At 55.5% G+C, this 113,000-nt stretch carries 111 protein-coding genes (2 of these 111 cut by a window edge); 59 read left to right on the forward strand and 52 right to left on the reverse strand.

Annotated features, from left to right (window positions below; all coding sequences use genetic code 11):
* The 5 genes from BEI65_RS14850 to BEI65_RS14870 form a co-directional block, all read left to right on the forward strand.
* Positions 1-1,923 carry the 3' end of a non-ribosomal peptide synthetase gene (locus BEI65_RS14850; protein WP_099063991.1) on the forward strand. Its footprint begins 2,088 nt before the window's first position, so the window shows 1,923 of its 4,011 coding nt (coding positions 2,089-4,011); its start codon lies beyond the left edge, outside the window; it ends in the stop codon at positions 1,921-1,923.
* Positions 1,920-3,482 (forward strand): MchC protein, encoded by a 1,563-nt coding sequence (locus BEI65_RS14855; protein ID WP_099063992.1) that lies wholly within the window; start codon positions 1,920-1,922, stop codon positions 3,480-3,482. The genes BEI65_RS14850 and BEI65_RS14855 overlap by 4 nt, the downstream gene beginning before the upstream one ends.
* Positions 3,479-3,916 carry a toxin-activating lysine-acyltransferase gene (locus BEI65_RS14860; protein WP_099063993.1) on the forward strand — a complete coding sequence of 146 codons (438 nt, stop codon included), beginning with the start codon at positions 3,479-3,481 and terminating at the stop codon, positions 3,914-3,916. The genes BEI65_RS14855 and BEI65_RS14860 overlap by 4 nt, the downstream gene beginning before the upstream one ends.
* Positions 3,917-4,037: 121 nt before the next feature.
* Positions 4,038-5,312: an HlyD family secretion protein gene (locus BEI65_RS14865; protein ID WP_198404459.1), complete on the forward strand. Its 1,275-nt coding sequence runs from the start codon at positions 4,038-4,040 to the stop codon at positions 5,310-5,312.
* Entirely contained in the window at positions 5,305-7,401 is a 2,097-nt protein-coding gene (locus tag BEI65_RS14870) for a peptidase domain-containing ABC transporter (protein WP_099063994.1), read from the forward strand. The genes BEI65_RS14865 and BEI65_RS14870 overlap by 8 nt, the downstream gene beginning before the upstream one ends.
* A 95-nt stretch (positions 7,402-7,496) precedes the next feature.
* Here the strand turns inward: BEI65_RS14870 and BEI65_RS14875 are convergent, their stop codons facing one another.
* Entirely contained in the window at positions 7,497-7,748 is a 252-nt protein-coding gene (locus tag BEI65_RS14875) for a type II toxin-antitoxin system ParD family antitoxin (protein WP_099063995.1), read from the reverse strand.
* A gap of 132 nt (positions 7,749-7,880) precedes the next feature.
* On the opposite strand from BEI65_RS14875, the gene BEI65_RS14880 reads away from it, so the two are divergent.
* Complete coding sequence (locus BEI65_RS14880) at positions 7,881-8,393, forward strand: DUF2165 family protein (protein ID WP_099063996.1); 513 nt, start codon at positions 7,881-7,883, stop codon at positions 8,391-8,393.
* Between the two features lie 170 nt (positions 8,394-8,563).
* Complete coding sequence (gene acpA / locus BEI65_RS14885; protein WP_099063997.1) at positions 8,564-10,270, forward strand: acid phosphatase; 1,707 nt, start codon at positions 8,564-8,566, stop codon at positions 10,268-10,270.
* 4 nt (positions 10,271-10,274) lie between these two features.
* Here the strand turns inward: acpA and BEI65_RS14890 are convergent, their stop codons facing one another.
* On the reverse strand, positions 10,275-10,787 hold the full coding sequence (locus tag BEI65_RS14890; protein WP_099063998.1) for a GNAT family N-acetyltransferase: 513 nt from the start codon (positions 10,785-10,787) through the stop codon (positions 10,275-10,277).
* 124 nt (positions 10,788-10,911) lie between these two features.
* On the opposite strand from BEI65_RS14890, the gene BEI65_RS14895 reads away from it, so the two are divergent.
* Genes BEI65_RS14895 through BEI65_RS14905 form a run of 3 tightly spaced genes read left to right on the forward strand, consistent with a single transcriptional unit; the run spans position 10,912 to position 12,162 of the window.
* Positions 10,912-11,688 carry a hypothetical protein gene (locus tag BEI65_RS14895; RefSeq protein WP_099063999.1) on the forward strand — a complete coding sequence of 259 codons (777 nt, stop codon included), beginning with the start codon at positions 10,912-10,914 and terminating at the stop codon, positions 11,686-11,688.
* Positions 11,681-11,947 (forward strand): hypothetical protein, encoded by a 267-nt coding sequence (locus BEI65_RS27165; protein ID WP_232519100.1) that lies wholly within the window; start codon positions 11,681-11,683, stop codon positions 11,945-11,947. Before BEI65_RS14895 ends, BEI65_RS27165 begins: the two co-directional genes overlap by 8 nt.
* An 8-nt stretch (positions 11,948-11,955) precedes the next feature.
* Positions 11,956-12,162 (forward strand): hypothetical protein, encoded by a 207-nt coding sequence (locus BEI65_RS14905; RefSeq protein ID WP_198404453.1) that lies wholly within the window; start codon positions 11,956-11,958, stop codon positions 12,160-12,162.
* 44 nt (positions 12,163-12,206) lie between these two features.
* On the opposite strand, the gene BEI65_RS14910 is transcribed toward BEI65_RS14905, so the two are convergent.
* Positions 12,207-13,424, reverse strand: a complete 1,218-nt coding sequence (locus tag BEI65_RS14910) for an FAD-dependent oxidoreductase (RefSeq protein WP_099064000.1) — start codon at positions 13,422-13,424, stop codon at positions 12,207-12,209.
* Between the two features lie 254 nt (positions 13,425-13,678).
* On the opposite strand from BEI65_RS14910, the gene BEI65_RS14915 reads away from it, so the two are divergent.
* Complete coding sequence (locus BEI65_RS14915) at positions 13,679-14,548, forward strand: LysR substrate-binding domain-containing protein (RefSeq protein WP_099064001.1); 870 nt, start codon at positions 13,679-13,681, stop codon at positions 14,546-14,548.
* Here the strand turns inward: BEI65_RS14915 and sseA are convergent.
* The 4 genes from sseA to BEI65_RS14935 all read right to left on the reverse strand — a co-directional run bounded on the left by sseA (position 14,545) and on the right by BEI65_RS14935 (position 21,849).
* Complete coding sequence (gene sseA, locus BEI65_RS14920; protein WP_099064002.1) at positions 14,545-15,390, reverse strand: 3-mercaptopyruvate sulfurtransferase; 846 nt, start codon at positions 15,388-15,390, stop codon at positions 14,545-14,547. The genes BEI65_RS14915 and sseA overlap by 4 nt on opposite strands.
* A gap of 80 nt (positions 15,391-15,470) precedes the next feature.
* Positions 15,471-17,693 carry a virulence factor SrfC family protein gene (locus BEI65_RS14925; protein WP_099064003.1) on the reverse strand — a complete coding sequence of 741 codons (2,223 nt, stop codon included), beginning with the start codon at positions 17,691-17,693 and terminating at the stop codon, positions 15,471-15,473.
* A complete protein-coding gene (locus BEI65_RS14930) occupies positions 17,690-20,635 on the reverse strand; it encodes a virulence factor SrfB (RefSeq protein WP_099064004.1) in 2,946 nt (981 codons plus the stop codon). Before BEI65_RS14930 ends, BEI65_RS14925 begins: the two co-directional genes overlap by 4 nt.
* The gene (locus BEI65_RS14935) at positions 20,635-21,849 is read right to left on the reverse strand and encodes an SrfA family protein (RefSeq protein WP_099064005.1); all 1,215 of its coding nucleotides are present in this window, start codon (positions 21,847-21,849) and stop codon (positions 20,635-20,637) included. Before BEI65_RS14935 ends, BEI65_RS14930 begins: the two co-directional genes overlap by 1 nt.
* Positions 21,850-21,973: 124 nt before the next feature.
* Between BEI65_RS14935 and BEI65_RS14940 the strand changes: the two genes are divergently transcribed.
* Positions 21,974-22,390 carry an NUDIX hydrolase gene (locus tag BEI65_RS14940; RefSeq protein ID WP_198404460.1) on the forward strand — a complete coding sequence of 139 codons (417 nt, stop codon included), beginning with the start codon at positions 21,974-21,976 and terminating at the stop codon, positions 22,388-22,390.
* Here BEI65_RS14940 and BEI65_RS14945 read toward each other — a convergent pair.
* The 5 genes from BEI65_RS14945 to BEI65_RS14965 form a co-directional block, all read right to left on the reverse strand.
* Positions 22,387-22,887: a DUF523 domain-containing protein gene (locus BEI65_RS14945; RefSeq protein WP_099064006.1), complete on the reverse strand. Its 501-nt coding sequence runs from the start codon at positions 22,885-22,887 to the stop codon at positions 22,387-22,389. The genes BEI65_RS14940 and BEI65_RS14945 overlap by 4 nt on opposite strands.
* Positions 22,888-22,959: 72 nt before the next feature.
* On the reverse strand, positions 22,960-23,634 hold the full coding sequence (locus BEI65_RS14950) for an epimerase (RefSeq protein WP_099064007.1): 675 nt from the start codon (positions 23,632-23,634) through the stop codon (positions 22,960-22,962).
* Positions 23,631-24,656 carry an AraC family transcriptional regulator gene (locus BEI65_RS14955; RefSeq protein WP_099064008.1) on the reverse strand — a complete coding sequence of 342 codons (1,026 nt, stop codon included), beginning with the start codon at positions 24,654-24,656 and terminating at the stop codon, positions 23,631-23,633. The genes BEI65_RS14950 and BEI65_RS14955 overlap by 4 nt, the downstream gene beginning before the upstream one ends.
* Positions 24,657-24,665: 9 nt before the next feature.
* Complete coding sequence (locus BEI65_RS14960; protein WP_099064009.1) at positions 24,666-25,550, reverse strand: oxidoreductase; 885 nt, start codon at positions 25,548-25,550, stop codon at positions 24,666-24,668.
* A gap of 82 nt (positions 25,551-25,632) precedes the next feature.
* Entirely contained in the window at positions 25,633-27,081 is a 1,449-nt protein-coding gene (locus BEI65_RS14965; protein WP_099064010.1) for a PLP-dependent aminotransferase family protein, read from the reverse strand.
* Between the two features lie 175 nt (positions 27,082-27,256).
* Between BEI65_RS14965 and BEI65_RS14970 the strand changes: the two genes are divergently transcribed.
* Both BEI65_RS14970 and BEI65_RS14975 read left to right on the forward strand, forming a co-directional pair.
* Complete coding sequence (locus BEI65_RS14970; RefSeq protein WP_099064011.1) at positions 27,257-27,445, forward strand: DUF1127 domain-containing protein; 189 nt, start codon at positions 27,257-27,259, stop codon at positions 27,443-27,445.
* 277 nt (positions 27,446-27,722) lie between these two features.
* A complete protein-coding gene (locus BEI65_RS14975) occupies positions 27,723-28,853 on the forward strand; it encodes a Gfo/Idh/MocA family protein (protein WP_099064012.1) in 1,131 nt (376 codons plus the stop codon).
* A gap of 104 nt (positions 28,854-28,957) precedes the next feature.
* Here the strand turns inward: BEI65_RS14975 and BEI65_RS14980 are convergent, their stop codons facing one another.
* The 3 genes from BEI65_RS14980 to BEI65_RS14990 are packed head-to-tail and all read right to left on the reverse strand — an operon-like array spanning position 28,958 to position 32,086.
* Complete coding sequence (locus BEI65_RS14980) at positions 28,958-30,829, reverse strand: amidohydrolase (RefSeq protein WP_099064013.1); 1,872 nt, start codon at positions 30,827-30,829, stop codon at positions 28,958-28,960.
* Positions 30,830-30,850: 21 nt separating this feature from the next.
* Positions 30,851-31,396 carry an antibiotic biosynthesis monooxygenase gene (locus tag BEI65_RS14985; RefSeq protein WP_085115821.1) on the reverse strand — a complete coding sequence of 182 codons (546 nt, stop codon included), beginning with the start codon at positions 31,394-31,396 and terminating at the stop codon, positions 30,851-30,853.
* Positions 31,397-31,441: 45 nt separating this feature from the next.
* Positions 31,442-32,086 carry a hydrolase gene (locus BEI65_RS14990; RefSeq protein WP_099064014.1) on the reverse strand — a complete coding sequence of 215 codons (645 nt, stop codon included), beginning with the start codon at positions 32,084-32,086 and terminating at the stop codon, positions 31,442-31,444.
* A 142-nt stretch (positions 32,087-32,228) separates the two neighbouring features.
* Here BEI65_RS14990 and BEI65_RS14995 point away from each other — a divergent pair, with 142 nt between their 5' ends.
* The 8 genes from BEI65_RS14995 to BEI65_RS15030 all read left to right on the forward strand — a co-directional run bounded on the left by BEI65_RS14995 (position 32,229) and on the right by BEI65_RS15030 (position 39,387).
* A complete protein-coding gene (locus BEI65_RS14995) occupies positions 32,229-33,137 on the forward strand; it encodes a LysR family transcriptional regulator (protein ID WP_099064015.1) in 909 nt (302 codons plus the stop codon).
* 38 nt (positions 33,138-33,175) lie between these two features.
* Positions 33,176-33,556 (forward strand): cell envelope integrity TolA C-terminal domain-containing protein, encoded by a 381-nt coding sequence (locus tag BEI65_RS15000; RefSeq protein WP_099064016.1) that lies wholly within the window; start codon positions 33,176-33,178, stop codon positions 33,554-33,556.
* 97 nt (positions 33,557-33,653) lie between these two features.
* Positions 33,654-34,721 carry a fatty acid desaturase gene (locus BEI65_RS15005; protein WP_099064017.1) on the forward strand — a complete coding sequence of 356 codons (1,068 nt, stop codon included), beginning with the start codon at positions 33,654-33,656 and terminating at the stop codon, positions 34,719-34,721.
* A 29-nt stretch (positions 34,722-34,750) separates the two neighbouring features.
* On the forward strand, positions 34,751-35,683 hold the full coding sequence (locus BEI65_RS15010; protein ID WP_085115826.1) for an ABC transporter substrate-binding protein: 933 nt from the start codon (positions 34,751-34,753) through the stop codon (positions 35,681-35,683).
* A gap of 47 nt (positions 35,684-35,730) precedes the next feature.
* Positions 35,731-36,891: an ABC transporter permease gene (locus tag BEI65_RS15015; protein WP_099064018.1), complete on the forward strand. Its 1,161-nt coding sequence runs from the start codon at positions 35,731-35,733 to the stop codon at positions 36,889-36,891.
* On the forward strand, positions 36,888-37,823 hold the full coding sequence (locus BEI65_RS15020) for an ABC transporter ATP-binding protein (protein ID WP_085115828.1): 936 nt from the start codon (positions 36,888-36,890) through the stop codon (positions 37,821-37,823). Before BEI65_RS15015 ends, BEI65_RS15020 begins: the two co-directional genes overlap by 4 nt.
* A complete protein-coding gene (locus tag BEI65_RS15025) occupies positions 37,820-38,599 on the forward strand; it encodes an ABC transporter permease (RefSeq protein WP_099064019.1) in 780 nt (259 codons plus the stop codon). The genes BEI65_RS15020 and BEI65_RS15025 overlap by 4 nt, the downstream gene beginning before the upstream one ends.
* Positions 38,600-38,607: 8 nt before the next feature.
* Complete coding sequence (locus BEI65_RS15030; protein ID WP_099064020.1) at positions 38,608-39,387, forward strand: phosphate/phosphite/phosphonate ABC transporter substrate-binding protein; 780 nt, start codon at positions 38,608-38,610, stop codon at positions 39,385-39,387.
* Between the two features lie 2 nt (positions 39,388-39,389).
* On the opposite strand, the gene BEI65_RS15035 is transcribed toward BEI65_RS15030, so the two are convergent.
* Entirely contained in the window at positions 39,390-40,124 is a 735-nt protein-coding gene (locus tag BEI65_RS15035; RefSeq protein ID WP_099064021.1) for an SDR family oxidoreductase, read from the reverse strand.
* 128 nt (positions 40,125-40,252) lie between these two features.
* On the opposite strand from BEI65_RS15035, the gene BEI65_RS15040 reads away from it, so the two are divergent.
* The gene (locus BEI65_RS15040; protein WP_099064022.1) at positions 40,253-41,164 is read left to right on the forward strand and encodes a LysR family transcriptional regulator; all 912 of its coding nucleotides are present in this window, start codon (positions 40,253-40,255) and stop codon (positions 41,162-41,164) included.
* Here BEI65_RS15040 and BEI65_RS27000 read toward each other — a convergent pair.
* From BEI65_RS27000 to BEI65_RS15050, 3 genes are all read right to left on the reverse strand, one after another.
* Positions 41,152-41,328 carry a hypothetical protein gene (locus BEI65_RS27000; RefSeq protein ID WP_170924999.1) on the reverse strand — a complete coding sequence of 59 codons (177 nt, stop codon included), beginning with the start codon at positions 41,326-41,328 and terminating at the stop codon, positions 41,152-41,154. The two genes, BEI65_RS15040 and BEI65_RS27000, sit on opposite strands and share 13 nt — an antisense overlap.
* A 165-nt stretch (positions 41,329-41,493) precedes the next feature.
* Complete coding sequence (yedA, locus tag BEI65_RS15045; RefSeq protein WP_099064023.1) at positions 41,494-42,411, reverse strand: drug/metabolite exporter YedA; 918 nt, start codon at positions 42,409-42,411, stop codon at positions 41,494-41,496.
* Positions 42,412-42,579: 168 nt separating this feature from the next.
* On the reverse strand, positions 42,580-43,233 hold the full coding sequence (locus BEI65_RS15050; protein WP_099064024.1) for a metalloregulator ArsR/SmtB family transcription factor: 654 nt from the start codon (positions 43,231-43,233) through the stop codon (positions 42,580-42,582).
* 104 nt (positions 43,234-43,337) lie between these two features.
* Here BEI65_RS15050 and BEI65_RS15055 point away from each other — a divergent pair, with 104 nt between their 5' ends.
* From BEI65_RS15055 to BEI65_RS15065, 3 genes are all read left to right on the forward strand, one after another.
* Positions 43,338-44,792 carry an MFS transporter gene (locus BEI65_RS15055; RefSeq protein WP_099064025.1) on the forward strand — a complete coding sequence of 485 codons (1,455 nt, stop codon included), beginning with the start codon at positions 43,338-43,340 and terminating at the stop codon, positions 44,790-44,792.
* 112 nt (positions 44,793-44,904) lie between these two features.
* Complete coding sequence (locus tag BEI65_RS15060) at positions 44,905-45,474, forward strand: helix-turn-helix domain-containing protein (RefSeq protein WP_099064026.1); 570 nt, start codon at positions 44,905-44,907, stop codon at positions 45,472-45,474.
* A gap of 2 nt (positions 45,475-45,476) precedes the next feature.
* Positions 45,477-45,995, forward strand: coding sequence for a GNAT family N-acetyltransferase (locus BEI65_RS15065; RefSeq protein WP_099064027.1), 519 nt, complete (start codon positions 45,477-45,479; stop codon positions 45,993-45,995).
* A gap of 170 nt (positions 45,996-46,165) precedes the next feature.
* Here BEI65_RS15065 and BEI65_RS15075 read toward each other — a convergent pair whose 3' ends face one another.
* The 4 genes from BEI65_RS15075 to BEI65_RS26840 form a co-directional block, all read right to left on the reverse strand.
* Positions 46,166-46,996 (reverse strand): 5'-nucleotidase, lipoprotein e(P4) family, encoded by an 831-nt coding sequence (locus BEI65_RS15075; protein WP_099064028.1) that lies wholly within the window; start codon positions 46,994-46,996, stop codon positions 46,166-46,168.
* A 21-nt stretch (positions 46,997-47,017) separates the two neighbouring features.
* Positions 47,018-47,869: a GNAT family N-acetyltransferase gene (locus tag BEI65_RS15080; RefSeq protein WP_099064029.1), complete on the reverse strand. Its 852-nt coding sequence runs from the start codon at positions 47,867-47,869 to the stop codon at positions 47,018-47,020.
* A 187-nt stretch (positions 47,870-48,056) separates the two neighbouring features.
* Positions 48,057-49,154 carry a porin OmpC gene (ompC, locus tag BEI65_RS15085; protein WP_099064030.1) on the reverse strand — a complete coding sequence of 366 codons (1,098 nt, stop codon included), beginning with the start codon at positions 49,152-49,154 and terminating at the stop codon, positions 48,057-48,059.
* A gap of 3 nt (positions 49,155-49,157) precedes the next feature.
* Complete coding sequence (locus tag BEI65_RS26840; protein WP_157765454.1) at positions 49,158-49,355, reverse strand: hypothetical protein; 198 nt, start codon at positions 49,353-49,355, stop codon at positions 49,158-49,160.
* Positions 49,356-49,536: 181 nt separating this feature from the next.
* Between BEI65_RS26840 and BEI65_RS15090 the strand changes: the two genes are divergently transcribed.
* The 3 genes from BEI65_RS15090 to dinG are packed head-to-tail and all read left to right on the forward strand — an operon-like array spanning position 49,537 to position 52,506.
* On the forward strand, positions 49,537-49,869 hold the full coding sequence (locus BEI65_RS15090; protein ID WP_099064031.1) for a carboxymuconolactone decarboxylase family protein: 333 nt from the start codon (positions 49,537-49,539) through the stop codon (positions 49,867-49,869).
* Positions 49,859-50,293, forward strand: a complete 435-nt coding sequence (locus BEI65_RS15095; protein WP_099064032.1) for a tautomerase family protein — start codon at positions 49,859-49,861, stop codon at positions 50,291-50,293. Before BEI65_RS15090 ends, BEI65_RS15095 begins: the two co-directional genes overlap by 11 nt.
* A 14-nt stretch (positions 50,294-50,307) precedes the next feature.
* The gene (gene dinG, locus BEI65_RS15100) at positions 50,308-52,506 is read left to right on the forward strand and encodes an ATP-dependent DNA helicase DinG (RefSeq protein WP_099064033.1); all 2,199 of its coding nucleotides are present in this window, start codon (positions 50,308-50,310) and stop codon (positions 52,504-52,506) included.
* On the opposite strand, the gene BEI65_RS15105 is transcribed toward dinG, so the two are convergent.
* Positions 52,507-52,941, reverse strand: coding sequence for an Lrp/AsnC family transcriptional regulator (locus tag BEI65_RS15105; protein WP_099064034.1), 435 nt, complete (start codon positions 52,939-52,941; stop codon positions 52,507-52,509).
* 136 nt (positions 52,942-53,077) lie between these two features.
* Between BEI65_RS15105 and BEI65_RS15110 the strand changes: the two genes are divergently transcribed.
* The gene (locus BEI65_RS15110; RefSeq protein WP_099064184.1) at positions 53,078-53,992 is read left to right on the forward strand and encodes a DMT family transporter; all 915 of its coding nucleotides are present in this window, start codon (positions 53,078-53,080) and stop codon (positions 53,990-53,992) included.
* Positions 53,993-54,062: 70 nt separating this feature from the next.
* Entirely contained in the window at positions 54,063-54,692 is a 630-nt protein-coding gene (locus tag BEI65_RS15115; protein WP_085115842.1) for a LysE family translocator, read from the forward strand.
* A 2-nt stretch (positions 54,693-54,694) separates the two neighbouring features.
* On the opposite strand, the gene BEI65_RS15120 is transcribed toward BEI65_RS15115, so the two are convergent.
* Positions 54,695-55,531, reverse strand: coding sequence for a helix-turn-helix transcriptional regulator (locus tag BEI65_RS15120; protein ID WP_099064035.1), 837 nt, complete (start codon positions 55,529-55,531; stop codon positions 54,695-54,697).
* 100 nt (positions 55,532-55,631) lie between these two features.
* On the opposite strand from BEI65_RS15120, the gene BEI65_RS15125 reads away from it, so the two are divergent.
* The 4 genes from BEI65_RS15125 (at position 55,632) to BEI65_RS15140 (ending at position 60,656) form a co-directional block, all read left to right on the forward strand.
* Positions 55,632-57,056: an MFS transporter gene (locus tag BEI65_RS15125; RefSeq protein WP_099064036.1), complete on the forward strand. Its 1,425-nt coding sequence runs from the start codon at positions 55,632-55,634 to the stop codon at positions 57,054-57,056.
* 61 nt (positions 57,057-57,117) lie between these two features.
* A complete protein-coding gene (locus BEI65_RS15130; RefSeq protein ID WP_099064037.1) occupies positions 57,118-57,750 on the forward strand; it encodes an FMN-binding negative transcriptional regulator in 633 nt (210 codons plus the stop codon).
* A gap of 39 nt (positions 57,751-57,789) precedes the next feature.
* Positions 57,790-58,749: a DNA-binding protein YbiB gene (gene ybiB, locus BEI65_RS15135; protein WP_099064038.1), complete on the forward strand. Its 960-nt coding sequence runs from the start codon at positions 57,790-57,792 to the stop codon at positions 58,747-58,749.
* A gap of 50 nt (positions 58,750-58,799) precedes the next feature.
* Entirely contained in the window at positions 58,800-60,656 is a 1,857-nt protein-coding gene (locus tag BEI65_RS15140; RefSeq protein ID WP_099064039.1) for a M3 family metallopeptidase, read from the forward strand.
* A gap of 65 nt (positions 60,657-60,721) precedes the next feature.
* Here the strand turns inward: BEI65_RS15140 and BEI65_RS15145 are convergent, their stop codons facing one another.
* Positions 60,722-61,360, reverse strand: coding sequence for a flavin reductase family protein (locus BEI65_RS15145; RefSeq protein WP_099064040.1), 639 nt, complete (start codon positions 61,358-61,360; stop codon positions 60,722-60,724).
* A 119-nt stretch (positions 61,361-61,479) separates the two neighbouring features.
* Between BEI65_RS15145 and rlmF the strand changes: the two genes are divergently transcribed.
* Together rlmF and BEI65_RS15155 are read left to right on the forward strand one after the other, a co-directional pair.
* Positions 61,480-62,445 (forward strand): 23S rRNA (adenine(1618)-N(6))-methyltransferase RlmF, encoded by a 966-nt coding sequence (gene rlmF / locus BEI65_RS15150; protein WP_170287984.1) that lies wholly within the window; start codon positions 61,480-61,482, stop codon positions 62,443-62,445.
* A 303-nt stretch (positions 62,446-62,748) separates the two neighbouring features.
* Positions 62,749-64,053, forward strand: a complete 1,305-nt coding sequence (locus tag BEI65_RS15155) for a PAS domain-containing methyl-accepting chemotaxis protein (protein ID WP_099064042.1) — start codon at positions 62,749-62,751, stop codon at positions 64,051-64,053.
* Between the two features lie 40 nt (positions 64,054-64,093).
* Here BEI65_RS15155 and ybiO read toward each other — a convergent pair whose 3' ends face one another.
* The 6 genes from ybiO to dps form a co-directional block, all read right to left on the reverse strand.
* Entirely contained in the window at positions 64,094-66,313 is a 2,220-nt protein-coding gene (gene ybiO / locus BEI65_RS15160) for a mechanosensitive channel protein (RefSeq protein ID WP_099064043.1), read from the reverse strand.
* Positions 66,314-66,466: 153 nt separating this feature from the next.
* Entirely contained in the window at positions 66,467-67,189 is a 723-nt protein-coding gene (gene glnQ / locus BEI65_RS15165) for a glutamine ABC transporter ATP-binding protein GlnQ (protein ID WP_012005910.1), read from the reverse strand.
* Positions 67,186-67,845: a glutamine ABC transporter permease GlnP gene (gene glnP / locus BEI65_RS15170; RefSeq protein WP_099064044.1), complete on the reverse strand. Its 660-nt coding sequence runs from the start codon at positions 67,843-67,845 to the stop codon at positions 67,186-67,188. The genes glnQ and glnP overlap by 4 nt, the downstream gene beginning before the upstream one ends.
* Positions 67,846-67,950: 105 nt before the next feature.
* Positions 67,951-68,694, reverse strand: coding sequence for a glutamine ABC transporter substrate-binding protein GlnH (glnH, locus tag BEI65_RS15175; protein ID WP_085115857.1), 744 nt, complete (start codon positions 68,692-68,694; stop codon positions 67,951-67,953).
* 355 nt (positions 68,695-69,049) lie between these two features.
* Entirely contained in the window at positions 69,050-69,316 is a 267-nt protein-coding gene (locus tag BEI65_RS15185) for a DksA/TraR family C4-type zinc finger protein (protein ID WP_099064186.1), read from the reverse strand.
* Between the two features lie 159 nt (positions 69,317-69,475).
* Positions 69,476-69,979 (reverse strand): DNA starvation/stationary phase protection protein Dps, encoded by a 504-nt coding sequence (gene dps, locus BEI65_RS15190; protein WP_099064045.1) that lies wholly within the window; start codon positions 69,977-69,979, stop codon positions 69,476-69,478.
* Positions 69,980-70,341: 362 nt separating this feature from the next.
* On the opposite strand from dps, the gene BEI65_RS15195 reads away from it, so the two are divergent.
* Positions 70,342-70,881, forward strand: coding sequence for a shikimate kinase (locus BEI65_RS15195; protein WP_099064046.1), 540 nt, complete (start codon positions 70,342-70,344; stop codon positions 70,879-70,881).
* Between the two features lie 42 nt (positions 70,882-70,923).
* On the opposite strand, the gene nanQ is transcribed toward BEI65_RS15195, so the two are convergent.
* Together nanQ and rhtA are read right to left on the reverse strand one after the other, a co-directional pair.
* Positions 70,924-71,391, reverse strand: coding sequence for an N-acetylneuraminate anomerase (nanQ, locus tag BEI65_RS15200; RefSeq protein WP_099064047.1), 468 nt, complete (start codon positions 71,389-71,391; stop codon positions 70,924-70,926).
* Positions 71,392-71,537: 146 nt separating this feature from the next.
* Positions 71,538-72,425: a threonine/homoserine exporter RhtA gene (gene rhtA, locus BEI65_RS15205; protein ID WP_099064048.1), complete on the reverse strand. Its 888-nt coding sequence runs from the start codon at positions 72,423-72,425 to the stop codon at positions 71,538-71,540.
* A gap of 398 nt (positions 72,426-72,823) precedes the next feature.
* Here rhtA and ompX point away from each other — a divergent pair, with 398 nt between their 5' ends.
* Complete coding sequence (gene ompX / locus BEI65_RS15210; RefSeq protein WP_012005917.1) at positions 72,824-73,342, forward strand: outer membrane protein OmpX; 519 nt, start codon at positions 72,824-72,826, stop codon at positions 73,340-73,342.
* 101 nt (positions 73,343-73,443) lie between these two features.
* Here the strand turns inward: ompX and BEI65_RS15215 are convergent, their stop codons facing one another.
* Positions 73,444-74,427, reverse strand: a complete 984-nt coding sequence (locus BEI65_RS15215) for a nitrilase family protein (RefSeq protein WP_099064049.1) — start codon at positions 74,425-74,427, stop codon at positions 73,444-73,446.
* Between the two features lie 93 nt (positions 74,428-74,520).
* On the opposite strand from BEI65_RS15215, the gene BEI65_RS15220 reads away from it, so the two are divergent.
* Positions 74,521-75,396, forward strand: a complete 876-nt coding sequence (locus BEI65_RS15220; protein ID WP_099064050.1) for a LysR family transcriptional regulator — start codon at positions 74,521-74,523, stop codon at positions 75,394-75,396.
* Positions 75,397-75,405: 9 nt separating this feature from the next.
* On the opposite strand, the gene BEI65_RS15225 is transcribed toward BEI65_RS15220, so the two are convergent.
* The 6 genes from BEI65_RS15225 to ltnD form a co-directional block, all read right to left on the reverse strand.
* The gene (locus BEI65_RS15225; protein WP_099064051.1) at positions 75,406-75,936 is read right to left on the reverse strand and encodes a GNAT family N-acetyltransferase; all 531 of its coding nucleotides are present in this window, start codon (positions 75,934-75,936) and stop codon (positions 75,406-75,408) included.
* Positions 75,937-75,987: 51 nt separating this feature from the next.
* Positions 75,988-77,358, reverse strand: a complete 1,371-nt coding sequence (locus BEI65_RS15230; protein WP_099064052.1) for a GntP family transporter — start codon at positions 77,356-77,358, stop codon at positions 75,988-75,990.
* Between the two features lie 107 nt (positions 77,359-77,465).
* Positions 77,466-78,242 (reverse strand): HPr family phosphocarrier protein, encoded by a 777-nt coding sequence (locus tag BEI65_RS15235; protein WP_099064053.1) that lies wholly within the window; start codon positions 78,240-78,242, stop codon positions 77,466-77,468.
* A 3-nt stretch (positions 78,243-78,245) separates the two neighbouring features.
* Positions 78,246-78,878, reverse strand: coding sequence for a 3-oxo-tetronate 4-phosphate decarboxylase (gene otnC, locus BEI65_RS15240; protein WP_099064054.1), 633 nt, complete (start codon positions 78,876-78,878; stop codon positions 78,246-78,248).
* Complete coding sequence (gene otnK, locus BEI65_RS15245) at positions 78,875-80,137, reverse strand: 3-oxo-tetronate kinase (RefSeq protein ID WP_099064055.1); 1,263 nt, start codon at positions 80,135-80,137, stop codon at positions 78,875-78,877. Before otnK ends, otnC begins: the two co-directional genes overlap by 4 nt.
* Complete coding sequence (gene ltnD / locus BEI65_RS15250) at positions 80,137-81,051, reverse strand: L-threonate dehydrogenase (RefSeq protein ID WP_099064056.1); 915 nt, start codon at positions 81,049-81,051, stop codon at positions 80,137-80,139. Before ltnD ends, otnK begins: the two co-directional genes overlap by 1 nt.
* Positions 81,052-81,334: 283 nt before the next feature.
* Here ltnD and ygbI point away from each other — a divergent pair, with 283 nt between their 5' ends.
* Positions 81,335-82,099 (forward strand): DNA-binding transcriptional repressor YgbI, encoded by a 765-nt coding sequence (ygbI, locus tag BEI65_RS15255; protein WP_099064057.1) that lies wholly within the window; start codon positions 81,335-81,337, stop codon positions 82,097-82,099.
* 32 nt (positions 82,100-82,131) lie between these two features.
* On the opposite strand, the gene BEI65_RS26845 is transcribed toward ygbI, so the two are convergent.
* The 5 genes from BEI65_RS26845 to BEI65_RS15275 form a co-directional block, all read right to left on the reverse strand.
* Positions 82,132-82,332, reverse strand: coding sequence for a hypothetical protein (locus BEI65_RS26845; RefSeq protein WP_129935463.1), 201 nt, complete (start codon positions 82,330-82,332; stop codon positions 82,132-82,134).
* Complete coding sequence (locus tag BEI65_RS15260; RefSeq protein ID WP_085115871.1) at positions 82,316-82,801, reverse strand: hypothetical protein; 486 nt, start codon at positions 82,799-82,801, stop codon at positions 82,316-82,318. Before BEI65_RS15260 ends, BEI65_RS26845 begins: the two co-directional genes overlap by 17 nt.
* 124 nt (positions 82,802-82,925) lie before the next feature.
* Positions 82,926-83,693: a molybdopterin-dependent oxidoreductase gene (locus BEI65_RS15265; RefSeq protein ID WP_099064058.1), complete on the reverse strand. Its 768-nt coding sequence runs from the start codon at positions 83,691-83,693 to the stop codon at positions 82,926-82,928.
* Positions 83,686-84,291, reverse strand: a complete 606-nt coding sequence (locus tag BEI65_RS15270) for a cytochrome b/b6 domain-containing protein (RefSeq protein WP_099064059.1) — start codon at positions 84,289-84,291, stop codon at positions 83,686-83,688. Before BEI65_RS15270 ends, BEI65_RS15265 begins: the two co-directional genes overlap by 8 nt.
* A 14-nt stretch (positions 84,292-84,305) precedes the next feature.
* A complete protein-coding gene (locus tag BEI65_RS15275) occupies positions 84,306-84,932 on the reverse strand; it encodes a hypothetical protein (RefSeq protein ID WP_099064060.1) in 627 nt (208 codons plus the stop codon).
* 140 nt (positions 84,933-85,072) lie between these two features.
* Between BEI65_RS15275 and BEI65_RS15280 the strand changes: the two genes are divergently transcribed.
* From BEI65_RS15280 to BEI65_RS15320, 9 genes are all read left to right on the forward strand, one after another.
* Positions 85,073-85,744, forward strand: a complete 672-nt coding sequence (locus tag BEI65_RS15280; RefSeq protein ID WP_099064061.1) for a heavy metal response regulator transcription factor — start codon at positions 85,073-85,075, stop codon at positions 85,742-85,744.
* Positions 85,741-87,165, forward strand: a complete 1,425-nt coding sequence (locus tag BEI65_RS15285) for a heavy metal sensor histidine kinase (RefSeq protein ID WP_099064062.1) — start codon at positions 85,741-85,743, stop codon at positions 87,163-87,165. The genes BEI65_RS15280 and BEI65_RS15285 overlap by 4 nt, the downstream gene beginning before the upstream one ends.
* Positions 87,166-87,711: 546 nt before the next feature.
* The gene (locus BEI65_RS15290; RefSeq protein ID WP_099064063.1) at positions 87,712-88,551 is read left to right on the forward strand and encodes a winged helix-turn-helix domain-containing protein; all 840 of its coding nucleotides are present in this window, start codon (positions 87,712-87,714) and stop codon (positions 88,549-88,551) included.
* A 198-nt stretch (positions 88,552-88,749) separates the two neighbouring features.
* On the forward strand, positions 88,750-89,379 hold the full coding sequence (locus BEI65_RS15295) for a LuxR C-terminal-related transcriptional regulator (protein ID WP_099064064.1): 630 nt from the start codon (positions 88,750-88,752) through the stop codon (positions 89,377-89,379).
* Positions 89,380-89,814: 435 nt separating this feature from the next.
* The gene (locus tag BEI65_RS15300) at positions 89,815-90,402 is read left to right on the forward strand and encodes a common pilus major fimbrillin subunit EcpA (protein ID WP_085115879.1); all 588 of its coding nucleotides are present in this window, start codon (positions 89,815-89,817) and stop codon (positions 90,400-90,402) included.
* An 81-nt stretch (positions 90,403-90,483) separates the two neighbouring features.
* Complete coding sequence (locus tag BEI65_RS15305) at positions 90,484-91,152, forward strand: hypothetical protein (RefSeq protein WP_099064065.1); 669 nt, start codon at positions 90,484-90,486, stop codon at positions 91,150-91,152.
* Positions 91,153-91,248: 96 nt separating this feature from the next.
* Positions 91,249-93,729, forward strand: a complete 2,481-nt coding sequence (locus BEI65_RS15310) for a CS1-pili formation C-terminal domain-containing protein (protein WP_221344911.1) — start codon at positions 91,249-91,251, stop codon at positions 93,727-93,729.
* Positions 93,719-95,353, forward strand: coding sequence for a hypothetical protein (locus tag BEI65_RS15315; RefSeq protein WP_099064067.1), 1,635 nt, complete (start codon positions 93,719-93,721; stop codon positions 95,351-95,353). Before BEI65_RS15310 ends, BEI65_RS15315 begins: the two co-directional genes overlap by 11 nt.
* A 10-nt stretch (positions 95,354-95,363) precedes the next feature.
* Entirely contained in the window at positions 95,364-96,026 is a 663-nt protein-coding gene (locus BEI65_RS15320; RefSeq protein ID WP_099064068.1) for a fimbria/pilus periplasmic chaperone, read from the forward strand.
* A 10-nt stretch (positions 96,027-96,036) separates the two neighbouring features.
* Here BEI65_RS15320 and BEI65_RS15325 read toward each other — a convergent pair whose 3' ends face one another.
* Together BEI65_RS15325 and BEI65_RS15330 are read right to left on the reverse strand one after the other, a co-directional pair.
* Positions 96,037-97,503 (reverse strand): HAMP domain-containing sensor histidine kinase, encoded by a 1,467-nt coding sequence (locus tag BEI65_RS15325; RefSeq protein WP_099064069.1) that lies wholly within the window; start codon positions 97,501-97,503, stop codon positions 96,037-96,039.
* A 3-nt stretch (positions 97,504-97,506) separates the two neighbouring features.
* The gene (locus tag BEI65_RS15330) at positions 97,507-98,220 is read right to left on the reverse strand and encodes a response regulator transcription factor (protein WP_099064070.1); all 714 of its coding nucleotides are present in this window, start codon (positions 98,218-98,220) and stop codon (positions 97,507-97,509) included.
* A gap of 150 nt (positions 98,221-98,370) precedes the next feature.
* On the opposite strand from BEI65_RS15330, the gene BEI65_RS15335 reads away from it, so the two are divergent.
* The 3 genes from BEI65_RS15335 to BEI65_RS15345 are packed head-to-tail and all read left to right on the forward strand — an operon-like array spanning position 98,371 to position 100,146.
* Complete coding sequence (locus BEI65_RS15335; protein WP_099064071.1) at positions 98,371-98,982, forward strand: cytochrome b/b6 domain-containing protein; 612 nt, start codon at positions 98,371-98,373, stop codon at positions 98,980-98,982.
* 10 nt (positions 98,983-98,992) lie between these two features.
* Positions 98,993-99,781: a molybdopterin-dependent oxidoreductase gene (locus tag BEI65_RS15340; protein WP_099064072.1), complete on the forward strand. Its 789-nt coding sequence runs from the start codon at positions 98,993-98,995 to the stop codon at positions 99,779-99,781.
* Positions 99,782-99,840: 59 nt separating this feature from the next.
* A complete protein-coding gene (locus BEI65_RS15345; RefSeq protein ID WP_099064073.1) occupies positions 99,841-100,146 on the forward strand; it encodes a pentapeptide MXKDX repeat protein in 306 nt (101 codons plus the stop codon).
* Between the two features lie 77 nt (positions 100,147-100,223).
* Here BEI65_RS15345 and BEI65_RS15350 read toward each other — a convergent pair whose 3' ends face one another.
* Entirely contained in the window at positions 100,224-102,263 is a 2,040-nt protein-coding gene (locus BEI65_RS15350) for a choline transporter (RefSeq protein WP_099064074.1), read from the reverse strand.
* Positions 102,264-102,677: 414 nt separating this feature from the next.
* Between BEI65_RS15350 and betI the strand changes: the two genes are divergently transcribed.
* The 3 genes from betI (at position 102,678) to betA (ending at position 106,501) form a co-directional block, all read left to right on the forward strand.
* Complete coding sequence (betI, locus tag BEI65_RS15355) at positions 102,678-103,274, forward strand: transcriptional regulator BetI (protein WP_099064075.1); 597 nt, start codon at positions 102,678-102,680, stop codon at positions 103,272-103,274.
* Positions 103,275-103,294: 20 nt separating this feature from the next.
* Positions 103,295-104,767 (forward strand): betaine-aldehyde dehydrogenase, encoded by a 1,473-nt coding sequence (betB, locus tag BEI65_RS15360; protein ID WP_099064076.1) that lies wholly within the window; start codon positions 103,295-103,297, stop codon positions 104,765-104,767.
* A 66-nt stretch (positions 104,768-104,833) separates the two neighbouring features.
* The gene (gene betA, locus BEI65_RS15365) at positions 104,834-106,501 is read left to right on the forward strand and encodes a choline dehydrogenase (protein ID WP_099064077.1); all 1,668 of its coding nucleotides are present in this window, start codon (positions 104,834-104,836) and stop codon (positions 106,499-106,501) included.
* A 156-nt stretch (positions 106,502-106,657) separates the two neighbouring features.
* On the opposite strand, the gene BEI65_RS15370 is transcribed toward betA, so the two are convergent.
* From BEI65_RS15370 to BEI65_RS15380, 3 genes are all read right to left on the reverse strand, one after another.
* A complete protein-coding gene (locus BEI65_RS15370; RefSeq protein WP_099064078.1) occupies positions 106,658-108,280 on the reverse strand; it encodes an FMN-binding glutamate synthase family protein in 1,623 nt (540 codons plus the stop codon).
* A 173-nt stretch (positions 108,281-108,453) separates the two neighbouring features.
* Positions 108,454-109,044: a LuxR family transcriptional regulator gene (locus BEI65_RS15375; protein ID WP_061807054.1), complete on the reverse strand. Its 591-nt coding sequence runs from the start codon at positions 109,042-109,044 to the stop codon at positions 108,454-108,456.
* 22 nt (positions 109,045-109,066) lie between these two features.
* Entirely contained in the window at positions 109,067-109,783 is a 717-nt protein-coding gene (locus BEI65_RS15380; protein WP_099064079.1) for an EAL domain-containing protein, read from the reverse strand.
* Between the two features lie 515 nt (positions 109,784-110,298).
* Between BEI65_RS15380 and BEI65_RS15385 the strand changes: the two genes are divergently transcribed.
* The 3 genes in view from BEI65_RS15385 to BEI65_RS15395 are tightly spaced (at most 49 nt apart) and all read left to right on the forward strand, a layout consistent with a single transcriptional unit that may run on beyond the window.
* Positions 110,299-110,838: a fimbrial protein gene (locus BEI65_RS15385; protein WP_099064187.1), complete on the forward strand. Its 540-nt coding sequence runs from the start codon at positions 110,299-110,301 to the stop codon at positions 110,836-110,838.
* Between the two features lie 49 nt (positions 110,839-110,887).
* A complete protein-coding gene (locus tag BEI65_RS15390) occupies positions 110,888-111,574 on the forward strand; it encodes a molecular chaperone (protein WP_099064080.1) in 687 nt (228 codons plus the stop codon).
* A 42-nt stretch (positions 111,575-111,616) separates the two neighbouring features.
* Positions 111,617-113,000, forward strand: the 5' portion of a protein-coding gene (locus BEI65_RS15395; protein WP_232519101.1) for a fimbria/pilus outer membrane usher protein. Its footprint extends 1,181 nt past the window's final position; 1,384 of the gene's 2,565 nt are visible here — the first part of the coding sequence; its start codon is at positions 111,617-111,619; the stop codon falls past the right edge of the window.

Below are 113,000 nucleotides of genomic sequence, written 5' to 3' on the forward strand. Positions count from 1 at the left end.
TTACATTTTGTGCCGTCGATGTTGGCACTTTTTCTTGATGCTTTGGAACGTCGACCGGGACCGCTACCATTGCGCAGAGTATTTGCGAGCGGGGAAGTATTGTCGCCGAAATTGGTACAACGTTATCGTGGTTTACTGGCGGCCCCTTTGCATAATCTTTATGGCCCCACCGAGGCTGCCATTGACGTTACTTACCATTCTTTTGATTTGGCAAAAAAAGAGGCCCACGTACCTATTGGCCGCCCGATCTGGAATACGCAGATTCATATTCTCAATGAACACGGTAGAACGGCTCCGATTGGCATCGAGGGAGAGTTGTATATCGAGGGCATTTGCCTCGCGGATGGTTATATCGGCCAACCCGCCCTGACCGCTGAACGTTTCGTCCTTGGAGCCGACGGTAAGCGCCTTTACCGGACAGGCGATCTGGCTCGTTGGCGACTGGATGGTGAGATTGATTATCTTGGGCGTCTGGATCAGCAGCTTAAAATACATGGGCAGCGAGTCGAACTGGAGGAGATTGATGCGGTTCTCTGCAAGCATTCGCAAGTCCACCATGCCTGTGCCAACATGGTTGAAGGCAATATTACCGCTTATATAGTGGCCAGGGGCTCTGAGCCAGATGTAAAAGAACTACTGGAGCTTTGTAGTGAATATCTTCCCGTATATATGCTGCCACAGCGTTGGTTATTTCTCACCGCACTTCCCCTGAGTCGTAACGGAAAGCTGGATCGGAAGGCGCTACCGGCACCGCCCAATACCCATTGTGAAGATAATAGCGTACCGTCCAACCTGATCGAGCAGCGGCTCTGCGAATATTTTGCCGATGTCCTGCAGTTACCTTCAGTGAAACCTCGGTCGAACTTCTTCGAACTCGGTGGTAATTCTCTGAGTGCCGTTGATGCAGCCGCAAGGATAAACGCTGGCCTTGGGTGGAAAATATCGATAGCCAATATTTTTGCTCACCCCACTCCCAAAGCACTGTCGGGACACGGGCAGGGGGATGCTTTGAACATGCTGGATACTACCTTACAGCTTCGACCTGGCCCACAGGCTCCCCTGGCAAGGTTACCTACTTTGTTCTGCATCCATCCTGCTGGCGGTATCGCTTGGTGCTACTGCGGCCTGGCTCGTTTTCTCAAGACGCCGTGTGAGATCGTCGGCTTGCAAGCTCAGGGATTGACCCCGGATAGCCGTATCACTCAGTCAATGGATGAGCTGGCTGAAGAGTACGCCAACCGTATACTTGCCCATCAGCCGAAGGGCCCTTATTGGCTTATCGGTTGGTCGGTGGGAGGAATGATCGCCCACAGTGTGGCTGTACATCTTGAGCGTCAGGGCTCGAAGGTCGAGTTACTGGCTATGATGGATGCCTATCCCAGTGATCTGTGGCGACGATTTGCTTTTGAGACACTTAACGCGAGAGAGGAAGAAAGTATGGCTTTGGCCGCTTTGCTCTTCATCGCGGGTATCGCATTGCCCTTTGGGGGGCTACCTTCATTGATCGTGCCGAAAGGGGAGGTACTCGAACGTTCTCAAACGATCGGTCTGCTTCGGGCTCACAGTAATGCTTTAGCCAGCCTCGAGAATCAAGCACTTGATCGGCTTATTGATGTTGTCATCAATAGCCGTCGTTTGATTGGTAGTTCGAGTCATGGCATTTATCACGGCGACTTGCTGTTTTTTACTGCAGCGGCACCACGAGCTGAGAATTGGTTGGATCTGGATGCATGGCGACCCTACATACGTGGACGGATCCATAACATTGATATTGCCTGTGATCATCCAGGTATGGCTAGAACTGAGGCATTGCGTGAAATTGCGTCACACTTGGATGCTGCGTTTACGCAATTTGCAAAACATTCAGATGTAAACTCATTGACCCTAAAAGGAAAAAAAATACTGGAGGGCGATTCCAAATGACTCATTCCCCTGCACTAACAGAGCTTGTTGAAAATCTGGTGCCGTTTGATACCTATCCTGTGTCGACAACTTTGATTTGGAGTACCTCGGAGGTTGGCAACGAAGAAGTGTTGCGTTGTGCCTGCAGCTATCTGAGCGACTCAACCGGTTTCGGTACAGCTAAGGTATTTCTGGCGGAACGCTATGGTGGTAGCGGCATTCAGCGTAACGGTGGCGGGGCTCGTTGTGGTTTTGACGGCTGTTACCAGGTCAAAGGTATTGGTGCTAATCCTTTAGTAGGGTTGGGGACGGATTGGCATCATTCTAACGGTGCGCTTGCTGCAGACCATGCGATTTATGAAGCTATATGGGGTGAAGTGTTGGCTCAGTTACTGCCTTATGGGGCGGTACGTGCACAAGCCGTACTCCTTACTGACAAATATATTGATATCAATTTTGAGCGCAATAATCGACGAGCTCGAAGGGCATTACTCGTCCGTGAACCAGTAATTCGTCCAGCGCATTTTGAACGAGCGCCTTATTTTCGACCGCAGCCCGAATATGTCGGGAAAATGATACACGATGCCCAGCGTGTCAGGTCGGTTATCCGCCTGTTATCGGACTATTTGCCGACACCAACAGATGGTTTCAGTGAGGGGGCTTATCAGGACCCGCAGCGCCACTGTGTTGAGGGTTTGTGCGAATTGGCTCGGCGGCAGGCACGTCAGATGGCATTTTGTCGAACTCGCTTCCTAATGCTGACAACGTCGCCGTCTAATGTTGCGATGGATGGCAGGCTATTGGATTTCACCGGACTCAATTGTTTGTTCCCCTGCGATCATCGTTACGATTTCGACTATCGACTCAAGTTAGCGCAAATGATGAGAGAGCCTGCGATCCTTCAACAGGGACTGTCTGACCTTTGTTTGTATATCGGGAAATACCTTTTTGGTTCGGCTTTCACGTCGTTTGCGCAGCAGCAAGTCGGGGCTTGCTTTCAGCATGCTTTTCAGGAGGCCTGCTATCGCGGCTATTTGGCGTTGTTAGGGATCCCGGTTGATATTCTACCGTCGAAAGAGATTCCTAATGCGCTGAAACAATTAGTTAATAGCTTCATGAAATTGTTCGGTAGCCGTAGAGGAATGCTGTATTACCATCAGTATGACGTGCGAACTGAGACACCGTTGGAACAGTTGGTTGTGATGCTGATCCGCTGTAGCCAAGGGCAATCTGTCTCTGGCTACATTAATTTGGATAGTGATATTTGTTTCGTGGAAACACTGTCGGCCTTCGTTGAAGCCAATCTTTGGCTGAGTGAAACCTGCCATACTCTAGGAATCGATGCCTCCGTAATCCTAAAGGGGATGGAACGGCAAGCACGGCAGAGGCTGCAACCCAGAGAGCGTTTGGGAAAAATACGAATGCTCGAGGAGATCGCTGGTTTGTTGGAGGCGAATAGTGGCGATGATCTGCGGCATGCATTATCGGTAATGGAAGCGAGGACGCTGGCATTTGCCAAAGAGGCATTCGGCTGTGAGCCAGTGACTAATCACGTGCCAGAAGGATATGTTGAAGCATGACTTTATATATAAAGGAAACCATAGAGGGTCGGAAAGATTGGCCAGCCCAAGAGCAGATCGGTTTTGCCGTAAGTTGCATGCTCTATAACCGTAATTACAGCCTCTACCCGGTTTTGAGCATTCAATATTGGACAGAGTTTGCTATACAACATAAGCAGATACAGTTTCTTTTTGATACGAGCGGTCAGCCATTGGCCTATGTCACCTGGGCTTTTCTGGAAGCCGATACTGAAGCCAGACTACTTAGCGACCCGGAATTTCGTCTACACCCCTCAGAATGGAACGAAGGTGATAGGATCTGGCTCTTGGATTTTTGTTGCAAACCCGGATTTGGACGTAAGGCTATCGAGCATATTGTCCAAATCAGGCCATGGGGAAAGGGGGTGGTTCGCTGGGTGAACCGAAGGAAGAAGGTTATGGTCCTGTTGCCATAATTGAGCAGATATTCATGCCATTATGGCAGGAACGCGATTGTGTAAAATTAACGAAGAATTTCAGATACGGGATGCATAGTTGTATCCAAATCGGATATTAAAAATGGCTAGGGAAGATCGTTTGTTTCGTAAGGACTCTATAGAGCATAGAAAAATGAGGTGGCGTGGGCGTGCAATTTTATTACCTGGCATTCCACTCTGGCTAGTCGCTCTGGCGTGTATGTTTTTCATTGTGGCATTTCTGACGTTCGTCATTGCGGGAACTTATACCCGCCGAGTTAATGTGAGTGGAGAGATCACTACCTGGCCTCGGGCCGTTAATATTTATTCTGGGGTTCAAGGTTTTGTGGTGAATCAGTTTGTCGTTGAAGGACAGGAAATTAAAAGTGGCGATCCTGTATATCAGCTTGATGTTAGTAAAAGCACCAGTAGTGGCGTTGTAAGTGATAATCAGAGAGTGGTGATTGAAAATCAAATAGCTCATGTGGATAATATTATTTCACGGCTGAATGCGAGTAAAAAAACCACGCTTGATACGTTAGAAAAACAGAGGTCACAGTACAGTAACGCCTTTAAACGCTCATCCAGTATCATCAAACGGGCAGAGGAAGGAATAAATATAATGAAAGATAACATGGACAGTTATAGGAAGTACCACTTAAAGGGGCTTGTGAATAAAGACCAGTTAATCAGCCAGGTAGCGCTATATTATCAGCAGCAGAATAACTTACTTAGCTTGAGTGGGCAAAATGAGCAAAATTCATTGCAGGTAATCAGTTTGGAAAGTCAGATACAAACTCAGGCTGCTGAATTTGATAACCGCATCTATCAAATGGCACTCCAGAGATACGAATTGAAAAAAGAGTTGGTTAATACGGATGTGAGCGGGAAAATCATCATTCGAGCTTTATCTGATGGTAAGGTAGATTCAATGAGTGTCACTGTGGGACAAATGGTTAATGCAGGTGATAGCCTGCTTCAAGTTATTCCACAAAATATAAATAATTACTACCTTGTTATCTGGGTGCCTAATGACGCAGTACCTTATATTTCAGTAGGTGACAAGGTTAACGTGCGGTATGAAGCTTTTCCCGCAGAAAAGTTTGGCCAATTTCCAGCAATGGTGACAACCATATCCAGAACTCCAGCCTCTCCGCAGGAAATGTTGACCTATCAAGGCGCGCCGAAAACTAACCAAGGCGTATCCATTCCTTATTACAAGGTTATTGTGAGTCCCGAAAAAAAAGTCATTACCTACGATGGTAAATTACTACCATTAGAAAATGGTATGAAAGCTCAAAGCACGTTATTCCTCGAAAAAAGGAAAATTTATCAATGGATGCTTTCGCCATTCTATGACATGAAACATAGTGCTGCAGGACCGGTAAATGATTAACGGCAGATTCAAATTTATCATCTACCAACTCGACATACGGTTACGTCGGCGTGTTCCTGTAATTCACCAAACTGAGTCTTCAGAGTGTGGTATTGCCTGTTTGGCAATGATATGTGGTCACTATGGCAAGAATGTTGACTTGATATCACTGCGCCGCAAATTCAACCTATCAGCACGTGGTGCCACGCTCGCCGGTATTAACGGCATAGCTGAGCAACTGGGTATGGCAACTCGAGCACTGTCGCTGGATCTGGATGAACTCCGCGTCCTGAAGACCCCCTGCATCCTCCACTGGGACTTTAATCATTTCGTTGTGCTGGTCAGTGTGAAACGTAACCGCTTTGTATTGCATGACCCGGCGCGTGGGTGCAGAACGGTGGAGCTGGCTGAAATGTCGCAATATTTTACCGGTGTGGCGCTCGAAGTCTGGCCCGGTAGCAAGTTTACAGCGGAAACAGTGAGAAACCGGATGAGTCTGGGGTCACTAATTCGCAGCGTATATGGCATCAAAAGCACGCTGACCAAGATTTTTTGCCTGTCGGTGGTTATTGAGGCCATCAACCTGGTGATGCCAATAGGTACTCAACTGGTGATGGATCATGCGATCCCGGCGGGTGATCGCGGAATATTAACTCTTATTTGTATCGGTTTGATGTTTTTTATTTTGCTGCGGGCTGCAGTAAGCATAGTCCGTGCTTGGTCATCGCTGATTATGGGAACGCTCGTCAATGTGCAATGGCAGTCAGGCCTGTTTAACCACCTGCTAAGGTTACCTCTGAAGTATTTTGAACGACGCAAATTGGGAGACATTCAGTCCCGCTTTGGTTCGCTGGATACGTTACGCACCACTTTTACGACCAGTGTAGTCGGATCCATCATGGACAGTATCATGGTGATCGGTGTGCTGGTTATGATGTCACTTTACGGTGGATATCTGACTTGGATTGTTTTGAGTTTTACTGCGGTATACGTTCTTATTCGTTTATTGACTTACGGTTATTACCGGCAATTGTCGGAGGAGATGTTAGTCAGAGGCGCGCGGGCTAGCTCGTATTTTATGGAGACACTTTACGGTATTGCGACAGTTAAGATGCAGGGTATGGGTGAACGACGGGGAACTCATTGGCTTAACCTTAAAGTCGATGCTATCAATTCGGGCATCAATATTACTAAAATGGATTTATTCTTTGGTGGTATCAACACATTTGTTGCTGCCTGTGATCAGATAGTGATTTTATGGCTGGGCACCAGTTTGGTTATTGATAATCAAATGACGATTGGGATGTTCGTGGCGTTTGGTGCATTCCGTGCGCAATTTTCCGATAGGGTCGCCTCACTGACGAATTTTTTGCTGCAGTTGCGGATGATGAGTCTGCACAATGAACGTATCGCCGATATCGCGCTACACGAGCGGGAAGTCAAAAAGCCGGATATACCAGTTATTGACGCGATGCGTTCAGTTTCACTGGAAGTTTGTGATCTAAGTTATAGCTATGATAGCCAGTCGGAGCCGGTATTCAGCGATCTGGCTATCCGAATTCTTCCTGGGGAAAGCGTTGCGATAACCGGTGCCTCCGGTACCGGGAAAACGACGCTGATGAAAGTGTTATGCGGGTTGTTTGAACCCAGTTCGGGTACCATCCTGGTAGATGGTACAGATATTTATCAATTGGGCATCAACAATTTTCACAAGATGATAGCCTGCGTGATGCAGGATGATAGGTTGTTCTCTGGTTCAATACGGGAGAATATTTGCGGGTTTGCCGAAGAAATGGATGAAGTTTGGATGATGGAATGTGCCCGAACCAGTTATATCCATGATGTGATAATAAAAATGCCCATGGGGTATGAAACGCTGATAGGAGAACTGGGTGAGGGACTTTCTGGCGGGCAGAAACAACGTATTTTTATTGCCCGTGCACTTTACCGGAAACCGGGAATGCTATTTATGGATGAGGCAACAAGTTCTCTCGACAACGAAAGCGAACGCTTTGTTAATCAGGCTATAAAAAGGCTGAATATTACCCGAGTGATTATTGCGCATAGAGAGTCGACAATTAGAACCGTTGATAGAGTTATTTCAATGTAATAAGCATTATTTTCCGTTGTCGACGATGGAGCAAGACGGCGTGCGCGGACTGGTGGCGATATAAGGCTCAATAAGGTTGGGCAGTGGAAGGGCAATTATTTTTTCATGTAGCCTTTCACTGTTGCCATGAACACATCACGATCCCACTCCACAGCGTCCCCGCTGTTCTCCCCCTCGGCGATCAAACGGCGTAGCTCTTCCAGTTTTGAGGCGGCGGTGCGCTCACGCAGGGTGCGCACCGATTCACGAATAACTTCGCTGGGGGTTCGGTAGTCGCCGCTGGCTACCAGACCTTCAACAAAGTTACGCAGTTCTTCACCCAGATCCACTGTTAATGTTCTGCCCATGTTTTCCCCTCCGCTATTCTCTTAATCATTGTAAGATTAGTTCTTACATTATGCACGTTAAAACTGGGGAGTCTAAAGTGGCAACAATACAAGGAACTCTGGTTTTTACATCATCATAAATTAGGGATAATTATGAACGAAATCACCATGTCGCGTTTGGGTTGCATCGTCCTGTCACTGTTCCCGGCTCTTTGGGGGATCTTCAGTCTGCTGAACAATACCGCCGATTTTGCTGGTACCGCCCAACATGCCGTGGCGCCGCTGCTTGCCATGCAGGATACCTATCAGGTTCCCGGCTTAATGTGGCGCGCCGTCAGCGTGGAATGGGCCGGGCGGGTCGGGTTGGCGATGATCACTGTGCTGGAGTCTGTGGCCGGTATCACCGCGGCACTGGGTGTGATGCTGATGCTGAAACATCTGCGCCAACCTTACGCGGCCTTTGCCAGGGGGAAAGCCTGGGCCATGCTGGGCGCACTCTGCGCGATTGCGGTGTGGGGGCTCGGTTTTATGGTGGTCGCAGGCGACTGGTTTATGGCCTGGCAGGCAAAGGAAAACCCGCTAGCGGTGCAACTGGGGGCGATGCTGTACATGGTGCCCAATACGCTGGCCTTGCTGTTTCTGATGCTGCAACGTGACGCTCGCTAAGCCGTGAAGTCGCAGGATTTTGATAAAACTGCGGCGATGTTCGCGAAAGTGTTGCCAAATGCTAACCTGCCAGGTCTTGTCACATTTCGTTCATAGTTGTGCCATAGCATAATGACTCTTAAATAAATTTATAACAAATCAATAGGTTAAAAATTTTACGAGGGATAATTATGAGCGATAAATCCGATAAGGATCTGCCGGCGTCGGCGCAACAGCAGCAGCCGAGCAATCCGGCGCGTCGGCGTTTTCTGGCAGGTGCGACGGTGTTGGGGGTCGGTGCCTCGATTGTGCCGTTGGCCAGGGCCGCGGCTGACGGCAACAAGAAAGTGGTACTGAACACTTTGCCGACCGGCGCACAAAACCCACTGCTGCGGCGTCATGTGAAAAATGTGGTGGTGATCTACGCCGAAAACCGCAGTTTCAACAACCTGTTCGCCAATTTCCCCGGAGTAGAAAAACCGCTGTCGGCACTTAAGCCGGAGGAGTACCAGCAGCGCGATCGTGACGATAAGCTACTGGATTCTTTGCCACCGATCTGGAAAGGCCTGGTGCCAAAAGAGCAGGAAGTCGGGCATGTTAATTACAAAATCGACGAAGATGCAGTATTCACCAATCAATTACCGAATCAGCCGTTTGTGCTGACCGGGCCGCAGGGTGAGAACTTGCCGCACGGCGTGGTCACGCGCGATCTGTGGCATGTGTTTTATCAAAACCAGATGCAGATTAACGGCGGCAAAAACGACAAGTTTGTTGCCTGGGCCGATTCCGGTGCCCTGACCATGGGTTATTACGGTGACGTTGCTTACAACTTGCGGTTGTGGACCTTGGCGCAGGAATTTACCCTGTGCGATAACTTCTTCCAGGGGGCGTTTGGCGGCTCCTTCCTGAATCACCAGTATCTGATTTGCGCCCGCCCGCCGTTTTACCCCGAGGTACAAAACTCAGTCGCCAAAGACGGCATTGCCCTGCTTGAAAGCGATGACGTGACGGACTCGCGCCTGAAGCCGTTGGGCGACTCGCCGGTCAGCGCTTCGTTTGGTATCCCGCTGTTTGGCAAGAGCCTGCTGACGCCGGACGGCTATGCGGTCAACACCATGGCACCGCCGTACTGGCCGTCGTGGACTCAGGATGAGAAAGATCCGACGCTGGCGGACGCGACCATGCCCAACGTGATGCCGCCGCAGAAACACCCGCACATCGGCGATTTACTCAGTCAGAAGGGGATCGACTGGGCATGGTACGCCGGGGGTTGGCAATACGCGCTGGACAACCGCAAGGATCAGGGCGATTTCCCCGGTGCGCCAGACTTTCAGTATCACCATCAGCCGTTCAACTATTTCGAAAATTTGGGGCCGGGCAATCCACAGGCACGCGCGGCGCATTTACGTGACGGCGGCATTGGTGATTCAACCGGCAGTAATAAATTTTTGGCCGCGGTGGAGGCGGGCACTTTACCGCCGGTGGCGTTCTACAAGCCGCAGGGCAACCTTAATATGCACGCCGGGTATTCCGATGTGGAGGCCGGCGACCGCCATATCGCCCATATTATTAACAGCCTGCGCAACGGCCCGCAGTGGGAAAATAGCGTGGTAGTGATTACCTTCGATGAGAACGGCGGCTGGTGGGATCATGTGGCCCCTCCGCAGGGCGATCGTTGGGGCCCAGGCTCACGTATTCCGGCGTTGGTGATTTCGCCATTCGCCCGTAAAGGCTACGTTGACCATGAGGTGTACGACACCGGGTCAATTTTGCGATTAATCAGCCGGGTGTTTGATCTGCCGCCGCTGGACGGGCTAACGGAACGGGATAAGGCAATGGCGGCGCGCAGCCAGAAACCGCTGGGCGATCTGACCGGCGCGCTGGAGTTTCCGGGGTAAGGGGTTACAGCGGCTTGGACATATACCAGATACCGATGGAACCCTGGGCGCTGGTGTAACAGGTCTCACCGCAAATATTCAGCCCCTGGCGTTGGTAAAAGCGCTGGGCGCTGGTATTGCGCTGTAACACTTCCAGCCACAGCCTTTGCTGCTTACGTTCGATCGCCCGAAGCTGCACCTGTTCAAAAAAGTGCTGGCCGTAACCCCGGCCGGCATATTCCGGCAGGAAATAGATTTTCTGCAATTCGGCCCCGGTTGTTTGGGTCGGTGCCAGCAGGCTGTTGAAATTCAGCCGCGCATAACCCACCAGATTGTCGTCTTCGTATCCCAATAGCCAGCAAACGTCCGTATCCTGCAGCGTTTTTTCCAGTGCCTCAACGGCAAAGTCTTGCGCCAGAAAAGCATCGAGTTCCGCTTTATGGTGCCAAAGTTCGCCAAAATGGGCCTGATAGGTGCGAATCCCCACATCACGAACCTGCGCTAAATCACCGCTCAAAGCCTGGCGGATACTGAACATATGAACCTCTTGGTGAGAAACGGCAGGCAACCTGAAAGGGAATCGCCGCACTGGTGAAGATTTAGACAATCCAGGGTATACGAGATATACTCAATATACTCAATATCTGTCTGCCGGAGGGCGTATGACAGCCAAACAGCAAACCCATCGTCGTCAGGGACATCGTACTGTTATGCAAATGCTCACTGCCGATCAGCTGCAACATCTTAAGCCAAGTAAGCATTCGGCGCGATTCTTGGTGATTGAAATTGATCCCGATGCTCATACAACCAAATCGGATAGCAACAATGACGCCGGTAATAGCGCCCTGAGAAAAAAACTAACCGAAATGATCAATGACCCGGCAGTGGATCCCAATGCGGCGATGCAAATGCTGGAGATTGCATGGGATATGGTGACCAAGTCTACAGCCGGGAAGCTACCGGCAGTACGAGGGGATGTCGATAGCGACAACGGTATGCCTGCCGCCAGCATTTTTGCGGGTTTTCCCGAGTTTCAGGGCAGGAATGAAGCAAGGAAGCAGGACCTTCGCCAGTACCTCCTGGAAGATGCCCACTGGCTGACATCAGCCGAACTCTCCGACAGGGCCGGTTTTAAAAATCGCAACCGCAGCGCAGGCCCAAACGGTTGGAAGCAACGTGGGAAGATTTTTGCGATCAACGTTGAAGGCCACGACCGTTATCCGGCTTACGCGCTGGATGAGGCTTACCAGCCACTAAAAATCCTCAAAGACATATTGACCGTCTTTGGTGACGGCACCAGCGCCTGGTCAATTGCGAGCTGGATGGGGACGGCCAATAGCTGGCTGGGCGGTAAAAAGCCTAAAGACGTGATGAAGAAAGAACCCGCTGCCGTGTTACATGCTGCTCTTATAGAGAAGGCGGGGGCACAGCATGGCTGATGACTTATTTCCCCCGGTAGGAAAGGTCAATATTAATAAGCGAATTGTCGGGGCAGGGACGCCGCTTTATCGTATATACCCTTCATACTTGAAGCTGCATCTGTGTTGGCTGCAAGCATTCACCCCAGTCACTTACTTGAGTAAGCTCCTGGGGATGAATGCTCTTGCCGCCGTGATGCAACTCCAATTATTTTGGGTATATAAAGTAAGTCGCAATACTGTTACTGCCAGCCCTGGAGGTAACGCGCAAGTGGGCTGAAGCTATTCATGCATGAGCAACATCAAGATATTCATGGGCTGATTTGGCCGTCAAAACAACATCCTGGCAATGCCTATATTCTGTTTGGCGACCGTTTGAATGGAGACGAGTTATCTATTACTGGTAATAGGGTATCAGTAATAGATAAAAGCGTTTTATTACATCTGTTTGAGCTGGCCGATGAAATGGGCATTACTCTGCTGGAAGATGATTAATTTTTCGAGGGTACCCATTGCGTATTTCTGACCGCAACAAACCCTCAATCAGCAAGATGCTTCGGCGTTTCCCGCCGGAACCCCAGTCCGATAATCCGGCCAAATAAACGTGGCAACCAGCGGCTGTTGCCGACCCGGGTCATCAGACTGGATCCACCGCTGCCGCGACGTTTTTTCGGCCTGCGTTGGCTCATTTTAATTTGCAGAAACTGAGTGGCTTTGGTGGGGAAATTGCGGCGTCGTTGCACGCGCAACAGGTGTTTGAGCTGTAGACCATGGCTGCGTAGCGGAGGGATAATCAGGTTGGCGGTAGCAACCGCATCCTGAATCGCCAGATTCACGCCGACGCCGCCAATCGGCGACATGGCGTGTGCGGCGTCGCCAATGCACAGCACGCCCGGTTTGGCCCACTGATCCAGTCGATCGATGCGAATACTCAATAACTTCACCTGATCCCAACTGAGGATCTCCTGCAGGCGATGGTCCTGGAAGGGGGCGACCTCGGCGATATGCAGCAAAAATTTTTCCAGCCCCTCCTGTTGGATCGCCTCGAAGCTGCCCTTGTCGACTGAATAACCGCATTGCCAGTATTCACCCCGGTCGATCATGATGAAGTTTTGCTTTGGCCCGGTGTGACCCATCGACCAGGCCGGATCGCCGGGCCGTTTATCGATCTTCATCCACAATACGTCGCGCGGCGAGCCAAAACAGCGGCTGCTGAGTGCCGCCTGTTCACGTACCACCGAGTTACGTCCGTCAGTGCCGATCACCAATTGGCAGCGGACGCGGATCGGGCCTTCCGGCGTATCCGCCAACACCCCGCAGACCTGACCGCGATCGTACAACAACTGGTGTACCTGCGCCGATTTGAGCAAGCTGAACGCAGGAAAGGCGGCGGCTTTTTCTGCCAGAAAGTTGAGAAACTCCCACTGCGGCATAAAGGCGATAAATTTGCAGCGCGTCGGCAGGCGAGTGAAGTCGGCAAGCGTAATATCACGCCCGGCGATCTCGGCATGCAGCGTTTCTGCGCGCTGGTGTGGCAGTGCCAGCAGTTCCTCAAGCAGGCCAAGCTGATGCATGATTTCCAGGGTGGAAGGGTGAATGGTATCGCCGCGAAAATCGCGCAGGAAGTCGGCGTGCTTTTCCAGCACCATCACGTCTATCCCCGCTCGGGCCAGCAGATAGCCGAGCATTAATCCGGCGGGGCCTCCGCCCACGATGCAGCAAGTGGTGGCGTAAGGTGTGATCGGTGACTGCGACATAGCGGTTGGCCCCTGGGATCCGCATCCTGCCGATCCTGATTGAAAACTCAATATTGATAATGATTATCAATATCAAGACGGGCTGTCAACCCGTGGCGCTGTGTGGTCAAAGGGGGACGACGTGTTAAAGCCGGCTGTTTGGCAAGCAGAGCGATGCTCCTGAAAGTTATTGACCGGCTGAGCATCACACGCCATCTTTGTTAGTCATATCGGCATTATTTTGACTGATGGTTCTTAAAAACAGGATGGTTGGTATGGGGCGAGTCACCTTTGATCTCGACGATTTGCGCAGTTACGTGACCGGCATTGAGCTAGGCAGTTTCGCAAAAGCGGCGGAGCGGCTGGGACGATCTACCTCGGCGGTCAGCGCGCATCTGAAAAAGCTTGAGCAGCAGGTGGGTAGCCCGATCCTGCGTAAGTCCGGGCGCGGCATGGTGATGACCGAGGCCGGTGAAATCCTGCTGGGCTATGCCCGTCGTTTGCTGGAGTTGAATGATGAGGCCGCGACCGCAGTGCGCGGGCTGGACCTGCACGGCACTGTCAGGCTGGGTTTGCAGGAAGACTTCGGGGAAACCTTTTTACCGCAGGTCTTGGGCAGTTTTGCCCGAGCGCATCCGCGAGTGCGTATCGAAGCACGTATCGCCCGCAATACCGAACTGCTCGAGTGGGTGTTGAAAGGGCAACTGGATTTGTCGCTGGCGTGGGACGGCGGTATCAGCACGCCGTTTTATCAGACATTGGGTCAGCGGCAGATGCACTGGATTGCCTCATCCCATTTTGAACTGACGCCATGGAGCCAGGGAGATGAACCGCTGCCACTGGTGATGTTTGATGCTCCATGCCTGATGCGCAGCGCGGCGATTAAGGCGCTGGATCGTGCCGGTATTCCCTGGCGTATCGCCTTTACCAGCCACAGCCTGAACGGCGTGTGGGCCGCGGTCAGCGCCGGATTAGGGGTGACGGTGCGCACCGACGCCGGGCTGCCGTCGGGACTGTCCCTTTTACCACCTGACGTGTTACCGCCGCTAAATCAGCTAGGCGTGGTGCTGCACCGTGCCGAAGAAAACCCGTCAGCGGCGATCCAGCGTTTGGCGCAGATCGTCGCCGATCGGATCAACGGTTAGTCCTGATCGATCGGCTGTTTGCCGCTCAGTGCACCCCATTCACTCCAGGCACCGTCGTACAGCTTTACCTGCGGCGCAGCCAGCGACAGCAGGCCGAATGCCAGCACTGCCGCCGTCACGCCGGAGCCACAACTGGTGATGATCGGCCCGTCGATATTCACGCCCTTGTCGCTGAAGGTTTTCTTCAGTGCTTCCAGCGATTTGAAACGACCGTTTTCCAGCAGTTCGCCGTAAGGAATATTGATGCTGCCGGGGATATGACCGCGGTGCAGACCTGGACGTGGCTCTGGGGCTTCGGCGTAAAAACGCGGTGCGGCGCGCGCGTCCAGGATTTGCACCTCAGTGTTCAGCGCCTGTTCTACCTGCTGCATATTGACGACCGCGTCGGCATTAAAGCGGGCGTTGAAGGTTTGCGGCGTGCGCTGCGCAGCACCGGTCGCCAGCGGTTGGCCCAGTGCCGTCCAGCCGTTCAGGCCTTCGTCCAGCACATAAACCTGCTGGGCACCAAAATTACGGAAGGTCCACCAACCGCGCGGGGCCGAGAACTGATTGCCCTCATCATAAAACACGATGGTCTGTTGCTCGCTGATGCCCAATTTACCCACCGCTACGCTGAATTCCTCTGCCGTCGGCAGCATATGCGGCAGCGTGGTGTTTTTGTCCGCGACGTCATCGATATCGAAATACACCGCGCCCGGGATATGGCCGCGTTCAAATTCAGCGAGCATGTCTTTCTTCGGCACCAGGCCGACCGGGGACATCCTGACATCAACCACGACCAGGTTTTCATCGTTGATATGTTGTGCAAGCCATTGTGGAGTAACCAGAAACGGAGAGTTCATCGTTATTTTTCGCCTGTGGTGAAAACGGTTTTTCACTATACACCAGCCGCTTTGGCGATGTGATCCATCCGCAGAAATTATCAGGCCGACTCGGACGTTAGCGAGGCGACGATGCTGCCCAAAGCCGCCTGTGAAGCTGCCTCAAAGGCAGGGTTAGCCTCTGCCGCTTTATTCTCCGCCAGCAGCGTCTGCAGACCGACCAACCAGTCGTAGATATAAAACGCGGTATTTCTTGCCGGTGTCGGTGCCAGTTTGGTTAACCGCTGTTGGTTACCCCAGTCGACGGCGGGCTGTGGCGGTGGGGTAAAGATCGGCTGGCCGTGATTAATCCGGCTGGCGGGGCGTAACTTCGCTTCACGCTGCTGGAAGCCCAACCAGGTGACAAAATCACCCAATATCGCCAACGCCTGGCTGACCTGTCGGTCTTCAGCTTGCTCCGGCAACGCCCCGGCAGATAATGTGCGCTCCAGCGATTCGGCCATCTCCAGCCGGCAGGCTGCGGTGATCAAGGCATCGACCAGCATCTCCAGATGCTGTTTCCCAACGCCCAACAATGCCAGCAGTTGGGCATTATCCGGCAGACCGCGCAGATGGTTTATCCAATCCGTAAACACCCGTTGGGCAAACGACTCACCGCCATGCCCGGTGGGCGCAATGGCGGCCACAACTTCCTCACCAAACAGGTCGATCTCAACATCAAATGGGGGAGGACTGGACACCGGCGCGGGCGAACTATGCCGTTGTTGGTTATAGAGTTGGCGCAAGGTATCGCACTGCGGCAGCAGCCATTCGAGCAGTTCGCCGTGCAGGCCGGCTTGCGCCTGCAATCTGCGCAGCAGGTGCTGGGTGCGTTGTTGCATTGACGCGCTGTCTGCCGCGTGGAGCCAGTTGCCGAGCAGGCTTTCAGACAGTTCACGTCGCAGTTCCTGCTGTTGTTCAAGGATGCGATGCTGTTTCAATGTTGGGCACGCCTGTGCGGCCAGCCAGGCCACCATGCGCTGGCAGTCGCTTTCATCCATCGCCAGCAGGGTTGCCCAGCTTTCGCCCGGTTCACCAACATAACGTTGAACGGCGTCGTCGGGGCGTGATTTCCCGGCCTGACGCGAGTCAAATTCTGTGACCGCCCAGATTAAGCCCGGCTTGCGACGGCTGCGTAGCTCTGGGTTTTCTCCCTGAGTTTGTCTGACCCAATAAGCCAGCGCGTTGCCCGTTCTGCTGGCATCTTGCGGCGTACGGGCCGCATCGGTCACCAACAGCAGGTTGGCGTGCAGGCCATCGGCCGCGAGAATCAACAGGTTGGCGCGTTTTGCCTGCTGCATGCGTTGAATCAGCCCAGCGCCCGGGCAGGGGCTGCCGGTCGGCAGGTCCAGCAGTTCGATAGGGTTCGGCAACCCGCCGCTTTCCCTCGGTGGCAAGGTGCTGGTCACCGAGGCAGCCAGCCAGGCCAGATCGGTCAGTGCGATGTCCACTGCGGTGCCTTGCTCCGTCAATACGGCAAGTTTTACCTCGGCTGGCGTTGGGATAGCCTGGGCCTGCAGGATGCCGCCATCCTGACTCAATACCTGGCGAGGGGCATACACCCGTTCGCCGTGCCCCAGGCGGTGTAAAGCATGCGTCAACTGGCGATAACAACTCGTCAGTAGCGGATCCTCACCCCAGAGCGGCGCGAACAGCCTGGCTCGGTCGTCAACGTTCAGACAGGGGGCCAGCGAGATGGCATATGGCCAGAAGTGTTTATCCAGCGGCGTTTGCCATTTGCCGCCCTGATGGCGAAGGTTGTCCCACAGCGCCACCATGGCGTTGCTGTCCAGGCCGCCGATCGCCATGGGCTGGCGGTGGCGTTCCAGTTTGTGCAGATGTGTGGCCATGGCGCGGGCATCCCAATCCGGGCGAAAGCCGCCATTCAGGGCGCTGGCGATCATCATGGCAACCAACTGTGCTTCATCAAGCAGGGAAACGGCAACGGGATAAGAAGGCGGATTTTGGGCATCACCAGAGCAATAGCGTACGGCCAGCGTGGCATCTTCGCTCAGTAACCTGGCACCGGGTGCCAGCGCGGCTAACAGGTGGGCCTTGGCTGCGGCGTTATGGCCATAAAGGCCAATGGCCAGGGGCTGATGCTGGGCTTTGTCCAACTGCCTGGCCCGGTTGTAGCTGCGGCGCAGGCGGATCGTCAGATTATCGGCTTCCCGGTTCAGCCGAGTGGACTGCTGCCGGGTGGCGGCCACCCAGTCAATCGCCTGCGTGATGCTGTTGCCGAGGCGGTTTAGCGGCTCAGGCCGGCTGGAAGTGATAGGTTTCATGGTTGATAAAGGCTCCCGCTGTCGATCCAATAATGGGTTGCGCCAGAGGCGCTGGCCGCCAGGGTATTGAGTTTGAGTTGCAGATGATGCGCGGGAACCGGCGTGCCGTCGGTCAATCGGGCTTCGGCAATGCCGACGCCTTCGGCTCCCTGCCCATCGTTACCGGTCAGGATCAGTCGCAGGCTGATGACCGTATCACCGGCCAGTTTGCGCGCCAATGGGGCATCGGTGATGGTCAGCGTGTAGAGCGGGGATGCCGGCCAGCGTTCATTGTCCAATTGACGGAATCCGAGGCGCAGAGGGCCGCGTAGCTGGAAGCAGTTGTCGGCATCCAACGCGAAGTCTGCGCGATCCAGATCGATATCGCGATAGTAGACATTATCGTCCGCCAGCAGGTTATTGCTATCCAGCATGCCCAGATGACGAACGGTGGAATAGGGTTGGAAGTCGCCGACGTTAAAATAAAAAGTCTCCAGCCGCAGGTCGATCGCCAACAGGCACAGCATGGCACCCACGGCAGCGGTTGATTTGGGGTTATCGATACGCCCGCGTTTGTTAAACGGGTACCAACTGCGGGTGTGATAACCCTCAAGCGGCAAAATTCGGCTGGCGGGCAGCGGCTGCAGGTGACGCAGCAGCGCCTGAACACCCGGAAAACGTGCCGGGCGGCCGGTCAATAGCAACACATCGCAGGTATACAACGCCACCACCTCGCAAAGCAGGCGCAGGCAGTGACTGATGCCGATCCGGTCAGACAGGAAAGCGCTGTGCAGGGCACCCAGACGGATAACCAACGGGGTTTGCAGAATGTCGAAGGCGTCAACGCCGGATCCACGCTGAACTTCGTCATTGATAAACGCCAATACCTGTGGCGTAGGGGGCTGCGGCAGCAGTTCGCCCAGGCTGGCGGCGATTTCCGCGTGGGCATCCAGCGGATCGTAATCCTCATAAGCACTGAGCAGCGCACGCCCGGCGGGCATGAAAATCTGCAGCGTGGCCTGCTGGCGCAGGGTTGAAAACCCATCCATACGGCCCTGGTTGCCAAACAGCTTGTCCATCATCACCGGCGTTGCGCCGACCCCGGCCTGTTCGAATGCCTGCTGTACGGCGGGCAAGATAAATTGCTGAATGACATCCAGCAAAATGTCGTCACCGGCGACCTTAAATCCTTCACGGAACAGCAGACGCGGATTGATTTTGATGTTGTTGCCCACGCCATCGTCCAGTGTGTATTGGGTGATGGCCAGATCGGTGGTGCCGCCGCCCACGTCGATAGAGGCGATGCGCAGCGTTTTTCCCTGTTGTTCTCCCGCCACCAGCGGCCGGTCCGGGCGGGCCATGGCGGCAAAAAAGGCGTCGGTGCGGCCGGCAAAATTCACCTGAGTTTCGTTATACAGATAAACCATCTGGCCGCAGGTGGCTTCATCCCATTCCATATGCACCTGTGGCACCGGCATGCGGGCTTGCTCGCCGTTGAACGGGGCATCCAGCGGGTGCCAACCCAGGGCTTTCCATATCAGGCCAATCGCTTCCTGCATGCGGCGGCGGAAAATTTCGCGCTCTGGCTTGGGCATCGCCGAAGGCAACGTCAGGATAATAGTACGCAGACGGCGTGGGGCGGCGGTATTCGGCATTTTAATCCGCTGGGCGACGCTGTTGATTTGCATCAGTGCCTGCGCCAACAATTCGGTCAGCATCAGGGTCATGACCGAACTGCGGCTATAGTGGGCGGCAAATACCGGCAGTCGCTGATCCACAGGTAGCGCAGACAGAGGTAAACCTTCATCGTTGATCAGTGAGGTCAATGGCGCAGCGGCGGCCATCGGCTCTTGTTTGCTGTTAAAACGCCAGCCGGGCGCATAACGTTCTTCATCCCACAGGTAGCGACGCGGGCTGGAAATCCCGGTGGTGCCTTCGGTGCCTTCCCGCCGCAGTGCCAGTTGCATGGCTTCCCGGCCCACGCGGGTGATGGAAGGCCAGCTAAAGGCGTCATCGCGTCCGCTTTGGAATGAAAGGTGGGGTTTGCCAAATGAGGCTTGGGCAAACTCTACCCGGCTTTCAAATAATTCGTGGTAAACGCAGTGCGGCGCGGACAGTGAACGTAACTGCAGTTCATTGGTCTGTTTCAGGCCATTACTTTCATGCGGGTGATCTTCGACCAGCACCCCACAGGTGTGAGAATTGCCGACGTCCAAAATCAGATCTACGGCGATCGCGGGTTGTTGTGGTGTCTCCCCGATGATTTTTATCTGCGGGACGGTTAATTGGCTGCCGAGCAGATTCAACAGATTGAGGTAGTGCGCCTGATATTCGAAGGTTTTCAGCCCGGCGTTTATTGCCGTTTCGCTGCGGTGCTCCAGCTGGGTCGCGGATTGGCTAAAGACTTCACGCAGCCAGCTGTCTACCCAGGTCAGGTCAAGAAACTCGCCCAACTGATGGTTTTGATAGCCCAGCGAGAAGCTGAGCCCGGTATTGAGATCGCTTTCACCTGGGGCAAGCGCCTCCTGGCCCGCAGAGGCGAGTCGGGTATCAAAGGCCAATACCACCCGCAGCAGGTTGCCGTCCTGATCGGGGTTATCCAGTAACAGAATCTGCATCCGGGCCCAGTTATCCGGCCCGGATAAAAACACCCCTGATGAAGTGCGACGAAAGAAGGGCAGCGGCAGCCAGGTTTGATCCAACAACTGCAGCGATTGCTGCAAGGGGAAGCTGAACTCCGGGCGAACCACTTCGGGAGTCTGTCCCGGTTGGGCGGGCAACAGGTATTTGCCGCTGTCGGCATCCCATTGCAGGCGCAGTAGCGGGCCGCTGGCCGTTTGGCGAACAAACTTGCCCGGAAACTCATCATCCAAAACCGGCGTCAGAGCAAAGTCCAAAAATTGGATACCGCTGTCCTGGATCAGCGTAATGCTGTGTGGGTAATCGGTAAGGGTGGCCAGCATTATTTACTCTCGCGTTTTAACATCATGGGGTAGACCGTATCTGCATCGTAACGACCGACGCATTCTGCCGGGCCGGTCTCATTTTGCTTGCAGATGATTTCCGGCATCTGGTAGCGGCTGCCGTCGCTGCATCGCGCTTTGGTACGGCTGTTAATCACCAGATTGCCGGACTGCATCAGCCCGGCCTCAATCGGTACCCGGCAGCTGATGCCATCGCCGTAGGTAATGCTGGCACTGCCTTTACCTGCGTTGATGCGGTATTGCAGGCTGGGACGCTTACCGGTGGGGAGATCCTTCAGCGCTACAGTGGCCCGCCATTTACCGTTCAGAAAGCGGGTCGAACCGGCTTTGACCGAATCGGCGGGCAACACCAGCGCATGCTTGTCCGCCGACGGCAAGACCACCGGCACCGGTGCTGCTGGCATCAGCGTGGCCGGTGCTAACGGCAGTTGCAGCTTGAACACTGGTGTGACGGTGCGCGGCGGCGGCGCCGGTGGTTGTGCCACCGGGGGCGTAGCAGGTGGGGCACTCGGTTGGCTCAGCCAACCTGCCAGCAGGGTAATCAGCATGAGCGCCGGCAATATCCACACGTAGCGACGCCATTGGCGGCGCGGTTGCGTCGGTGTGGCGGCAACCGACGATTTAACCTCTGGCTCTGGGGCGGTTTTTGCTGTGGGGACTGCCATCGGCCTTGGTGCGGCGGCGATCGGTGTCGGTTTTTCTTTCGCAGTTTCGGCCGGTCGCAGACACGCCAGCGGGTCGTCCTGGCACTGAGCCTGTGGCTTGATAAAACCCCAAAAGGTCAGTACCGGTTTGCCGTCAACCAGATAGACATGGTTGGGGTCAGGAATTTGCATTGCTTTGGCCAACAATGCGCCAAACAGGCGGTGGCTGGGGTGTTCGGCTGTCTGTGTTTGAGCGACCAGCAAACGCAAGGTTGTCAGGCTTTGTTCCAGCAGATGTACGGCCTGCGCGCGTTGGGCATCACTCGCCGTCAACCAGGACGTGACTTTCCCCGGAAAGGGGGAGTACCAGTCAATGCGGGTACCCGTCTCGTTCGGCTGCGGGATCGCCAGGCAGTCGGCGGCTTGCTGCTGTTGGCGAATGCGTAATGTTTCCCGCAACTGCTGCGCGCAGGCATAAACCGGTTGCCCATTCTCGCCCAATGCAAGTACGTCATCTAAACTGCCACTGCGTAAAAAGGGTTTCACCACGGCAAAAAACCTTGTCCTGTTCTGCTAAAACGTGCAAACAGCCATAGTAACCCGGGGTCTGAGCGGTCAAACGGCTAAGGACAGGCGTAAAATGCAGTTCTTTAAGAGGATCAACATGTCGCAGATGGATAACCTGGACTTTGGCGGTGCAAAAATCGCGCTGTTGTGCGGCGATAACGTGCTGACCTACCAGCGCGATGACAAGGCGGATATTCCCTGGCCCGGCTGTTGGGATTTACCCGGTGGCGGGCGTGAGGATGATGAGACGCCGCTACAATGCGTGCAGCGGGAAACGCGGGAGGAGTTCGGCCTGCAGATTGACACGCAGCAGGTGAGCCACGGGCAGTGTTACCAGGGTATTTTTCCTGGTTACCCACCGACCTGGTTTATGTTGGGCAACATCACGCCGGAGCAGATTGCCAGCATACGCTTTGGCGATGAAGGGCAGCGCTGGCAGATGATGACCATCGACAGCTTTATTCATCATCCGCAGGGCATTTCGCACCTGCAACAGCGGCTGGCGCAACATTTGCGGCGTTAAGCCCCTTCCAGCGCCTCAATCCGGGCGATCAGCGCGTCGAGCTGACGATCGGAAAACACCTCAATGCCGTTCTGGCGCAGCAGTTCGGCGGTGACGCCGCTGCCGGGCTTGGTCTGGCCGCTGAAAGAACCGTCGTAGATAAATTGGCTACCGCAGGATGGGCTGCCGTCGGTAAGCAGGGCAAAGCGACAGCCGTGCCGTTGTGCTGTCTCCAGTGCCAGATGGGCGCCAAGCAGATAGCTGGCGGTGACGTCACCGCCGCTGACTTCAACCACCCGCGCCCGTTGGGCTAGTACGGTAGCACCTTCGGCGGCAGGCGTGATTTCTGCCGAGGGACGTGGGGTGGAAAAGCCGGCGGCCAGCTCCGGGCAGCAAACCACCAGGCGGCCTTCGCGCTGCCAGCGCAGCAGCGTGGCATTGAACAAGGGTTTGTCGGAAGCGTTATAGCGAACTTTAAAACCGGCCAGGCAGGCGCTGAATAAAATCTTTGACGGCATGAGGTCTGTCTCTGTCACAGGGGCGAAAGCGTGGGACAGGCGACCCACGCGCGCGGCTTTAACATAGCAGAATCATTCCGCCGATGGCAGCGCCAGACGATTAATCTCCCCAGGCTCGACGATCCGCAGCGTTGTTTCGTGTCGCGCCACGGCCAGCATCGCCAGCCCGACGCGTTCGGTGGTGGTGACCTGATTGGGGAACAGCCGCAGCGCGCCGAACCACAGCGGTTTCAATAGCCGATACAGCAGATCATAAACACGGGTTCTGGAACGGATACCGTGCAGTGGCACAATAGCGCCGGGACGAAACATTACCGCATGAAACGGCAAGGCCAACAGGGCATTCTCGGTGGCCCCTTTGACCCTGGCCCACATGCTGCGACCGCCTTCGCTGCTGTCGGTGCCGACGCCGGAGACATAAATAAAGGTCATCGCCGGGTTTAACCGTGCCAAGGGGCGACCGGCGGCCAGCGTCAGATCGTAAGTCAGCGTGCGGTAGCGTGCTTCGCTCATGCCGGCCGAGGAGACGCCCAGGCAAAAAAAGCAGGCGTCGTAACCGGCAAGCTGGGCTTCTACGGCGGATAAATCACTCAGGTCAGGCAGCGTCAGTTGCCGCAATTTGGCATGGCTTTGCGCCAGCATGGTGCGGCCGATGCTGAGTACTTCACTCACCTGTGGGTCACGCAGGCATTCGCGCAGCGCACCCTGGCCGACCATACCGCTGGCACCAAAGATAATCACTCTCATGGTCTGTTCTCCCTGGGGCTGGCAAGGCGTTGGCTGCGCCAGCGGTTCGGCGTTTGCGCTTCCCACTGTATAAAGGCGCGGCTGAACGAATTCAATTCTTCAAATCCGAGCACAAAGGCGATTTCCCCCGGCTCCAGATCGGTTTCCGCCAACAGTTGGCAGGCGGTACGGTGGCGGGTTTTATCCAGCAATTGCTGATAACTGTAGCCATGCTGTTGCAAGCGACGTTGCAGGGTGCGCGGGCTGACATACAGCTCGGCAGCCACGCTGTTAACGCTCGGGCGCTGGCCGCGCATGCTGCGCCCCAGGATCGCCATCACCTGGCTGGGCAGATCGTCGCTCTGCAATGACCTGGCCAGTTCGGCTTCCAGCCCCGGCAGCAGCACCGCCAGCATGTCCTGATTGTAGGTGATGAAGGGCTGGCGCATCAGCGCTCGGTCAAACACCAGTACATCCAGCGGAGCATTGAAATGCACCGGACAACCGAAGTGGCGCGACAAAGGCGAAGCCGGATCCGGTCGCCGGGTCAGTTCGATCGCCCGTGGTCGTATCGCCTGTCCGGTGCCACGGCGGCACAGGGTGATGATGGAGGCGAACATGGCATCAATCAGCATCTCCGGCGCATGGCTTTCGGTCATGGTCCAGCGGGTGTGCAGGCGGATACTGTCGCCATCTTCGACCAACATCAGCTCTTCCGGGCACAGCAGCCGTTTGTAACGGGCAACCTTTTGCAGCGCTTCTCCGAGAGTGGCGGAGTGCAGCGCAGCGACCGAAGCAATATCATAATGCTCTGGCGATATGTCGCCGCCCAGGCGCAGGCCGAAGGCGTTGTCGTCGGCCAGTTGGGCGAGGGCGCGCCAGGTATCGAAGAACTGTCGGGTGGACAGCTTGACCTTCTCTCGCCGCCCGCTGAGCAGCCCGCCAGGCAGGCCGGCCAGTTGGCCGACCCGTTCGATATCCACGCCCATCGCGGCCAGGCGAGCCGATACCGCGCTGGACAGGGAAATCTGATCGCTGCTCATTGCTACTCCTTATAATTTACCGGCCACCAAGGCTGCCATGGTGGCGTGATCTGGTTGGCTATCTTCCCGGTCGGTGCTCAGACTGAGCGTTCGGAAGGCGATATCTTCCGCTTGACGCGCCGTTAACACCTGTTGGGCCATCTGCACAGCGTCGCTGCCCAGCAGCAGGCGCAGCGGCGGCTCGTTCATTGATGCCAGTTGCAGGATCACCTGCGCGGCCTTGGCCGGATCGCCAGGCTGATGGCCGTTATGCTGCTGCAGGTACTCCAGCATTGGGTTGAAGAGTGGCTGGTAAGCTGAGCCGATCGGCGCGATGGCCATCGACGAGCCCGCCCAGTCGGTGCGAAAACCGCCCGGTTCTACCATCGTAACCTTCACGCCGAACGGGGCGATCTCTTTCGACAGCGATTCGGAGAAGCCTTCGACCGCCCACTTGGCGGTATGGTAGGCGCTGAGCCCCTGCATCCCCAGGCGAGCACCGATGGTCGAAATCTGAATGATATGGCCGCTGCTTTGTTGACGCAGTATCGGCAAAGCGGCGCGGGTGACGTTGAATACGCCGTAAAAATTAGTGTCAACCTGAGCACGGAAATCGGCCTCATCGGCTTCTTCCACCGGCGCAATATTTCCGTAACCGGCGTTGTTGACCAGCACGTCGAGTCGACCGAAGTGTTCGACCGCCGTTTGCACCGCGCGTTTCGCGGCGGCGGCATCGGTAACGTCCAGTGCGACGGTGATAACCCGGTCGCCGTAGCGATCAATCAGTGGCTGTAACTGCTGTGGTTGGCGTGCGGTAGCGACCAGACGATGCCCGGCTTCCAGCACCGCTTGCGCCAGCTGCTGGCCCAGACCGCGTGAACTGCCAGTGATTAACCATACTTGAGACTGAGACATAAAACCTTCCTTACCTGTTCATTGGGTGAGGTTTCACTCTAGAAGGTTAGACGCTGTGCGGATAATCCGATCACGCCAACATTTAATCCGATCGCGCCAATGTGTTTTCGAACGTCAGCATTAACTGTTGGATGGTTGCGCCGACCCGCAGTACCGCTTGTTCAATCTCGGGCATCAGTTTAGGTGCATAGGCATAATTGATGCGCAGACAGTTACGGTATTTGCCGGAGGCGGAAAAAATACTGCCGACCGCGATCTGTACACCCTGCTGCTCCAGATGACGGTTCAGCCGCAGGGTATCGAACTCTTCGTCCAACTCAATCCACAGCATAAAGCCACCTCGTGGCTGGCTGACTCGGGTACCGGGCGGGAAATATTTCATAATCCAACCGGTCATCACGTCGCGGTTTTGTTGGTAGCGGGCACGCATACGCCGCAGGTGCTGCAGGTAGTGGCCGTGACGAATAAATTCGGCAATCGCCAGCTGTGGCTGGGTAGCCGTGGAGCCGGTACCGATATATTTCATGTGCAGCACGCGCTCCAGATAGCGCCCGGGGGCGATCCAGCCGATGCGCAGACCGGGTGCCAGCGTTTTTGAAAAGGAACTGCACAGCAGTACCCGGCCGTCTTCGTCGAAGGATTTGATGGTGCGTGGGCGGGGGTATTGATAGGCGATATCGCCATACACGTCATCTTCAATGATCGTCACGTCAAAGCGCTGTGCCAGCGTCAGCAAACGCTTTTTGCGCGCCTCCGGCATGATGTAACCCAGCGGGTTATTACAGTTGGGGGTCAACAGGATGGTTTTGATCGGCCACTGCTCCAGCGCCAATTCCAACGCTTCCAGGCTGATGCCGGTCAGCGGATCGGTGGGGATCTCCAGCGCCCGCATGCCCAAGCCTTTCAAGGTCTGCATGGTGCCGTGAAAACAGGGGGAGTCAACCGCCACAATATCCCCCGGTTGGCATACGGCGCGCAGCCCGGCAGACAGCGCTTCGTGACAACCGGTGGTGATCACCAACTGGTCGGCATCAATCTGGCAACCGGAATCCAGCAGCAGGCGGGCAATTTGCTCACGTAACCCCACCACGCCCTGAATGCTGTCGTAATGCAGGCTACGCAGGTCGCCGTGGCGGCCCGTGTGTCCCAGTGCTTTCACCAGGGGTTTCAGCGTGGGTTCGCTGATATCCGGCATGCCTCGGCCCAGTTGAATCAGGTCTTCGCGCGGCTTGTTGCGGATCAGCTCCAGTACCTGCTCCCACTGCGAAATATCGACCGGTCGCTGCACCGGGCGGGTCACGGCGGGCAGTTCGGCCAGGGTACGCCGTGCTTGCACAAAATAGCCCGACTTCGGTCGCGCCTCCACCAGTTGGCTCTCCTCCAGCAGGCGGTAGGCCTGTTGCACTGTACTGATGCTGACGCCGTGCTCCTGGCTTAGCATGCGCACCGAAGGCAGACGATCGCCTGCGGGGTAAAGCCCCTGTTCTATGCGTTGACTGAGGATGGCGGCCAGCGTGGCGTAGCGTGTCATACAGATGCCCAAAATGAGAGTGAATGAGGAAAATACCGGTACAGATGAGGTTAAATTAGACCATTCAGACAGGCAGAGACAGCTTTTGTATGGAAAAAATATTGCAGGCTTGAATCTGTATTGTTTTTTGCCCACACAGCATCATGGTTCCAGTGCAAAACTGAAGGAGAACCTGATGATGACTGTATCTGCAGAGTGCCTACCGGCCCGGCGTCGGGCGACTTTTTCTCGCTGGCATTTGTACCTGCAACGCTACCACACGCGTCAATCGCTGTTGTTATTGGATGATGTGCAGTTGGCGGATATTGGCCTGACGCGCTCTGACGCACGACGGGAAGGGCGTAAACCTTTTTGGCGACGTTAGAGGCTGAAGCGAGCCTGAGCCTCTTGTGACAGGGTTTCAATGAACCACCCTAATTTGGAATGAAAAGTTCATTTCTAACCGCCGGGCCAGTTTATGCTGGCCCGGATTTTTATTGTTTCATCCAAGCCTGCAAGCTTTTATGAACGGCATCACGATTATCATCTTTATTTTCTCCCTCACTTGTTATTGAAATTTATATTTCATATAAACACCTATCAGATGGTGCGTTTCATTGTGCGCGCCAACATGCTAAGGCTATCGGTAACGGGAGAAGGGAATGAAACAGGTTCGCGTTGGTTTAATTGGCACCGGCTACATTGGACGCTGCCACGCTATTGCTTATGCGCAGGCTGCCACGGTATTTCCGCTGAAAGGGGAACTGGTGCTGGAAATGCTGGCGGAAGTGACGCCGGAGCTGGCGCAACAGCGCGCGGCTGAATTTGGTTTCTCGCGCTCGACCGGTGACTGGCGTCAACTGGTAGCCGACCCGGCGATAGATGTGGTGGATATCTGTGCGCCCAACTTCCTGCATAAAGAGATGGCGCTGGAGGCGATCCGCCACGGCAAACACGTTTATTCTGAAAAACCGCTGGCGCTGGATGCCGCTGACGCCGCTGAAATGGTGCAGGCCGCGCGGGCCAAAGGTGTCAAAACGCTGGTGGGTTTCAACTACATGAAGAACCCGACCAGCCAATTGGCGCGTGAAATTATCGCCAACGGCGAAATTGGCGAAGTGGTGCATTTCTATGGCACCCACAACGAAGATTACCTCGCCGACCCACGTACGCCGATCGACTGGCACTGCCGCAAGGCGACGGCCGGGTTGGGGGCATTAGGCGACCTGGCGGCGCATATCGTGAATATGGCGCATTATCTGGTGGGAGATATCGTGGCAGTCTCCGGCGATATGCAGACCATCATCAAACAGCGTCCGGATGCGAAAGACCCGACGCTGATGCACCAGGTGGAAAACGAGGATCAGGCCAGTGCGCTGGTGCGCTTTGCCGGTGGGGCCATGGGCACTATCGAAACCTCACGTATTGCCTGCGGGCGCAAGATGGGGCTGACCTACGTAGTTACCGGCACCAAGGGCACGCTGAGTTACACCCAGGAGCGAATGGCGGAACTGAAGCTGTATCGTCACGATGAACCGGCGGAGCGTCAGGGGTTTAAAACCTTGCTGGTGGGGCCAAAGCATCCGGATTACGCGGCGTTTTGTATCAGTGCCGGGCATGGCATTGGCTTTAACGATCAGAAAACGGTGGAGATCCGCGATTTGGTTAACGGTATTGCCGCCGGTGATCGCATGTGGCCAGACTTTGAGGAGGGTTGGAAAGTGTCCTGCGTGCTGGATGCGATTGCCGCTTCTGCCGAGCAGCGCCGCTGGCTGGACATCAACCGCGACTGAGTGATGGACTCTGACGTTCACAAGTTGAGAGCGTCAGAGTTTAGTTGGTTAATAAGTTACTAGCTTAGTAACTTGATGAGTTGCCAGGTTGCCAGTCTGGTAACTTAAAACGCAAAGCACGAACAGCCGAACGCACCCCAGAAGGCATTCTCGTCTGAGATGGGAATGCTGGAGCGACGGGCGACATCATGCTGATGCGCATGCACACCGCAGGGCCCGCAGCACTGGTGTGCCTGGCTTAATACCCCGGTACGGCTAGCGGCGGCAGGCGGCGCAGAGCGATAATGTCCCGGCACCTGAGTGACCGGTGACCAGTCCGGCAGCACCGGTATTGCCGGTGGCGCCAGCGGTGAGAAGCTACCGGCGGCATAAACCACTTTGCCGTCTACCACCGTCATCACCGATTCAATCCCCTTGATCTGCTCTTCCGGCACGCTGAAATAGTCCTGCGACAGCACCGCCAGATCCGCCAACTGCCCAACCTTAATCTGGCCTTTTTTGCCTTGCTCGGTAGAGAACCAGGCACTGCCCTGAGTCCACAGCATCAGCGCCGTTTCACGATCCAACCGTGCGTTATCGTCGTACATGGCCATGCCGCCTACGGTTCGGCCGGAAACCAGCCAGTAGAGTGCGGTCCACGGGTTATAGCTGGCTACGCGGGTGGCGTCGGTACCCAGCCCAACCGGCAGTTCGGCTGCCAGCATTTTTGCCACCGGCGGTGTCTGTTTGGTGGCTTCTTTACCGTAGCGCTCTGCGAAATACTCCCCCTGGAATGCCATACGGTGCTGTACCGCAATACCGCCACCCAGTGCTTTCACCCGTTCGATATTGCGGTCGGAGATGGTCTCGGCGTGGTCGAAAATCCAGTGCAGACCGTTGAATGGAATTTCGCGGTTCACTTTTTCGAACACGTTCAGCATACGGCTGATGGATTCGTCATAGGTGGCATGCAGGCGGAATGGCCAGCGATGTTCGACCAGGTGGCGCACCACGCGCTCCAGTTCGTCTTCGGTACCTTCCGGCAGGTCCGGGCGGGGCTGCAGGAAGTCCTCGAAGTCGGCGGCGGAGAACACCAGCATTTCACCGGCGCCGTTATGACGGTAAAAATCGGTGCCCTGGCCAGGTTTCAGCATGTCGGTCCACAGCTTGAAATCCTCCAGTTCCTGTTTCGGCCGCTGGGTGAACAGGTTGTAGGCAATTCGCAGGGTCAACTGCTTCTTCTCGTGCAGTTCGGCGATCACCTGATAGTCATCGGGGTAGTTCTGGAAACCGCCGCCGGCATCGATAGCGCTGGTCAGCCCAAGGCGATTCAACTCGCGCATAAACTGGCGGGTCGAATTGACCTGCTGTTCCAGCGGCAGTTTTGGCCCTTTGGCCAGGGTGGCGTACAGGATCATCGCATTGGGTTTGGCAATCAGCATGCCGGTCGGGTTGCCGTTGCCGTCACGCTGAATTTCGCCGCCGGGTGGGTTGGGCGTGTCTTTGGTGTAGCCCACCACTTTCAGCGCTGCGCGGTTGAGCAGGGCGCGGTCATACAGATGCAGGATAAACACCGGAGTGTCAGGCGCCGCCTGATTGATTTCATCCAGCGTTGGCATGCGGCGTTCGGCAAACTGAAACTCGGTCCAGCCACCCACCACCCGTACCCATTGTGGGCTGGGGGTGCGCAGCGCCTGTTCTTTCAACATACGCAACGCGTCGGCCAGCGAGGGTACCCCCTCCCAGCGCAGCTCCAGGTTGTAGTTCAGGCCGCCGCGGATCAGGTGCAGGTGCGAGTCATTGAGGCCGGGTACCGTGGTGTGGCCGTGCAGGTCGATCACCTGCGTTTCTGGCCCTGCGTGTTGCATGACCTCGTTTTCACTGCCGACGGCGAGGAATTTGCCGTCGCGGATGGCGACTGCCTGGGCGGTAGGTGCCTGGCGATCGACAGTGTGAAATTTACCGTTGGTGATAATCAGGGAAGCATGGTTACTCATAACGTTCTCCCGGCAGGCCGCCTAACGGCGGGTTAGCCATTGATGAAATACACGGGTCACGATTGGCATCCAGAGGAACACCACCAGGGCAACCACGGTGGCGTCATTAAGAAAATGGCCGGTCAGCGTGCCGTTCAATTGCGGCAACAGCTTGCCCCAAAACCAGGGCACCAGATTGGTGGAAGGGAAGATCACCAACAGGGTGATCAAAAACTGTTTCCACTTGGCGGGCTGACGGGTAGTGGCACTCGGTGGCGTAAACCAGAATTCTGCACCGGGCCGAATTTCAATGCGGTCGCTCTCCAACAGCAGTGGCGAAACTTCCGCGATATAGCTTTTGCGCAGCGGCGAGTTAATCCACAGATAGAGATTGTCGAGGTTGTCAAAACGCACCAAAACGGTGTAGGCCTGCTCGTTACCGGTAGGGCGGATCACGTTAACGCCGAGGTGACCGGGAAAGTTGGCGGCCTCGGGCATAATGCGTTTTAGCCAGGCCTCGTAGGCCGGCTCCTGTCCCGGAGCCAAACGGTGTGTGATGACTAACGTGACATGCTGCGGGTGAGCCATAGCGATCCACTCCAGAAAAACCCCGGCGCATGGCCGGGGTGAAGGTTATTTTGCCACGCGTGCTGGAGCGTGATGCACCATGGTGTAAGCGTAGTCAACGCCCATGCCGTAAGCGCCGCTGTGTTCGCGCACCAGCGCCATGACTGCGTCGTAAGTCTCTTTGCGCACCCAGTCACGTTGGTATTCCAACAACACCTGCTGCCAGGTCACTGGGATGGCACCGGCCTGCACCATGCGATCGATCGAACGCTCATGGGCATCGACCGAGGTGCCGCCGGAGGTATCGGTGACTACGTAAACTTCATAGCCGGCCTCGAGTGCCATCAGCGCCGGGAAGGTCAGACAGACTTCGGTCCACAGGGCGGAAATTACCAGTTTTTTGCGGCCGGTGGCTTCCACCGCTTTCACAAAGGCGGCGTCTTCCCAGGAGTTCATCGAGGTACGTTCAATCGGGGTGATTTCAGGGTGAACCGCCAGCAGCTCCGGCCAGATGTAGCCGCTGAAACTCTCAGTTTCCACCGAGGTAAAAAGGGTAGGAACATTAAAAATCTTGCCGGCCTTGGCCAAACCGACCACGTTGTTTTTCAGTTGCTGGCGATCAATATTAGCCACGCCAAAAGCCATTTGTGGCTGGTGGTCGATGAAAATCAGTGCGGAATTATCTTTATCAAGTAATTGAAATTTAGACATGATTTACCTTCCCAGTGATACTTCGGTTTAACAGATGATGAATGTCATCTCGATAAAACGCATGGTAGGCAGGGGCAGATTTCAAAGATAGCGCAGAATTTTTGCCGTCTTGTTGAGTTTTTTTATACACGGAGGGGGAGCGGTGAGATTAAACCTGGAAGCGTTACTGATTTTGGATGCGCTCGACCGGCATGGTTCCTTTGCCGCGGCGGCGGCGGTGCTGTTCAAAACGCCGTCGGCGTTGAGCTATATGGTGCAGAAACTGGAGAACGATCTCGACATCACGCTGCTTGATCGTTCCGGCCATCGGGCGAAATTCACCGATACCGGCAAGCTGATGTTGGAAAAAGGTCGGTCGATATTACGTGCGGCGCAGGATCTGGAGCAGCAGGCGCGCTATGTGGAAAACGGTTGGGAAAGCGAAATTACGCTCGGCATCGATGCTTCATTTCCGTTTGAGCGCTTGCTGCCGCTGATTGAAGAGTTCTATCAACAGCATCACCATACCCGCCTGCGTTTTGGTCATGAGGTGCTGGCCGGATCCTGGGAGTCACTGGTCTATGGCTGTGCGGATATTATTATTGGTGCGATCTGTGAACCCCCGTCGCGGGTAGGCTATGCTTTTAGTCAGTTGGGGCGGCTGGACTACGTGTTTGCCGTGGCTCCGCAGCACCCGCTGGCCACGCTGGCGGAACCCATACCAAAGGACCAAATTCGCCAGCACCGTGCGGTAGTGGTACGTGATACCTCACGGGTGAATGCGCCGCAGAATCTGAACATCCTCGAGGAACAAGACACCTTGACGGTATTTGGTTTCGACGCCAAGTTACAGGCGCAACTCAGCGGTTTGGGCTGTGGCTATCTGCCGCGATATTTGGCCGAACCCTACCTGAAAAGCGGCCAGCTGGTAGCGAAAAGCGTTGAATCCGAACGCTGCAGCGATGTCGCTTATTTTGGCTGGCGAGAAAATGCCACCGGTCTGGCAGCAAAATGGTGGCGTGAGCGATTACAACAGTTAGCCGATGCCGGGGGCGTCTACCCGGAGCACTGATTTGACACCTTCGGGTGATAATACAAGGATGCAGAGAGATGAAAACAGGGATGTGGTTATTGGCGATGTTATTGGCCGGCTGTAGCGCCGGCAGCGGTAACCCTACTGCGGACGGCAGGTTGGAGAACCGGGTGGCTTCAGCCCAGCCGACGAAACCGCAGCGCAGCAATTACCCGGAAAGAATGCGCCAGGCCATCACGCAGGAAATGCAGTTGCCCGGTAAATATAAATCCAAAAGCTGTGCGATCAGCATTCATCTGTTACCCGACGGCTCGCTGAAAGATTTTAAAGTGCTGGAGGGCGATGCCGAGCTTTGTGCGGCGGCAAGCCAGGCAGTACAACGCGCCAAACTGCCGAAAATGGCCAATGAGACCGAGTACGCGTTATTTCACAGCGTAGTGCTGGATTTTGTCCCCTGAAATAGCTGATTTTTAACTTTGCTTTGCCGCTTTCGTTATTTTGAGCGCCCCTGCCGCTCGCTGATACTGAGCAAAATCTCTTACAGCGAGCCTGCGCATGTCCTCAGCCAAAAGCCATAGCCACTATTTGCATCCTGCCCAACGTCAATGGATCCGGCAGCTTAACCAGCGTTGGTCCTGGCGGCTGGAACTGCCGACCTGGGGCATTATGGCGGCGGTTTACGGCGGCTGGTTTGGCGTGGTGCAGTACTGGCAGGCACTGGGGCCGTGGCTCGGCACGCCGTTGCTGATCCTGCTGACCACCTGGTATATGTCGCTGCAGCACGAGCTGATCCACGGTCATCCGACCCGCTGGCCACGGCTGAATCAGTTATTCGGCCTGCTGCCGTTGGCGGTGTGGTATCCCTACGGCCTGTATCGCGATTCGCATCTTCAGCACCACCGTAATGAACATCTGACCGATCCGCATGAAGATCCCGAAAGCTATTACTTCAGCCAGGCGCAATGGCAGCGTTTTCCTCGGCTGTACCCGCTGTTGGCAAAGGTGCGCAATACGCTGAGTGGTCGCATGTTGTTGGGCCCGGCGCTGGATATTATCGCTACCGGGGTGAATGCGCTGAAAGCGATCGCCGCCGGTGACTTGCGCACTCTGGCGATGTGGCTGGTGCATTTACTGTTGCTGGTGGGAGTAATGAACTGGTTGCAACTGCACGGCATTGGCACGGTGTTTTACCTGCTGGCGATCGGTTATCCGGCGTTGGCGCTGACCAAGGTAAGATCGTTTTTTGAGCACCGCGCCGTTGAAGCTCCGCAGGCACGTTCTATTATTAATGAGGCGGCCTGGCCGTGGCGGCTGCTGTTTCTTAATCTGAACTATCATTTAGTTCACCATGATCTCCCCGGCTTACCGTGGTACGGTTTACGGCAGGTGTATCTGGCCGAGCGTGATGAATATCAACAGCGCAGCCAGGGATTTGTGGTGCAAGGCTATGGCCAGTGGGTGAGTGAATACGCATTTACCCCGGTCGCCGTTGAGGTTCATCCGTTTAATGCCGGCGAGTCGCCAAGGGAAATTGAGGGCGAAAATGAAGTCTGGCCGGCGGAGACATTGATTGTGCGATGGAAGCGCGCTTCGCAGGATTTTCCAATCGATCTGGCCAAATAGCCGGAAAATACACAACAAGAGGAAAAAGTATGGCAATCACCCCATCACGTGGTCGCGCTCTGGCTCTGGCGCTGAGTTTGCTTGCTGCGAGCGTCGGCGTGGCGCAGGCCGCCGACACGGTGCGCGTTGGTTCTAAAATCGATACCGAAGGCTCGTTGCTCGGCAACATTATCGTGCAGGTGCTGGAGTCCAACGGCATCAAAACTACCAATAAATTACAGCTCGGTACCACCAAGGTACTGCGCGGGGCGATCACCTCCGGCGAAATTGACGTCTACCCGGAATACACCGGCAACGGCGCATTTTTCTTCTCTGATGAAAAAGACCCGGCGTGGAAAAACGCCCAGGCCGGTTTTGAAAAGGTGAAGAAGCTGGATTACGACAAGAACAAAATTGTCTGGCTGGATGCGGCTCCGGCCAACAACACCTGGACCATCGCCATCCGTCAGGATGTGGCAGACGCCAATCACCTGAAAACGCTGGCCGATCTGGGCAAGTGGATCAACGGCGGTGGTAAGTTCAAGCTGGCGGCCTCGGCGGAGTTTATCGAACGTCCGGATGCCCTGCCTGCGTTCCAGAACGCTTACGGCTTTAAGCTGAATCAGGACCAGTTGTTGTCGTTGGCCGGCGGTGATACGGCGGTGACCATCAAGGCGGCGGCGGAGCAAACCTCCGGTGTTAACGCGGCGATGGCCTACGGTACCGACGGCCCGGTAGCGGCGCTGGGGTTGATAACGCTGGAAGATCCAAAAGGGGTGCAACCGATTTACGCACCGGCACCGATTATCCGCGAGGCAACGCTGAAACAGCATGCCAATATCGCCGAACTGTTGAAGCCGGTGTTTGCAACACTTGACGGCCCAACGCTGCAAAAACTCAATGCGCAGATTGCGGTAGAAGGCCAGGACGCCAAACAGGTGGCGGCTACCTACCTGAAAGAGAAAGGGTTGGTTAAGGGGTAACACCATTGGCCCCCGTCTGGGGGCCAACATGGAGCTGGAGAGTTTCTTTGATTATTGCCGTAAAAAACCGCGTACTACTGACGCTACTCATTCTGTTGCTGCTGGCCGCTTTTGGCCTGCCGTTTCTCAGCTATGCCCCCAATCGCCTGCTGTCGGGCAAGAGCATTTCCCTGATTTCCCTGTTGCACGGTCCGGCGCTGTGGTTACTGGTGCCGATGGTGGTTCTGGCGGGGCTCAGCCTGCTGGCACCCGGCAGGCGCAATGCGGTGTTAACCGCACTGGCGGCTTCGGCGCTACTGGCTTTGACCTTCTGGTTGAGTGGGCATGCGGCTCAACAGTTGGCGCAGGAAGGCTCTAAACTGGCGCGGACTTCCTGGGGCAGCGGTTGCTGGTTGATCCTGGCGCTGAGCCTGCTGATGGCCGCCGACGCCATGGCCCGCATTACCGCCTCACATTTGTGGCGCATGCTCGGCAACCTGCTGGTGATACTGCCTGCGTTGGCGCTGCTATTTAGCCACCAGTTGGATCAGCTTTCGCTGCTGAAAGAGTACTACAACCGGCAGGACGTCTTCGACGCCGCGCTGTTGCAGCACCTGACCATCCTGCTGGCAACGCTGGGGCCGGCGCTGCTGATTGGCATTCCGCTCGGGGTGCTGTGTTTTCGCTCTGTGCGCTGGCAAACGCCGATATTTTCTACCCTGAACATTATCCAGACCGTGCCGTCGATTGCGCTGTTCGGCTTGCTGATCGCGCCATTGGCCGGTCTGGCGGCGGCGCTGCCCTGGCTGGCGGAACACGGCGTCAGCGGTATTGGCATGGCACCGGCAATTGTGGCGCTGGTGCTGTATGCGCTGCTGCCGCTGGTGCGCAGCGTGGTGGCCGGGTTGCAGAGCGTGCCGGCCAGCGTGATCGAATCTGCCAGCGGCATGGGGCTGACGCGTGGGCAGATATTCTTTCGCGTACAGTTGCCGCTGGCATTGCCGTTGTTCCTGACCGGCGTGCGCATTTTGGCGGTACAAACCGTTGGCATGGCGGTGGTGGCGGCGCTGATTGGTGCCGGAGGTTTTGGTGCCATCGTCTTCCAGGGCCTGCTCAGCAGCGCGCTGGATCTGGTACTGCTGGGAGTGATCCCGGTGATCGTGATGGCGGTAATCGTCGATTCGCTGTTTAAATTTATAGTTTCAATGTTGGATGTATCACGCCGATGATTCAGTTTAATCAGGTCAGCAAGATTTTTCAGGGCAAGCCAGCGGTGGACGATCTGACGCTGCGGATTGCCAAGGGTGAATTTGCCGTACTGATCGGCACCTCGGGCTCCGGGAAGTCCACGACGTTAAAAATGATCAACCGACTGATCGAACACGATCAGGGCAAGATTTACTTTGCCGACGAAGAGATCCAGAAATTCAAACCGCAGGATCTGCGCCGTCGTATGGGCTACGCCATTCAGTCGATCGGCCTGTTCCCACACTGGACGGTGGAAGAAAATATCGCCACCGTGCCGCAACTGCTGAAGTGGCCGCGCGCGCGTATTCGCGATCGGGTGACCGAATTGCTGGAGCTGTTGCACCTGGAGCCGGATCTGTTCCGCCACCGCTATCCACACCAGCTTTCTGGCGGGCAGCAGCAGCGGGTTGGGGTGGCGCGTGCGTTGGCCGCTGACCCTGAAGTGCTGCTGATGGACGAGCCTTTTGGCGCACTGGATCCGGTGACCCGCGCGGCGCTGCAAACGGAGATTGCGCGCATCCATCATCTCTCCGGACGCACCATTGTGCTGGTGACGCACGATATCGATGAGGCTCTGGCGCTGGCTGACCGTATCGTGTTGCTCGATCAGGGCCGCATTGTGCAGCAAGGCACGCCGCTGGAGTTATTGACCGCACCGGCTAACGATTTTGTGCGTGATTTCTTTGGCCGTAGCGATCGCGGTATCAAGCTGCTGTCGCTGGAAACGGTGGCACAACGGGTGCGTCCTGGCCATGTGGCAGGGGAGCCTATTGCCGCCGCCATGAGCCTGCGCGAAGCGCTGTCGGTGTTTGTGGCACGCGGTAGCGAATGTTTGCCGGTGATAGGCGAGCAGGGGGAAGCGCTTGGCGTGCTGCATTTCAGCGATCTGATTGTCCAAAAGGCGTTGTCATGAGTGGGTCTCAGGCCCTGCGCTGGCTGCGCGATCCGCTGCCCTGGACCTTTGCCCTGTTGCTGGCACTGGTGTTTGGCATGAATCATTTACACGGCCTGTTTGCCGCCTGGTTCCCCGATCTGGATCGGCCGGTGTATCAGCAGGACAGTTTTATCTCACTGGTATGGGCGCATCTGATGCTGGTGGCCGTCTCCAGCCTGATCGCCGTGGTGATTGGCGTGGCAGCCGGGGTTGGCGTGACGCGCCGCGCGGGTAAAGAGTTCCGCTCGCTGGTGGAAACCCTGGTGGCGGTCGGCCAGACTTTTCCACCGGTGGCGGTACTGGCAGTGGCGGTGCCGGTGATGGGCTTTAGCGAGCAGCCGGCGATCATCGCGCTGGTGCTGTACGGTTTACTGCCGATCTTGCAGGGCACCTTAGCGGGTATTGAGTCAGTGCCTGCGGCGACCCGTGAAGTTGCGCAGGGGGTAGGGATGAGCCCCCGGCAGATCCTGTGGCGTGTTGAATTGCCGCTGGCAGCCCCGGTGATCGTGGCCGGAATCCGTACCTCGGTGATCATTAATATCGGTACGGCGGCAATCGCCTCTACCGTCGGCACCAAAACGCTGGGCTCGCCAATCATTATTGGCCTGAGCGGCTTTAATACCGCCTATGTGATCCAGGGCGCGGTGGTGGTGGCCCTGTTGGCGATCATCACCGATATGCTGTTTGAGCGCTGGGTGCGTCGTCTCACTGCCTGGCGTCAGCAGGCGCTGGTGACTTCTTCTTCTGCGGGGTAAGGGAAAAAATGCAGGTATCTTTGCCGATGTACGGCGTGACTCATCAACCGGCCGCAGCCTTCTGGCAGGTGCTGCGTGGCAAATTGCTGCAACTGGGGTTGCCGCAAGCGCCCGAATTGCTTAGTTGGCCGCAGGATCTGGCGCAGCATTGGCAGCGGGATGACTTATTGCTCAGTCAAACCTGTGGCTATCCGTTGGCCGTCAGCCTGCCGCAGGTTCAGTTGATTGGTACCTATCACTACCGCGTTGAGGGTTGTGAAGGGCCGGAATACAGCAGTTGGCTGGTGGTACGCGATGACGAACCCGGCGAACGGCTGGAGGATTTTCGCGGCCGGGTTGCCGCCTATAACAGCACCGACTCGCAGTCAGGCCATAACAGCCTGCGGGCGTTGATAGCCCCCTTGGCTCATGACGGAAAGTTCTTCAGTTCCGCTATTGCCTCTGGGGCACATTATCAGTCGATAAAACTGATCCAAAATCGGCAGGCGGATATCGCCGCCGTTGATTGCGTCAGCCTTGAACTGTTGAAGCGGGCGCAGCCGCAGGCATTGGCGGGACTAAAAATTATTGGGCGAACCGCCACTGTTCCGGGGCTGCCACTGATCACTTCGGCACAAACCCCGCCCGAACAGCTGGAGATCTTGCGCGCCGGGGCCAGGGCGATGCTGGGCGAAGCGGTAAGTGACAGCCTGTTGATCGGTGATTTCAGTCTGGTGCCACGTTCGGCATACCAAAAAATCGCCGGGCTGGAACAACAGGCCGCCGCGTTTGGCGTGACGGCGCTGTAATTTTACAGCAGCCCGCCGCCGTCAATATCGATCACGCTGCCGGTGATAAAGCCGTTTTCCATCGCCAGCAGATAGCCCGCTGCTACCTCCGCCGCCAGACCGACACGCCCAACCGGCAACCCAGCGCCGGTTTTGGCAAACATCGCCTGACGCTGCTCGGCGCTCAGGGCGTCGTAGGCTTCGGTGGCCGTGACACCGGGGCTCACCACGTTGACCCGTCGCGGTGCCAACTCTTTCGCCAACTGCTTGCCAATCGCCTCCAATGCCGCATTGATGCCAGTTTTAATCAACTGGCCGCTGAGGTATTTCCGCGATAGCTGACCGGAGGTCAGGGTGATGGAGCCCCGTGGCGACAGGCTGGGCAATGCAGCCTTAATTGCACGCAGTGCACCCCACAGTTTGACGTCGAAGTTGGCCTGCGCCTCGTCAAAATCGGTTTCTGCCAACAGCCTGGCCTGCACTGCCGGGCCGGCGGTGAACACCAGATGATCGAACTCGCCGATTTCGGCAAACAGCGCGCGCAGTGAGTTTTCATCGGTCACGTCTGCCTGCATCACCCGCAGGTTGCCGCCGCCGTCGGCAGGTTGGTATTGCTGCATGCTGCCGACGCGGCGTGAAGCCAACACCACATTGGCCCCGCGTTCTATCGCGGCATAAGCCACTGCCGCACCAATGCCGCTGTTACCGCCAAGGATCACCAGCTTTTGCCGGTTCAGGGAAGAAGAAGGACTAATCATGATAACGCCTCAATTACTGTGAGTTTCGGTGTTATCTATCATTCCTTATTGAAAATCCGCGAACAATTGGCCTAAATGGCAAACACTTGTTAAATATTTTTAATAATAGGCGTGACGCAGGAAGACCCATGACATCCTTTATCGACCTTGAAGTGTTTGTCCGTACGGTGGAAGGCGGCAGTTTTTCAGCGGCGGCGCGTGCGTTGGATATCACGCCGGCGGCGGCCAGTATTGCGATCAAAAGGCTGGAACAGCGGTTGGGGGTTCGGTTGCTGGTGCGTTCCACCCGCAGCCTGCGCCTGACGGAAGAAGGGCAGCGCTATCTCGACAGTGCCCGGCTGGCATTGGGGGCGCTGGCGGAGGGTGAGCAGGCGATACGTGAGAAACATCAGGGGCTGTCCGGCGTATTGCAGATTTCCGCCCCTTCGGATTTTGGCCGCAATCTGTTGTTGGGCTGGCTCGATGAATTCAAACGGCAACACCCGCATATCCAACTGCAATTACTGATTAACGACCGTCATGCCGATTTGTTTCGCGAACCGGTGGACATTGCTTTACGCTTCGGGCAACTGGCGGACTCTTCGTTGGTGGCGCTGCCGATCCTGTCGCAGCACCGCCGTTTGATCTGCGCCAGTCCGGCTTATCTGCAACAGCATGGCGTGCCGCAAACACCGGCCGATCTGGCTCAGCACAACATTCTGATTTACCAACCCAGTGGGCGCAGGCAGGCGGAATGGCGTTTTTGGCGAGGCGATGAATTGACGGAGGTGCCGCTGACCGGCCGTTATTTTACCGATGACGGCGAAGTGGCACGACGCTGGGCGTTGGCCGGGCACGGGATTGTCCGTAAATCAGCCATTGATGTGGTGGCGGATATCCAGGCCGGACGGCTGCTGGCATTGTTGCCGGAGTGGCAAAGCGACACGGTGCCCATCAGCCTGGTTTGTCCGCACCGTTCGCAGGTGTCGGAGCGCGTCAGGCTGTTGCAGCGCTTTTTACAGCAGCGCTGTCAGGACTGGATGGCGCATCACTTGCTCTGAATGCCTTCCGCCGGTGTAGCGCTGGCAGCGGCTTCGCTGGAGGTGGTGGTTTCTTCGCTTGGCGTGGTGGAACGGGTGTACATATTCAGCCCGGCCAGGAATACGCCGCCGAGTGAACCAAAGGCACACAGAAAGATAACGATAATGAACGATTTTTTCAGCATTGGGATGATTTCGCAGGTTGCCCGGAACAGCGGGAATTATAGTCTCTTCAACGGACGAAACAAGAATCGTTTTTATACCCGTCGTCTTTCAAGCTGCAGCAGTGACCGTAGGGGGCGAATATATTCGCCCCGATGGATGCGGGCGCAGCATGCAGCGCCCCTACCTTATTGCTCCACGTTTTTTACACGACTGGTAGGGCGCGCAAACAGGAACTTACCCAGCGTGACCAGCACTACCGCCGCGACGATAATCACCAGCGCTGCCCATTCGCGCGGTGCCAACGACTCGCCAGCAAAGCCGATACCGAGCAGCACCGCCACCACCGGATTGACGTAGGCATAGCTGGTTGCCACCGCCGGGCGCACGTTTTTCAGTAAAAACATATAGGCGCTGATCGCCAGCATCGAACCGAACACAATCAGATAACCGAGCGCGAAGAAGCCTTTGGCGGTGGGCATCTGCGTCAGACGCTCGCCGCTAAGCTGGCTAACGACCAGTAGAACCACACCGGCGACCAGCATTTCCGCTGCCCCAGCCATCGGTCCGGCCGGCAGCGAAATACGCGAGCCCAGCACGGAACCAAAGGCCCAACTGGCAGAAGCCAGCAGGATCAGCAGCGCGCCTGTGGGGTTGCCAACCAGATTATTACCGGTATTCAACAGCACGATCCCCACCAGGCCCAGCCCGATACCCGCCCATTCCAGCTTGGTATTGCGCATGCCCCACAGCAGGCTGAAGCACAGGGTGAATAGCGGCACCGTCGCCACCATTACGGCGGCAATGCCGGAAGGCACGTTCTGATGCTCTGCCACGGTCACCAGGCCATTACCTACTGCCAGCAGCAGAATACCGATGGTTCCGGCAGCCAGCCACTGCTTTGCCGTGGGCAATGCATGGCCGCGCAGTGCCAAAAAGCTGAACAGCACAATGCCGGCGACCAGGAAGCGGATACCGGCCATCATCAGCGGCGGCCAGCTCTCGACGCCCAGACGAATAACGAAGTAGGTCGAACCCCAGACAATATATAACGTGAACAGCGCCCCGATTAACGGCAGGACGTTACGGCTACTTTGGCTCAGCATGGATTTTAATTCTGCAGGGAAGGTTATTATTAGAGGGCTCAGTAAACCCGATCGGACAGAGGATAAGCAACGCTTTTCAGTACTTTTTTAAGCAGGCAACGGGCTGGCGAGCCGGTGATGAACCACCGGATGACGCCAGCCTGCAGGATGCCTTGCGCCGGGTATCGGTTACAGCAATGAAATTCGGTAGGCGCAGCGGCGTGCCCCCGCCAGGATATGTTCGGAGCGTTCAACCTGCGCCTGCAACACCTCGGTGAATATGCTCAGTTCCGCCCGGCAGAATCCCTGACAAACGTTGGCGGCGGCGCAAATAGGGCAGTGGTTCTCTACCAGCAGAAAAGAGCCATCTTCCTGTACGCGTGATTCGGCCATGTAGCCTTCGCGACAACGGATCGCCGTCAGGCGCTCGACGCGCTCCTGTAAATCGGTGGCGCCGACCATCGCCTGTTTGTAGTTAATGCGCGTTTCCTGCTCGCGGGTGTCGATCAACAATTCGATCGCCTGTTCACCCAGCTTGTCGCGCACGGTGCGCAGCAGCTGTACCGTCAGTTCGGAATGAGTATCCGGAAAACGGGCATTGCCTGCGGCAGTCAGGTGCCACAGCTGTACCGGGCGACCGACGCCACGGGTCTCTGCTACGGCTTCAACCAACCCATCTTTTGCCAGCTTGACGAACTGCTGGCGCGCGGCCTCGCCGGTGGTGCCAAGGACTTTGCCTGCATCAGACGCTTGCTGTGGGCCGCGGGTTTTTAATAGTGTCAGCAAACGGTCACTGACCGATTGTGCGGGACCACCGCTATTTTCCAAGTTTATTCTTGACATATTTCTCCGCCTCACCCTACTCTTATTCCAAGATAATTCTTGTTAAATTTAACGCAGTATCACTATTAACTCAATGCCATTCCTCTGAAAACAGGACGACAACCGTGATAACCAACGATGATAGCCGCTGGGCCGATCTTTTTTCCGGCAAAAATGGTGCCAGTGCGATCGCGCTCTCACTCGGTGTAGCGCTGCATGCAATCAATATTCTGGTCGCTACCACCATTTTGCCCTCGGTGGTGCAGGATATAGGCGGTCTGGATCTGTATGCCTGGAACACCACGCTGTTTGTGGTGGCGTCGATTCTGGGGTCGGCATTATCGGCACGCTTGCTCAGTAGCTATGGGGCTCGCAGTGCCTACGTGGTGGCATCACTGTTCTTTATCGCCGGGGCGATGCTGTGTGCGTTGGCACCGTCGATGCCGGTGATGCTGGTCGGCCGAACCGTGCAGGGCTTCGGCGGCGGGCTGATTTTCGCGCTTTCATACGCGATGATCAATCTGGTGTTTGAGCAAAAGCTATGGCCGCGGGCGATGGCGCTGATTTCGGCGATGTGGGGCATCGCGACCCTGGTGGGGCCGGCGGTGGGCGGCATCTTTGCCGAATTGAACGCCTGGCGCTGGGCCTTTGGCATCCTGCTGCCGGTGATGGTGTTGTACGCCGGGTTTACCTTCCTGATCCTGCCGAAAGGCAAGCCGCAGCAACAGGCGGCACCGCTGCCGGTGGCCCAGCTGTTGTTGCTGGCAACGGCGGTTCTGGTGGTTTCTGCCGGCAGCCTGGCGGACAGCGCGTGGATTAATTTAGGGGGGATTGCGTTGGCGGTGCTGATGATGGCCTGGCTGATACAGCGTGAAGCGCACTCCCGTGCCCGCCTGCTGCCGAAGGGGGCCTTACGCCGTGGGTCACCTCTGGCCTCGCTGTATATCACCGTCTCTTTGCTGGTGGTGGGTATGACCAGCGAAATCTTTGTGCCTTATTTCCTGCAAACACTGCACGGCCAGTCACCGCTGATTTCCGGCTATATTGCGGCCACCATGGCGGCGGGGTGGACGTTATCGGAGATCCTCAGTTCTGGTTGGCGCAGCGCAGGCATCCGCCGGGCGATCATCAGCGGACCACTGTTTGTGTTGGTGGGGCTGTTAGCGCTGGGCGTGCTAATGCCAATACCATCCGGCGGGCACTGGGCGGGGCTGACGCCGATTGTGATTGCCCTGACGTTGGTGGGGTTCGGTATTGGCTTCGGTTGGCCGCACCTGTTGACGCGGATCCTGCAAGTCTCGCCTGAGGCGGATAAGGATATTGCCGGGGCATCGATCACCACGGTACAACTGTTTGCGACCGCCTTTGGTGCTGCCCTGGCCGGGATGATTGCTAATCTGGCGGGGCTGAACGTACCGGGTGGATCGGCGGGGGCGGCCTCCGCGGCGCGCTGGCTGTTCCTGTTGTTCGCACTGGCACCGCTGCTGGCGGTGTTCAGCGCCTGGCGCTGTGCGGCGATCGCACCGCCGGTTGTTGAAGGTGAGCAGCGGGTACCAGATCCGTCGGCGTTATCGTCGTAGGAACGAAAGACCTCTCAACGAATTTTACTACCGGTTAAAAATCTGATTGACGAATCCCGTATTTGAGATTATTTCTCTTATATGGGATTTTTTTTGCATCAGAGACTAAAACATGGATAACGAATTGGAGAGCGCCGATCTCCGGCTGGCGCAACGGTTGTCTGATTTACGTCAGCAGCAGGGTTGGTCGCTGGAGGAGCTGGCGCAGCAAACCGGTATCAGCCGGGCGACGTTGTCGCGAGTCGAACGCACTGAAACCAGCCCGACCGCCTCACTGCTAAATAAGCTGTGCTCGGCTTATGGGCTGACCATGTCGCGGCTGCTGAGTGAGGTCGAGGACGAGCCGCCGGAGCTGCTGCATCGTGAACAGCAAACGGTGTGGGTTGATCGCACCAGCGGTTTTCATCGTCGTTCGGTCTCACCGCCTGCCGCCTTGTATAAGGCCGAGTTTATTGAATGCACCCTCGAGGCCGGGGCGGAGATTGCCTATGACGCGCCTTCGGTACATGCGCTTGAGCACCATCTGTGGCTGCTGGCAGGCCGGCTCGAACTGACGCTGGAGGCACGAACCTTCCAGCTTGAGCCGGGTGACTGCCTGCGTTATCGGCTGTTCGGCGCTTCAAAATTTCATGCCCCCGGCCCTGAGCCGGCCCACTATACCCTCGTTATCAGCAGGCCTTAATCATGATTGAGATACAGCAACTGAATGCAGAAGCGGCACACAACGCGATCCCTGAACTGGCCGAAATGCTGCAAGCCAGCGTCGCCCAGGGCGCGAGCATTGGTTTTGTTATGCCGTTCAGTCTGGATCAGGCTCAGGCGTTCTGGCGTGGCCTGTTACCGGCGTTTGAGCGTGGGGAACGGTTGCTGTTGGTGGCATACGATGCCGGGCGGGTGGTTGGCACGGTACAATTGTTGCTGGCGATGCCGGACAACGGCCGCCACCGGGCGGAGGTGGTAAAGCTGATGGTGCACCCGGACGCTCGCCGCCGGGGCATCGCCCGTAGCCTGATGCTACAGGTGCAACAAAAGGCGGCTGAGCTTCAGCGGCATTTACTGGTGCTGGATACCCTGACCGGCGATACGGCGGAAGGCATGTATCGCCAAATGGGCTTTCAACTGGCCGGCAGCATTCCGCAATACGCCCTCGCCAGCAACGGCAGCGCGCTGGATGCCACCAGTTATATGTATAAGTTGCTGTAATTTTCCCCGTCGTCTTTCAAGCTGCAGCGTTGTTGGCTGCACTAGTTCACCCCAGTCACTTACTTGAGTAAGCTCCTGGGGATGAACGAGTTTGCCGCCTAGCTGCAACTCGAAATCCATAGGGTAATAGACTCAGTGAGGGCACTGACTGCAGCATCCATCTAATCCAACTACTGCCCGTTCCAGGCCTTGATGGCTTGCTGGCGTATCTGCAATTTTTGCTCTGGCGTCAGCTTGTTATAGTCCTTCGCCATACCACTTTCCCAGTCGCCGTACAGCGGGTTCGGCAGCACGATGTATTCGGTGCCGAATTTGCTTTGGTTGTCGGCGACAAACGCCCGGCGCTGTGCGTTATCTTTGTGATAGGTCGCTGCGCCAAAGTCGTTCAGGTTGTCACCGGCGTAGACCACAATGTCGTAACCCGCGTTCTTGATGGCGTCGAAGCGTGGCTGCTTGTTGGAGGTGTCACCGCTAAGCAGCACGGTTTTTTCCGACATGCCGGTAAAGCCCAGTTTCTGCATATTGGCTACCGTGGCGGCGTATTCAGACAGCTTGCGGTTGGAAACGTAGAACATGGTGCCCTGATGGCTATTGACGTAACGGGCAAACTGCACGGCACCCGGCACTGCACCGGCTTGCTCCGCCTGTGACCATTTGGCCCAGGTGGCAGCGGCGAAAGGTTGGCCCTGCTGTGCCTGCCAGCCGGAGTACGGGCTGTTGTCGAGCAGGGTTTCGTCCAGATCAACCACTACCGCTTTCTTCTTGCCCGGCGTGGCCTTGGCCTGATCAAAGGCCAGTTTGGCGCTGTTGAACGCCTGGTGTGACAGCGCCTGATATTCGCCGGACTGCTGGAACCAGTTCAGTGCCAGCACTGACTGATCCGCCAGACGTTGCTGGGCTTGCAGATCGGTTTTTGGCGGCTGTGCACAGCCGGTCAGAGTCAGTAGCGCAATGCCAAACGCCGCGCCAAGGGCCACTGTCTGCCTGTTTTTTCCTGTCATAAAGGGATCGCTCTCTGGTTGTTATTGTGGTGTTTCTAAGTCCATCGTCATCTCAAACTGGCGTAATGGATCCTGCTGCCAGCCGAGCCGGTCGAAGAAGGGGGCGGCCACTTCGGGAACGTAGACGTTGGCCACTAGCGGTAATGGTGAAAACTTTGCCTGCAGCGCGGTCAACATCGCCCGGGCATGGCCCTGGCTGCGGTGCTGCGGTGGTACGTAAATCATGCGCAAAAAACACTTATCCGCACCGACCTGCACCACCGCATAGGCCTGATGCTGGCCAAGGGTAAAGGCGTAGGGTTTACCGGGTAACTTGAACAACGATTCCGCGGCGATCAGCCAGGGCAGGCTGGTGGCACCTTCAGCCGTCAGGCGGTGGGAAACAAACAGCGGATCAATCTCTTGCAGCGGCACAATCTTGGCTGCGACCTGCTCGCCGGCCTGGTGACCGGTCAGGGTTCCCACGATGCGCAGTCCGGCCTGATGGTACAGTGCAATCGCCGGGTCATTGCCTTCGATCACCTCCAGCGACAGTTGGCGATCGCCGCGTTCACGCGCGTCGGCAACAATTCGTTGCATCAGAGCCTTACCCAACCCTTTACCGCGCATTTCCGGTCGGATAGACAACGCCGACACCCGGCTGTGTAAGCCGCGGCGGCTAATCAGCGCCAGTGCTACCGGTTGCTGTTGATGGGTGACGATAATGCTGTCATTCAGACTGAGATCTTCGGCACCGAAGCGGCGGGCGAAGGTGTCACCGTCAATGACGAAACGCACGATATAGTTTTCAAAACAATGACAAAGGATCTGTGCCAACTCGTCACTGCTGTAGCGCAGGGCGGAGTGGTATTCGAAGGGGGAAGTGTTTGGCATAGGTCATCCAGGTTGATTTGCGCAACATATAGATGTAGACCCGTTTGTTTTGTAAGGCAAGTTTCCTGGTGCGGTGATGAGGGGCAAGGGGAGAGGAAAATAAAAAAACCGGGCGTAGCCGCCCGGCGAAGTCACTCTGAGATCAAGTAGCCGAAGCTAAAGTTTGCAGTGGTGGTTATTCATCACATCAGAACTGGTAGGTCAGGGCGACAGCAATAACGTTGTCGTCTTTCAGACCCAGCTTATTATCGCCGTCGAGTTGGTTGATTTTATAATCGACATAGGTCGACATGTTCTTGTTGAAATAGTAGTAAGCGCCGACATCGATATATTTAACCAGGTCGGCATCGCCGATACCTTCAATATCCTTGCCTTTCTGCTGAACATAACCCAGCGATGGACGCAGACCGAAGTCGAACTGATATTGTGCAACCAATTCCAGACCTTCTGCTTTATTGGCAAAGCCGCTAACGGAGGTAGAATTGTTGTTGATGGTCGCAGTACCGGAAATAGGCGCGATATTACGGCTTTGCGAGTAGGTCGCCGCCAGATAAACGTCGTTATTGTCGTATTTCAGGCCGCCAGCCCAGATATCTGCTTTATCGCCCTTACCGAAGGTGCCCGCTTTTTGGCCGGCAGTACGGTTGGAAGAGGCGTAGGCAGCGCCAACGCTCAGACCGTCGATGATTTCATAGCTGGAAGACAGACCCCAACCGTCGCCGTTCGCCTTGCTGTTGGCGCGACCGTCGTTTTCGTTCTTGCCCTGGTACTGTACCGCGAACTTCAGACCTTCAACCAGGCCGAAGAAGTCGTTGTTACGGTAGGTCGCCACGCCGTTGGTACGGCCATTCATAAAGTTGTCGGTCTTGACGTAAGCATCATCACCGAACTCTGGCAGCATATCCGTCCAGGCGCCGACGTCATAAATAATGCCGTAGTTGCGGCCGTAGTCGAAGGAACCGATATCTTTATATTTCAGACCGGCGAAGCCCAGACGAGTCTTGGTATCTTTCGCGCTGTCGGATTCAGAATGGTTAGCTGAAATCTGATATTCCCACTGGCCATAACCAGTCAGCATATCGTTAATTTGAGTAGCGCCTTTAAAACCGATACGCACATAGGTTTTGTCGCCATCATTACCGGCATCGTCAGAGAAATAGTGCAGTGCTTTTACGCGGCCGTAAAAATCAAGTTTGTTGCCGTCTTTATTGTAGATTTCTGCTGCCTGTGCTGTCTGCGCAATTAAAAGTGCCGGAATAATAACGGCCAGAAGATTACGTTTCATGATTTACCCTGCTTTATTCGATTGAAAGACGCTTATCATCAGTTGTACTGCTGTTTCACTGTGCCGCCCGTTTGTTTGCAGCGCAGGTTTTTTACCGTAGTTATGTGATCTATTTATGACAAAATATTCATTTCCATGTCGAACGATTAAAAAAGTTGCGGAAAGAGTGAATTTCTTCTCTGGATGACTGTCGGCTGTCATCGATACACCTTCGGGTATTGTGAGAAATCATGTGTGAGATTTATACATTGCGTCGCCTCGCGCGCCGTCCTCTGGAGCTAACCATCCTGTTTTTATGAATCTTTAGTGTTAAAAATCCCGATTTTCGCCTGCGGTGTTTGCGGGTAGCGTGGGGCTATCGGTAAATCGACAGGAGAAAATGATGCAACCTTCCCAACAGGCCGGCCAGCAGGCGTTCGGCGACATAGCCCCCAAACTGGCACAGCTCAGTGACAGCGTATTATTCGACGACGTCTGGCAGCGGCCGATACTCACCCCGCGTGAGCGCAGCCTGATCACCGTGGCGGCGCTGGTGGCGCTTAACCGCGTGGAGCAATTGCCGTTTCATCTGCAACTGGCCCAGCGCAATGGCGTGAACGTCGAACAGCTTGCCGAGGTGATCACTCATCTGGCGTTCTATGCCGGCTGGCCTGCGGCAGCCTCTGCCGTAACGCGTTTACGCGAACTGAAACAGGAGTCGTCTCATGCCATTTAGCCGCATTGCTTTGCATCAGGGGAAATCTGCGCAATACCTGAAAACCCTGTCAGACAGCCTGCATCAGGCGCTGGTAGAAACCTTCAGCGTACCGCCGGCCGATAAATTCCAGGCCATCGATCAATATCGCCCGGGAGAGCTGATTTACGATCGTGACTATCTGGGCGGCCCGCGTTCGGCGGATTTTGTGCTGTTTTACATTACCGCTGGCCGTCCGCGCGATACCCTGACCAAACAGCGTTTTTATCAGCGGTTGGCGGAGCTGCTGGCGGAAAATCTGCAGTTACGGCCGCAAGATGTGATGGTGGTGATCACCACCACTCAGTTGGACGAGTGGTCGTTCAGTGCGGGTCGCGCCTCAATGATCGAAGGCCAGGCTGACGCGGCCGACGGTCTGTGGGACAATAGCGCCATCATTTCGTAACGATATAGAGTTGAATGGCGCTCTCCCCTGCAGTTAAAGATCAGATTGGCCAGTGGTACAAAGCCCTGCAGCAGCAAATACCGGATTTTATTTCCCGTGCACCGCAACGGCAGATGATCGCCGAAGTGGCGAAAACGCTGGCCGGTGATTATCCGCGCCATCTGGCGATCGAGGCACCGACCGGCGTAGGCAAAACCTTGTCATACCTGATCCCGGGGATCGCCGTTGGCCGCGCCGAGAGCAAACCTTTGGTGGTCAGCACCGCTAACGTGGCGCTGCAGGATCAGATCTACAGCAAGGATTTGCCGCTGCTGAAGAAGATCATTCCCGATCTGAAATTTACCGGTGCCTTTGGTCGCGGGCGTTATGTTTGCCCGCGTAACCTGGCGGCGTTGAGCACTGACGTCAGCGAGCAGGGCGACCTGATGCTGTTTCTGGGCGACGAACTGGCCCCTTCCAACGGGGAAGAACAGGCGCTGTGCCAAAAGCTGAGCAAAGCGCTCAGCCGCCATGAATGGGACGGGCTGCGCGACCATTATCAGCTGTCGATTGATGATCCTCTGTGGATCAAACTGAGCACCGATAAAGCCAACTGTCTGGGCCGTAACTGCCATTACATCCGTGAATGCCCGTTTTATATCGCCCGCAAAGAAATTGAGACCGCCGACGTGGTGGTGGCTAACCATGCGCTGGTGATGGCGGCGCTGGAAACCGAATCGGTGCTGCCCAACCCGAAAGAGCTACTGCTGGTGCTGGACGAAGGCCATCATTTGCCGGAAGTGGCGCGTGACGCACTGGAGATTGAGGGCGAAATCACCGCATTGTCGACTAACCTGCAGTTGGACATGATCGTGCGTCACGTTGAGCAGTGCATGACGCAATACCGACCTAAAAGTCCGCCGGGGTTGGCGAACGACGAACGTTTGAAAAACCATTGTGAAGAACTGCGCGAACTGATCCAGATTTTCGAGCATCAGGTCAGCGCTTATCTGCCGACTGACACCGTCATCGCCGAACACCGTTTTGAAATGGGCGAACTGCCGGCGGAAATGGTGGAAACCTGCGCGCGCTTGTTCAAACTGACCGACGCTTTGCGCGGGGTGGCAGAGTTTATCGTCAACGATCTCAGCGAACAGACCGGCAAGCACGACATTGTCCGTTTGCACCGTTCCATCATTCAGATGAGCCGCACCCTGGGGTATCTGGAGGCGATGAGCAAACTGTGGCGGCTGGCGGCGTTGGACAAGTCTTCCAATGCGCCGATCTCCAAATGGGTCACGCGCGACTTGCGCGATAACGTGACCCATCTGTATCTGCACTGCGTGGGGATCCGCGTCAGCGATCAATTGGAAAAGCTGCTGTGGCGCAAGGTGCCGCACGTAGTGATCACTTCGGCGACGCTGCGCTCGCTGAACAGCTTTGCGCGTCTGCAAGAAATGAGTGGGCTGAGTGAAAAGGCCGGCGATCGCTTCGAATCCCTGTCTTCGCCGTTCAATCACGTGGAGCAGGGCAAGATTGTCATTCCGAACATGCGCTTTGAGCCGGCGATGGCCAATGAGGCCGAACACCTGGAAGAGATGGCGCGCTTTTTCCGTGCCGAGCAGGCCAGCGGCAAGCACAAGGGCATGCTGATCTTGTTCAGCAGCCACCGGGCGATGCAGACCTTTCTCAGCTACGTCACCGATCTGCGCCTGATGCTGCTGGTACAGGGCGATCAACCGCGCTACCGGTTAGTGGAAGAGCACCGTAAGCGGGTCGAGAAGGGCACCGCCAGCGTGTTGATCGGCCTGCAGTCGTTCGCCGAAGGGCTGGATCTGAAAGGTGAGCTGCTGACCCAGGTACATATCCACAAAATTGCCTTCCCACCGATCGACAGCCCGGTGATCCTGACCGAGGGCGAATGGCTGAAGTCGCTGAAGCGCTATCCGTTTGAGGTACAGAGCCTGCCAAGCGCTTCGTTCAACCTGATCCAGCAAGTGGGCCGACTGATCCGCAGTAATGAATGCCACGGCGAGATCGTGATTTACGATCGCCGCCTGTTGACCAAAAGCTATGGTTCGCGCTTGCTGGCGGCGTTGCCGGTGTTTCCTATCGAACAGCGCGAAGTCCCTGAAGCCGACAAGGCGCACTTGGCCGCGGTCAAATCTGCCGCTGCGGCAGAGAAAAAAGACAAAAAGCGCAAGGATCCGTTCGCCCGTCGGCGTACGCGTTAATCAAAGCAGCGGCGGCAGGCGGCGCTTCACCGGCGTGGTTTTGACGATAGACGTGTTGCTTTGCGCGCACTCGGCCAGACGATCAAGGGTCTGGTCGAGTTGCTCCATCGAGTGCGCCACCAGACGCACGATAAAGCAGTCCTCGCCGGTCACCTTGTCACATTCAATTACCTCTGGGGTCGCCTGGATCATCTGTTCAACCTTCTTCAGCATGCCCGGCAGCGGTTTGATGCGCACCAGCGACTGAAAAGCGTAGCCCAACGCCTGCAAATCGACGTTCAGGGTGTAGCCCCGGATCACACCACTTTCTTCCAGCCGCCGCAGCCGTTCCGAAGTGCTGGGTGACGACAGTCCGGCGCTGGCGCTGAGGGTTTTCAGCGACACCCGTGCATCCTCGGCCAGCAGGGTCAGGATCTGGCGATCGATATCATCCATACAACCTCCATTAGGTTATTTATGTTTTATGCCTTCGATAAAAAGGCAGTTAAGCATAATGGCCTTTTTTATGCCATGGAAACCGGCGCGGGAAAGCCGCAAGATAAGCGTATTGGGCTACCCTGAGGAAACAACCATGAATGCAGAGATAAAACGCGGCTCGCTGGAGATGATCGCCGCGATGCTGATTTCCGGCACCATTGGCTGGTTTGTGCTGATGTCCGGCCAGCCGGTGATTAACGTGGTGTTCTGGCGTTGTGCGATAGGCGCGTTGGTGCTGCTGGCAATCTGCGCGGCGCTGGGCCAACTGCGACGTGATATTTTGACGCGCACTACGCTGCTGGTGGCGATTGCCGGTGGCGTTGCGCTGGTGATCAACTGGCTGCTGCTGTTTGCCGCTTATTCTTATGCGTCGATCTCCATCGCTACCGCGGTGTACAACACTCAGCCGTTTATGCTGGTGGCGCTGGGTGCGGTGTTTCTCGGTGAGAAACTGACCGCCCGCAAACTGCTGTGGTTGGTGCTGGCATTTGTCGGCATGATGCTGGTGGTATTGGCGCAGCCGAAACAGGCGGGCGGACAGAATAACTACCTGATGGGTATTCTGCTGGCGTTGGGGGCGGCGTTTTTCTATGCCCTGATGGCGCTGGCCGCCAAACGACTGAAAGGGACGCCGCCGCACCTGATTGCGCTGATCCAGGTCACGGTCGGCGTGGTGATGCTGCTACCGCTGGTGGATTTCCATGCCTCGGCCAGTGCCGGACAGTGGGGCATGTTGGTGACGGTCGGGGTATTACACACCGGGATCATGTACGTATTGCTGTATGGCGCGATCCAAAAGTTGCCGACCAACCTGATCGGCTCACTGTCCTTTATTTATCCGATTGCCGCCATGCTGGTGGATCGGCTGGCATTTGGTCATCGGTTGGTGGCGCTGCAGTTTGCCGGCGCGGCTATCATCCTGCTGGCGGCCGCGGGCATGAACCTGCTGGGTGAGCGCCGCGTTCGGCTAACGGCTGCGCCAGGCGGCAAGCAGGCCCCCGAACAGTGACAGAGCTGACAAACGGCGGCGGTAGATCTATGATAAAACCTGTTTCCCGCCACGCGGTACCAGGTGATTTATGGTTGATGCTTCCACACTTTTGCTGTTTTCCGGCGCCTGCCTGGCGCTGACGGTGACTCCCGGCCCGGATATGTTGCTGATCGCTTCACGCAGCGTCAGTCAGGGCCGACGCGCGGGTTTCGCGTCACTGGCGGGGATCCAGCTTGGCACCTATTGCCACGCCCTGGCGGCGGCGTTAGGCCTGTCGCAACTGTTCGTCGCGGTGCCGCTGGCCTATGACGCGGTGCGCATGTTGGGGGCAGCCTATTTGCTGTATCTGGCCTGGAAAACGCTGCGAACCGGCAGCAGTTTGCAGGCTTCTGCCGGATTAGCGGCAGTACCGGCCATGCGGATTTTTCGACAGGGGTTGTTCACCAACATCCTCAATCCCAAAATGGCGCTGTTCGTTCTGGCATTGTTCCCACAGTTTATCGATCCGCAGGCCGGTTCGTTGGTGGTGCAGATGCTGTTACTGGCGACGGTGCTGAATCTGGTGGGGCTGCTGATTAACGGCGGGTTGATCATGGCGGTCAGCAGCATGAAAAGCCGTTTCGTCGGCCGCCGCTTCAGCGCGCGCTGGCCGAACTACCTGCTGAGTGGCGTATTCGCCGGGCTGGCCTGCAAGCTGATTTTTGACAGCCGTAAATAGCCTTACGCCTGCAGTAATGCCTCAAACGCCGCGCTGGCCGGGCATTGCGCCAGCGCGCTGTACATCACCAGTCGCAAATGATTTTCCTCATCGACAATGAACGACGCATGTTCGAACGTCACCTGGCCGGCACCCGGCACCGTGAAAGTACGCTGCCCCTGGCAGAGGCCGTGAATATCATGCTGCTGCCACAGCTGGCGGAACTGCGGTGATACCTGTTCCAGCGTCTGAACCCGTTGCTGCATGGTGGCGTCTTCCGGTGCGCGGGCATAGTCGCGGCGAAAGCTGGCCAGGATTTGCGGCGCTTGCGCCTGCCACTCCATCAGCCGCTGGTTGAGCTGTGGATCGGCGAACAGCATCCACAGCATGTTGCGTTGTTGCGCCGGGCGATCGCCGATGGCAAACAGCCGATCCGCCGCCGGGTTCCAGGCGATGATGTCCCAACTCAGGTTCATGACGTAAGCCGGGCGCAGTTTCAGGTCGTCCAGCAGGCGGCGTACCAGCGGCGATACCTGACACCATTGATGGCCTACCGGCACCGGCGGCCGCTGATGCGCCAGCAAAAACAGATGGTAGCGCCCGGTGGCATCCAGCTTCAGCACCCGCGCCAGGTTTTCCAGAAAATCCACCGAGGCGTTGATCTCCCGCCCTTGTTCCAGCCAGGTGTACCAGGTAAGGCCCACCCCCGCCAGTGCGGCCACCTCTTCGCGCCGCAGCCCCGGCGTCCGGCGTCGGGTACCACTCGGCAAGCCGACGGCCTGCGGCGATAATTTCTCCCGCTTTTGACGCAGAAAATCCGCCAGATCCTGACGGGTTCGATTGAGGGTGCGCGGTGGCATAGTGGCTGTCCTGTTGCTGTTAGTAATAGTATAACTGGCTATATAGTAACAGTTTAGGACATGTTCCATACTGCCGCCATCTCAATCTTTGGAGGCATTTATGGAACAGCCATTAGCGGAGGACGATCGTCGTCTGCCTGGATTACCGGTGTTGTTGCTGGGCGGTTTTGTGACGGTGTTTGACCTGTTTGTGGTGAACGTGGCAGCCCCAGTGATCCAGCAGCAGTTCGCCGCCGACTTTGCCGGCATCGGGCTGATTATTGCCGGTTATGAGTTGGCATTCGGTGTGTTACTGATTGCCGGTGGGCGGCTGGGCGATCGCTTTGGTCGCCGTCGCATGTTTAGCCTTGGCATGTTGGGCTTTACGCTGACGTCGGTGCTGTGTGGCATGGCGACCTCCCTCAGCATGCTGATCGTGGCGCGTTTTCTGCAAGGGGCAACGGCGGCATTGTTGTTCCCGCAGATCTATGCGCTGTTGCGCGTGCTTTACAGTGAGCACCAGCGGCGGCGCGCTTTTGCCTGGCTGGGCATGACGCTGGGGCTGGCGGCCATTGTCGGTCAGATCTTCGGTGGTTTTATTATTGAAGCCGATATTTTCGGCAGCGGCTGGCGGATGATTTTCCTGATCAATCTGCCGGTGGGTGCGCTGGCGATGCTGGCGGCGCGGCGCATTCCCGAGTCACGCCTTGAACAGGCACAGCGGCTGGACGGCGTTGGCCTGCTGTTGGCGGCCAGCGGGTTGCTGCTGTTACTGGTTCCGTTGCTGGAAGGGCCGTCACGCGGCTGGCCCTGGTGGGTATTGCCTGCGCTGGCGCTGAGCGTGGCGGTGCTGTGGGGCTTTATTCGCTGGGAACGCCGACTGGCGCTGGGTGCCGGGGACGCAGTGCTCGATCCGGCGTTGCTGCGGCAGGGGAGTTTCGCCCCAGGCGTGGCGGTGGTGCTGGCGATTTACTCGACCGCTTCTTCGTTCTTCCTGTGTTTTGCCCTGCTGCTACAGGCAGGCCTTGGCCTGACGCCGTTTCAGGCCGGCAGCCTGTTTGCCCCCGCCAGCGTGGCTTTCATGCTGGCTTCATTTTTGGCACCGCTGTTGGCGCAGCGTTGGGGCAATGGCGTGTTGGCACTTGGCGTGGTGATTTACGCCGCGGGGATGGCGCTACTGGTAGCACAGGTATTGTGGGGCGCAGCGCTGGTGCAGCCACTGTGGTTGTTGCCGGGGCTGGTGATCCTCGGCTTTGGCCAGGCACTGAGCATGACGCCGTTGCTTAATCTGGTGCTCGGACTGGCAAAACAGCAGCAGGCGGGGATGGCCGCCGGGGTGATTTCCACCGTGCAGCAGGTCGGCGGCGCATTGGGGATTGCCGCCAGCGGTGCATTTTTTGTCCCCTTGCTGGCAGGCGGCGCGGGCGCAGAACGCTATGGGCAGGCGTTTGCCGGGGCAATGGTTTACAACCTGCTGGCGATGGTTGTCGCCTTTGTGCTGCTGAGGTGGATCATTCAACAACAGCGCAAAGTGGCTCTTCAGTAAACCGCGGGTGAGTGTTATTGCTATTTCATCTCCCCGATTATGCTAAAGGATGCCCAACGCCATGTATCAACCCGCTTCATTTCGTGATGACTGCCTGGAAAGCCAAATTGCGCTGGTTCGTGCCCACCCGCTGGGCATGTTAATCAGCCAGGGTGAGCAGGGACTGGTAGCCGACCCGCTGCCGTTTTTGATTGACGCCGATGAGCAGGGAAACGTGGTGCTGCGGGCGCACCTGTCCCGCGCCAATCCCCACTGGGCGTTGTTACAGAAGGTGCAGGAATGCCTGGTGATATTTCAGGGGCCAGAGGGATATATCTCGCCCGGCTGGTATGAAACCAAGCGTCAGACCGGCAAGGTGGTGCCGACCTGGAATTACAGCGTGGTACAACTGCACGGCGTGCCCAGGGTAACGGAGGACGCGGGCTGGTTGCGGCAACAGCTGGAAGGATTGACAGCATTGCAGGAAGGACGTCAGCCTGAACCCTGGCGCATCGACGACGCCCCGGCCCATTACATTGCTGCGCAAATCAAGGGCATTGTCGGCATCGAGATCGCTGTGTCTCGCCGTGAAGGCAAAGGGAAGATGAGCCAGAACCGCAGCGCCGAAGACGTTGACGGGGTGATCGCCGCGCTGCGTGCCGGTGACGCAGATCAGCAACGACTGGCGGATGAGGTTGAGCGGCGGCGTGGATAAGGTATGCTGAACCCAGACTGAATCAGGGGAACGCAGACGATGGATTACACCAAAATTATCAAAGAAATAGGCCGTGGCAAGAACCATGCGCGCGATCTGGACCGGGAAACCGCCTTTCAGCTCTATCAAAAGATGCTGGCCGGTGAAGTGGGCGAGCTGGAACTGGGTGGCATCCTGATTGCCATGCGCATCAAAGGGGAAGCCGAAGAGGAAATGCTCGGTTTTTACCAGGCGATGCAGCAGCAGGTGATGTGTCTGCAGGCACCACAAGGGCGGCCGATGCCGGTGGTGTTGCCGAGCTATAACGGTGCGCGCAAACAGGCGAACCTGACGCCGCTGCTGGCGCTGTTGCTCAAGCGTGTCGGTCTGCCGGTCGTGGTGCATGGCGTGTTGGATGACAGCACCCGCATCACCAGTGCCGAAACCTTCCAGGCATTGGGCCTGCCCTGGTCGCAAGACGCCGCCGATGCCCAACAGCGTCTGGATCAGGGTGAAGCGGTGTTTATCCCGGTTTCAGCCTTGTCTGCACCTCTGGATCGTCAGCTTGGTATGCGTTGGCGCATGGGGGTACGCAACAGTGCCCATACGTTGGCCAAACTGGCCACGCCGTTTGGCGGACAGGATGTGTTGCGTATCGCCAGCGTGTCGCACCCGGAATACGTTGGCCGTGTGGCCTCGTTTTTCCGCCAGATCGGCGCCCGCGGGTTGTTGATGCACGGCACCGAAGGCGAGGCCTACGCCAATCCGCAGCGTTGCCCGCAGATCCATTACATCGTTAACGGCGAGCAGCAGGTGCTGCTGGAGCGGCCGGGGCAGGACGAAACGCCGGATCTGCCGGCAGCAAAAGATGCCGAGACCACCGCACGCTGGATCGAACGTTGCCTGGCGGGGGAAGTGGCAATCCCACTGGCAATTCAGCGCCAGATTGCCTGCTGTTTGCTGGCTACCGGTGAAGTCGGCAGCCTGGAGCAGGGACTGGAGCGTTTACGCAGCGCGTAAAACCCATCGTCTATACTGGAATACTTCGCGAATCGGCTGAAAGGATGGTTATGCAACAGGCTCTCGATTACTTCAATCAATTGAATCAGGATTACCTTGAGGTTCACCGCACCAAAGAAGATCTGTTCTGGCAGAACTATATGGGCACTGGCGGTGACGATGTTTCTGCACGCTTCTCGGCGGCGGAAAGCGCCTATAAACGCTTTATCGCTGAGCCGCGTCGATTGGCGGAGATCCGTCAGTTGCTCGCCGGGCTGGAAGTGCTGCCGCAGGATGCGCAGCGCGACGCCTTGCAACACGGGCTGAACGGCTGGCTGCGTTTCTTTGACTGTAACGCCATTGAAGATGCTGAGGCCCAGACGCTGCTGGATCACATCATCAGCGCCGAAGCGGACCTTTATACCCGGCGCAAGGCCAACCCGGTCAGCCATCTGAATGCCGCCGGGCAGCGGGTGAACGCCTCGCTTGGCGAACTGCTGACCAATCAGGCCACCAATGAGAATGAAGACTATCGCCGGAGTTCGCAGCATGCGTTGCGTGAGCTGGAGCAGTGGCTGCTGCATAACGGCCTGCCGGAGCTGATTAGCCTGCGCAACCGCTTTGCACGCCAGATGGGCTTTCGTAACTATTTCGACTACAAGGTCAATAAAACCGAGCGCATGACGCCGGAGCAGCTGTTCGCCATTCTGGATCGCTTCGAACAGCAAACCCGTGAAGCCAATGCACGCAGCCTGCAGCAGTTGGCGGCGCAGAAGGGCGAGCAGGCGCTGGAGCCCTGGAACCTGCGCTTTGCCAGCGCCGGTGACGTGACCCGCCAACTGGATCCTTACTTCCCGTTCGCCCAGTCGCTTGAGCGTTGGATCAACAGCTTCAAGCGGCTGCACATCGGTTTTCGCGGTGCGCAGATGGATCTCGATCTGTTGGTGCGTGAGGGCAAGTATGAAAATGGCTTTATGCATGGGCCGGTGCCGCCGTTTATCCAGCAGGGGAAATGGCTGCCGGCACGGATTAACTTCACCAGTCTGGCGCAGCCGGATCAGGTGGGCAGTGGCGCTCAGGGGTTGAATACGCTGTTCCACGAGGGCGGTCACGCCGCTCATTTCGCCAATATCTGCCAGAACGCCCCCTGTTTCTCGCAGGAGTTCCCGCCGACGTCTATGGCCTATGCCGAAACCCAGTCGATGTTCTGCGACAGCCTGCTGGACGACGCCGATTGGCTGAAACGCTATGCGAAAAACGCCGCCGGCGAGCCGGTACCGGATGCGCTGATTGAGGCCAGCATTGCTGCGCGTCAGCCGATGCGTGCGTTCAACGAGCGCCATATTCTGCTGGTGCCGTACTTTGAATGGGCGTTATATCAGTGGGATGAACAGCAGTGCACGCCGGAGGCGATTACCGCGCTGGCGCGTAAGGTTGAGCACAAAATACTGGGCATCAGCGGCAGCCCGCGCCCGACGCTGGCAATCCCGCATTTGTTGTCGCTGGAGTCGGCCTGTTCCTATCAGGGCTATCTGTTGGCGCTGATGGCGGTCGAACAGACGCGCCACTTCTTCTTGCAGCGTGACGGTTACCTCACCGATAACCCGGCGATTGGCCCGGACCTGGCGCGCCACTACTGGCTGCCGGGTAACGGTGTCAGTCACGATGAGACGCTACGCAGCCTGACCGGCGAAGGCTTTAATCCGGACTATCTGGCGCAGGCTTGTAACCAGACGGTGGCACAGGCGTGGCAGGATGCGCAGCAGGCCATCACGGCAGCGGCTGCCCGGCCTCAACCGGCGGCAGACTTCGATCTGGCGGCGCATATCCGCGTGGTAGACGGCGAGCAGGTGCTGGCGGATAACGCCGAAGGTGACGAAAAGATGTGTCGTGATTTCGCTGCGGCGATTAACGCGCGTCTGGTCTGAATCCCATGAGAAAAGCCCGCCAATAACGCGTATCAGCGGGCTTTTTATCAAAAATATGAGGTCACTCAGCGCTTTTGCGCATCCGGCCGGGTCAGATCGAAACGGTGCAGTTCCGAGATGCCATAGTAAGCGGTCGGGCCCCCTGCACGCAGAATAGGCTCGGCGGCGGCGGTTTGATAGACGCCATGTTCGTCCAGCAGTGCGGGATCGATATGCACCGCCACCACTTCCCCCAGTATCAGCCAGGTTTCCACTTTTTCGCCGCCGGCACTTTGCAACTGAATGCATTGCGACAGGCGACATTCAAAGTTCACCGGGCTTTCCGCTACGCGTTCGGCCTTCACCCGACGGCTGGGTAATGGTGTCACACCGGCAAAAGCGAATTCATCTTCCCCGCGTGCCAGGCTGGCGGAGCTGTTATTCATGGCATCGGCCAATGGGCGAGTCGCCAGGTTCCAGACAAACTCCCCGGTCTCGACGATGTTCGCCACGCTGTCTTTCCAGCCGGTGCTGGCGAAGCCGATGATCGGTGGGCGGTAATTGAAGCAGTTGAAAAAGCTGTAGGGTGCCAGGTTGCGCTGGCCAGTGACGCTGACCGATGAGATCCAACCGATGGGGCGCGGGCCGACGATGGCGTTTAGCGGATCATGCGGCAAACCATGCCCTGCGGCGGGTTCATAGTAATAACGGGACTCACTGCTCATAGGTGACCTGAGATAGGGAAACGGAGCTTTTATTCTGACGCGTTTCCCGTCGTCTGCAAGTTTGCCGCTGCTTTATGGTATCTTACGCGCCAGAAATACCTTTAAGAGAGCCCGTCACGGTGGAAAAAAAGAAAAGCTTCCCGCAGCAGAAAAGCGGACTGCACCCGCGTAACCGTCATCGCTCACGCTATGATTTCCCGGCGCTGATCGCCAGTTGCCCGGGGCTGGAGCCGTTCGTCAAGCCGAACGCCTGGGGCGATATCTCGGTCGATTTTGCCGATCCGGCGGCGGTTAAAATGCTCAACCGTGCGTTGCTGCAACATTTTTATGGTATCGAGCATTGGGACATTCCTGCCGATTACCTGTGCCCGCCGATCCCTGGGCGCTCCGATTACCTGCACCATTTGGCTGACCTGCTGGCGACCAGCAACGACGGTGAGATCCCGCGCGGTAAAGGCGTGGCGATCCTCGATGTAGGCATTGGTGCCAACTGCATTTATCCGATCATTGGCCTGCGCGAGTACGGCTGGCGTTTTACCGGTTCGGAGATTGACCCGGTATCGCTTAATTCGGCCAAAATGATCGTCGAAATGAACCCGACGTTGAGAAACAGCGTGCGTCTGCGCCTGCAAAAACAGCCGGAGTTTATCTTTAACGGCATTATCGGTGTGGCTGAGAAGTTTGATGCCACGCTGTGTAACCCGCCATTCCACGGTTCCGAACAGGAATCGCAGGCCAGCACCCGTCGCAAACTGCACAAGCTGGGCAAAGGCGAAGTGGCCGACAAGCCGGTACAGAATTTCGGTGGCAAAAATAACGAGCTTTGGTGTGAAGGCGGCGAAGAAGCCTTTGTGCGTAAAATGGTAGAGGAAAGCGTCAGCAAGGCGCAGAACTGCCTGTGGTTCACCTCGCTGATTTCCAAACACACTACTTTGCCATCGATTTATCACGCGCTGAAGCTGGCGGGTGCGGCCGAAGTGCGTACCATTGAGATGGCGCAGGGGCAAAAGATCAGCCGTTTCGTTGCCTGGACCTTCCATGACGCAGAACAGCAGGCCGCCTGGGCGGCAGAACGCTGGCGTTAATTTCCCCGGCGCCGGTTATTTAACCGGCGCCAATAATACTTTGCGTTTTCCTTTCAATTTCTTCAACTTGCGTTATTCTCAATGCGGTTGTCACTAATAAAAATCCTGACTTAATTATTTATTAAAAAAATAATAGTCACCTTGCTAAATTGATATATTTACCCCGGTTAGCGTTATCTGTCTGGAGAATAAGGCCTGCCCGTTTCTCCGGCTGATGCGCGCCTGCGTGTGGGCGCGGCGTGCAGAAAAATAAAATGAAAAGCATTTGTTCGCTAAATCATCTGCCAGAAGGATCTTCACCCTATGCTGTTACGATTCAGTCAGTTAAATCCCCACAGCCGCGCGGAGCTAAACGCGATAGAAAATGCCGTTGCCATGATTGTCTTTAATCCGGATGGTACCGTGCTGCGCGTCAACGACTTATTTTTGCAGACCATGAAATTCCAGCGTCAGGAAGTGCTCGGTCAACATCACCGTATTTTCTGCGATCCACAATACGCCGAGAGTACGGCGTATCGTAAACACTGGGATATGCTAAATCATGGCAAACCTATCACCGACAATATAAAACGGATTTGCAAAGACGGTGAAACCGTATGGTTGCAGGGGACCTATACTCCGGTTTTGAACAAGCAGGGGCGGGTGGTGGAGATCGTCAAGATCGCCAGCGTGGTGACAGAGCGTATTACCCAGGCGCAGGAACATCAGAGTTTATTGGCCGCGCTAAATAGATCCATGGCGATGATCACTTTCAACGCACAGGGAAAGATCCTCGATGCTAATGACAATATGTTGAATTTAATGGGCTATCGGCTGGAGGAAGCGCGCGGGCAGTCGCATGCAGTGCTTTGCCCGCCGGAGTTTGCCGCCTCCGACGATTATCGCCAACACTGGCAGCGTCTTGCGCGTGGCGAATTTATCACCGGGCGCTTTGAACGCGTAAACCGTCGCGGGGAACGGGTCTGGCTGGAAGCCAGCTATAACCCGATCCTCGACGAGGAAGGGCGGTTGGTGAAAGTGGTGAAGATCGCTCAGGACATCACCCAATTGATGATTCAGCAACAGCACGAGGAAGAGATGGTACGTAATGCGCATCATCTTTCCCTGGATACCGACCGGACCGCTGCGCAGGGGGCGGTGATCGTGCAGCAGGCGGTGGCCGGCATGCAGCAGGTGGAAGCGGCTGCGCGGGATACTTCGGCGGTGGTTAGCGAACTGGGTAACGGCTCGCAACAGATAGGCACCATGGTGGAGGCGATCCGTAAAATTGCCGCCCAGACCAATCTGCTGGCAATTAATGCCTCTATCGAGGCGGCACATGCGGGGGAGCACGGGCGAGGGTTTGCCGTGGTCGCTAACGAGGTGCGTACTCTGGCAGAGCAGTCTCGTCAGGCGGCAACCGAAATTGAGCGCATCACCAAAGCGATTCAACAGGGCGTGACGGCGGCGATTGCCGGAATGGCGGTGTGCGTGGAACAGGCGGGTGGCGGCGTAGCGCTGACGCATGATGCCGGGGAAGTGATCAATCAGGTGAATGTTGGCATGCAGGATGTGGTCAGGCTGATGCAGACATTTGCTTCGGTGAAACAGACCGAGGCACTGCACTGAGACTTGTGACGCTAACTCCTGCCGGGGCTAGCGTCTTTTTTCACTCAGCTTGTTTGGTTGCCGACTCTTGCGAGCCCGGAGCATATGAAAGCTGCATGGCCTGCTGTGGCATGGCGATATCGGCCTGGTCAAAATGCATTTTTACCAGACGGTCGAGCGCATACTGCACCACCCATTGTTTCAGCGCCTGGGTACGCACGGTCACCCGGGTGGTGAAGGAACGGTCACCCAGTGCCACCACGCCATTGAATACCGGTTCACCCACCAGGAAGTGCTTCACCTGCTCGTCCTGTTTCAGCGCGTCTACCGCCTGATGCAGTACCTCATGAACATGGTCTATGTCTTCATCACGGCTCACGCTGTAGTTGGCGCGATATACGCCAAATTCGCGGGCATAGTTGGCCAGCGTGGTGATAGAAGAGAAGGGCACGATGTGATACACACCGTAGTCGTCCCGCAGGCCGATCGAACGGATGGTCATGCGTTCCACCGTGCCGGTAATGCCACTGACGGTGACATATTCGCCGGTATTCATGCCGTTCTCGAACTGGATGAAGACGCCGGTGATCACGTCTTTCACCAGCGTTTGCGCACCAAAGCTGATGGCCAGGCCCAGAGCCCCGGCACCGGCCAACAGGGGCGCAATGTTAATCCCTACCTGTGACAGCACAATCATGATGGTAATGGTACTGATCACGATGGCCAGCACGTTGCGAAACAGCGTCAGCAAGGTGCGTTCACGCGCGCTTGGGCGGATGCCATTATTCAGTTCCAACGCCAGCCGGTGTTCGATAATGCTGGCCATCAGCGTCCAGCTGAAGACGGCGACCACCATAATCAGCAGGATATGTACCAGTCCACCAATGATTTTTTCGCCGTTCTCGCTACCGGCCCACTGATACAGATTGATCAGGTGCCAGGCGTCAAACAACAGCAGTGTTACCGCCAGCACCACCATCACCCGCAGTATCTTCAAGCCATTGGGGATATAAGAATTAATGCGCCGCTCCAGCATCGGGTAGCGCCGGTTGACGTCATCCGGCAGTGAAATGCGACGGAAAATCCAACGGGTCAGCATGCCGGAAAGCAAAGCACCGACGCCGATAACCACCAGACTTTTCACCGTTGCGGTCATCATAAAGCGCAGGCTGTTACCGATATCAAACTGTGACAGCGCAAATAACACCAGGAAATAAGCGATGGCCAGCAGGTGCCAGACATGGCCCAGCCCACGCAGAATGATGCTGAAGAATGCCATGGATCGTTCTGCCAGCAGGTTAATCTGTTGTTGTATCGGTTTGCGATTACGCAGGATCAGCGCCACTGCATATAGCGTCAGCGCCAGCATGATCGCCAGGTTAGCCGCTGCCGCCGCCGGGTAGCTGATTTGTGTCGCGACCACCGGCACCACCACCATCAGGCCGTAACCAATCAGGCCGCTAAGCCAGGCGAGGCGTTTGTTCCAGTAATGGGCGCTGGCATCGCTAAATGCAAAGGGACGCAGATAATCAAAGTCAGGCGAAAAAATCAGTCGCAACACGGCTTTGAAGAATTCGATAACCGCGAAGGCGCTGAGAAACAGAGTTTGCAAGCGCAGGATAGTCGCGCTGTCGGCATTAACATGGCGGGCAAACAGGTTACCCGCAGCCAGTGCCAGTACCAGTACCAGCAGATCGACGGCGAAGGCCCCGAGGATCGCCGTTGGCAGCTTATACCAAGGCCCCTGCTGCAGTTTGGCGTTGTGGCCCCAGCTACCCATCCGCTTGTACAGCGGGCGGATCAGCCGCCGGATCAGATGGAACAGGGCGAAGGTGGCCGCGACCGTCAGCAGAAAATAACCCAAGGCTCGGAAAAAACTGTCGGGATTAAAGGTGCGTTTGGGTCCGGAGTCGATCAGCTTTTGCAGCGAGTTTAACCGCTGGTTGACCGTGCTGATGCCCCCTTGCGCCAAACTGCTCAGGTTGTCGCTCAGCGACTCGGGCGTTTCTGACGCGGCGGGTTTCGTCTGGGTCTTGGGCGATTCATCTGCCGCCTGTCTGAGGTGGTCGATCAGCGTGGCGCGGGCTTTGTCGTCCTGCAGAATATCAGCCAGTGCGGTGTAGGAAGCCTTTTGCTGGTCGGTCTGGTCGCTGGCCGCGGTATTCTGCGCGGGTTGCGCCATCGCCAACGGGGAAGCGGTGCAGGTGACCAGCAGCAGTAGCAGGGGGAACCAACGTTCTCGCAGATGAGAACCGAATCGGGAGCATGCGGTTGCGGGCATTTATCCTCTCTTGGGGCTCTGTAAATCGGCGGATTGATACAAATGTTAATAAAAACAAGCAATATAGTAGGAAATGATACGAGGCGGGGAGTGGGAACGCGTGCTAAATAGAAACGGCGGGCGCAGAGTACGCCCGCCGTTGAACAGGATAAATCAGGAAACGTGCTGCAGGAACTCTTTCAAGCGTGGGCTTGGCGGGTTGTTGATCAACTCATGAGGATTGCCGTCTTCCGCAATCCGTCCCTTATCGATAAAGATCAGACGTGACGCCACTTTTTCGGCAAAGCCGACTTCGTGGGTGACAATCACCATGGTCATGCCTTCTTCCGCCAGATCCTGCATCACCTTCAGCACTTCATGGCGCAGTTCCGGGTCAAGCGCGGAGGTCGGTTCATCGAACAGCATCATTTTCGGCTTCACCGCCAGCGCACGGGCGATAGCCACGCGCTGCTGTTGGCCGCCGGAAAGCTCTGAAGGATAGTGGTGCGCACGCTCAGCCAGGCCCACTTTGGCCAGCAGGTCACGTGCCAGCTTTTCCGCATCCGACTTTTTCAGTCCACGCACGCGAATGGGGCCAAAGGCGACGTTTTCCAGCGCGGTCAGGTGTGGGAACAGGTAGAACTGTTGGAACACCATGCCGGCTTCCTGACGGATCAGCCGATCGTCAACCTTGGGATCGTTAGCTTTCAGCCCGTCGACGATCAGATCGCCGCTGGTGATCTCTTCCAGCTTGTTGATGCAGCGCAGCAGTGTGGATTTGCCGGAGCCGGAAGGCCCGATAATCACTACCACTTCACCCTGGTTAATTTTCAGGTCGATATTGTGCAGCACCTGGGTTTGCCCAAAATGCTTGGAGACGTTTTTAAATTCAATCACAGGATTTTCATCCTTCTTTCCAGACGACGCAGCACGAAGCTCAGCACCAGAGTAATAATCAGATAAATAACCGCCACGGCGCTCCAGATTTCCAGCGCGCGGAAGTTACCGGCAATAATCTCCTGGCCCTGACGGGTCAGTTCCGCCACGCCGATCACGATAAACAGCGAGGTGTCTTTAATGCTGATGATCCACTGGTTACCCAGCGGTGGCAGCATGCGGCGCAGCGCCAACGGCATGATGACATAGCGGATGGTTTCGCGGCGTGACAGGCCCAGTGCCAGGCCTGCTTCACGGAAACCGCTATGAATTGACAGCACGGCGCCACGGGTAATTTCCGCAATATAGGCACCGGAGTTGATCATAATGGTGACCACCGCTGCGCTGAACGGGTCAATGCGTAAATCGTTGAACGCCATCGGCAGGGCGAAGTAGATAAACATCACCTGCACCACGATCGGCGTGCCACGGATAACTTCAATGAATACCAGAGCCACGTGGTTGGCAATCCAACCGCCGTAGGTTCGGGCAAAGCCGGCCACCAGGCCAATGATCAGGCCGCCAATCAGACCGAGGACCGAAATCCACAGGGTCATTTTGGCGCCTTCTAACAGGATGGGGATGGCGGGCCAGATGGCGCTCCAGTCGAACTGCATGGTGTTTTCTCCCGGTGATCCCAAACGTGGGAATCAGATACAACAAAGCGCAGGGGTTAAGACACCACCCCTGTGCTCAAGTGAATCAGTGACTGACTTCATCCGTTATTTAGGTTCGGTACCGAACCATTTTTTGTAGATTTCGTTGTAGGTCCCGTTGTCGCGCAGCGTTTTCAGCGCGCCATTGACCTTCACACGCAGCTCGTCACTGCCTTTAGGGAAGGCGATGCCGTATTGCTGGGCTTCCAGTGATTCACCGACGGTTTTGAATTTGCCGGCGCCGGCAGTCTTGATGAAGTACAAGATATTTGGCGTGTCGTGCAGTACCGCGTCAGCGCGCTTGGTGCCCAGTTCCATATAGGCGTTATCGATGTTCGGGAACTGACGCAGGTCTTTGGTTTTGATGTGTTGTTTGGCGTAATCAACGGAACCGGTGCCGCTCTTCACCGCCACCACTTTACCGTTCAGGTCGTCAATGCCCTTGATGCTGTTGTCGTTGGCATTCACCATCACCAGCAGGCCGCTTTTGTAGTAGCCGTCGGAGAACTCGATGGCCTTTTTACGTTCTTCGGTAATGGTAATACCGGCCAGCGCCAGATCGATGTTTTTGGTTTGCAGTGCCGGGATGATACCGCTGAAGTCCATTGGTTTCAGGGTGTAATCCAGTTTCAGTTCTTTGGCGATAGCGGCCCACAGGTCGATATCGAAGCCGACATATTTGTCGCCTTGCTTAAACTCAAAAGGAACGAATGCGGTGTCGGTGGCGACGACCAGTTTGTCTGCTGCGTGGGAGCTTACGGCAAAGGCCAACGAAAGTGCGGCCAGGGAGACTTTAAAAATTGACTTCATGAGAGGAATTTCCTGTACAGGTTGCGGATTACCCATTTTTTATATTGCAGTTGGTGCCATGAAAAAATCGTGCCATGTTTTCAACTACTATAAAAACAAAGAGTTAGGCTATGATGTTGTGTTTGAAGATCGAATTATTATTTTTATGCACTTTATTGGGGCCCCAAAATAGTGCTTTGAGTGACCTGTTGGTGCAGTCGTCTATCATTAACCAAATAATGGTGCTGAAACAACCGATAGTTAACCATTTCGCTTCAATACTGATAACTAACTCTAACTTTTGTGCAGCAAGGGTGTTGCATCTGGTGCAGGAATGTTCAGTCAAAAAGGGCGGAAAGGCTTTTAGCCCATCAGCTTAACGCAGTTGGCTGTCTTTGCTGCCGCGGCGGTTATATAAGCTGCTAGCCGCCTGTTTTTTATCCAGCTCGGTTTGGCAGGCCAGGCAATAGCGCACGCCTTGCAGCGCTTGCCGACGCGCCAAAGGAATTTCTTCCCCGCACTCCTGACAATAATGCTCACTTTCGCCGTGGCCCAGCGCCTGTCTGGCACGCTGTACGGCATCATCCACGGTGGAATCGATTTGATCTTGCACGGCACCTTCTGCCGCCCATCCGCTTGCCATGGTCACCTCACTGTTGTGGCGCCGCCCGCCGTCTGATTTATCTACTATGGGCGGTTTTTTGAGCAATTCAAGCCGCGCAAAAAGAAAAACAGGCTGGGGCAAAGCCCGCAGCCTGTTCAGTCCCGCGATGCGGGCCGTTTTGATTGCTTTTAGCAGGGTTTATTCGATGTTGGATTCGATAAACCACAGGAATTTGTCCAGATCGCGGGATGCCGCGGTGAACATATCCGCCGTATCTTCATCTTCCACTTCAGTGATGGCCTTGCGAATGTCATTGGCCACCGCACCGTAACGATCGGCCAGCGCTTTCAGGTGTTCCTGTACGCTATGGATATTGGTCGGATAGCTTTTCAGCGGGGTTTTATCGTTCACTACCTGCACGGTGCCCAAGGCGACGCCACCCAACTGCACGATGCGCTCGGCAAAAGTATCCTGATGATCGATAATCGCCGTACGGAACCCGTCCAGCATCTCATGAACGGCAATAAAGTTAGCGCCACGCATGTTCCAGTGGGCCTGTTTGGTGATCAGTGACAGGTCGATAAACTGGATAACCTGACGGTTCAGCGCCTTGATGGCGTCCAGCTTGGTTTTTTCGTCCATGTCATTGCGAGTGTAAAGCAGCTCAGAAGATTTCGTTTTCACCAGTTTAGCGGTACTCATATCAGATCTCCTCTTGTTGTGGCATTGTCCTATTTTGGTTCGGGAATAATTATAGCAATGACAGGGATTTTTGCAGGACGAAAATGGCTATTGGATAAATAGGGAGTAACGAATTGAAAATGTGATTTAACAGGCGTAGAGTGATTGGGTTAAATTTAACTGATTGAATTTTAATTTAATTTTTTATTTCCTTTTGTAATATTTTATAAACCGATTTTATTATCATCCTTATTATTGTTTCAATCGGATGAAGCTGTGCTTTAAATTTAAAGGTCAATTGTAGAAATAGCCGTTAATTCATATTGATAGGCCAATGACATCTCCGCTAAGATATTCTGCCCTTATTTCAGAACCCGATGCCAATGAAAATCAACGTCGTTGGAACCAGTGGCAGTGGCAAAAGCACCCTGGCACGTCAGTTGGCGCAAACACTTGCGTTGCCCCATATCGAGTTGGACAAGCTGTTTTGGCGGTCAGATTGGCAAGGCACACCCGATGATGTGTTCTTGGTGCGAGTCGCAGAGGTACTGGCCGAGGCGGAAAGCGGCTGGGTGCTTGACGGCAACTATAGCCGAACCAAAGCGGTCAAGTGGAATGGCGTCGATTGGGTGGTGTGGGTGGATTATGGTTTCTGCCGTACGCTGTTTCAGGCAGTGCGGCGTGCCGCCACACGTGCATGGTCCGGTACCGAGTTGTGGGCGGGCACCGGCAATCGTGAAAGTTTCCGCCGTTCTTTTTTCAGCCGCGATTCAATTGTGCTGTGGACCCTCAAGACCTACCGTAAAAACCGGGTCGGCTATCTGGCTGACATGAGCAATCCCCGCTATCAGCATATCCGCTTTATCCGGCTGCGCTCACCTGGGCAAACCAGTGAGTTTATTCGCGATTTGTCCCGGCATTAAAGCGTGCCACGAGAAAGCCGGCCATTTCGACCGGCTGGCTGTTTACAGCAACAGGGTGTAATGCACTTTCATCACCGCTATTTTGATCAGCATCGGCGCGTTCAACTGACAACCGATTTGATGCGGCTCATGGGGGAAAAATATGGCGTACATGCCGGGAAACATCGTCAGCGTCTGACGATGGCGGTGGATATCCAACAGCTGCAAATCCTGAACTTCGTCATAGGGCAATTCGCTTTGCCAGTCACCCGGCATGCCGTAATCAATACGTTCTTCACCGCTGATTAACAGATGGATATCGGCATATTCCTGATGCAGCTCTGCGCGCCGGGTTTCCGCCAACCCGGTGGTTAGCGTCATCACGTCCATAAAGATCTTTTCACCGTCGATCTCATGCCGCCCGAGCGCCAGCTCAGGCAGATCGTATTGACGAAGGGTGGTGAGAGTTTCGATCAGTATCGGTGACAGCCCACGGCCATAGCGTGGGTTAAACAGAGTGTTATAAATCACTTTAATTCTCCATGTGGTGAACCCTGCCGGGTCCGGTTCCATAAAAACGTGGGGGGTACTGCGCGGAAAAGTATGCCTGTTTGCCAGTATGAAAACAGTTAACCCGCCTGCATTCCGCTTTTGGCAAATGCAGGCGTTACCGATCCTCAGGACAGATTTTCGATTTGTGGTTTTGGCTTGATGGTCAGGGTGGCACCCATGGAGGCTGCGATGATCGCTGCCAGTGCCAGCCATTGCACCGTGGTCAGGTGTTCATTAAGGAACAGCATGCCGGAAAGCGCCGCCAGCGCCGGCTCAAGGCTCATCAGGGTGCCGAAGGTCCGCGCCGGAATTTTCGGCAGAGCGATAATTTCTAATGAGTAGGGCAGTGCGGTAGACAAAATGGCCACCGCCAGTGCGACGGGCAGGATATCAATATTCAGCAGGGCGCTACCGGCTTGCCAGGCACCAATCGGGCAGAATACCACGGCGGCAATCAGCGAACCGACCGCCACGGTGCCTGGCCCGTGGTCGCCGCCGGCTTTTTGGCCGCAGATAATATAGACCGCCCAACAGGCACCGGCACCCAGCGCGCAGGCCGCCCCAAAGGGATCGATGCTGCCCATGTCATGGCTCAGAGGCAACAGGAACCACAAGCCGGCGATCGCCAATGCGACCCACAAGAAGTCTATTGGGCGGCGTGACGAGAACATGGCGACCGCCAACGGCCCGGTGAATTCCAGTGCGACGGCGATGCCTAGCGGTAGGGTACGCAAAGAAAGATAGAACAGGTAGTTCATCGCCCCCAGCGCCAGGCCGTAGATAAACAGCGGCAAACGGCTGCCGGCGGCGAAGCGCATGCGCCACGGACGGAAGATAATAAACAGGATCAGCGTACCGATACTCAGGCGCAGTGTGGTGATACCTTCAGCACCGACCAGCGGGAACAGGCTTTTGGCCAGCGAGGCACCGGTCTGGATCGATACCATGGCAATAATCAATAAACAGATAGGCACCAGCGTGGAGGACGCTTTAGTGGTTGCAGACGAGGACATCCTTTAGAGCCTTTTATGCGTTTCCCATAACCTGGGAAGACTGTCGTTTTTTGGATGACGGCAGTGTAAATGAAATGAGGTAAATGTGTCTGAGAAAAGCTTATGCAGCGGAGAAAAGTGCCAGCTTCAGGGCAGTGATCTGGTTTTTATGCTCAAAAAATGCGCTTTTTTTAAGAATCATCTGGATATTAAATAGGTGATTGTTGTCACAGAAACGCGTAGAATGCGGCTCGAAAATAGAGCGAAAAGAAGAAGATACACTGTTCTTGAAATCTAATGTTACACGATATAAAGCATTAGACACTCATTTTAAGGCAGAGTTTCACGCTAATTTTTGCTATATTTTCAAAGCATGAACAAATGGATTTACTTAAAAATATAACGCGTTTGAGGTGGTTATGAAAAAAATTGCATGTCTTTCCGCAGTAGCAGCCTGTGTATTAGCAGTAACCGCAGGTACCGCATTCGCTGGCCAGAGCACCGTTTCTGCTGGTTATGCGCAGGGTGATCTCCAAGGCGTTGCTAACAAGGCCGACGGTTTCAACCTGAAGTACCGTTACGAATTCGACAACAACCCACTGGGTGTGATCGGTTCCTTTACCCACGTGGAAAAGAACGGTTCTGAGAACGGTTACTACGGTAAAGCTCAGTACAACTCTATCACTGCCGGTCCAGCTTACCGCTTCAATGACTGGGCAAGCATCTACGGTGTGGTTGGTGTTGGCTACGGCAAAAACATCGACAATGCTCAGAACGGTTCCGACCGTAACGGCAGCAGCGACTACGGCTTCACCTACGGTGCTGGCCTGCAGTTCAACCCAATCCAGGACGTTGCTCTGGATGTAGGTTACGAGCAGAGCCGTATCCGCAGTGTTGACGTTGGTATCTGGAGCGTTGGCGTAGGCTACCGTTTCTAAGATTTCTCCACGCCTGCGGGCGTGAGCATGTGGCGCAGTTAGCCGCATCAGATAAAAATCCGCCTTCGGGCGGATTTTTTTTGCCTGTTATTCAGCAACCTTCACTTGCCCAACTTTTGCCCCGGCTCTGACGAAAAGCGCGCGCTGCGGGCATCTCGTTCATAACCCTGCGGCTGGGTAAGAATACCGTATAGTGCCGGTCGGCGGCCGTGGATCCAGCGGCGTCCGGTGCTGAGTGGGATCAGCGACAGGTCAAGTTCGGCCGTGACCATCTGATTTTCTGCCGCCCAGGTTTCCGCCAGAATACGGCCGTAAGGGTCGAGGATCATCGCGTTGCCGGTTCGCACCTCATCGTCATCACGCCCTACGCCGTTACTGAATAAAACGAACAAACCATTGTCATGTGCGCGTGCCGGTAGCCAGCGCAACAGCCAGCCGCGGCCATGTTCGCCTCGAAACGCCGCCTCAATTGCCGCCGGGTTTTCCTGCCGACGTTGCCAGATTTCCAGCGGGATCGGCTTCATGCCGTGCGGGCTACGTGAATGCGTTCCCCCCGTTTGATGCGGTGCCAGTAGCACCTCCGCCCCCAGCAGTGCGGTTGCCCGCACGTTTTCCACCAGGTTATTGTCCCAACAGATTAATACTCCCATCCGCACACCCCATGGGGTATCAAACACGGTGAAACTGTCGCCACTGGCTATCGCCGGGTGCTCAAAGGCGTGCAGTTTACGGTGCACGTGAAGTTTGCCGTCGGGCAGGCAAACAGCGTAGGCATTGTAATATTTTCCGTCTTCACCCTGTTCAATCAGCCCAACACCGATCGCCATGTTATAGCGCTCCGCCAGCGGACGAATACGCGCCAGTGAAGGGCTGGCGGCTATCGGTTCCGCCAGTGCGCCAATTTCGCCGGCGCTGAGGTGTCGAACGTGCCAATAGCCGGTAATGCACATCTCCGGGAAGGTCAGCACTTGGATTTGTTCGGTGGCGGCGCGGGCGATAAAGCCCTCAATCACCGACAGGTTGTAGTTTTTATCGTTGGCGCGATGCTGAAACTGCACCGTTGCGGCACGCAGAGAGCTTGTCATGGGATCACCTTTGGCTGTTGTCTGGCGTTGATTACAGCAAAGCTATTGATTACTGTATAATCAATTAAATTCCTTATTTGATAACTAAACGGAATGGATATTCGACAACTACGCGCCTTTGTGGTGCTGGCTGAACAGGGTAATTATCGCCTGGCGGCGGAGCGGCTGTGTATCACCCAGCCGGCGCTGAGCAAACAGATCCAGGCGCTGGAAGCGCTGCTTGGTGCCCGCTTGTTTAACCGTGGCCGCCAGGGAGCACAACTCACCGCCAGCGGACAGCGGCTTTATCCCGAAGCCCAGACGCTGGTTGGCCAGCACCTGCAGTTTCAACAGCGCGCCTTGCAGATCGTGCAAGGGGAAGCGGGGCGGTTGGCGATGGGGTTCGGGCTGTCCAGTTTTCACCTGGCACCGCAGCTGGTTGCTGCCTTCCGCCAACGTTTTCCTGAGGTTGCCGTGGGGCTGGAGGATCTGCCTTCGGAGCGGCAGTATCAATTGTTATTGCAGGGTGAGTTGCAGGTGGGGTTCGTACGGCTACCGGTCAGCACGCCGCTACGGGCCGCCGCGCTGCTGAGCGATCACTTGGTGCTGGCCGCCCCCGCCGCGTTGGCGCTGAAGGCGGAAACGATCATCGGGCAATTCAATACTCTGCCGCTGCTGCAGTTGACGCCGAAACGCGGACGCGGTTTGAGCGAACAGTCGCTGCGCTTTATTGCTGCCCATCAACTGACACCCAACGTAGTGCAACAGGCCGGGGATATCCAGACGCTGCTGGCGCTGGTCGCCGCCGGCATTGGCGTTGCCCTGTTGCCGCACAGCGTCAGCCATATTGCCCCGGCGGGCATCGATATTCTGCCGCTGAGCGGCGAACAGACTGAGTGGCAAGTCGGTATTGCCTGGAACCCGCAGCAGGCTGACGCACTGCGGGATAATTTTATCCAGGTTGCGCTGGCTACGGCGTCGGTGAGTTAATACCCCGGCTTACAGCGGGCAATGCATCACCAGAATAGGGCTTTGATGGTACTCGCTGCGGCGGCTTTCGCTAAAACCGACCTTCTTCGCCAGCGCCACTGAAGGCTGGTTTTCCGGTGAAATAATGCAGACCGTCTTATCACCCGGTAAATGCTCTTTCCCCCAGGCCAAAGCCGCCCGCAGCGCTTCGGTGGCATAGCCTTTGCCCTGCGCCGATGTCACCAGCGTCCAGCCCATCTCTGGGGCGTCGAGCGCCGGGGTGATATGGCGTTGGAAGTCGGAAAAACCGATGCCGCCGAGGTAAGCGCCGCTGACTTTATCGCGCACGGCCCAATAGCCATACCCTAACAGCGCCCAGTGACCCACGTAACGCATCAGGCGGCCCCAGGAGTCTTCCCGGTCTCTCGGCGTGCCGCCGATATAGCGCACCACTTCAGGATCGGCCCACATGGCGGCCAATGAATCAAAGTCGTCCAGCGTGTGGGCATCCAGGCGTAAACGTTCGGTGAGCAACTGCGGGGCGGTGGTGATAAGGGTCATTATTTTTTTCCTGCACAGAGCCAAAAGGTTCTGTGCAGTATGCCAGAGAAATTACACCGCCAGCCACAGCAACCAGGTGAACAGGAAGCCACTGAGGCCGAGGATAGTGGTCAGCACCGTCCAGGTTTTCAGGCCATCAGCCACTGAAAGACCGAGGTATTTGGTGACGATCCAGAAGCCGGAATCATTTACGTGCGATAACCCCAGCCCGCCAAAGCAGGTAGCGAGAGTCACCAACACCAGTTGCAGATGATTCAGTCCACTGACCGCTTCCGACAATAAGCCGCCGGTCGTCAGGATCGCCACGGTGGCGGACCCTTGTGAGGCACGCAGGGCCAGCGAGATGATAAATGCCGCCGGGATCAACGGCAGGCCGATGGTGGTCAAAACGTCCGCCAATGCCTTGCCCACGCCCGATTCAACCAGCACTTTGCCGAACACCCCACCGGCACCGGTCACCAGGATCACCACGGCGGCAGTGGGCAGCGCGCCACCCATCACGTCGCTGGTGTGTTGCAGGCTCCAGCCACGACGAATCGCCAGGAAATAGAACGCCAACAGCAGGGCGATCATCAGTGCTACCGCTGGGGAACCGATCAACGATAGCGTGTCGCGCAGCGCTGAACCTGGCTCAAGCAAGGTGGCGGAAACGGTGCCCAGCATAATAATCGCGATGGGAATGACGATCAGTGCGGCCACCAGCCAGGCACCGGGTGGATTAATGCGATCGCTTAACGGCGCTTTGCCTTCCGGGGCCGGTTCTGGCGCTGCCAGCTGCAACTGTTCCAGCACTTCAATCGATAACGGGTAAGCCTTACGGTTCAGCCATTTGGCTGTGAAGTAGCCGATAACGCCGACCGGAATACAGATCGCCAGGCCAATAATGGTCAGCCAGCCAATGTCGGCGTTCAGTAACCCGGCAGCGGCCACCGGGCCAGGGTGCGGCGGCAGTGCGACGTGTACCGTCAGCATCACACCGGCCATTGGCAGGCCAAATTTCAGCGGTGAAACCTTGGCCACCTTGGCAAAGCCATAGATGATCGGTGCCAGGATGATAAAGCCGACGTCGAAGAACACCGGAATGCCGAGAATAAACGCGGCGATGGTCAGTGCAGCCACGGTACGTTTCGGCCCTAACGCCTTGCTGAAGCGCTGGGCCAGCGACTCGGCACCGCCGGAATGCTCGATCATTCTGCCGAGCATGGCGCCCAGACCGATGATGATGGTCACCGAGCCCAGCACGCCGCCCATCCCGGCGGTCATCACTTTCATCACTTCACCGGTCGGAATGCCACTGGCCAGCGCCACCAGCAGGCTGACCACCAGCAAGGCGACAAACGGCTGGATCTTGGCTTTGATCACCATCAGCAGGAGCAGCACTACACCTAATACGGCAATCATCAAAAGCATAGAAGTCGACATGGGATAGCCTTTAATCGGGTAAGAGTCAGGCACCGCGATCGCCGGTTGGCGATACGGGTGCGTTTAATTTTTATGTTGTTGCTGTGCAGGTTGGGTTGGTTAGTCCGTTACAGGTAAGGCCTTATCCAACCCAGTCCGGCGCGGGTATCGCCCCGGGGTTTGTACTCACAACCAATCCAGCCGCTATAACCGAGGCGGTCCAGTTGGGCGAACAGCCAGGGATAATTCAGTTCGCCGTCGTCCGGTTCATGGCGATCCGGTACCGAGGCGATCTGAATATGGGCGTAGCGCCCGGCCAGTGCGGTCATCAGGCCGCTGATATTGCCGTCTACCAACTGCGCATGGAAAAAATCGAACTGGATAAAGACGTTCGGGCGATCGACGGCTTCGACCAGTTTTGCTGCCTGATGCTGGCTGGAGAACAGATAGTTGGGCTTTACCTGCGGGCTGAGCGCTTCGATCAGCACCTTGATACCGTGTTTGGCGAAGCTGTCGGCGGCGTAGCGGATATTGCTGATAAAGGTATCGCGGTAGCGCTGCCCGTCTTCGCCAGGCGGCACCACACCGGCCATGACGTGTACGCTGGGGCAGTTCAGCGCGATAGCGTAAGCCAGCGCGCGGTCGATATCGGCCCGTGCAGCCTGTTCGCGGCCAGGTACGGCCGTCAGCCCCCATTCACCGGCATCGGCATTGCCGGGCGCGGTATTGAACAGCACCTGCTGCAGGCCGTTATGGCGCAACTTTTCAGCCAACAGCTCGGCCGGATAGTCATAGGGGAACAGAAACTCCACCGCGCTAAACCCTGCGGCGGCTGCGGCCTCGAACCGCTCCAGGAACGGCAGTTCGGTAAACATCATCGATAAATTGGCAGCAAATTTAGGCATGATTCAGCTCCGTAGCTCGGCAATCTCATCATCAGTCAAATAACGAATTGGGCGCTCGCCGAGGGTGAAAATCAGCTTCGCCGCATCTTCCATCTCTTCAGTGTTGTCTGCCGCCGCTCGCAGATCCTTACCCGTGACGACCGGGCCGTGATTGGCCAGTAAGAAAGCGCGGTGGGTCGGTGCCAGTTTGGCCAGATCCTCCGCCAGCCGCAGGTCGCCGGGCCGGTAGTAAGGCACTACCGGCACCTTGCCGACCCGCATCACCACATAAGGGGTGAAGGGTTTGATGGCGTTCTTCACATCCAGCCCTTGCAGGCAGGACAGGGCGGTAAGATAAGTACAATGCAGGTGCACCACGGCTTTGCACTCCGGGTTATTCAGATACAGCGCCCGGTGGAAGCTGATCTCTTTTGACGGTTTATCCCCGGACAACCATTCGCCGCTCAGGCTGACCTTCGACAGTCGATCGGCCTGCAGTTCACCCAGACAGGAACCGGTGGGGGTGGCCAGTAACGTGCCGTCCGCCAACAACAGCGAAAGATTGCCGGCAGAACCGGTGGCGTAACCGCGCTGGAAGAACGAGGCCCCCAGGCGCACCATTTCCTCACGTGCCTGCTGTTCTGTGGTCAGTGTCATAGGGGGAACTCCGTTTGTGCCCGGGCGAAAAAGTTCTCATCGCCAAAGTTGCCCGATTTGAGGGCCAGTGAAACCGGTTGATCGATGGCCCGCACCCAGGGCACGCCGGGAGAAATGCAGGGACCAATGTGGAAACCGCGAATGCCCAGTGCCTGAGTCACTACGCCAGAGGTCTCGCCGCCGGCAACGATAAAACGATTGAAACCTTGCTGCCGGAGCTGTTCAACCACCCCGGCGAACAGCGATTCTACCGCCTGGCTGGCAGCGGCCATACCGTATTGCTGTTGCACCTGTCGCAATTTTTCCGGCTCGGCGGTGGCGTACAGCAATGGAGCCAGTGGGCCGTTAGCCTGCTGTTGCACCCAGTCGGTCAGTTCGGTGACGTAAGCCGCGCGGTCGTCATCGTTAAGGCAACGGGCCACGTCGATAGCTTTGGCAGCCGCCTGCTGACGGTATCGCGTCACCTGTTGATTGGTCATGATGGAGCAGGAGCCGGACAACACCACTGCCTTTTCCCCCTGTGGTGCCCCGGCCGCCTGTGGGCTGCCTTGCCCCGGTTGTGCCCATTGACGAGCCAGGCCGATCGCCAGACCGGAGCCCCCGGTCACCAGCTTCATATTTTTTAGTGCTGCACCCTGAGTCAGCAAATGCTGTTCATTCAGCGTATCCAGCACGGCGTACCTTATGCCTTGTTGCGCCAACTGCCGCAGCTTTTCGGCCACCGTTTCGACACCTCGATCCATTTCTGTTGCCGTCACCAGTCCGCAGCGTCCCTGAGCCTGCGCTTCCATCAGCCGCAGCAGGTTACTGTCGGTCATTGGTGTCACCGGGTGGTTGCGCATACCGGATTCTGACAACAACTGATCCAATACGAACAGATAGCCCTGATACACGGTGCGGCCGTTGACCGGCAGTGCCGGAGAGATCACCGTTTGGCTTTCGCCCAATGCATCAAGTAACGCATCGGTCACCGGGCCGATATTGCCCTGCGCGGTGCTGTCGAAGGTCGAACAATACTTGAAGTAAAATTGCCGACAGCCCTGGCGTTGCAGCCAGGCCAGCGCTTGTAACGACTGTTCAACCGCCTGTGCCGCCGGGCAGGAGCGTGACTTCAGGCTGATGACCACCGCCTGCGCTTCGAGCGGTAGTTCATCCTGCGGCACGCCGTTCAACTGTACCGTCGACAGCCCGTTTTCCACCAAAAAGCTGGCAATGTCGGTGGCCCCGGTAAAATCATCTGCAATAACGCCGAGCAGCATTATGCGTTCTCCTTCTTTTGCGGCAGGTCGATACCGGCGAAGATCTTGATCACCGCGCTGTCGTCTTCTTTACCGAAACCGGCGTTGCTGGCGGCGGTAAACATATTGAAAGCGGTAGAAGCCAGCGGCAGCGGGAAATGCAGCGCTTTGGCGGTATCCGCTACCAGCCCCAGATCCTTCACGAAGATATCAACCGCCGATTTAGGCGCATAGTCCCCGTCGACCACGTGGCGCATGCGGTTCTCGAACATCCATGAGTTACCGGCGGCGTGGGTGACCACATCGTACATCACGTCCAGCGGGATACCGGCGCGGGCGGCCAGCGCCATGGCCTCGGCCCCGGCGGCGATATGCACCCCGGCCAGCAATTGGTGGATGATTTTCACCGTGGCCCCCAGGCCAATCTCTTCGCCAATGCGATAGACCTTGCCGGCAATGGCGTCCAGTACCGGCTGCAACTGGCCGAAAGTAGACTCAGCGCCGGAGGCCATCACCGTCATCTGGCCTTCTGCGGCCTTGGCGGCGCCACCGGAAACCGGGGCGTCCAACATGTTCAGCCCCAGCGCCAGTAACTGTTGTTCAATCTGTTTGGCATCGGCGGCGGAAATGGTGGAAGACACCATCACCGGCGTGTTTGGCTTCAGCTTCGCTGCCAGGCCGTTCTCACCAAACAGGATCTGTTTCACCTGTGCGGCGTTGACCACCAGCAGTAACAAGGCATCGAGTTCGGCAGCGAAGTCGTCTGCACGGGTGGCCGCTTGTTTTGCTCCGGCCTGTTGCAAGGTGGCCAGCGCCTGCGGATTAAGATCGACGCCGTAAGTGGTCAGTCCGGCATTAATGCACGACTTCGCTGCCCCCATGCCCATCGAACCTAGTCCTACGATGCAAACTGCAAAATCCCCTGGCTGTGTCATGCGGCACCTCGTGTTAATTTTAGTGATAATTTGTTTTGTTGTGTTAAATGTAAGCGCTTGTTGGTCCGAAGTCAGCGATCGGCATCACAATTATTAACAGTTGTTGTTTCAGGCTTATATCAGATAAAAGAGCTAGAAATTGGCTTATCTCCCTGTTTTAAAACTATTTAAAATAATGTGTTGATACCATGACCCACCTCACGACCTGAATAAAGGGGACTGTTATCGAACGAAAATTGACGTAAAATCACAATTATTATCACTGCGGTAAAGAGAGGGAACCGTGATACCTGTAGAACGCCATCAGCAAATTTTAGCGCTGGTATCAGAACGTGGGGTGGTCAGCATTGCTGAATTGACCGAACGGCTGGGGGTGTCGCACATGACTATCCGCCGCGATCTGCAAAAGCTCGAAGAGCAGGGGGCGGTACTGGCGGTGTCGGGCGGCGTGCAGTCGGCAGAACGGGTGGCGATCGAGCCTTCTCATCAGGATAAGGAAGGGATGTACAGCCAGCAGAAAGCGGCCATTGGCCAGTTGGCGGCCCGGCAGATCCCTCCTGACAGCTGTGTCTATCTGGATGCGGGCACCACTACGCTGGCGCTGGCCAAGCATATCAGCGATCGCGACGATCTGACGGTGGTCACCAATGATTTCGTGATTGCCGGTTACCTGATTGAACACAGCCAGTGCAAAATCATTCACACCGGCGGTACCGTCTGCCGTGAGAATCGTTCATGCGTGGGTGAAGCCGCAGCGCAGGCGTTGCGTGGGTTGTTTATCGATCTGGCATTTATTTCCGCTTCGTCATGGGGCATGCGCGGGTTGTCGACGCCGAACGAAGACAAGGTGATGGTGAAGAAAGCCATTGTCGACGCCAGCCGCCGCTGCATCTTGCTCAGCGACACCTCTAAATACGGTAAAATCGCTACCTATTTGGCGCTGCCGATAACGGTATTTGACGCGATTATTACCGATGACAATCTGCCCGCCGCCGCGCGCGAGGCGATCTCGCAGGCAGATATCATGCTGATGACGACCGGGGAATGAGAGGCTAAAAACAGAAAACCCCCAGATGGGGGTTATGGCGTATCGTTGGAACGGTAGCGGCTGATGACCCGCCCCGGCGTACCGAGACAACCTCGTTCACGCCATTCCTGACACCTTTGTTCCCACCAGGCATCATGGAAAGCTTGTATGGCCTGCAGGCGCTGTTCTTTAATACTCAGAAAGTCCGAGCTCTGCTCCTGAGATTGATCTAAGACGTTAGATTTCGATGACATATAAACCGTCCTTTATGAATTCCATTTTGTACAAATACTGTACTCTCTGAGCATGTTTTTTCAAGAGTGAATCATAGATTTTGGCCAAGGCGGGTCTTAAAGGTACGCTAAAAACGAGCTTTGCCTGATATTGGGTAACGAAGTCGGTAATAGTTTTACCTATTCCCTCGACGAACAGGCGCTCACGTTCGGAAAATGTATACCCCATGGGGGTATAGGTATCGAATGCAGAGCGTCCTTGCCTGATGGCAAGATTCAGTGCTTTGACGTCATAAAACTCTATGGCATAAGCGTTATCTAAAAAGTCAGGGTCGGTATAAACATGCGTAAACCATGCCCGCATTTCTTGAGTGATATTTTTGAAATCAAGGTAATATTCAGCAGTTTTTTCGTCACTTTTGCTTACTGTTATCTGATATCTGAATTCACCCGCCCGTAGCGAATAACGTTCAGTAACATCAATCTCCATGATAAAATCCTTTTTATTATTACTTTTCCAATAGTTACCTTCCTTTTTAGTGATGAATTATTAACAACGTCGGAATACATGTACTAGCCGTCAGCGGGAATTCTGCGCAGTGTTGCGCAAAAAACTAAATGCCGCTGAACCAGTTATAGCCCTGGTCTTCCCAGTAGCCACCGGGGTTGGTATCGCTGACAAAAATGGCGGCGATATGTTTGGCATTCTTGAACCCCAGTTTGGTCGGCACCCGTAGCCGCAGTGGGTAGCCGTAATCCGCCGGCAGCGCTTTGCCGCCGAAATCCAGCGCCAGAATCGTCTGCGGATGCAGCGCGGTGGCCATATCGATGCTGGAGTAATAGCGGTCCGCACATTTGAAACCGACATAGCGGGCGTTCAGATCTGCCCCGACATGCTGCAGGAAGTTGCGCAGCGGCACGCCGCCCCACTGGCCGATGGCGCTCCAGCCTTCGATACAGATCAAGCGGGTTATCTGGCTTTCCTGCGGCAGGCGTTGCAGCTGTTCCAGCGTCCAGGGTGCCTTTTTTTCAACTTTGCCAGAGACTTCCAGCCGATAGCTGGCGAGATCCACTTCCGGCACGTTGTACTCGGGGTAAAACGCATTGAACGGGAACGGATGGGTGATCTGCTCCGGGCGATAGGTCTGTGCCAGCTTTTGACCGTTGAACAGCCAGGCTTGCACCCGATCGTTCCAGCGCGACATGGCCCACAGTACTTTATCCACCTGATCCCCGTCCTGCAGGTTACAGCCGCTCAGCATGGCGATACCGCCCAGCGTCAGGCCGGATCGCAGCATCAGGCGGCGTTGTAAATTGACCAGCTGTTTCTTTTGCGCCGGCTCCAGCGTCGGTGCCGCAGGGCGCTGTTTTTTGTCATTCATGTTTGCCACCCGTAATCATTGCCCATAGCGTGCGCGGCACGATAATCACCATCAGCAGGTGGATCACCACAAACAAGCCAATGCCGGACATAGCGAAAAAGTGAACGTAACGCGCGGTGTCAAAGCCGCCGAACAGGCTCACCAGCCCTTGCAGTTGCACCGGCTTCCAGATCGCCAGCCCGGAGAGCACCAACAGCAGGCCCAAAGCTAGCACGCCGAGGTACATCAGCTTTTGAATCGCGTTATAGCGGTCGTGCTGATGTTTTAGCCGCAGCGTGAGCGCCTGCCAGATATCTCGTCCTAAGCTGCCTGCAGTGAGCGGCAGCAGGTCGCGTCGGAAATGGCCGCTGAACAGGCTCCACAGCAGATAGCACAGTGCATTGCCTGCCAGCAGCCACATTACTGCCAGATGCCAACCAATCGCGCCGCCCAACCAACCGCCGAGCGTAACCTGCGGCGGAAAGCGAAAGCCGAACAGCGGTGAGGCGTTATAGATTTCCCAGCCGCTCATAAACATACAAACCATGGCGAACAGGTTAATCCAATGGGTGATACGGACCGGCCAGCGATGCACCGGTCGTGGCGCGTTGGTTTTCATCACGAACTCCCGAATTACATTGGCGGAACGGTGCCGTTTTTACCGGCAGAAATGCGGGTGGCTACGCGTTCGCCCTTGTCGTCAGTCGCGGAGAACAACACGATGTGCACGCCAGGTTTCAGCAGGCTGCGATCGCCGGGATCGAGCGTGACGATCGGCACATCTTCCGGCACGTTGACGGTTTTCTGCTGGTTACCGTAGGTCACGGTCAGGGTACGGCCGTTGGATTTAACCAGTTTGCCGACGGTGCCGTTGGTCATGGTATCCACCTTGCCGTCGGCAGATTCCCAGGCCGAATGGCCTTCACCGGTGCCGCGCAGGCTGGCGGCGAACACGTGGACTTCCAGCGCCTTCAGGCTGCCGTCCGCTTGCGGTACCGCGGCGGTGCCGATAAAGCTGTCCGGTTTGATGTCATCCAGCGTGCCTTTCGAAACGCTCAGCACCTTGGTCTGGTCGTTGAGTTTTACGCTGATCTTTTCCCCTTTGCGGTCAGTGACCTGCAGGCTGCTGTCGGTCACCTGATCGATAGTGCCGCGCAGGGGAGCAATCACTTTTCCTGGCGTTTGAGCCGCAGCGGCGGCTCCGCTGCACAGCATCAGGGTGGACAGCAGTAAACCGGCAAAACGATGACGGGTAATCATAATGTTCTCCTTTGTTTAGGTTGCCGGTTAAGCATGGTTGAACAATAGGGACAGCACCATGTCCGTTTAATGACATTAATGTCATCAAGCATGTCCGCCGAAACTGCTAGTATTTCCGCAGGTGTAATGAGGTGGCGACAATGCGGATATTGGTAGTTGAAGACGACATCAGCACGGGTGATTACCTGAAGAAAGGGCTGGGGGAAGCCGGGTACAGCGTCGATTTGGCGCGTAACGGCACCGACGGCCTGTTCCTGGCGCTGGAGCAGGGCTACGATGCCATCGTGCTCGACGTGATGCTGCCGGGGTTGGATGGTTGGCAGATCATTGAGGTACTGCGCAAGAAAAGCGACGTGCCTATTTTGTTTCTGACCGCCCGCGACGGGGTACAGGATCGTATTCATGGGCTGGAGCTCGGGGCCGATGATTATCTGATTAAACCGTTTTCCTTCACCGAACTGGTGTTGCGACTGCGCACGCTGCTGCGGCGTGGCACGGTGCGTGAGGCCGACCACTATGCGATTGCCGATCTGCAACTTGACGTCCTGCGCCGCAAAGCGGTACGGCAGGAACAGGTGATCTCGCTGACCAACAAAGAATTCATGTTGTTACATCTGTTGGTTCGTCGGGAAGGGGAGGTATTGTCTCGCACCATGATCGCCTCGCAGGTCTGGGACATGAACTTTGACAGCGATACCAACGTGGTGGATGTGGCGATCAAGCGGCTACGCGCCAAGATTGACCGACCCTTTGACGTCAAGCTGATCCACAGCGTGCGCGGTATCGGCTACGTTTGCGAGCCGCGCTCATGAAGGCCCTGGCTCAACGCTGGCGTGCGCTGTCGTTGACACTGCGCAGTGCCATGCTGTTTGCGCTGGTGGCGGCACTGGTGGTCAGCGGTGCGGGAGGATACCTGTACGGAGCCATGCGTCAGGAGATGACTATCCGCAGCGATTTGCAGGTCACCGGCCGCGTGGAGTATTTCCGCCATTTATTGAGCCAGCGTTTTCCGCTCGACCGGCTGACGGCGAACACCGGCCTGTTCGAAAATATGCTGGGCAATGAACAGGATGTCCTTATTTTTCAGCAACTTGGTCAAAAGCCGTTAATCAACGTTAACCCGTCCCGATTGACCCTGCCGCCAATGACCCCGACGCCGGTGGGCACACCGCAGCGGTTGACTGCGGTACAGGGTGGGCTGACAGAGCAAGGCGTGCCCTTGCGTGCCGTCTCGGCGTTGGTCAGGCTACAGGACGGCAACCTGCTGCAGATCTCGGCGGCCCATGTGATGGTCAATGAACAGAAGATGTTGGCGCGTTATCTTTGGCGAATTGTGGCCGCGGTGGTGGTGGCGTTTGTCCTGATCGCCTTGCTGGGGTATTGGGTGATGCGTCGTGGGCTGCAGCCATTATGGCGTATGGCGGCGCAGGCGGCGGTGATCACGCCGAATACGCTGTCGACTCGCCTGAGTGAGCAGGGCGCGCCGAAGGAGCTACAGCAACTGACTCGTTCATTTAATGCCATGCTCGATCGTCTGAACGATGGCTACCAGCGTCTGACACAGTTTTCCGCCGATTTGGCGCATGAGATCCGCACTCCGGTGGGCGCGCTAATGGGGCAATGCCAGGTGGCTCTCTATCAGTCGCGCAGCGTGGAGGAGTATGAAACCCTGCTGTCGAACAATATGGAGGAGCTGGAGCGCATTTCACGCATGGTGGAAAACATTCTGTTCCTGGCGCGTGCGGGAGAAGGGCAAGCCGTGCTGAACGCCAGCCGGCTTGATGTGGCGCAAGAGCTGCAGCGAGTGGCGGACTATTTCGAAGGTCTGGCAGAAGAGCGCGGTATGACACTGGTTTGCCAGGGGGAAGGGCAACTGTTGGCGGATGCGATGCTGTTCCAGCGTGCATTGAGCAATTTGGTTGCTAATGCGGTGCGTTATGCCGATGAAAATAGCCAGATACAGTTGCAGGTGCTTAGCCAGCCGACGGGGGAGACGGTGATACAGGTGGTTAATCAGGGACCGCCGATTGCCCCGGCGCATCTGGACAAGTTGTTCGACCGTTTTTACCGGGTCGACGCTGCCCGCAGTGCCGGCAGCCATGCCAGCGGTCTGGGGTTGGCGATCGTCCGTGCGATTATGACGCTGCATGGTGGTGTGAGTAGTGCTCACTGTTCCGCAGGGAATCATGCTGTCCGGATCACCTTCAGCCTGACCTTTCCCGCTGCGGATTAATTTAATTACGCTGTTTAAGGCTATTTTTTACGTCAATAATATAGTGACATAGGGTATTATTGACGTAAATGTTATTCGTAACATTTTACTTTCATTTCCTTCCTTATTGCCTCTATAACCCCCGTATCAAGTGATTAACTCTGCTGATGATTACGTCAATTTTGCGCTTTACCCTTTGATTTCTGGTTAAAAATAACACTGTTAAAATTTATGCAATATTATTTATTCATTAAAAATGCTTGCAATAAATGAACGGAAAGGATTTTTAGCTTAAAGGCGGTAATTTACAAAACAAAACACTAACTTTAAGAACCTTTACATATAAATATATCAATGGTTGTGATGTTTGTATAATCTTTGGTTATGGTTTATGAGAAAAATCTTATATCTAAAATAGTAAGGAAAGAGACATCCATTCTGTGGCGTTAATTGATTTTCATTTCGATTGCTAGCTGAGATTGACCAATTAACCTGATTAAATATTGCTTAATATCCCATTAACATTTAACGCCGGCGATAAATAATCACTAGAGTGACCTTTAAAAAATGAAATATAGATTAAACGACCACATTATTTTTGATGTGGATACGGGTACCCTGAGCCAGACGGAGTTCTCTGATGACCCCATCTCTATTTCCAATCCTTCAAAACGATTACTGCTGCTATTGATTACCCATCATGGTGAGGCCGTTTGCAGGGAAGTGATATTCAAGAAGGTTTGGGATGATTATGGCATGGTTTCAGGCAACAATAATCTTAACCAGTGTGTGAGCAAACTGCGTCGGGTAATTAAAAATCTGGGCATTGAGGAAGAGGTAATCGCTACCGTTCCCAAAGTCGGTTTTATGCTGCGCTATGAAATAGAGGTGGAATCCTGTGACGGTTCGCAGGACAGCTTCACGGACGAAGACATACCCGTGGTTCCGCGAGCCTCAGATCAACCTGAAATAGCCTCATCGCCCGCAGAGCCGCCAGTCACCGGGATGGTCTACGCCGGCTATTCCCGGCGTTGGTGGGCGATAGCCAGCGTAGTCGCGCTGGGGGTGATTATGTTGGTGGTGGCCATTAGCAGCTATCTCACCGGATCGGTTTCCCGGCAGGAAATTTATCTGGGTAAGGCCAACAGCTGCAAGGTTTTCATGTCTATGCCCGGCGCTGCGGCCGCCGCCAGTGCCGGTCTGAGCCGTGACATTCTGGCCTATGCCGCTCCGCAGACAGCAGAGTGCAGCGGTGATGAGTTTTTGTTGGTGGTACGCAGCAACCAGGTGCGCTCGTACATTTCCGGCATTTCCCGGCTATTTTTCCTGCGTTGTCGCATTTTGCGTGAGCACAGGGTCGAAATTTGTTCTGGTCTTGAAAGCGACAAAGCAGCAATTATCAATTAATCGGTGTCAGGATGAACACCACCCCGGGGGAAAGGAATATGCCGCCAATATTATCACCTTGATATTAACCACTTAACTTTCACTGCCTGGCTATTAATGCAGCATTTTTATGGCGCAACATTTATACTTTGCCAACCTGTGATGCTCGACATTTCCGCCTTGATCGCTATTTTTATACCTACTTTTCGGTAATAGATTATGACGAATACCCCTATCAGGGAGACTATTCTTTTTTATGAACCCAATCCCTGGGTGAGAAAAGGATTACGGGCGCTTATTGACCCTGAGCCCACACACTATCAATTTGCCCACAGTATCAGGGAAATAGACGCTGTGCTGAAGGAGAATGAGAAACAAATCCTCATTATGGAGTTATATAATGAAAGTGAGAATTTGTATGATGTATTACGCTTCATTCTGACCATTAACGATTTCTGGCCGAAGACGCCGCTGATCATATTTACTGAAATCACCAACGCCAGCATATTGGCGATGCTGGCGGCGGAGGCGCATTTATCCCTGGTGGCAAAAGAAGATCCGCTGGATTGTTTGTTCGAGGCCTTTGCCGCTGCCGATACGGGGGTGGGGTATCGCAGTCCGGGTATTCAGACGGCATTGACTCAACCCGTAGAGCCTCTTTCCCGCAGTGAATGGCGCATATTGGCGATGATGATTACCGATACCAATCCGCAACGCATTGCCCGTGTCACGCATCGCAGTTATAAAACGGTGAGTACCCATAAGTTGAATATCATGCGCAAACTTGGCCTTAATCAGGTGGGGTTTATGCGTTTGATTCTGGCTTTTCGCCTCCAGCACCCAGTCTGAAAGTAAGTCGTCGGTCTGTCTTGGCTCCGGGGCAGTCGGCGACGTATTCCCCTTCTCCTCAGATCTTTTATTTATGCCGGGCGCCTCATTCCGGCAGAATTGATTTAAATCAAATTAAACATCCTACAAAAACAATCAGGAAGGTCGTATTTTGATTTGGCGTAACTGAGTGTTTTATATACAGTTACGGCCGCTTTATTTGTCCGTAAAATAATAAGTTTTTTGTCCTTAGAGACGATGCTGTTTGGGATTTTAACCTTAAAATTGGTTTTATAAATATTAATATCAGAATTTAAAACTAAATATTTATCAATTGACAGTTAATGATTCTTTTTTGATCTAATGCGGTTACTCTTCATCTCGTCAAGCAGACTGGCTAAAGCAGGTCACGCTAATGGACGCACAATCATATTCAAAGTTGAAGGGAGTTTTACCATGAAGAAAATTACACTGGCTCTGGCAATCATTTCAGCCTTCGCTGCGGTCAGCACTGCACAAGCCGCCGACGTCACCGCTCAGGCGTTGGCCACCTGGTCTGCTACTGCGAAGAAAGACACCACCAGCAAGCTGGTTGTTACCCCTATTGGCAGCCTGTCCTTCAACTATGCGGAAGGCATCAAGGGTTTTAACAGCCAGAAAGGTCTGTTTGACGTGACCGTGGAAGGGGATGCTACCGCGACCGCATTCAAACTGACTTCCAAACTGGTTTCCAACACCCTGACTCAGCTCGACACCTCAGGTTCCACCCTGAACGTAGGTGTGAACTACAACGGTGAAGCCGTAGAGAAAACCGCTGAAACCACCATGATCGATACCTCTGCCGGTATTCTGGGCGGCAACCTGAGCGCGCTGTCCAACGCTTATAACCAGGCTGTTCGCACCAGCGCACAAGATCAGTTCACCTTCACCATCATTGGTGCCACCTCTGACGGCACTACCGCCGTGACGGATTTCAGCACCTTGCCTGAAGGGATCTGGAGCGGCGATGTGAGCGTTGAATTCAACGCCACCTGGACCGCGTAACTTCCCAGGTTCACCGCTATAAAACAGGGGGGCAACTCCCTGTTGTTTATCGCCACAGAAGCTCGTCATTGGAATGCCACCATGAAACACATCTCTCTCGCCGCTCTCCTGCTGTTATCGCTGTCTCACCCTGTTTTCGCGCTGGATGTCGGTGAGATCAGTTCATTCATGTACAGCGATAGCGCGCGTCTGAGTAAAGAGATCAAGAACACCACCGACAGTGGCCGCCTGGTGAACATCAAAATCGAGCGTATCTCCAGCCCACTGGAATCCGGAGCCGTGGTGCCGATGGGCAGCAAGGACGAAATGTTGCTGTCACCGGCCAGCCTGATATTGCCAGCCAACGCCAGCGATGTGATCCGCTTTTATTACAAAGGTCCCGCTGACGGCCAGGAGCGCTATTACCGCATCGTCTGGTTCGATCAGGCGCTGAGCGACGTAGGGCAAAACTCGGCCAGGCGCAATGCTGTTGCGACCACCTCTGCGCGTATTGGCACCATTTTAGTGGTGGCGCCAAGGCAGGACCAATTCAATTACCAGTTTGCCGACGGACAGATCAAAAACACCGGCAACGCCACTTTCAAGGTGGTGGCCTACGGCAACTGCCGCAGCAAGAAAGACGGCAATGACTGCAAGGAAAACTATTTCGTAATGCCGGGCAAGGCACGTGGTTTCAGCAAAGTGGACGTCAACGACAAGAAAGGTCGCGTGGCGCTATGGCATGGCGACCAGTTTATCCCGGTGAAATAGAGCAGGTTGTCTGCGATGAAACGGAATGCACCACATTAAAGCAAGGAGTGGCATGTGAAGGCTGTGCTGTTGAGAACGCTGCTGGCCAGCGGGGTGATGGCGATCCCTGCGGTGTTGCTACCGGGCCAGACGGTGAACGCTGCCGGGCTGACCCAGATTGACGGTGTGTTAATCCCACAGACCTTCAGCCTGGCGCTGCGCGAAGGCATGAGTATTCCATTACTGCTGCACTTTGAAAAAAATAGCGGCGTAAAAGATGACCGCCGTATTGGTCACGCCTTTTTATACCTGGATAACAATCAGCTGAAAATCCGCCAGATTACGCTGGAAGACGGTGACGATGGCACGCCGCTGACTGCAGAGACCATCAGGCAATTGCAGGCGCTGCAGGAAGCCGGCTTTGACCCGCAGCAGCGCATTGCACTGACGGATGACGCCTGGCTGGCGCTGGATTTCCGCCAGCTTAATTTGCAACTGGTGGTGAAAGAGGCGGCGATGGGAACCCTGTTGCGTGCTCGCTCCAGTGACATCGGCGTTTCCAGCGTGGACGCCATCAGCAGCACGCTGGATTATAACCTCGGGGTTTACGATAACCGCACCCGGGCCAGCGAGGGCAATACCTCCAGCTATTTGTCGCTCAACAGCGTGACAGCCCTGCGTGAGCATCATGTGGAAGTTAACGGTTCCGTCTATGGTATCGGCAGCGGCGATGAGAATGCCACGCTGTATAAGGCGATGTACGAACGTGATTTTGCCGGCCGTCGCTTTGCCGCCGGCATGCTGGACAGTTGGAATCTGCAGTCGCTGGGGCCGGTCACCACCATCAACTCCAGCAAAATTTATGGCCTGTCTTACGGCAACCGCGCCAACTCGACCGTATTTGATAACAGCCAATCGCTGACGCCGATCGTGGCGTTCTTCCCCTCGGCGGGGGAAGTACATTTGTCGCGCGAGGGACGACTGCTGAGCGTGCAGAACTTCGCCATGGGCAACCATGAAGTGGATACCGGCAACTTGCCCTACGGCATTTATGACGTTGAGGTTGAGGTAGTGGTCAACGGTCGGGTGGTGGATAAACGCATGCAGCGGGTAAACAAGTTGTTTAGCCCCAACCGCGGTGCCAATGCACCGCTGGCCTGGCAATTTTGGGGCGGGATGATCCGCATGGACGACTGGCGTGGTGATGATCAACGCCAACGGCAGGCCAAGGATTCTTACCTGATCGGCGCTTCGGCCACCGGTAACCTGCAGACGCTGAACTGGGCGCTTTCCGGTTACTCGTTTGACAGCAACGCGGTGGGCGAAAGCCGTATCAGCGTGCCATTGACCCAATCCATTCAGTTCAACGTGCAGAACATGGCGGCGTCTGACCATTCCTGGAGCCTGGTCAACAGCGTCAGTGCTGCGCTGCCCGGCGGTTTCAGCAGCCTGTGGGTCAACCAGGAAAAAACGATGATTGGCGACAAGCTGCTGCAAAACGATGCGCACAACCGCGCCATCGGCGGCACGATGAATTTTGGCGCGCTTTGGTCGCCGTTGGGCAGCCTAAGCCTCAGTTACAACGACGATAAAAAGAACAGCAGCCACTATTACAACGCTGATTATTATCAAAATATTTTCACCGGTCGTTTTGGCACGCTTGGCGTGCGTGCCGGCGTTCAGCGCTACAACAACGGTGGCTACAGTTCGAATACCGGTAAATACATCGCACTCGATTTTTCACTGCCGATGGGCAACTGGCTCAGCGCCGGGGTTTCAAACCAGAACGGCTATACCACCGCTAACCTGGCCGCGCGTAAAGATATTCAAGACGGGCCAATCCGTACCCTTGGCGCCAACCTGTCACGGGCGATCTCCGGTGACACCAACGGCGACAACAGTATGAATGGTGGTGCCTACGCGCGCTTTGACACCAAGTATTCCGCCGGTACGGTCAACGTCAGCAGCTCTGCCGACGGTTACGTTAACACCAGCCTGACCGCCAGCGGCAGCGTGGGCTGGCAAGGGCGTGATATTGCGGCCAGCGGCAGAAATGAGGGCAATGCGGGCATCATCTTTAACACCGGCATCGAAAATGACGGCATGCTGACCGCCCGGGTTGATGGCCGGACGGTGAAGCTGACCGGCAATAAAAACTATGTGCCGTTGTCGCCTTACGGCCAGTACGAAGTTGAGTTAATGAACAATAAAAACTCGGCGGAAAGCTTCGACATCGTCACCAGGCGCAAGAGCAAGCTGACGCTGTATCCAGGCAACGTGGCGGTGATCACGCCGGAAATTAAACAGATGGTGACGGTGTTTGGCCGCATCAAGGCGGAAGACGGCACGTTGCTGGCTAATGCCTATATCAAAAACCATATCGGCCGCACCCGCACCGATGAGAAAGGTGAATTCATTATGGACGTCGATAAGAAATTCCCGGTGATCGACTTTACCTACAGCGGTAACCAGAGCTGCGAAGTGGGCCTGGATCTGAGCAAAGCGCAGGGGGCGATATGGGTTGGCGACGTGATTTGTACCGGACTGAAAACCTATGCGGGTAACCAGCAGGCAGGAGAAATGGCGAATGAAGGCTAAGTTTACGCTGCTGCTGATGCTGTTGGCTGCCTTGCCGTTGCGGGCAGCGATAAACGTGACTAACCGGCCGGATGCCGCGATGGTTAAGTTCGTGTTTGTCGAGAATAACGCCGATGACAACTTTTTTGTCACCCCGTCCGGGGCGCTTGATCCGCGCATGACCGGTGCCAATAAATGGACCGGGCTGAAATACGGCGGCTCCGGCACCATTTACCAGCAGAGCCTGGGCTATGTGGATAACGGTTACAACACCGGCCTGTCGGCCAACAACCGTTTTGACATGTGGCTGGAAAATGCCCCGATCAAGAACCCGTTCCTCGGGCTGCGCTGCATTAACTGGTATGGCGGCTGTAATATGGATACCAGCCTGATTTTGCCGCAGGCCACCGATGAAAAAGGGTTTTATGGTGCGGTAGTGACCTCGGGTGGTGCTAAATGGATGCACGGCATGATGTCGCCGAGTTTCTATCAGTATCTAAAACAGATGGCGCCCGGTGATGCGTTCAGCATGCAGATTAATGGCTGTCAGACCGCAGACGTCTACGATGCCAGTAACGGAGGACGTTGTCAGGATCAGAGCAGAGGTAGCTGGTATAAACGCAACGTGACCCACAGCAAGGCGGCGCATCTGCGCTTTATCAACACCAACGCGGTGTCGGAAGTGTTTGTTAACAGTGACGGCGTGCCGATCATCGGTGAGGGCAATGCCGACTGTAAAAACCAGACTATCGGTTCGCGCTCCGGCATTACCTGCAAAATGGTCAGTTACGATCTGCAGACCGACGGCAGCGTCAGTAACACCTCGATTCATGTGTTCCCGGCGATCAACAATGCGGCGTTAACCTCGGCGACCAACGCCGCCGATTTGCAGTTCAGCCTGGACGGAAACAGCTGGAAAAATACCTCGGGTACCGGCAGTTACTACACCTTTAACCAACTGAAGAGCAGCAATGTGATCTATGTGTTCTTCGCCAGCAACTTTTTCAAACAGATGGTGAAGCTGGGCATCTCCGACAGCGGTACTCGTGACCTGATTAACTTCCGCTTTCAGAACACCACTTCGCCAGAGTCTGGTTGGTATGAGTTTTCCACCTCCAACCAGCTGATTATCAAACCGCGTGATTTCAGTATCAGCATCATTTCTGACGACTACGACAATCAGCCGCACCGTGAGGGCTACGTCGGCCCGGCAGAGCCGCCGCTGGAATTTGGCTATATCGTCACCACCAGCGGCAAGACCGCCGCCGATCAGGTGCGGATGATGGCTACCGGCCCGACGCAGGCCATCAACGGGATTAATTACTGTATTTTTTCCTCGGCGGATAGCCACAGCCAGGTACCCTTTCCGGCCACGCTCAGTATCACCACCAGCACCAATGGCCAGCAGAGCTATGACGCCGGCTGTGACGGGCAGTGGCATGACATGACTAACGCGTTATGGAGCAGTACGCCGTGGAACGATATTTCCGGCGAGGTCGGGGTGCTAAACAAAACCCGGGTGAAGTTCAGCATTCCGATGAATAACCCGATCTCGCTTAAAACGGTGGACGGTAACGGCTGGTATGGCGACGTCAGTGCCGCCGGGGAGATCCACGTTGAAGCCACCTGGCGCAATATTAACTAGAGGAAACGCCGTGAGAAGCTGGCTGTTGTGGCTACTGTGTCTGCCATTGAGCGCGACGGCGATTAATGTCGGCACTCTGACGTTTGCGATGGATCAGGACCAATCGTTCACCGCCAAGCGGGTGCTGAACAATAACCGCAGCGCACGTATTTATCAGGTGACTTTGCGGGCCATTGACCGGCCGGGGGAGAATGAGGCTCGTAGCCGCCCGGCAGACGGCGAACTGCTGTTTGCCCCACGTCAGCTACAACTGCAGGCCGGGCAGGGCGAATATTACAAGTTCTTCTACCGTGGCCCGCAGGATAACCGTGAGCGTTATTACCGGGTGTCATTTCGCGAAATTCCCACCCGCCTTTTCGACCCGGCGCAGCGTCAAACTACCGGCGTCAATCTGGAGCCGATAGTGGTGATGGACACCATTTTGGTGGTGCGTCCGCGCCAGAGCAATTTCGCCTATCGGCTGGATCCGCAGCGTGGCACCCTCACCAATACCGGCAACACCTACTTTAAATTTCTGCTCAAACCCGGCTGCGACAGCACCGATGAAGAGGGGATAACCGAATACCTGCGCCCCGGTGATACGCTGACCCATGCCGGTATTCGGCTGAAAGGGCAGAAATTTATTATCTATAACGACAAATTTATCAGCGTTGATAAAAGCTGCATTAATTAGCCATAAACCACTAGTGCAGCGGGATCGAGAAGCGGAAACAGGCACCGGTTTGCGGCCGCTCGACCAATTGGATATCGCTGTCGTGCAGCAGCAAGATGCGCCGAACGATCATCAGCCCCAAACCGCTAGCATGACGGCGCGCGCTGCTCAGAATGGAAGGGCGCATGAACAGATCGGCACGCAGCTCCTGTGGAATACCCGGGCCGCTGTCATTGACCTGCACCAGCACCTTGCCTGCCTGTTGCCACAGGCGCACCTCAATCTCGCCGCCCTGCGGCGTGTGGCGGATGGCGTTATCCAGCAGGTTGGTCAGCACCCGTTCAATCATGCTGACGTCGGCAAACACCAGGGGAATACCCGGGGTGATATCTGCCAGCAACCGCTGCTGACGTGCCTCCGCCGCCAATTCAAACTTCTGGAAGACATCCTGCACCAGTTCGCTGAGTGAGAACGGCTCTTTCTGCGGTTTCACCACGCCATATTCCAGCCGCGCCAATTCGAACAGTTCCTGCGCCAATCGACCTACTTTGCGGCTCTGCGCCAAGGCGATCTCCAGATAGCGTTGACGATCGTTTTCGCTCAGATTGGCGGACTTGACCGACAGCGTTTCCAGATAGCCGTGCAGTGACGTCAGTGGGGTACGCAGGTCGTGCGAGATGTTGGCGATAAATTCGCGGCGTTGCTGATCCTGCTGCGAAAGCGTCTGCCACTGCTCGGCAATACGCTGTGCCATGCTGCGGAATGCCTGCTGCAGTCGACTGACTTCATCGCGACCGCCGCTGTCGGCCGGCAGTGCCGCATAGGCTTGTACCGCCGCGATGCCACCGCTGTCCAGCTCACTGACCTGGCGTGTCAAACGGCGGATAGGTCGGGTCACCCAATAAAATGCAAAACCGCCGGCCACCAGGCTGAACAGCACCATCAGGCCGGATGTCCACAGCGCCATGGAGACCGCGGAGTTATGCAAAGCATGGCTGGTTAATGCGTCGTAATCCTCGCCCAGCAGCACCACATACAGATAGCCTTCAACTTGGCCATTGACCTTCAGCGGCGCGGCGCTGAACACTTTTTTGGCGTCCGGATTCCGTGGATCATCGCCGTAAACCGGCATTCTTGCACCTTCGAATAGCGCCTGCAGTGGCTGCAGATCCACCTTCTGGCGTTTCAGATGACCGGCCGGGGCAGCGTTACCAATGATGTCGCCCTGTTTATCGAGCAGGTACACCTCAACGCTGGGATTCACCGCCATCAGTTGATTAAACAGACTATTGACTGACTCCGCGTTCAGCCCATTTTGCCCTAACAGCGGGTTGCTGTCGGAAATGTGCTGCGCCAGATTACCGGACAGCCGTTGGATCACTCCTTGGCTGTACTGGGTGCTGCTTCGGACCTGCATCCAGCCGGAAATGGCGCAGCTGATTACCATCAACAGGGCGAAGATCAGGGTCAGGCGTTGCGTTAGCGTAAGGTTTTTCATGATTCACTCTTGCGGCGCTGCCGCGAATTTATAGCCCATGCCCCATACGGTGAGGATGCGCTCGGGTTCCGCCGGGTTGGTTTCAATCTTGATGCGCAGCCGGTTGATATGAGTATTCACGGTGTGCTCGTAGCCTTCATGCTGATAACCCCACACCTGATTGAGCAGGCTGAGGCGGGAAAACACCTTGCCAGGGTGTTTGGCAAAAAAATACAGCAGGTCGAATTCACGCGGTGTCAGATCGACCGTCTGGTGGTTCAAATGCACTTCACGGGCAATCGGATCTATGGTCAAGCCGTCAAAACTGAGCGTGCCGGCGTCCATCCGCAGGTTACGGCTCATCGCCTCCTGGCGGCGGAACAGCGCCTTGACCCTGGCAACCAGCTCCAGCATTGAAAAAGGCTTGGCGAGGTAGTCGTCAGCGCCCAGCTCCAATCCCAGCACGCGATGTACTTCGCTGGAACGTGCACTGGTGATGATGATCGGCGTGTAGCGCGTCATATTGCGTGCCCGACGGCAGATCTCCAGCCCGTCGATCCCCGGCAACATCAGATCGAGGATCAGCGCGTCCCAGCCGCCCTGTTCCAGCATCGCCATACCCAGATTGCCATCGGCGGCATGGCTGATGTCATAGCCTTCATCGCGCAGATGTAATTGCAGCAGCTCTGCGATATTGCCGTCATCCTCGACGATTAAAATTTTCTTTGGCTTATCCATTCTTCTCACCGCTGATTGCCAGACCTGATTGAAGTCTACACAAGCGACGCAGCCGGAGTTATCACATTTTATTTAACTTTGCGTGAGGTCTTGGGGAACAAATCAGACGGATACTCAACACATCGAAACCGCCACCCTCAGGAGAGCCCCATGGCCATGTCCATTACGCCGGAGAAACCGGTGCTGATCCATCCGCTGTGGCTGCGCCTGACGCACTGGCTGAATGCGCTGGCGATGTTGATCATGGTGGCCAGCGGCTGGCGCATCTATAACGCCTCGCCGTTATTTAACTTCAGCTTTATCAATGAGCTGACATTGGGCGGTTGGTTGGGTGGTGCGCTGCAGTGGCACTTTGCCGGTATGTGGCTGTTTGGCATTAACGGTCTGTGTTATCTGCTGATTAACCTGTTCAGTGGCCGCCTGAAACGCAAGTTCTGGCCGCTCAGCCCGAAAGCCTTGTTGAGTGACCTGCTAGCGGCACTGCGGGGCAAGCTCGGTCACAACGATTTACGCCATTACAACATGGTGCAGCGGGTGGCCTACCTGTTTGTGATGGTGGCTGGGGTGGTGATGGTGCTGTCCGGCCTGGTGCTGTGGAAGTCGGTGCAATTTCCGCTGCTGCGTGAGCTGCTCGGCGGTTATGACGCGGCACGCTATATCCACTTTTTTGCCATGTCGGCGCTGGTGGGGTTTGTGGTGGTACATCTGGTGATGGTAGCGCTGGTGCCACGCACGCTGTTGGCCATGCTGCGTGGACGTTAAGGAGAGCCCGATGAAAACAGATAAACAGCCTATCAACCTGAGCGAAGGGCGGGAGATCGTCAGGGAGGCGCAGCAATTGCTGGCACGCCAACTGGAGTCCTCTTCACGCCGTCGTTTCCTGCGCAATGGGCTGACGCTGGGGGGGATTGCGATGCTCACCGGTTGTGACATTAGCGACAACGCCAATGTGGAACAGGCGCTGAACCGCATCTCGCGGTTTAACGATCGGGTACAGGGCTGGCTGTTCAATGCCGACCATCTGGCACCGGTGTACCCCGAATCGATGATCACCCGCCCGTTCCCGTTCAATGCGTTTTATGCCGAGGAACAGGCACCGGATATTAATGGCGACGACTATCGGCTGGAAGTCAGCGGACTGGTACTGAATAAACACTCCTGGACGCTGCCGCAATTGCACAAGATGTCGCAGATCAGCCAGGTGACGCGCCATATCTGTGTTGAAGGCTGGAGTGCGATCGGCAAATGGGGCGGGGTGCCGTTCGCGGAGTTTCTCCAGGCGATCGGCGCGGACCTGAGCGCAAAATATGTCAGCTTCAAATGTGCCGACGATTATTACACCAGTATCGACATGGCCACGGCGCTGCATCCGCAAACCATTATGGCGCTGACCTACGACGGCCAGATCCTGCCGCGTAAATACGGCTACCCGATGAAGCTGCGCATGCCGACCAAGCTCGGCTACAAGAATCCGAAACATATTCAGGTGATTGAAGTCACCAACCGTTTTCCCGGCGGTTACTGGGAAGATCAAGGTTACAACTGGTTTGGCGGCAGTTAACGACGGCCGCAACTATCCCCCGGCACACAGGTGCTTTTTAAATGAGAGAAGGAAATACCATGAAAAAGTTATTCGCAGTGATGATGTGTAGCGCGTTGATGTTGGGTTCTATCGGTGCCAATGCGGCAGACAGCATGAGCAAAGACGCGATGAAAAAGGACAACATGGGCCAGATGTCTCATGACGGCATGGCTAAAGATGGCATGAAAAAAGACGCCATGAAGAAAGACTGCATGAGCAAGGATTGCATGAAGAAAGACCACATGGGGAAAGATGCGATGAAACACGACGGCATGAAGAAAGACAGCATGGCCAAAGACGGCATGAAAAAAGATGAAATGAAAAAAGACAGCATGGGGAAATAAGTGCTGCAGACTCAGGATAGCCTGAAAACCAAAGGCCACGTGATGTGGCCTTTGGTGTTTATTGCACTGATTAACGCTTACATATCTGGGAAGGTCAGGGTATTCCCCGGCGCCTCACGGTGGATGTGCACAAAGTTCAGGTGTTTTTCATACTGATCGAGGATATCGCCGATCACCTGTTCCTTGCTGTAGTCCATCAGGTCATTGCCCTGGGTGCCTTCCATCAGGAAGGTTTCCAACCGGTAGTAGTGCGATTTACCGGAGCGGGCGCGATAGGTAAAGCCCGGCACGGAGTAACGCTGTGGCCAGATTTGGTAGGTAAAGTTCTGCTCTTCACCCAAATGCACCAGCAACTCCAGATGGTTTAAACGCTCATCTTCGGTTGGCGGCACCTCACTGAACTCCACTTTGGCACCGCGCAACTCCAGCTCACGCGCCACTTCCTGCATCGCCGGCCGGCAACGAGTATCCATCATTTTCTGCGTGTATTGGGTACCCGGATAATTCATCACCCGTGACAGGCGCTGTTTCCAGTTCAACACGTCATTGCTGGACACCGGCATCGGTGCGGTGGTGTTCAGGGCGCTGGCCTTGCGGTAATCCTCTACCCGCAGCGATTTATACAGCCCGGCCATCACGAAGAAGATCACAAAGCTGAACGGCAGGCCCATGATCACCGTGGTTTTTTGCAGCGCGGGCACGCCGTCGGTCATCAACATACCTATGGTCAGCAGGCCAATCGCTACCGACCAGAAAATACGCAGCCAGTTGGGGGCATCATTATTGATGTCGCTAAGGCGCGAGGTGAAGTTACCCAGCACCAGCGAACCGGAATCCGCCGAGGTGACGTAAAACAGCAGGCCAGTGATAGTCGCCACCGAGGCGCTGAAGGTAAAGCCCGGGTACTGCGCCAGCAGGCTGTAGAAACCGCGTTCCGGGTACTGCATCACTTCCTGCGCAAAGGCGGCGTTGCCGTGAATAATCTGGTACAGCGCGCTGTTACCGAAGATCGACAGCCACAGCAGGGTAAACACGAAAGGAATAATCAGCGTGCCGACCACAAACTGGCGGATGGTACGCCCGCGTGAAATTCGCGCCAGGAATAGGCCGACAAAGGGTGCCCAGGCTACCCACCAGGCCCAGAAGAACAGGGTCCAGTTGTTCATCCACTCTACCGGACGATCGAAGGCGAAACTGTTAAGTGTCATACCCATAAAGCGGTTGACGTAATCGCCGACGTTGAGCACCAGTGCATTAAGCAGGAACTCGGTATCGCCGAAGAACAGCACGAACAGGATCAGCCCCAGCGCCAGCAGCACGTTGAGCTCGGAAAGAATACGGATGCCCTTGTTGACGCCGGAGGTCACCGAAATGGTGGCCATGATCACCGACAGCAGGATCAGCGCGGCCTGAACCGTCAGGTTTTCCGGTATGTGGAACAGGACTTTCAGCCCGTAGTTCAACTGCACCACGCCAATGCCGAGCGTGGTGGCGATACCGAAGATGGTGCCCAGTACCGCAGCAATATCAACGCTGTGGCCGATCGGGCCGTTGATGCGCTTGCCGAAGATCGGGTACAGCGCCGAACGGATGGTCAGCGGCAGGTTATAGCGGTAGCTGAAGTAGCCAAGAGCGATACCCATCAGCGCATACATCGACCAGCCGGTCAGCCCGTAGTGGAACAGCGTCCAGACCATCGCCTGGCGCGCGGCCTCCAGCGTCTGGCCCTGGCCTTCCGGTGGCATCATATATTGTGTCACCGGTTCGGCGACCGAGAAGAACATCAGATCGATGCCGATACCGGCGGCAAACAGCATCGCTGCCCAGCTCATCAGGCTGAATTCGGGTTTTGACTGCTCGGGCCCGAGCTTGATTGAACCAAAGCGTGAAGCGGCGATAAACACCACAAATACGATGTACAGGGTGGCGGCCAGCAGGTAGTACCAACCGAAGGTAGTAGAAACCCAATTCAGGGTGCGGGTGATCCATCGCCCGGAGAAATCGGTAAAAAAGATGGTCATCAGCGAGAAGGCCAGGATCAGCCCCGCCGAGGTGAAGAAAACCACAGGATTAAGGCCATCCTTTTGTGGTTTTGAGGAGGTTTCGCGTGTTGTCATCGTCTTCCTCTGTTTTTTAACAACTGAGTAAAATCGTGCCCACACACCAGCCTGAACGACACGCAGGTGTCGCCCGGAAACAGTGCGGATAAAAACGCCGCGGCAATTGCTGTTCTGCTTGCCAAAAGTTGCCGCTTTGTTTGTTAACGAAACGGGAAATCGTTTCGTGGTGGGAACCGCTTACAGACACTGATTTTGGTCAGATTCGTTAAATACCTCACGAAAATCAGCCAGTTCCACAACCGAAAAGTACATATTTGTAACCAAGCGGTAATAAAATATATGCAATTTTTATTGAACGTTCAATCAAAAAAAAGTTTAATAGTTGCCATGAAGACCAAGTTCAGCAGGCGGAAAGACGGTGAAATCTCGCTGCTGAGACGAGGCCGAAGTCGGTTTTGTGAGAGTCGAATTATGCCAAAGGTAGGAATGCAGCCGATCAGAAGGCAGCAGTTGATAGATGCCACGCTGGCCGCAGTCAATGAAGTTGGAATGCATGACGCCACCATTGCGCAGATAGCGCGACGGGCGGGCGTTTCCAACGGCATTATCAGCCACTATTTCAAGGACAAGAACGGCCTGCTGGAAGCCACAATGCGCTATTTGATTAGCCATTTGGGCGAGGCGGTGAGGTTGCGGTTGCAGGCGTTGAGCGACCACCGCCCGGCATCACGGCTGCAGGCGATCGTCGCTGGTAATTTCGACGACAGTCAGATCAACAGCGCGGCGATGAAAACCTGGTTGGCTTTTTGGGCCAGCAGCCTGCACCAACCGCAGCTTAACCGGCTGCAACAGGTGAACGGTCGTCGTTTGTATTCCAACCTGTGCGCTGAATTTAGCCGCGAACTGCCGAAGGCGCAGGCACGGCTGGCGGCCAAAGGGCTGGCGGCATTGATCGACGGTCTGTGGTTACGCAGCGCGTTGCGCGGTGCGGCGTTTAATCAGGCACAGGCGATTGCGCTCACTACCGATTACATTACGTTTCAACTCCGGGGGCACACGCCACCCTGAGGACAACCCAAGGAGAACCTATGTCCCGTTTTGGCTTACAGAAGCTCTATATTAATGGTGCCTATGTAGACAGTACCGATGGAAAAACCTTCAACGCAGTGAACCCGGCGAATGGCGAAGTGCTTGCCGAGATCCAGTCCGCCAGCGCTGAAGACGTCAACCGTGCGGTTGCCAGCGCAGCCAGTGGACAGAAGGTATGGGCGGCGATGACGGCGATGGCGCGTTCTCGTATCCTGCGTCGTGCGGTGGATATTCTGCGTGAGCGCAACGACGAACTGGCCGCGCTGGAAACGCTGGATACCGGCAAGGCGATGTCGGAAACCACGGCGGTAGATATTGTCACCGGTGCCGACGTGCTGGAATATTACGCTGGCCTGATCCCGGCGATCGAAGGGCAGCAGATCCCGCTGCGCGACACTTCTTTTGTCTATACCCGCCGCGAGCCGCTGGGCGTGGTGGCCGGTATCGGTGCCTGGAACTACCCGATTCAAATTGCCTTGTGGAAGTCTGCGCCAGCGCTGGCCGCGGGCAATGCCATGATCTTCAAACCGAGCGAAGTGACTTCTTTGACGGCGCTGAAGCTGGCCGAGATCTACACCGAAGCCGGCCTGCCGGACGGCGTGTTCAATGTGGTCACCGGCAGTGGTGCAGAAGTCGGTCAGTACCTGACCGATCATCCGGGCATCGCCAAGGTGTCGTTCACCGGCGGCGTGAAAACCGGCAAAAAAGTGATGGCTAACGCCTCCGGCTCGACGCTGAAAGAAGTCACCATGGAACTGGGCGGTAAATCGCCGCTGATCATCTTTGATGACGCCGACCTGGATCGCGCCGCCGATATTGCCATGATGGCCAATTTCTACAGCTCCGGCCAGGTGTGCACCAACGGTACCCGCGTGTTTGTACCGGCAGCGCTGCAGGCGCAATTCGAAGCCAAAATTCTCGAGCGGGTAAACCGCATTCGTCTGGGTGATCCTACCGATCCGCAAACCAATTTTGGCCCGCTGGTCAGCTTCGCGCACATGGAGTCGGTGCTGCGCTTTATCGAAAGCGGTAAGGACAGCGGCGCGCGTCTGCTGTGCGGCGGTGAGCGTGTGACGACCGGTGAATTTGCCAAGGGCGCTTATGTGGCCCCGACGGTATTTACCGATTGCCGTGACGAGATGGAAATCGTGCGTGAAGAGATCTTCGGGCCGGTGATGAGCATCCTCAGCTATCACAGCGAAGAAGAAGTGATACGTCGCGCCAACGATACTACCTTTGGCCTGGCTGCCGGGGTCGTCACTAACGATCTGACCCGCGCCCACCGGGTGATCCACCAACTGGAAGCCGGCATCTGCTGGATTAACACCTGGGGCGAGTCGGCGGCGGAAATGCCGGTCGGCGGCTACAAACAGTCTGGCGTCGGTCGCGAGAATGGCCTGATGACGCTGGAGCACTACACCCAGATCAAATCAGTGCAGGTCGAGCTGGGCGAATACGCCTCCGTATTTTAACTATCCCCGCTTTTTCTTTCGCCTGGCGCGTTCGCGTCAGGCGCATTGCCTATTAGGAGATAATCGATGGAATACGATTACATCATTATCGGGGCCGGCTCTGCCGGTAACGTATTAGCCACCCGTTTGACCGAAGACGCTGACGTCAGCGTGCTGCTGCTGGAAGCTGGCGGCCCGGACTATCGGATGGATTTTCGCACTCAGATGCCCGCTGCGTTGGCATTCCCGCTGCAGGGGCGCCGTTACAACTGGGCCTATGAAACCGACCCTGAGCCGCACATGGACAACCGTCGCATGGAATGTGGTCGCGGTAAGGGGCTGGGCGGTTCATCGCTAATTAATGGCATGTGCTACATCCGCGGTAACGCGATGGATTTCGATAATTGGGCGAAGGCACCGGGTCTGGAAGACTGGAGCTACCTGGATTGTCTGCCATATTTCCGCAAGGCGGAAACTCGCGACATCGGCCCGAATGATTTCCACGGCGGCGAGGGTCCGGTCAGCGTGACCACGCCGAAGGCCGGTAATAACGAGTTATTCCACGCGATGGTGGAGGCTGGCGTGCAGGCGGGTTATCCGCGTACCGATGATCTTAATGGTTACCAGCAGGAAGGCTTCGGCCCGATGGATCGTACCGTCACGCCGAAAGGTCGTCGTGCCAGCACCGCCCGTGGTTATCTGGATCAGGCGCGTTCCCGCCCTAATTTGAAGATTGTGACCCATGCGCTGACCGACCGCATCCGTTTCGACGGCAAGCGGGCGGTGGGTGTAGATTACTTGCAGGGTGAGGCCAAGGATATCACCAGTGCGCGTGCGCGCCGGGAAGTGCTGCTGTGCGCCGGGGCGATCGCGTCACCGCAGATCCTGCAACGTTCCGGCGTGGGTCCTGCGTCGCTGCTGAACCGTCTGGACATTGAACTGGTGCACGATCTGCCGGGCGTGGGTGAGAACCTGCAGGACCACCTGGAAATGTACTTGCAGTACGCCTGTAAAAAACCGGTTTCGTTATACCCGGCGCTGCAATGGTTTAACCAACCGAAAATTGGCGCGGAATGGCTGTTCAACGGCAGCGGCATTGGCGCCAGCAACCAGTTTGAAGCCGGTGGCTTTATCCGCAGCCGTGAAGAGTTCGCCTGGCCGAACATTCAGTATCATTTCCTGCCGGTGGCGATTAACTACAACGGCAGCAATGCGGTGAAAGAGCACGGTTTTCAGGCTCACGTCGGTTCGATGCGCTCGCCGAGCCGCGGCCGGGTGCAGGTGAAATCCAAAGATCCGCGCCAGCATCCGAGCATTCTGTTCAACTACATGGCGACAGAGCAGGACTGGCAGGAGTTCCGCGATGCCATCCGTATCACGCGTGAAATCATGGCGCAGCCAGCGCTGGATGAGTACCGGGGGCGTGAAATCAGTCCTGGGCCGGAAGTCCAGACCGACGAACAGTTGGATGCCTTTGTGCGTGAGCATGCCGAAACCGCCTTCCATCCTTCCTGCTCATGCAAAATGGGCGAAGACGAGATGGCGGTGGTGGATGGGCAGGGCCGGGTGCACGGCATGGAAGGGCTGCGGGTGGTGGATGCTTCAATCATGCCGTTGATCATTACCGGTAACCTGAATGCCACCACCATCATGATCGCCGAGAAAATAGCCGATCGTATCCGCCAGCGTACGCCGCTGCCGCGCAGCACCGCCGAATATTACGTGGCCGGTGACGCCCCGGCGCGCAAGGCGTAACCCACATGTCCTCTCGCCGCTAAGGGGCAGGGCTGCCGTAGCAAGCAACCCCTCTCCAAAGTCCTTCCCTGAGGCGAGGGGACAATCTATCCCCGTCATCTTTCAAGCTGTAAATGTGTCATCCCACTTCAGTAGGGGACAATATATTTGTCCCGCTTAAGCCGGCAGGGCGATCGCCTGATCGAAACTGTTGGGTGTTGCCATGCGCCACATGCGCGCATAGAAATCGCTTTCGATCTCTTGTTTCAGCAGTGCGCCGGGTTCCAGATAGTAGTAGATGTCGGCGTAGACCTTGATTTCCGTTGAGGTAATGCGGCGCAGCATATGGTGCGAGGTCAGCTGTTCCGGGCGACTGACCCCGGCTGCCGCCAACATTTCCGCCAGCGCTTTTACCGTATTCTGGTGGAAATGATAAACGCGCTCCGCTTTGTTCGGTACCACCAGCGCTTTTTGTCGTAGCGGATCCTGGGTGGCAACACCGGTTGGGCAGTGATTGGTGTGGCAACTCTGTGACTGAATGCAGCCGACGGCGAACATAAAGCCGCGTGCGGAGTTCACCCAATCGGCACCCAGTACCAATACGCTGGCGATATCGAAGGCGCTGATGATTTTGCCGCTGGCACCGACTTTGACCTTGTCACGCAACCCGCAGCCGACCAGGGTGTTATGCACAAACAGTAATCCTTCGCGCAGCGGCATGCCCATATAGTTGGACAGCTCAAGTGGCGCGGCACCGGTCCCACCTTCCTTACCGTCCACCACGATAAAGTCCGGCAATATTTGGGTTTGCAGCATGGCTTTGACGATGGCGACAAACTCCCATGGGTGGCCGATACACAGCTTGAAACCCACGGGTTTTCCGCCGGAGAGTTCGCGTAGCTGCTGAATGAAGTGCATCATTTCCACGGGGGTGCTGAAGGCACTGTGCGAGGCCGGAGAAATACAGTCGACCCCTTCTGGGACGCCGCGCGTCGCGGCAATTTCCGCATCCACTTTTTTAGCCGGCAGAATGCCGCCATGGCCCGGCTTGGCCCCCTGACTGAGTTTGATTTCAATCATTTTGACCTGCGGGTTTTTAGCCTGTTCGGCAAAGCGCTGCGGATCAAAATGGCCGTCGGCGGTACGGCAGCCAAAATAACCACTGCCCAGTTCCCACACCAGGTCACCGCCGTTCTCTCGGTGATAGCGGCTAATACTGCCTTCACCGGTGTCGTGGTAGAAATTACCTTTCGCTGCACCCAGGTTGAGAGCACGAATAGCGTTGGCCGACAGGGCGCCGAAACTCATGGCGGAGATGTTGAAAATAGAGGCGGAGTAGGGCTGGCTGCAGCCTGGGCCGCCGATCGCCACGCGAAAACTGGTCGGGTCGGACACCTCCACTGGGCGCATGGAATGGCCGATGCATTCATAGCCGGTTTGATAAACATCCAACTGGGTGCCGAACGGTTTGTCACCCATCTCGTTTTTGGCACGACGATAAACCAGCGTGCGTTGGGTGCGTGAGAACGGGATCTGCGCGTTATCTTCTTCCAATAAATACTGGCGTATTTCCGGGCGGATAAATTCGAAGAAAAAGCGCAGACGGCCGATGATCGGGTAGTTACGGCAGATAGCGTGGCGCTGTTGGGTCAGATCGTAAATACCCAGTGCGCTCAGACCACCAAAAATGATCGTTGGCAGCCAAAACCAGGGCCGGTGCGGCAATAGTGCCAATGACACCAGTGTCAGCAAGAGACTCAACACAAGACAGGTATAACGGCTGAATAAGGATGACTTCATAACATCTCCTGATGTTTTTTTTGATCCAGACGACATGGCTCACGGGAAATTTCCGTGGCTGGATCCTAACCAACAGGCAGAAGTGTTATGTGGCTGTTACTGCTTTATCGTTCATTGTTACATTATTTTAACGTTGCCAAGGGGGAAAGGCCGCCGGGCGGCGGCCTGAAGGTTTACTTGCTGGCGACGAAGATAGTGCTCATGCTGCGCAAACGCAGTTTTTTCATCGCACTGTATTTCTGAGAGAAAATGGTTTTGGGATGAGTGCCGCGCTTTTGGGCAATATGCAGCAGGCTGTCGCCACGCAACAAATTGAAAATAACGTCACTTTCCGCCGGGCTGAGTTCCCGGGTTTTCTGCATTTTTATCCCGCCGGGCTCTTTGCTTTCCAACAGGTTTTGTATTTTTTCCTGTAGCGAATAAAGTGGAATGCGCGTCGAGACCAATTCAACGGAAATCCCCAGGATCGATAATAACTTTACTACGCGCTCGTCGTCATAAAACACCAGCAGGCGTGTTTTTGAGTTGTATTGCTGATGTAAAGACACCAGGCTTTCAATGACGTTGACGCTTTGCTCCAGATTTTGTGAGGTGAAGATCAGGGCGATGTCGTGCTTAATTATTTTCTCCGCCTTGGCTCCGCCGTGCATGAAATCCGAGAACAGTCTGATATCGTACTTACCGTAATGTTTTTTCAGTAATACCGAAAGGCCGACATAGCTGTACTTACACTCACTAATCACAAGGACATTGTTTTTAGACATAATGGCAAACACCCATAATGAGTTAAAAGTATTCAGCTGTAAGAAGCGAGTTCAAATCCTTGATGTCGGATTCCTTCCACAGCTTTCCCTGCAGTGCGTAATATGGCATTTCGTCCAGCCATCTTTTATGTTCGGGAGTTTCTACCCCTTCGATAATCACCTTGTAATGATTAAGGTGAAAAAAACGCAATAAAGCGCGCATTAAACCGTCACCGCCGGACTTTTTCATAAAGTCCCACAATAAAAAACGGTCGAGTTTAACGAAGCGGAACTGGCTGTTATACAACGCAGAAAAACCCGCGTAGCCAGAACCAAAATCATCGAGCCAAAATGAATAGCTCTTCAGTGAGGGATCGCCATGGACGCGATCTTTTACCAGTCGGGTTGAGTTCTCACTGATTTCGAAATGAATACAGCGAGTAGCACTGATTCTTTCTGCAAAATGGCTATTGGCCAAAGATCTCAGAGAATGGTCGTCCACATTTAATGTGGCTATCACCTGATTGTCGCGAAACCAGTGGTTATATTTCTCTATCAGACTGACTTGATCTAACAGAATCTCAATCCGAGTGGCGCTATCGGCAGTGCGAAAGAATTGTTCAGGAGAAAAATGCGCATATTCACTATTAAAAGTGAATCGTGACAGGCACTCAACGGCCAGCAATTGTCCAGATTTTGCGAACATAGGCTGGAAAACATAATTAATTCCGTTATTTTTCTCTCTAAAAGAACTGCGCATTCCTCAATCCCTTGATTGATATACAAACGTCTGTTTTATAACGAAAATAAAATAAAATCAGTCTGTTTATAGGTAAATATCTTATTTGATGTAGCCAAGATGAGCAATGCCGCTTACAGACCCTTAAATGCGCAATTTGTCGCGAAGTCTAAACCGCTCAAAATGTAATAAAATGTTAATAAACGGAATAATATGCTGTTAATCAAGCCTTAAGGCAAAATCTCCAACTGCATGCCTTTCTAAATCACAGATTATTCCTATTCGATTGAATCGTCAACATCGATCGATAGGTATTTATTGATAGTTTATTCCTATCAAGAGGGGGGTTATGAATGTTTTAAACGATTTAACAATAAGAATACGCTTAGTCTATATTTCGTCCGGCAATGGGTTCATCGAGGCAACATTCCTTTTAAGCAAGGAGTGCTATCGCTGAGTGTATGCTCAGTGCCGGGTCGGTATATATTCATCTGTCACTGAATCGATTATTTTATTGTTTTTCTATGGAGCTGGAAATGAAAAAAGTATTATTGCCTTTGGCCGCGCTGGTATTGTCTGTAACTGCTTCCAACGCAATGGCAGCAAATGGCACCGTTAAGTTCACCGGTGAAATCAAACAGTCTACTTGCGAAGTAACTAGCGATACTCAAAATAAAGAAGTTTACCTGGGTACTTACCCAACTTCTGCTTTTGCAAATATCGGTGATAAATCTGCATCTAAAGCTTTCCAGATCTCTCTGGATAAATGTGATGCTGGCGATTACAGCCTGCGTTTCGACGGTAACACCGTTGCCGGCAACCCAGACCTGCTGTCCGTAAGCAACGTTGGCGGTACCGGTACTGCGGCAACTGGCGTGGGCATCGAAATCACCGATAACAACAACAAGCCTTTCGCTATCGGCGATGGCTCTAACATCAAAGATGACGTTGCTAAAGTTACCGTTGATGCATCAGGTAAAGCGACCTTCAACCTGCAAGCTCGCTACCGTTCATTCAGTGCTGTGACTGCTGGTCTGGCTAACGCTACCAGCCCGTTCACCATCGAATACAAATAATCGACCTTTTAGGATATTGACGGCCAAGGATGGCCCGTAGAGGAAACCGATGAAAAAGTTCTTTGCTGCTCTGCTGATGCTGGGCACTTTTAGCAGCTACGCCGGGATCCAGGTTGATGCCACCCGCGTAATCTATAACGGCACTGATAAATCTGCCTCTCTGCCAATCCATAATGATGCTGCTGAAGCCTATATGGTGCAGACCTGGCTGGATACTGGTGACAGGAATCAGGTACCTAAGAATCTGCCTATTGTGGTTGTTCCCCCGATCCTGAAATTGGATGGTGCAAAAACGGCAATCTTGCGTTTTATCTATTCCGGCAATGGCTTCCCGCAGGATAAAGAAACTCTGCTGTGGATTAACGTGCAGGAAATACCACCGGCCCCGAAGCTGGAAAATGTGCTTCAGGTTGCGGTACGTACCCGAATCAAACTTTTTTACCGCCCGACGACGTTGAAAACCACGTTGGATGAGCAGGTGCAAAAATTGCGCTGGCAGCGTGAAGGTTCACGTTTGCAGGCGATTAACGATGGCCCTCTGCATATTACTTTTGGGGCCCTGCATTTGAAAAATAGCGCGGGAAAAACCGTGGATGTGGACGCCAATATGGTGAATCCAGGCGATCGCCTGTCGATTGATATCCCCGCGGGCGCTAACGTTAATAATAAGATTTCCTTCAGTTATATCAACGATTTTGGCGGTAGAACGGAAGTCAAGGACGTTCCAGTACAATAAGAGAGACAGGGAATGGTATATCAACGGAAAGTAGCATGCGGAATGACGCGGCTGACAAAGTTCATCCGGATCGCAATTATTGCCGCCGGTGCGCCGATGTTATGGAGTGAGGCGGCGCTGGCAGACTTTAATATGTCGTTTGTTCACGGCAATGAAAACCTGAGCAATGCTGAAGCTGTTGCTCAGGGTGATGCTTTGCAGCCGGGCGTCTACCCATTTGATATTTATGTCAACCTGAACCAGGTTGATCATAAAGATATTACTTTTCGTCAGGCCAAGGGACAGGCTGCTTCTCAGCCCTGTCTTAAAGTTGAAGATCTGCTGAACTACGGCATCAAACTGCCGCAAACGCTGCCAGCGGGTAGCTGTGTTGATTTACCGGCGGTGATCAAAGACGCCACCGTCAGCTATGATGCGGGGGTGCAGCAGATCAATATCTCCGTGCCGCAGACCATGATGGAACTCAGCGCCAGAGGCGCAATCCCGGCCAGCATGTATGACGAAGGCATTAATGCTCTGTTCGCCAACTATACTTTCAATTATAACAAGAACAGTTATAGCCGTGATGATGCCGATGACAGCGAATACACCTTCCTGTCGTTGAACAGTGGCGTTAATCTCGGAAGATGGCGCCTTCGTAACAACTCCACCCTGGATAAACAGAGTGGCAGCAGCTCCAACTGGACCAACATCTCTTCCTGGGCAGAAACGGATATTGCGCCATGGCGCAGCCGTCTGATCATGGGGCAGGCCAGTACCAATAATAACGTGTTCAACAGTTTCCAGTTCCGCGGTGTTCAATTGTCCAGCGTGGACGATATGTTGCCAGACAGCCTGCGCGGGTATGCGCCGGTTGTTCGCGGTATTGCTGCGACCAACGCCCGAGTAGAGATCCGCCAGAACGGCTATGTTATCTACAGTACTAACGTGGCTCCGGGGCCTTTTGAGATCCATGATGTTTATCCACATACCAATAACGGTGACCTGAACGTCACAGTTAACGAAGCCGACGGTTCACATAAAAGTTTCAGCGTGGCTTATTCCTCCGTGGCTAATATGCTGCGTGAAGGCATTTGGAACTTCCAGCTGACTGCCGGTAAATACCATAACGGTAACGGCGGTTATCAGCCTAATTTGATTCAGGGTACGTTGGCACGTGGCTTAAACTATGGCCTGACGCCTTTTGGCGGGGTCGTTATGGCTGAGCATTATCGCTCTGCCGCGCTGGGTATAGGTAAAAGCCTGGGTTCCTGGGGGGCAGTGTCGGTAGATGGGTCTATTTCAGATACCGAACTGGCTAACGGCGATCGCAAGCAGGGTCAGAGCTTCCGCTTCCTGTATTCCAAATCTTTGAACCAGATGGGTACCAATTTCCAGTTGGCGGGTTACCGCTATGCGACCTCCGGCTATTACGATTTGGGCGATG

The organism is Serratia sp. BW106 (assembly GCF_002607755.1).
In the GTDB taxonomy this organism is placed as follows: domain Bacteria; phylum Pseudomonadota; class Gammaproteobacteria; order Enterobacterales; family Enterobacteriaceae; genus Serratia; species Serratia proteamaculans.

What these genes read in the sequence shown, in the direction of transcription:
- BEI65_RS14855 (WP_099063992.1), top strand. Translation starts at nt 1,920, where the DNA reads ATGACTCATTCCCCTGCACTAACAGAGCTTGTTGAAAATCTGGTGCCG.
- BEI65_RS14860 (WP_099063993.1), top strand. Translation starts at nt 3,479, where the DNA reads ATGACTTTATATATAAAGGAAACCATAGAGGGTCGGAAAGATTGGCCA.
- BEI65_RS14870 (WP_099063994.1), top strand. Translation starts at nt 5,305, where the DNA reads ATGATTAACGGCAGATTCAAATTTATCATCTACCAACTCGACATACGG.
- BEI65_RS14875 (WP_099063995.1), bottom strand. Translation starts at nt 7,748, where the DNA reads ATGGGCAGAACATTAACAGTGGATCTGGGTGAAGAACTGCGTAACTTT.
- BEI65_RS14880 (WP_099063996.1), top strand. Translation starts at nt 7,881, where the DNA reads ATGAACGAAATCACCATGTCGCGTTTGGGTTGCATCGTCCTGTCACTG.
- acpA (WP_099063997.1), top strand. Translation starts at nt 8,564, where the DNA reads ATGAGCGATAAATCCGATAAGGATCTGCCGGCGTCGGCGCAACAGCAG.
- BEI65_RS14890 (WP_099063998.1), bottom strand. Translation starts at nt 10,787, where the DNA reads ATGTTCAGTATCCGCCAGGCTTTGAGCGGTGATTTAGCGCAGGTTCGT.
- BEI65_RS14895 (WP_099063999.1), top strand. Translation starts at nt 10,912, where the DNA reads ATGACAGCCAAACAGCAAACCCATCGTCGTCAGGGACATCGTACTGTT.
- BEI65_RS27165 (WP_232519100.1), top strand. Translation starts at nt 11,681, where the DNA reads ATGGCTGATGACTTATTTCCCCCGGTAGGAAAGGTCAATATTAATAAG.
- BEI65_RS14905 (WP_198404453.1), top strand. Translation starts at nt 11,956, where the DNA reads ATGCATGAGCAACATCAAGATATTCATGGGCTGATTTGGCCGTCAAAA.
- BEI65_RS14910 (WP_099064000.1), bottom strand. Translation starts at nt 13,424, where the DNA reads ATGTCGCAGTCACCGATCACACCTTACGCCACCACTTGCTGCATCGTG.
- BEI65_RS14915 (WP_099064001.1), top strand. Translation starts at nt 13,679, where the DNA reads ATGGGGCGAGTCACCTTTGATCTCGACGATTTGCGCAGTTACGTGACC.
- sseA (WP_099064002.1), bottom strand. Translation starts at nt 15,390, where the DNA reads ATGAACTCTCCGTTTCTGGTTACTCCACAATGGCTTGCACAACATATC.
- BEI65_RS14925 (WP_099064003.1), bottom strand. Translation starts at nt 17,693, where the DNA reads ATGAAACCTATCACTTCCAGCCGGCCTGAGCCGCTAAACCGCCTCGGC.
- BEI65_RS14930 (WP_099064004.1), bottom strand. Translation starts at nt 20,635, where the DNA reads ATGCTGGCCACCCTTACCGATTACCCACACAGCATTACGCTGATCCAG.
- BEI65_RS14940 (WP_198404460.1), top strand. Translation starts at nt 21,974, where the DNA reads ATGGATAACCTGGACTTTGGCGGTGCAAAAATCGCGCTGTTGTGCGGC.
- BEI65_RS14945 (WP_099064006.1), bottom strand. Translation starts at nt 22,887, where the DNA reads ATGCCGTCAAAGATTTTATTCAGCGCCTGCCTGGCCGGTTTTAAAGTT.
- BEI65_RS14950 (WP_099064007.1), bottom strand. Translation starts at nt 23,634, where the DNA reads ATGAGAGTGATTATCTTTGGTGCCAGCGGTATGGTCGGCCAGGGTGCG.
- BEI65_RS14955 (WP_099064008.1), bottom strand. Translation starts at nt 24,656, where the DNA reads ATGAGCAGCGATCAGATTTCCCTGTCCAGCGCGGTATCGGCTCGCCTG.
- BEI65_RS14960 (WP_099064009.1), bottom strand. Translation starts at nt 25,550, where the DNA reads ATGTCTCAGTCTCAAGTATGGTTAATCACTGGCAGTTCACGCGGTCTG.
- BEI65_RS14965 (WP_099064010.1), bottom strand. Translation starts at nt 27,081, where the DNA reads ATGACACGCTACGCCACGCTGGCCGCCATCCTCAGTCAACGCATAGAA.
- BEI65_RS14970 (WP_099064011.1), top strand. Translation starts at nt 27,257, where the DNA reads ATGATGACTGTATCTGCAGAGTGCCTACCGGCCCGGCGTCGGGCGACT.
- BEI65_RS14975 (WP_099064012.1), top strand. Translation starts at nt 27,723, where the DNA reads ATGAAACAGGTTCGCGTTGGTTTAATTGGCACCGGCTACATTGGACGC.
- BEI65_RS14980 (WP_099064013.1), bottom strand. Translation starts at nt 30,829, where the DNA reads ATGAGTAACCATGCTTCCCTGATTATCACCAACGGTAAATTTCACACT.
- BEI65_RS14985 (WP_085115821.1), bottom strand. Translation starts at nt 31,396, where the DNA reads ATGGCTCACCCGCAGCATGTCACGTTAGTCATCACACACCGTTTGGCT.
- BEI65_RS14990 (WP_099064014.1), bottom strand. Translation starts at nt 32,086, where the DNA reads ATGTCTAAATTTCAATTACTTGATAAAGATAATTCCGCACTGATTTTC.
- BEI65_RS15000 (WP_099064016.1), top strand. Translation starts at nt 33,176, where the DNA reads ATGAAAACAGGGATGTGGTTATTGGCGATGTTATTGGCCGGCTGTAGC.
- BEI65_RS15005 (WP_099064017.1), top strand. Translation starts at nt 33,654, where the DNA reads ATGTCCTCAGCCAAAAGCCATAGCCACTATTTGCATCCTGCCCAACGT.
- BEI65_RS15010 (WP_085115826.1), top strand. Translation starts at nt 34,751, where the DNA reads ATGGCAATCACCCCATCACGTGGTCGCGCTCTGGCTCTGGCGCTGAGT.
- BEI65_RS15020 (WP_085115828.1), top strand. Translation starts at nt 36,888, where the DNA reads ATGATTCAGTTTAATCAGGTCAGCAAGATTTTTCAGGGCAAGCCAGCG.
- BEI65_RS15025 (WP_099064019.1), top strand. Translation starts at nt 37,820, where the DNA reads ATGAGTGGGTCTCAGGCCCTGCGCTGGCTGCGCGATCCGCTGCCCTGG.
- BEI65_RS15030 (WP_099064020.1), top strand. Translation starts at nt 38,608, where the DNA reads ATGCAGGTATCTTTGCCGATGTACGGCGTGACTCATCAACCGGCCGCA.
- BEI65_RS15035 (WP_099064021.1), bottom strand. Translation starts at nt 40,124, where the DNA reads ATGATTAGTCCTTCTTCTTCCCTGAACCGGCAAAAGCTGGTGATCCTT.
- BEI65_RS15040 (WP_099064022.1), top strand. Translation starts at nt 40,253, where the DNA reads ATGACATCCTTTATCGACCTTGAAGTGTTTGTCCGTACGGTGGAAGGC.
- BEI65_RS27000 (WP_170924999.1), bottom strand. Translation starts at nt 41,328, where the DNA reads ATGCTGAAAAAATCGTTCATTATCGTTATCTTTCTGTGTGCCTTTGGT.
- yedA (WP_099064023.1), bottom strand. Translation starts at nt 42,411, where the DNA reads ATGCTGAGCCAAAGTAGCCGTAACGTCCTGCCGTTAATCGGGGCGCTG.
- BEI65_RS15050 (WP_099064024.1), bottom strand. Translation starts at nt 43,233, where the DNA reads ATGTCAAGAATAAACTTGGAAAATAGCGGTGGTCCCGCACAATCGGTC.
- BEI65_RS15060 (WP_099064026.1), top strand. Translation starts at nt 44,905, where the DNA reads ATGGATAACGAATTGGAGAGCGCCGATCTCCGGCTGGCGCAACGGTTG.
- BEI65_RS15065 (WP_099064027.1), top strand. Translation starts at nt 45,477, where the DNA reads ATGATTGAGATACAGCAACTGAATGCAGAAGCGGCACACAACGCGATC.
- BEI65_RS15075 (WP_099064028.1), bottom strand. Translation starts at nt 46,996, where the DNA reads ATGACAGGAAAAAACAGGCAGACAGTGGCCCTTGGCGCGGCGTTTGGC.
- BEI65_RS15080 (WP_099064029.1), bottom strand. Translation starts at nt 47,869, where the DNA reads ATGCCAAACACTTCCCCCTTCGAATACCACTCCGCCCTGCGCTACAGC.
- ompC (WP_099064030.1), bottom strand. Translation starts at nt 49,154, where the DNA reads ATGAAACGTAATCTTCTGGCCGTTATTATTCCGGCACTTTTAATTGCG.
- BEI65_RS26840 (WP_157765454.1), bottom strand. Translation starts at nt 49,355, where the DNA reads ATGACAGCCGACAGTCATCCAGAGAAGAAATTCACTCTTTCCGCAACT.
- BEI65_RS15090 (WP_099064031.1), top strand. Translation starts at nt 49,537, where the DNA reads ATGCAACCTTCCCAACAGGCCGGCCAGCAGGCGTTCGGCGACATAGCC.
- BEI65_RS15095 (WP_099064032.1), top strand. Translation starts at nt 49,859, where the DNA reads ATGCCATTTAGCCGCATTGCTTTGCATCAGGGGAAATCTGCGCAATAC.
- dinG (WP_099064033.1), top strand. Translation starts at nt 50,308, where the DNA reads ATGGCGCTCTCCCCTGCAGTTAAAGATCAGATTGGCCAGTGGTACAAA.
- BEI65_RS15105 (WP_099064034.1), bottom strand. Translation starts at nt 52,941, where the DNA reads ATGGATGATATCGATCGCCAGATCCTGACCCTGCTGGCCGAGGATGCA.
- BEI65_RS15110 (WP_099064184.1), top strand. Translation starts at nt 53,078, where the DNA reads ATGAATGCAGAGATAAAACGCGGCTCGCTGGAGATGATCGCCGCGATG.
- BEI65_RS15115 (WP_085115842.1), top strand. Translation starts at nt 54,063, where the DNA reads ATGGTTGATGCTTCCACACTTTTGCTGTTTTCCGGCGCCTGCCTGGCG.
- BEI65_RS15120 (WP_099064035.1), bottom strand. Translation starts at nt 55,531, where the DNA reads ATGCCACCGCGCACCCTCAATCGAACCCGTCAGGATCTGGCGGATTTT.
- BEI65_RS15125 (WP_099064036.1), top strand. Translation starts at nt 55,632, where the DNA reads ATGGAACAGCCATTAGCGGAGGACGATCGTCGTCTGCCTGGATTACCG.
- BEI65_RS15130 (WP_099064037.1), top strand. Translation starts at nt 57,118, where the DNA reads ATGTATCAACCCGCTTCATTTCGTGATGACTGCCTGGAAAGCCAAATT.
- ybiB (WP_099064038.1), top strand. Translation starts at nt 57,790, where the DNA reads ATGGATTACACCAAAATTATCAAAGAAATAGGCCGTGGCAAGAACCAT.
- BEI65_RS15140 (WP_099064039.1), top strand. Translation starts at nt 58,800, where the DNA reads ATGCAACAGGCTCTCGATTACTTCAATCAATTGAATCAGGATTACCTT.
- BEI65_RS15145 (WP_099064040.1), bottom strand. Translation starts at nt 61,360, where the DNA reads ATGAGCAGTGAGTCCCGTTATTACTATGAACCCGCCGCAGGGCATGGT.
- BEI65_RS15155 (WP_099064042.1), top strand. Translation starts at nt 62,749, where the DNA reads ATGCTGTTACGATTCAGTCAGTTAAATCCCCACAGCCGCGCGGAGCTA.
- ybiO (WP_099064043.1), bottom strand. Translation starts at nt 66,313, where the DNA reads ATGCCCGCAACCGCATGCTCCCGATTCGGTTCTCATCTGCGAGAACGT.
- glnP (WP_099064044.1), bottom strand. Translation starts at nt 67,845, where the DNA reads ATGCAGTTCGACTGGAGCGCCATCTGGCCCGCCATCCCCATCCTGTTA.
- glnH (WP_085115857.1), bottom strand. Translation starts at nt 68,694, where the DNA reads ATGAAGTCAATTTTTAAAGTCTCCCTGGCCGCACTTTCGTTGGCCTTT.
- BEI65_RS15185 (WP_099064186.1), bottom strand. Translation starts at nt 69,316, where the DNA reads ATGGCAAGCGGATGGGCGGCAGAAGGTGCCGTGCAAGATCAAATCGAT.
- dps (WP_099064045.1), bottom strand. Translation starts at nt 69,979, where the DNA reads ATGAGTACCGCTAAACTGGTGAAAACGAAATCTTCTGAGCTGCTTTAC.
- BEI65_RS15195 (WP_099064046.1), top strand. Translation starts at nt 70,342, where the DNA reads ATGAAAATCAACGTCGTTGGAACCAGTGGCAGTGGCAAAAGCACCCTG.
- rhtA (WP_099064048.1), bottom strand. Translation starts at nt 72,425, where the DNA reads ATGTCCTCGTCTGCAACCACTAAAGCGTCCTCCACGCTGGTGCCTATC.
- ompX (WP_012005917.1), top strand. Translation starts at nt 72,824, where the DNA reads ATGAAAAAAATTGCATGTCTTTCCGCAGTAGCAGCCTGTGTATTAGCA.
- BEI65_RS15215 (WP_099064049.1), bottom strand. Translation starts at nt 74,427, where the DNA reads ATGACAAGCTCTCTGCGTGCCGCAACGGTGCAGTTTCAGCATCGCGCC.
- BEI65_RS15220 (WP_099064050.1), top strand. Translation starts at nt 74,521, where the DNA reads ATGGATATTCGACAACTACGCGCCTTTGTGGTGCTGGCTGAACAGGGT.
- BEI65_RS15225 (WP_099064051.1), bottom strand. Translation starts at nt 75,936, where the DNA reads ATGACCCTTATCACCACCGCCCCGCAGTTGCTCACCGAACGTTTACGC.
- BEI65_RS15230 (WP_099064052.1), bottom strand. Translation starts at nt 77,358, where the DNA reads ATGTCGACTTCTATGCTTTTGATGATTGCCGTATTAGGTGTAGTGCTG.
- BEI65_RS15235 (WP_099064053.1), bottom strand. Translation starts at nt 78,242, where the DNA reads ATGCCTAAATTTGCTGCCAATTTATCGATGATGTTTACCGAACTGCCG.
- otnC (WP_099064054.1), bottom strand. Translation starts at nt 78,878, where the DNA reads ATGACACTGACCACAGAACAGCAGGCACGTGAGGAAATGGTGCGCCTG.
- otnK (WP_099064055.1), bottom strand. Translation starts at nt 80,137, where the DNA reads ATGCTGCTCGGCGTTATTGCAGATGATTTTACCGGGGCCACCGACATT.
- ltnD (WP_099064056.1), bottom strand. Translation starts at nt 81,051, where the DNA reads ATGACACAGCCAGGGGATTTTGCAGTTTGCATCGTAGGACTAGGTTCG.
- BEI65_RS26845 (WP_129935463.1), bottom strand. Translation starts at nt 82,332, where the DNA reads ATGTCATCGAAATCTAACGTCTTAGATCAATCTCAGGAGCAGAGCTCG.
- BEI65_RS15260 (WP_085115871.1), bottom strand. Translation starts at nt 82,801, where the DNA reads ATGGAGATTGATGTTACTGAACGTTATTCGCTACGGGCGGGTGAATTC.
- BEI65_RS15265 (WP_099064058.1), bottom strand. Translation starts at nt 83,693, where the DNA reads ATGAATGACAAAAAACAGCGCCCTGCGGCACCGACGCTGGAGCCGGCG.
- BEI65_RS15270 (WP_099064059.1), bottom strand. Translation starts at nt 84,291, where the DNA reads ATGAAAACCAACGCGCCACGACCGGTGCATCGCTGGCCGGTCCGTATC.
- BEI65_RS15275 (WP_099064060.1), bottom strand. Translation starts at nt 84,932, where the DNA reads ATGATTACCCGTCATCGTTTTGCCGGTTTACTGCTGTCCACCCTGATG.
- BEI65_RS15280 (WP_099064061.1), top strand. Translation starts at nt 85,073, where the DNA reads ATGCGGATATTGGTAGTTGAAGACGACATCAGCACGGGTGATTACCTG.
- BEI65_RS15285 (WP_099064062.1), top strand. Translation starts at nt 85,741, where the DNA reads ATGAAGGCCCTGGCTCAACGCTGGCGTGCGCTGTCGTTGACACTGCGC.
- BEI65_RS15290 (WP_099064063.1), top strand. Translation starts at nt 87,712, where the DNA reads ATGAAATATAGATTAAACGACCACATTATTTTTGATGTGGATACGGGT.
- BEI65_RS15295 (WP_099064064.1), top strand. Translation starts at nt 88,750, where the DNA reads ATGACGAATACCCCTATCAGGGAGACTATTCTTTTTTATGAACCCAAT.
- BEI65_RS15300 (WP_085115879.1), top strand. Translation starts at nt 89,815, where the DNA reads ATGAAGAAAATTACACTGGCTCTGGCAATCATTTCAGCCTTCGCTGCG.
- BEI65_RS15305 (WP_099064065.1), top strand. Translation starts at nt 90,484, where the DNA reads ATGAAACACATCTCTCTCGCCGCTCTCCTGCTGTTATCGCTGTCTCAC.
- BEI65_RS15310 (WP_221344911.1), top strand. Translation starts at nt 91,249, where the DNA reads ATGGCGATCCCTGCGGTGTTGCTACCGGGCCAGACGGTGAACGCTGCC.
- BEI65_RS15315 (WP_099064067.1), top strand. Translation starts at nt 93,719, where the DNA reads ATGAAGGCTAAGTTTACGCTGCTGCTGATGCTGTTGGCTGCCTTGCCG.
- BEI65_RS15325 (WP_099064069.1), bottom strand. Translation starts at nt 97,503, where the DNA reads ATGAAAAACCTTACGCTAACGCAACGCCTGACCCTGATCTTCGCCCTG.
- BEI65_RS15330 (WP_099064070.1), bottom strand. Translation starts at nt 98,220, where the DNA reads ATGGATAAGCCAAAGAAAATTTTAATCGTCGAGGATGACGGCAATATC.
- BEI65_RS15335 (WP_099064071.1), top strand. Translation starts at nt 98,371, where the DNA reads ATGGCCATGTCCATTACGCCGGAGAAACCGGTGCTGATCCATCCGCTG.
- BEI65_RS15340 (WP_099064072.1), top strand. Translation starts at nt 98,993, where the DNA reads ATGAAAACAGATAAACAGCCTATCAACCTGAGCGAAGGGCGGGAGATC.
- BEI65_RS15345 (WP_099064073.1), top strand. Translation starts at nt 99,841, where the DNA reads ATGAAAAAGTTATTCGCAGTGATGATGTGTAGCGCGTTGATGTTGGGT.
- BEI65_RS15350 (WP_099064074.1), bottom strand. Translation starts at nt 102,263, where the DNA reads ATGACAACACGCGAAACCTCCTCAAAACCACAAAAGGATGGCCTTAAT.
- betI (WP_099064075.1), top strand. Translation starts at nt 102,678, where the DNA reads ATGCCAAAGGTAGGAATGCAGCCGATCAGAAGGCAGCAGTTGATAGAT.
- betB (WP_099064076.1), top strand. Translation starts at nt 103,295, where the DNA reads ATGTCCCGTTTTGGCTTACAGAAGCTCTATATTAATGGTGCCTATGTA.
- betA (WP_099064077.1), top strand. Translation starts at nt 104,834, where the DNA reads ATGGAATACGATTACATCATTATCGGGGCCGGCTCTGCCGGTAACGTA.
- BEI65_RS15370 (WP_099064078.1), bottom strand. Translation starts at nt 108,280, where the DNA reads ATGAAGTCATCCTTATTCAGCCGTTATACCTGTCTTGTGTTGAGTCTC.
- BEI65_RS15375 (WP_061807054.1), bottom strand. Translation starts at nt 109,044, where the DNA reads ATGTCTAAAAACAATGTCCTTGTGATTAGTGAGTGTAAGTACAGCTAT.
- BEI65_RS15380 (WP_099064079.1), bottom strand. Translation starts at nt 109,783, where the DNA reads ATGCGCAGTTCTTTTAGAGAGAAAAATAACGGAATTAATTATGTTTTC.
- BEI65_RS15385 (WP_099064187.1), top strand. Translation starts at nt 110,299, where the DNA reads ATGAAAAAAGTATTATTGCCTTTGGCCGCGCTGGTATTGTCTGTAACT.
- BEI65_RS15390 (WP_099064080.1), top strand. Translation starts at nt 110,888, where the DNA reads ATGAAAAAGTTCTTTGCTGCTCTGCTGATGCTGGGCACTTTTAGCAGC.